This window comes from Dietzia sp. IBK-p2-16D (genome assembly GCF_057773085.1).
Genome location: NZ_JBYMTL010000001.1, coordinates 631,964 through 745,644, shown reverse-complemented (window position 1 = coordinate 745,644; position 113,681 = coordinate 631,964). Strand labels below are relative to the sequence as shown.

Here is a 113,681-nt window from a genome sequence, read left to right as displayed (position 1 = left end):
TGTGGTGCCAGCCGCCGGCGAGGGTCTCCGCGGTGGCAGCCGGGCGGTTCCAGTAGCCCTGCATCACCGTGCTGCCCCGCAGCAAGAGCTCGCCGGGCTCGCCGGGCGCCACGTCACGGCCGGCGTCGTCGACGAGTCGGTAGGCCAGAGCCGGCATCACGGTTCCGTACGTCGACGGGTTGCGGTCCACCTGATCCTGGGTGGCCCACGTGGTCTTGGTCCCGGACTCCGTCTGACCGTAGATGCCCATGTACTCCACGCCGAGGCGGGTACGGGTGGCCTCGATGACCTCGCGTGACTCCAGCCCGACGGCCGAGACGAGCAGGCGCAGTGTCGTGTCCCCGGCCGGGGCCGCGTCGGGGTGGGTGACGAACGGGCCGGAGATGCCCGGGACCACCATGACGATGGTGACGCCGTGCTTCTTCACGGCGGCGTGCATCTGCGCCGGGTCGGCGGCGGCCTGCGTGACCACGGTGCCGCCGAGGATGAGCTGCGAGTGGAGCAGTCCGAGGCCCGCCACGTGGAAGAGCGGCAGGAACGCGAGGTAGGTGTCGTCGCGGTTCATCCGCAGGGAGCTCGTCATGTTCTGCGCGTACCCCACCCACGTGCGTTGGGCGAGCATGCAGCCCTTGGCGCGGCCAGTGGTCCCACTGGTGTAGAGGATGGTGGAGGTGGCCTCGCCGTGGGACTCGTCCGGCACCGGGGTGGCGGCGAGGGTCGCCGTATCTACGGTGGCGGCGGCGCGATCGAGCGGGGTCCATCCTTCCGCGGTGCCGTCCAGGAGGAACCGGGCGACGACGACGAGGTCGTCCGCGATCGACGTCGCCGCCTCCCGGTGTGCCGAGTCGGCGACGAGCGCGGTGACCCCGGCATCCTGCAGGTTGGTCGTCAGCTCCGCGGCGTGGAGCCGGGTGTTCTGGGGCACCGCGATCGCGCCCACCTCGGACAGGGCGAGAAGCGTGACGGCGTAGGGCAGGGAGTTCACCCCGAGGATGCCCACGCGGTCGCCCGGTGCGATGCCCGCCGCGCGGAACTGCTCGGCCTGGGCCAGGACCCGGCCGAGCAGGTCGGGGTAGGTGAGCGACTCGCCGGTGGCACCGTCGATCAGCGCGGTGCGCCCCGGCTGCTCGAGGGTGTGGCGACGAAGGAACGAGGTGACTGCGGGCGAAGAGAGGGCGGGGGAGCCGGGGCCCGGGTGTGTGGTGGCGATGCCAACCTCCTGAAGGTGAGTGTCACGTCAGGTTAATCCCAATTCCCGGCGTGCCCCGGCCCTCGTGCCCCGTTCAGGGCTGGGGCGCGCCCACGAGGTTGCCGCCCCGGAACCGCACCTCGCTGCGCTCGAGGACCCCGTTGCAGCAGTTGCACGTGAACTGCGGGAGGAGCTCCGCCCCGCATGCGCGGTGGATCATGGACAGCCCCGAGTGGCCGTCGTCGGCCAGCCAACTCCTCGACCAGTCGTTGAGCATCGCCGAGACGGGGAAGAAGTCCTGCCCGGCAGGGGTGAGGCGGTAGACCTGCCGCCGCCCGCCCTCCCGGTGCGACTCCCGGGTGAGGATCCCGGCGTCGACGAAGTCCTTCAGCCGGCTGGTCAGGGTGGCGGGGGAGATGTCCAGGCTGTCCTGGAAATCCTGGAAGTGGACGTCGCCCATGAGGGCGCACGCCAGGACGAGCGAGGCCCAGTGGTCGCCCAGGACGCGGGAGGAGTCGATCGGCCCATCCGAGCGGGTCGCGCGGCGGGAGCGGGTGGCACGGACGTCGCGCAGCAGGTTCGCGTCCGGCCGGGCAGTGATGTCGCGGGCGCGGAGCCCGATGGCACCACACGCGCCGCAGCCCAGGACCGGATGGGTGGCCTGCCCGCACGGGCGGTGTAGCAGTTCGATCTCCGAGTCGCCGTGTGCGGGGCCGGCCCAAGACTGATCCCACGAGCGGATGGCGACCATCACGCGCCACAGGTCCTTGCCGGCGTCGGTCAGCCGGTACTCCCGCGATCCGGGGTCGGGATCGTCGTCCGGATGGGTGAGCACGCCGTCGGCCACGAGGTCGGCCAGGCGCCGCGCCAGGACGGCGTCGGAGATGCCGAGCGCCTGGCGGAGCGCGCCGAAGCTGCGGTGGCCCACGAAGATCGCGCGCACGATCCGCAGGCCCCACGAATCGCCCACGATCACCAGGGCCCGCCCCAGGGCGGGGACGGACGCGGCCTGGTCCTGCGCGGTCGGGACCGCCATGTCGCCACCACCTCCCGATTCGCGACTCGGGCCAGCGTATCAGCCGCGGTGCGGTGCTCACCCATATGAAGTGATCGGATCGCGTTGGGGGTATGAACTGGACTTACGGTGGCCATAGCGCTCTCACTGTTGTAGTAATGGCCGTGTGGCGCTACATTAACGACAGGCGTGACCTGCGCCACTCTCGTCCGTGTCGGGCCGGGCGTCGGGTCACGGAGCGAAGAGACGAACAGATGCGGGCGGGACAGCGTTCCCGTCGGGTGGAGGTAGGACCAGATGAGTGAGCCCGTGTACGTCCTCGGCGGCGGCCGGACCGACTTCGCGCGCAAGTGGTCGTCGGAGGGCCTGGGCCTGTTCGACATGTTCACCGAGGTCATCCCGGCCACACTCGCCGGCGCCCGGATCGACGCGAGCGACGTGGACGTGATCCACGTGGGCAACCTCGCCGGCGAACTGTTCTCCGGACAGGCGCAGCTCGGAGGCATGGTCGTGGCCGCCGAGCCCGCCCTGGACGGCGTGCCCAGCACCCGGCACGAGGCGGCCTGCGCCTCCGGGTCCACCGCCGTGCTCGCCGCGAGCGCGGACATCGCCTCGGGCCGATACGACGTCGCCCTCGTGCTGGGCATCGAACTCATGCGCAACGTCTCCGCCAAGCAGGCCGCCGACAACCTCGGCACCGCCGCGTGGGCCGGCCGCGAGGCACTCGATGCCGAGTTCGCCTGGCCGGCCCTGTTCGCCGAGATCGCCGCCGAGTACGACACCCGCTACGGCCTGGACCCCGCACACCTGGGCCGGTTCGCGGAGATCGCCTTCGCCAACGGCCGCCGCAACGCCCAGGCCCAGACCCGGGCCTGGGACCTCGAGCCGGCCGCGTTCACCCCCGACGATGACGCCAACCCGCTCGTCGAGGGCATGCTCCGCAAGACCGACTGCGGCCGCATCACCGACGGCGCGGCCGGCGTCGTCCTGGTCAGCCGCCGGTTCGCCGAGGCCTGGGCCGAACGCACGGGCGCGGATCTGGGGAACGAGGCCGTGCTCGCGGGCTTCGGCCACCGCACCTCCACCCTGCTGCTCGCCGACAAACTCGCCCAGAGCGCCGGCGCCGAGCACATGTTCCCGCACCTCGCGGGCGCGGTCGAGGACGCCTACCGCCGGGCCGGTCTGGACGGGGTCGACGACCTCGACGTGGCCGAGATCCACGACTGCTTCTCCATCAACGGCATCGTCACCATCGAACACATGGGCCTGGCCGCACCCGGCGCCGGCGGTGCCGCCGTCGCCGAGGGTGCGATCGACCGCGACGGCCGGCTGCCCGTCAACCCGGGCGGCGGACTGCTCGCCGACGGCCACCCGGTCGGTGCCACCGGCGTGCGCATGGTGCTCGACGCCGCGAACCAGGTCACCGGCCGCGCGGGCGAGCAGCAGATCGACGGCGCAAGCACCGCCATGACCGTCAACGTGGGCGGCTCGTTCACCACCGCCGTCGCCACCGTCCTCACCCGGGGTGTCCGATGAGCGCCGGTCGCGAGGTCTACATCCTGGGCTCGCTGCGCACCCCGCGCGGCAAGGGCCACGCCGGCGGAGCGCTCGCCGGGATCACCCCGCTGAGCCTGGTCGAGCAGCTCCTGAACGGACTGGTCGACAGCGTGGGCCTCGACCCGGCGGCGGTCGACGACATCATCCTCGGCTCGGCCACCCAGACCGGGGCCCAGGGCGCCAACCTGGCCCGCACCGCCGCGCTCACCGCCGGCTGGGACCACTCGGTCGCCGGTCAGACGGTCAACCGCTTCTGCGCCTCCGGCATCGACGCCATCAAGAACGCGGCCGGGCTCATCGGCTCCGGGCAGGCCGACCTCATCGTGGCCGGGGGAGTGGAGTCGGTCTCCCAGGCGCCGATGTTCGCCGATCGCGGCCCTCTCTGGGCGGATGCGGAGGTCATCTCGTCCATCGGCAGCGTCCACATGGGCATCGCCGCTGACATCGGGGCCACCGAACTCGGGCTGACCCGCGAAGAACTCGACGCCTACGGTGTCCGCACCCAGGAGCTGGCGGCCCGCGCGTGGGACCGTGGGTTCTTCGACTCCACCCTGATGCCGGTCCGCGACGCCGACGGCCGGGTGGTGCTCAGCCGCGACGAGCTGATGCGCCCGGTCACCGCCGAGCAGCTCGCCACCCTGGAGCCCGCGTTCGCCGCCCTCGGCGCCGACGGACAGGACGCCCTCGCCCTGGAACACCTCCCGGAACTGGACAGGATCGACCACCTGCACACTCGGGGAACGTCGCCCTCGCTTGCCGACGGAGCGGCCCTCGTCGTCGTCGGCACCCTCGCCGCCGCCGTGCGCGCCGGCCTGACACCCCTGGCGCGCATCGTCGCCGGCGCCTCGGTCGGCGCCGACCCGGTGCGCATGCTCGGCGCCGGACAGGCCGCCATCGGGTGCGCCCTCACCCGCGCCGACCTCACCCCGGACCACATGGACGTGGTGGAGTTCGCCGAGGCGTTCTCCGCGTTCTGCCTGAAGATCCAACGCGAGTGCGGCTTCGGTGACGACCGCTTCAACGTCAACGGCGGCACCATCGCCATGGGCCACGCCTTCGGAGCCACCGGCGCGATCCTCACGATCCAGGCCGTCGAGCAGCTGCGCGTGGGTGGTGGCCGCTACGCCACCGCCGCCGTCAGTGGCGCCGCCGGGCTGGGCACCGCGCTGATCCTCGAGGCCGCCCGCTGAGCGCCGAACCGCTCGCACCACCTCGCGCCGACCGCCGCGCGCCGAGCCCGCCGCGCACCCCCCACTTCTCTGACCGAAAGGACCACCCATGGAGACCGAGGTTTTGGGCCGCATCCTCAGCACGCTGCCCGCCGACGACGACCACCCCTACCGCACCGGCCCCTGGCGCCCTCAGCACACCGAGCGCGCGGCCGACGACCTCGAGGTGATCGGCGACCTTCCCGCCGACCTCGACGGCGTCTACCTGCGCAACACCGAGAACCCCGTGCACAACGCCCTGTCGGGCATCTACCACCCCTTCGACGGCGACGCGATGATGCACGTCGTGGGCTTCCGCGACGGCGAGGCGTTCTACCGCAACCGCTTCGTCCGCACCGACGGGCTGATCGCCGAGCAGGAGGCCGGCGGGCCGCTGTGGCCGGGCATCGCCGAGAAGCCGTCCGCCGCCCGCGTCGACCACGGGTGGGGCGCGCGCGGCCTGCTCAAGGACTCCTCCAGCACCGACGTCACCGTCCACAACGGCCGGGCGCTGTCGAGCTTCTACCAGTGCGGCGACCTGTACCAGCTCGACCCGCTCACCCTGGAGACCCGCGGCAAGGCCACCTGGGACGGGGCGTTCCCCACCGACCTGGGCGTGTCCGCGCACCCGAAGGTCGACCTCGCCACCGGCGAGATGCTGTTCTTCAACTACGGCACCGACGCGCCCTACATGCATTACGGAGTGGTCGACTCGAACGAGAAGCTGGTCCACTACACCGAGGTTCCGCTGCCCGGGCCGCGTCTGCCGCACGACATGGCGTACACCGAGAACTACGCGATTCTCAACGACTGCCCACTGTTCTGGGACCCCGAGGCGCTGGCCCACGGCAAGTACGCCAACCGGTTCTACCCGGACATCCCCACCCGCCTGGCCGTCATCCCGCGGCGGGGCACCGCCGCGGACATCGTGTGGTTCGAGGCCGACCCGACCTTCGTCTTGCACTGGACCAACGCCTACGAGAGCGGCGACGAGGTCATCCTCGACGGCTTCTTCCAGCAGTTCCCCCTGCCGGCGGACGACGGCCGCGGCTCCGGGTACGAGCGCGCCTTCCGGTACCTCGCCGCCGACCGCATGGGCGCCCGCCTGCACCGCTGGCACCTCAACATGCGTACCGGGCAGGTCCGCGAGTATGACCTTTCGGATCGCGTCACCGAGTTCGGGATGATCAACGACCGCCTCCGAGGGCAGGAGTACCGCTACACCTACGCCGCGCAGAACAAGCCCGGCTGGTTCCTGTTCAACGGCGTGGTCAAGCACGACCTGCTCACCGGCGCCGAGACCTCCTACGAGTTCGACGAGGGCGTGTTCTGCAGCGAGACCGCCATGGCCCCGCGCGTCGGATCCACCGCGGAGGACGACGGCTACCTCATCACCATCACCGTCGACATGAACCGCGACCTGTCCGAGTGCCTGGTGCTCGACGCGCAGCGGGTCGAGGACGGACCGATCGCCCGCGTCCGCCTGCCCGAGCGCGTGTCCTCCGGCACCCATTCCACGTGGGCGTCGGGCGCGGAGATCCCCGGCTGGCGCACCCACGACTCGATGGCCGACGCGCTCAAGCTCTGACCAGCCCCACCAACGCACGTCCGATTCAAGGAGACAGACAGATGGTCCAGTTCACCGAGGGGATGCACTCACCCGAGCGCGTGGCCGACTACCGCGCCCGCGGCTGGTGGGACGACCGCACCCTGTACGGCGAGTTCCTCGCCCGGGTCGCCGAACGCGGCGACGCCGTGGCCGTGGTCGACCCCCTCAACCGCGAGTCCCTGGTGGGATCGCCGCCGCGGCGGCTCACCTGGAACGAGGTCGACGACGAGGTGGTGCACCTGGCGGCCCGTCTGCTGGAGCACGGGGTGCGCGCGGGTGACGTCGTGGGGATCCAGATGCCCAACTCGGTGGAGCTGGCCGAAGCCCTGCTGGCCACCTGGGCGATCGGGGCGGTCGCCTCCCCGCTGGCGATGCAGTACCGCGAGTACGAACTGAGCACCATGGGCCGCAAGGCGGGCTTCCGGGCGATCCTCACGGCCAGCCGGTTCCAGGACCGCAGCCCCGCCGCGGAGTCGATCGCCGCCCGCTCGGCCATGTCCCCGCAGCCGGTCGTGCTCACCGTCGGCGCCGCCTCCGAGGCAGGTGAGGTCGCCGACGCCCACATCGTCTCCGGCCCCGCGAGCGACGCGGACCGCGCCCGCGTCGAGGCATGGCGCGCCGAGCACTCCCACGACCCCAACCACTGCGTCACCCTGTGCTGGACCTCCGGCACCGAGGGCGAGCCCAAGGGCGTCCCGCGCGCGGACTACGAGTGGGTGTCCATCGGCGACGGCACCACCTCCGGGCCCAAGGTCACCGTGGACAGCGTCCTGCTCAACCCGTTCCCCATGATCAACATGGCCGGGATCAGCGGCATGTTCCTGCCCTGGCTGTTCACCGGCAGTCTGCTGGTCCAGCACCACCCGTTCGACGCGCCCACCTTCTTCGCGCAGATCGCAGGCGAGCGCGTCACCTACACGTTGGCCCCGCCGGCGCTGCTGTGGATGCTGCTCAACAACGACGCACTGTTGGCCAAGGTCGACCTGTCCAGCCTCGAGCAGATCGGCTCCGGCTCGGCGCCGCTGCAGCCTGCCATGGTCCGCGGTTGGCAGGAGCGGTTCGGCCTCAGCGTGATCAACAACTTCGGCTCGAACGAGGGCCTGGCCCTGCAGTCGCTGCCCGAGGACTTCCCGAACCCCGACGAGCGGGCCCGCTTCTTCCCGCGCCACGGCGCGCCGGGCGTGGAGTGGGAGGTGTTCCTGGGAGACCGCGTGGGCGTGCACCTGGTGGACCTCGAGACGGGGGAGGACATCACCACCCCGGGCGTCCCGGGTGAGCTGCGCATCGACGGGCCCACCGTGTTCGCCGGGTACCTCGACGGAGAGAACCTCTCGAGCCCCTTCGACGAGCAGGGTCGCCTGTGCACCGGGGACGTGTTCGAGATCGCCGGCGAGGACGGGAGGTTCCTCGTGTACGTCGACCGCAACAAGGACCTCATCATCCGCGGCGGCATGAACATCGCCCCCGTGGCGCTGGAGGCCATGATCGCCGAGCACCCGGCCGTCGCGGAGGTCGCCGTGATCGGCGACCCCGACGAGGTCCTGGGGGAGCGGGTCGCCGCCGTCGTCGCCCTGCGCGAGGGGCAGAGCCTCACGCTCGAGGAGCTGGTGGAGTACCTGCGGGACCGCAGGATCGGCTCGTATCAACTGCCCGAGCGGCTCGAGGTGCGCCCCGAGCTGCCCCGCAACGCCGTGGGCAAGCTGCTCAAGCGTGACCTGCGCCGCCAGCCCGTCGCCGTGAGCGGTGAGGCGAAGTGAGCTGGGCAGTGCACGTGGAGAGCGAGCAGACGGAGAGCACGCACACGGCGCTGCTGTCCCGGCTGCGGATCCCCGTGGTCGCCGCGCCGATGTTCCTCGTCTCCGGACCGGAACTCGTGGTGGCGGCCTGCCGGGCCGGCGTGATCGGCTCGTTCCCCACCCAGAACTGCCGCACGGTCGACGAGCTCGACCGGTGGTTCCGCGAGATCACCGACCAGCTTCAGGACGCCGGCCCCGCCGCGGCGCCGTGGGCCGTCAACCTCGTCACCCACCGCAGCAACCGCCGCCTCGCCGACGACCTGCGACTGGTGGCCGAGTACCAGCCGCCCATCGTCATCACCGCCCTCGGATCACCGCGCCCGGTCATGGAGGTGGTCCACGGCTACGGCGGCATCGTGGTCGCCGACGTCGTGAACATGTCCCTGGCGCACAAGGCGGCCGAGGCCGGCGTCGACGGCATGGCCTGCATCTCCGCCGGCGCCGGCGGGCACACCGGCCACATGTCCCCGTTCGCGTTCATCTCCGCCGTACGCGAGTTTTTCGACGGACTGGTGATCATCGGCGGCGGGATCGCCGACGGCGCCGGGGTGGCCGGAGCCGTCGCGGCGGGCGCCGACCTGGTCTACATGGGCACCCGCTTCCTCGCGGCGCAGGAGAGTCAGGCGCAGCAGCCGTACAAGCAGATGGTCGTGGACCACGGCCCGGATGATCTCATCGTCAGCAACGCCATCACCGGGACCCCGGCGTCGTGGCTGCGACCCAGCCTGGTGGCCAACGGGATGGACCCCGACGACCTGCGACCACTGCTCGCCGACCGCGACTACACCTCCGGCGACGAGGGCATCAAGAGGTGGAAGGACCTGTGGGCGGCCGGCCAGGGGCTGCAGTCCATCCGCGCGATCGACCCGGTCGCCGGAATCGTCGACCAGCTGGCCGGGGAGTACGAGGACCGCCTCGCCGCCGTCGCGGAGAGGCGGGCGCTGACCGTGCGGTGAGCGGGACTCCGGCCGGCCGGGGAACACGTCGTCGTTGTTGTCGTCGTCGCCCCCCGATCCGCGCAGTGACCCTAGTTGGACGGCGCCGGTGAGGTGGCGGCGTCGCGGGGCGCGGGCTCCGGGGCCCTCGACTTCTGCCACGGCCACCGGCCCGAGATCTCCAGCTCCAACGACCAACTGAGGAAGGTCCTGATCACGACGATCGCGGCCAGCACCGCCACGCTCTCCAGCGTCGGGGTCACCGCGACCGTCTTGATGATGTCCGCCGCCACGAGGATCTCCAGCCCGAGCAGGATCGACCTGCCGAGGAACCGGCGGAAGTGCCGGTAGGTGTCCGGCTGCCGGCTGAGCAGACGCCACCCGGCGATGAGCGTGGCCGCCAGGATGCCGATGACGATCGCGGCCACCCCGAGCGCATCGATCACCTCGCCGACGGCCTCGATGGTCTCCTGAAGGTTCATGTCGCTCTCCTCGCAGTCGGGTCCCGCCAGGGCGGTCGACCTCTCGCCGCAAGCCTAGGGAGCACGCCGCCGCGTCCCCCGGGGTTCGGTGATTCGCGACCAGTTGCGCGTGCGCTCCACTTGGGTACGTTTGTGGCCCACGACCCCCGCGCGTCATCCGCCGCGCGTCACCCGCCGCCCACTACCAACCGAGGAGACCACCGGTTTTGCAGACTCCCACCGCACTCGCCACCGACGCAGCCGTGGACACGGCCGCCCATCCCGTGCAGGACCCCCACGAGCATCTGCGCGACCCGGACAAGGGCTACGTGGCGTTGCTCGGCTGGGTGCCCAACGCCGTCGACGCGCTCAGCCGCTTCGACCGGCGCTACGTGGTGGTGGCCCCGATCTGGGCGGCCGACTACTGCCGCGAGCACCAGATCCCGTTCGTCCCGTGGGACTTCGAGCGCCTCAACGACCGCTCGATGGAGATCGCCGAGACGCTCCGCGACATGGGCGTGGACGTGGCGATCCCGCTGTTCGAGGAGACCGTCGAGTGGGCGGGCGCCATCAACTCCATGCTCATGGACAACCCGACGCTCTACGGCCAGTCGCTGCTGCTGCGCGACAAGGCCCTGATGAAGCGTCGCGCGCAGCTCGGCGGGATCCGCGTGGGGATCTTCGAGGAGGCGCACGAGCGGGACGACGTCATCCGGTTCCTCAAGCGCGTCAACCAGACGCTGCTCAAGCTCGACGGCGACCCCAACGACCCCATCCACCTCAAGGCGTTCGACAAGGCCGGCTGCCTCGGCCACCGCGTCATCCGCACGCCCGACGAGGTCGACACGATCCCCGACGAAGAGTTCCCGGTGCTCATGGAGTCCCACCTCGACGGCTGGGAGTTCGCCGTGGAGGCCTGGATCCACAACGGGAAGATCGTCTTCCTCAACATCTCCGAGTACGTGACGCTCGGGTACTCGGTGTTCGTCCCCGCCTCGCCCGAGCTGGAGAAGTACAGGCCCGAGATCACCCGGCAGATCGAGAAGCTCATCAAGACCTTCGACATCAAGTTCGGGTTCGTGCACCCCGAGTACTTCGTCACCAGCGACGGCGAGATGTACTTCGGCGAGGTGGCCTACCGGCCGCCGGGGTTCAAGGTCTTCGAGCTGCTCGAGCGCGTCTACGGGTTCAACGCCTACCAGGGCCTCGTGTTGGCGTTCGACCCCAGGACCACCGAGGAGGAGATCGAGGCGTTCTTCCCCCGCGAGGTGGTCGACGCGAAGGGTCACGCGGGCTGCTGCGGCGTCTACCCGCGGCGTCGGGTGGTCTCCACACTCGCGATCCCCGAGGAGACGGAGGACCACGAGTACTTCGAATCCCACGAGCTCACCGCACCCGTAGAGGAGACCGTCACCAAACGCACCGCCTTCGGCACCCACTGGGGCCTGGTCTACTTCCACGGCGACGACGCCTACGAGATGCGCTCGGTGCTGCGGCGCCAGGAGGACCTCGACTTCTACGTGTGACGCCTCGGCCGGGTGCCCGCGCGGGTACGGTACCGGCGAGCGGACGTGGTCAGAAGTCGGGCGACGTGGCAGACGCCGCCGCGAAGGACGGAGAGTGGACCAGTGGGAGACGACGAGCCCGACACGGCGCGAGTGCTCGACAAGCGGGTGGCCTCGCTCGTCGACGCCGCCCGATCGCTCGCCGAGGCCGGCGACGTGGCCAAGGCGTCGCGACTGCGACGGGTGTTGGACGGCGTGCGTCTGGTGCTTCTCCGGGACGGGGGAGCGCGGGCCGTGCAGTCGATGGCGCACGACCTCGAGGCCGCCGGCTTCTTCGACGGCACCGACTGGGCGTCGCCGGCGTCGCTGATCCCCGCACTGAGTGCGGGCACGCTCCGTAGTCCCGACTCCGACAAGGTCGTCATCGAGATCGTCAGCGACCTGCGGCTCGTCGCCGTGGCGCTGGGCGAGTACGAGCACCCCGAGGTGACACCCGAGCAGGCGCGGCAGCACCTCACCGAGGTCCTCGCCGTCAACGCCTCATTGCTGTTCACCGTCGCCACCGAGGCCGAGCGCAGCCAGCAGGGCCGCATGGCGACGGTCACCCGCACCGCGCTGGCGCACATCGCCGCGGAGATCGGCCTCGACGGCGTGCTCGACCAACTGGTCGAGGAGATCTGGCGCATCCTGCGGCAACGCCCCATCCAGGTGGACCAGATCAAACACACCATCACCCAGATCGCGATCGCGCGCCGGGACCCGCAGGTCGACACCAGCGGCGGCGGCGTGGGCATCGACCGGCTCATCAGCAGCATCTACGGCACCACCGAGGCCAGCCGCGAGGATCCCGGGGTGGAGGTCTACCTCTCCCGGCTGGAGTCCATGGACGAGGGTTCCCTGCAGTACGAGGCGACCGGGTTCGCCCGGTCCATGCACGACACCGGGCTCGTCTCCCCGTACCACCCGGTGTTGGTCCGGTTCCTCCGGGAGAAGGGCAGCTTCCTGCTCAGCGAGGCGCTGGGACTGTCCAGCACCGGGCGCGAGAGCTTGCTCTGCTTCCACGCTCTCGTCGACGCCCTCATCGACGCGGCCGTCCACCCCGAGACCGCGCAATCCGTCTACGGGCTGGCGCTGCTTCTCGAGCGGGGGATCCTCTTCCAGCCGCCCGTCGCACCGGCGCTGTGGCGGCTGTCGGCACTGCCGTTGTCCGACTACGCGGCCGAGCGGCTCGCACTCTCCTGCGGCTCCGCCCACGAGGGGCGCGTCTGGCTGCTCGCCGGGACCCTGTCGATGCTCGGCCAGCCGCTGGGCGTGGGCCAGGGCGACAACCCCACCTGCCAGTCCGCCCGGGCGCTGTCGATCTGGGCGTACAACGACCCCGACTACCTGCTGCAGATCATCGCGTGGGCCGCGCGGGACAACGAGGTGGTCATGCACTTCGAGGGCCGGCCGATCTCCTCCCGCGAACTCGACGCGGGCCTGGCCACCACGCTGCCCGTGGACCTGGACCCCGTGTCGCTGCTCGTGGTGCCGCACCTGGACCGGATCTACGCCGAGATGGGTCGGCAGTGTGCGGACCGCCCGGGCGACCCCCACCGATGGGTCAACCCCGAGTTCCACGGCTGGTGGGCGGCCCGGGGCTTCCGCATCAACGTGGACGTGGAGACCGGCAGGCTGACCGGGCTCGAGGACTTCCTGCGCCACTTCTACGGCAGCTACCACCCTTTCCACAACGGCAATCAGCCGCTGATCCACCCGCAGCCCGCGGGCGTGGCCGTCACCGATTCCTCCGCGAGGTTCGTGGGGTGGCACGCCATCACGATCCTGCGGGTCGCGCTGGACCCGGACGAGACCATGCGCGTCTACTTCTTCAACCCCAACAACGACAGCGGGCAGGACTGGGGCAACGGAGTAGTGGTGAGCACCGCCGGGAGCGGCGAGCGGTTCGGTGAGTCGTCGCTGCCGTTCGAGGAGTTCGTCTCGCGGCTGTACATCTTCCACTTCGACACCCTCGAGCCCGGCGAGACGGCATCGGTCACGGCGGACGAGATCTCGCGGGTGACCGAGCTGATCCACGGCAGTTGGGGCGCCGACCGGCTACCGGAGATCTGACGAGCCGATTGTGGTGTGGCTGGCGCGATTCAGCGGGGGCTTCCTCCCCGTGGTGCCACCGAGCATCCGGGCGTGGCCGTGTGCGGGCATTGCGGCATCACACCACCGCCGGGGTGCGCTGCCGCCCTGACCTGCGCTGCGGGAATGGTCCATTCTGCCAGCATGAGCCCGGTCGACACGTGCATAGAGGCAGCACACGGCAGAGGGGCAGCGTATCCGGCGGCACTCGCGCGGCTTCTCTGTCGAGCCCGCCCGCCTCCCTGACGAGATCCCCGCTCGTGGCTCAGGTGTCCCGCGCCCCAACCGCGTGCGTCCCCGCCGCGGCTGCGCCCGCATCGGGCATCACCCCGTGCCGGCCCAGAGGCAGCATGAGCGGCCGGCCCGAGGTGGGGTCGTCGATCACCACGGCGTCGAGCCCGAACACCGCGCGCACCATCTCCGGGGTGAGCACCTCGTCGGGCGCACCATTGCAGTGCACGCGGCCGTCGGCGAGCGCGACCAGGTGGTCGGCGTAGCGGGCCGCGAGGTTGAGGTCGTGCAGCACCATGACGATGGTCGTGCCGCGGTCGCGATTGAGGTCCACCAGCAGGTCCAGCACCTCCACCTGGTGCGCCACGTCGAGGAACGTGGTCGGTTCGTCGAGCAGGAGCAGGTCGGTGTTCTGGGCCAAGGCCATGGCGATCCACACGCGCTGGCGCTGGCCCCCGGACAGCTCGTCCACTGCCCGGTCGGCCAGTTCGAGCGTGCTGGTGGCCTCGAGGGCGGCGGCGACGGCCTCGTCGTCGGAGCGAGTCCATCGCGAGAGCATCCCCTGGTGCGGATTGCGGCCGCGCCCCACCAGGTCGGACACGGTGATGCCCTCGGGCGCGATCGGCGACTGGGGGAGCAGCCCCAGGGTGCGGGCGAGCTTCTTAGCGGGGATGTGGTGGACCTGCTCGCCGTCGAGGAGCACCTGCCCGCCTCGGGGCCGCAGCAGCCGGGACATCGAGCGCAGCAGCGTGGACTTGCCGCACGCGTTGGCGCCGACGATCGCGGTGATGGCCCCGGGCGGCACCTGCAGGTCCAGGTCGCGGATGACGGCGCGGTCGCGGTAGCCCAGGTCCAACCCGGTGGCCTCGAGCGAGTGGTCGGCGGTCACAGTGAGCCTCCGGTGCGGTTGGTGCGGGCGATGAGGTAGACGAGGTACGGCGCGCCCAGGGCCCCGGTGATCACGCCGACGGGATAGCGGGAGCCGAACGCGTACTGGCCCACCAGGTCCGCCGTCAGCACCAGCACGACGCCGACCAGCGCGGCCGGGATGAGCGGCGAGCCGTGCGGACCGACCAGCCGCGCGGCGATGGGCCCGGCGAGAAACGCGACGAAGGCGATGGGTCCGGCGGCGGAGGTGGCGAACGCGATGAGGCCCACGGCGGCGATGATGAGCACGATCCGGGTGCGTTCGGTGCGCACGCCCAGGGCGGAGGCGGTGTCGTCGCCCAGGCGCAGCAGCCCCAGGTCGCGGCCGAGCAGCAGCAGCACGGGCGCCAACACCACGGTCGCGGCCAGCACGGGTCGGACCTGCTCCCACGACGCGCCGTTGAGGCTGCCGGTCAGCCAGCGCATGGCCTCCTGCAGCTCCCACTGCGGGGCGGTCTTGAGGATGTAGTCGGTGACCGCGTTGAGGGTGGCGGCGATGCCGATGCCGATGAGCACGAGCCGCGTGCCCGCCACGCCGCCGCGGTAGGCCAGGGCGTAGATTCCCAACGCCACCGCGATACCTGCGACGATCGCGAACGCCGACACCTGCGCGCCGCCCAGGCCCAACACGACGATCGCGAAGGCGGCCGCCGCGCTGGCGCCGGAGCTGATGCCGATGATGTCCGGGGAGGCCAGGGGGTTGCGCAGCATGGTCTGGAACGTCACGCCGCCCAGCCCGAAGCACGCGCCGGTGAGCACGGCCAGCACCGCGCGGGGCAGCCGGAGGCGTCCGACGGTGAACGTCGCGCCGTCGACGTCGTGGCCGAGGATCACCCCCAGTACCTCGGCGGGGGAGTAGAAGGTCTTGCCCACCATGAGGGAGGCGGCGAACAGGCCGACGGCCGCCACGACGAGCAGGCCCATCACCAGCCGGCGCCGGCGGCCGCGGGCGCGGCGACCGGCAACCACGACGTCGACAGCGGACGAGTGCACGGGGGCGAGAGCCCGCGCGCCGCGACCCACGACGGCGGTCACAGCTCCCTGACCTTCTGCCGGCGCACGATCGCGATGAGGAACGGCGCTCCCACCAGCGCGGTGATGATGCCGACGTCGATCTCGGCGGGCCGGGCGACGATCCGGCCGAGGACGTCGGAGGCGGTGACGAGCACGGCGCCGGTGAGCGCGGAGAACGGCAGCAGCCAGCGGTGGTCCACGCCGACGAGCAGCCGGCAGGCGTGGGGGACGATGAGCCCGACGAAGGCGATGGGCCCGGCCACCGCGGTCGCGGCGCCGCAGAGCAGGACCGCACCGAGGGAGGCCACGGCGCGGGTGGCCAGCACGTGCTCGCCGAGTCCGGCGGCCAGGTCGTCACCGAGCGCGAGCGAGTTGAGGGGCCGTGCGGTGAGGACGCAGATCAGCGCGCCCACCGCGAGGAACGGCAGCACCTGCTCGATGGGTTCGAGGCTCGCCCCACCGACGCCGCCGATCTGCCACGAGCGCACGCCGCCGGCGATGTCCCCGCGCGGCAGCACCACCGCGCTGATGAACGACGACGCCGCCGCCGAGGTGGCCGCCCCCGCCAGCGCGAGCTTCAGTGGCGTCGCACCGCCGCGGCCGAGGGATCCCACGACGTAGACGAACACGGCGGTGATCGCGGCGCCGGCGATCGCGGTCCAGATGTAGCCGGTGAAGCTCCACAGCCCGAACCACGCGATACCCACGACCACCGCGAGCGAGGCGCCCATGGTCACGCCGAGGATGCCGGGGTCGGCGAGCGGGTTGCGGGTCACGCCCTGCATCACCGCGCCGGCCACGCCCAGGGCCGCGCCCACGAGCACGGCGAGGACCGTGCGCCAGACGCGCTTGGTCACCGCGGCCTCGCCCAGGCCGTCGGTGGATCCGCCCAGCGCCGCGACGATCTCGTCGGGGGAGACGGTGCGGGAGCCGATGGTCACCGAGGCGATGACGACGACGACGAGGACCGCGATCGTCACCATGAGCCACAGCAGACGCACGCGCGCCGGGCGTCGCACAGCCTGGACGGCTGACCTCGCGACGCCCGACGCGGGGGCTGCGGCCGGGGCCGTGGCCGGGTCGGCGGTCACCTGCTGGCGGCCTCCGCGAGCTGCGCGACGTAGTCGTCGAGCACCCACGAGATGGCCAGCGGCGTCGGGTTGGCGGCGGTGCCCATGGGGCCGTTGCCGTCGAGGAACACGATCGCGTCGTTCTTCACGGCCGGCATCTGCGACAGCAGCGGGTCCGCGCGCAGCGTGTCGACCAGCGACTGGTCGCCGTAGGTGACGATGAGCTCGACGTCGTCGAACATGTCGAGCTGCTCGGCGCTCACGCTGCCCGAGAACTTCCCGCCGGCCGACGCCTTGGCCACCGCCTTCGGGGTGGTCAGGCCCAGATCCTCGAAGAACGCGGCCCGGGTGTCGGCGGCGGTGTAGAAGTTCACCGTGGACAGGTCGGTGGGGTCGACGTGCGTCATGAACATGGTCGCCGTGCCGTCCAGCTGCGGGTACTCGGCGGTCGCCTCGGCGATCTCGCCCTCGATCCGTCCGATGAGCTCGTCGCCCTCGGCCTCGAGGCCCAGGCCCTGGGAGTTGAAGCGGATGACGTCGCGCCACGAGGTGGCCCACGCCTCCTCGGGGTAGGCCACGACCGGCGCGATCTCGCTGAGCGTGTCGTAGTCCTCCTGCGTCAGGCCCGAGTAGGCGGCGAGGATGACGTCCGGGTCCGTGTCGGCGACGGCTTCGAAGTCGATGCCGTCGGTCTCGTCGAACAGCACCGGGGTCTCGGCGCCCAGCTCGTCGAGCTTCTCCTCGACCCACGGGAGCAGGCCGTCGCCGTCGTCGTCGCCGAAGTTCGCGGCGGCCATGCCCACGGGCACGACGCCGAGGGCGAGCGGCACCTCGTGGTTGGCCCACGCGACGGTGGCCACCCGTTCGGGCGCCTGCTCGATGGTGGTGGTGCCGAGCGCGTGCTCGACGACGACGGGGAAGGCCCCCGAGTCGCCTGACGCGGCGGCACCGCCGGGGGAGTCGGCCTCGGACGATGACCCGCAGGCGGACAACACCAGCGCGGTCGTGGAGGCGATCAGGACAGAGGCAATACCGCGAGAACGCATCAGGGCGGCTCTCTCACTCTCGAAAGGTCGACAGGGCTGCCCACCCGACGCCACCATCGGCGTTAGGTGAGGCTGGCCTAAGACGTTACGACCCGGCTGGTCGGGGGCGCAATCGCTTGATCAGGACGCCGGATATAGCGCTTCGGACAAGGGTGAGCCGGTCGCGGGCCCGTCCGCGTCGCCCGACCCGTCGACGCCGCCCGCCTCGTCCGAGTGTCCCGCCCCGCGGAACCGGCCCGGGGTGAGGCCGGTGGTCCGGCGGAACGCCGCGCCGAACGCGCTCGCTGAGCTGTAGCCGACCCGCACCGCGACCTCGTCGACCGGCATCCCGCCGCCGAGCATCACCGCGGCGTGCTGCGCGCGCAGCGCCGCCTGCCACGCACCGAAGCTCAGCCCCGTCTCGGCGCGGAACGTCCGGGTCACGGTCCGTTCGCTCACCCCGAGCCGGGCAGCCCACTCACCGAGCGAGCGGGTGTCGCCGGGGTTCACCTCGAGTGCGTCGACGATCGGGCGGAGCAGCGCGGAGTCCGGGCGCTGCACGAGCAGGGCGTGCGGTGAGGGCTCGAGCAGGTCGAACACCATCTGCTCGGTGAGCTCCCGCGACTTCGGTTGCAGTGCGTGGTCGACCAGGCGCTCGAGCAGCAGGGTCAGCAGCGGGGTCACCTCCACCGCCACGGGTTCTTCCGGCAGGGGCGAGCGGGTCCGCGTGTCGACGTGGGCCGTGCGGTACCACGTGCCCGCCGGCGCCGTGGCCGAGTGCAGGACCCCCGCGGGGATCCACAGACCGATCGACGGGGTGATGGTCCAGGTGCGCGCGCCGATGGTCGCGGTCGATGCCCCGGCGCGATTCCACAGCAGCTCGTGCGTGGGATGCGAGTGCGGCTCCCACACGGTGTCGCGGGCCACGCGCTCGGCCATGCCCGTGATGACGAACGGCATCACCACCGCGCCCGCCTGGTACACGGGCAGTGTGCGTGTCTCCACGCCGCCAGGGTAGACCTGATCTGATCGGCGGGGACCCGGCGGCTGGCGTGAGGAGGAGCATGCGCGCGAGCGTGGAGTGGATGGAGCGGCACCAGGTGTTGCTCTACCTGGCGGGACTCGTCGTGGGCGGGGTCGTCGGGGTGCTCGCGCCCGCGGTGGCCCGCCCGGCGGGGCTCGCGATCCAGCCCGTGCTCGCGCTGCTGTTGTACGCGACGTTCCTCGGCATCCCGTTCGCGCGCATCGGCGGGGCGTTCCGTGACTGGCGTTTCCTCGGCACGATCCTCGCGGTCAACTTTCTGCTGGTGCCGCCGATCGTCTGGCTGCTGACGCGGATCGTCGCCCACGACCGGGTGCTCCTGGTGGGCGTGTTGTTCGTCCTGCTGACCCCGTGTATCGACTACGTCCTCGTGTTTGCCGGCCTCGCCGGAGCCGACGTGCACCGGCTCCTGGCCGCGACCCCGCTGCTCATGCTCGCCCAGATGGCGCTAATGCCGCTGTACCTGTGGCTGTTCGTCGGCACGGAGTTCGTGGACACGGTGGAGTTCGGCCCGTTCGTCCGGGCGTTCGTGCTGCTCATCGCGCTGCCTCTCGCGGCTGCGGCGCTGACGCAGTTCGTCGCCGGCCGCGGGGAGTCGGCCCGGGCCGGCCGCGTCAGCCGAGTCGGTCGGGCGGTGGCGCAGGGCGCGGTCGCGGCGATGGTCCCGCTCATGGTCGCCACGCTCGCGCTCGTGGTCGCCTCCCAGATCAGCGCGGTCAGCGAGCGGCTCGGCGGACTGGTGCAGGTGGTCCCGGTGTACGTGGCGTTCGTCATGGTCATGGTGCCGGTGGGCATGGCGGCCGGGCGGCTGGCGGGCCTCGATGTGCCGGGCAGGCGGGCGATCGCGTTCAGTGGCGCGACCCGAAATTCCCTGGTCGTCCTCCCGCTGGTCCTGGCACTGCCCGCGGCGTTCGATCTGGCGGCCCTCGTCGTCGTCACCCAGACCCTCGTCGAGCTCGTCGCCATGGTCGTCCTCGTCCGGCTCGTCCCGCGACTCATCCCCGAGGTAACGCCGGTCACTTGACCCGCCATCCGAACCGTGGTTCCGGTAGCTTCAGAGGGTTCCCGTGCGCGGCTCCGCCGGCGCCGGATTCTGCTCTCTGCTCACACCGCAATCCCAGAGGACGACCGTGACGTCTGAAGTCTCCGCCACCCCACATTCCGCACAGGCGGCCCGGGCCCCGCAGGCCTCCCCGCCGATGCCCGCCGCCACCGTGCGGCTCATCGCCCTGCTCGTCGGCGCCGCGTTCGTGGTGATCCTCAACGAGACCATCATGTCCGTGGCACTGCCCGAGCTCATGGGCGAGTTCGCGGTCACCGCCGCCACCGCGCAGTGGCTGACCACCGCGTTCATGCTCACGATGGCCGTGGTCATCCCGTTCACCGGCTGGCTGCTCGTGCGCCTGCCGCTGCGGTCCGTGTTCGTCATCGCGATGAGCACGTTCACCGCCGGCACCCTGCTGGCGTCGCTGGCCATGGTGTTCCCCATGCTCGTCGCCGGCCGGGTCGTCCAGGCCGTCGGCACCGCCATCATGATCCCGCTGCTCATGACCACCGTGCTCAACGTGGTGCCCGCCGACCGTCGCGGCCGCACCATGGGCGTGATCTCCATCGTGATCGCCGTCGCCCCGGCCATCGGCCCCACCGTGGGTGGCCTGGTGCTCGACGTGCTCAGCTGGCGCTGGATGTTCTGGTCGGTGCTGCCCATCGGTGTGCTGGCACTCGTGGCCGGAGCGGTGCTGATCCGCAACGTCACCGAGCCCCGGCGCATCCCGCTCGACATCCTCTCCGGCGTCCTCTCGGCGATCGGGTTCGCCGGCCTCATCTTCGGTCTCAGCTCGATCGGCGAGGCCGCCAGCGACAACGCCCTCATCTCGCCGTGGATCCCCGTGGCGATCGGTGTGGTCGCCCTGGCCGTGTTCGTCTGGCGCCAGCTCTCGCTCAAGGACTACGCGCTGCTCGACGTGCGGGCGTTCGCGTTCCCGACCTTCACCGTGAGCCTGGCCCTCATGCTCATCTCGATGATGTCGCTGTTCGGCACCCTCATCCTGCTGCCGCTCTACATGCAGCAGGTCGTGGGCACCAGCACCCTGAACTCCGGGCTGGCACTGCTGCCCGGCGGCCTGATCATGGGCGTGCTCGGCTGGTTCGTCGGCCGCGCGTTCGACCGGATCGGCCCCCGGCCGCTCATCATCCCCGGCTCCATCCTCGCGTCCGCCGGCCTGTGGGGGATGTACACGTTCTTCTCCGCCGACAGTTCGCTGGTCACGGTCGTCGTCTGGCACATCGTGCTCAGCGTGGGCCTGGCGTTCCTCTTCTCGCCGCTCATGACCTCCGCGCTCGGCTCCCTGCCGCCGCACCTGTACTCGCACGGGTCGGCGTTGCTCAACACCCTGCAGCAGGTCGCCGCCGCCGCGGGCACGGCGCTGTTCATCACCGTCATGACGCTGGGAATCGTCTCCGGCGCCGAGTCCGGCCTGGGCGACGTCGCCGCGCAGATGACCGGCGTCCACAACGCACTTCTGCTGGGCGCGTGCATCTCGCTCATCACCGTGGTCGGCGTGTGGTTCGTCCGCAACAGCGCGCAGACCGAGGGGCCGGCCTCGGTGCCGAAGGCCGAGGGGTCCGAGAACGACACGGCGCAGGAGACCGCCTCGGCGTAACCGGCAGTTCGGGTGTAGCCGGCAGCCCGGGCGTAGACGGTCGATCGCCCGCCGGAGTGACCCACGCCATACCCTGGATGGCGTGAAGGTTGATCTGACGGTCCTGGGCATCCCGGCGTTCGTCGGGGCGATGGCGGCCGAATACGCGTGGCAGAAGCGCAACCCGGCCGTCGGGGAGCGGGCGGGTGACTACGAGTTCGCCGACACCATGGCGAGCCTCTCGATGGGCGTGGGACGTCTGCTCGCCCCCTACATCTCCGCCGCGGTGCTCTCGCCGCTCACCCCGCGGACAGGCCGATTCGCGAAAGGCGTGATGGGCCTGTCCCTCGGGGCGGCGGCCGTGGCCACCGCCGGAGACGTCATTCGCCGCCATCGCGGGTCGGGTCTGGGTGAGGCGGGGTCGTTGTCGTCGTCGTCATCCGGCCCCGGACCCGACGCCGACGGTGCCACCGGCGCGGCGGTCCCGCCCGCCCTGCGTCGGATCACCGGCGGGTCGGCGGTGACCGCCGTGGCCTCGACCGTGGTGATGGTCTCCACGCTGTGGAGCGCCCAGACCGCGAGCTCGCGGCTCTTCCGGACGTCCCCGCTCGACCTGGGGTCCGGGCCACTGGCGTACGCGGTGGGGATCCTCGGCTGGGACCTCATCTACTACTGCAATCACCGCCTCGCCCACGAGTCGCGGTGGCTGTGGGCCATGCACGTTGTGCACCACTCAAGCGAGCGCTACAACCTGTCGACGGCGCTGCGCCAGCCCGTCGCCGAGGCGCTGACGATCTACGTGCCGTACGGGTTGCTCTCGCTGCTCGGGGTGCGGCCGGCGATCGTCATGGACGCCCGCGCGATCAACCTCATCTACCAGTTCTGGGTCCACACCGAGGCGGTGCGGTCGATCGGGCCGCTGGAGAAGGTGCTCAACTCACCCTCACACCACCGGGTGCACCACGGCAGCAACCGGCGGTACCTCGACCGCAACCACGGCAGCATCCTCATCATCTGGGACCGTCTGTTCGGTACCTACGAACCCGAGAGCGACGACGTGGTCTACGGGCTGACCGCCAACATCGACACGTTCAACCCGCTACGGATCGCCACGCATGAATGGGTCGCGATCGGGCGCGACATCTTCCGCGCGCAGACCTGGCGCGACCGCGCGGGGTACCTGGTGCGCGGGCCGGGGTGGGCCGGGGCGCGGAGGGCGTAGGGCCGCCGGTGATGTCGGGGACGGCTCGGCGGGGTCCGCATGCAACGTCTCCCCTGCGGGCAAGTAGTGATATCTCGTCGTACCGCTCCCGTAGCATCTCGCGGGTAACGACGGACGGGGAGCAACACGGTGACTGATGACGCTGGCCGACGAAGTGTCGACGGTGATGTAGGACTCGATCTCTACATCGAAGACGGTGAGGTCGTCATAGCGGGCCCCACGGAAGCGGCCCTGGCCTACGTGGAGCAGCTGAGGGGCGCCGGCGCCCAGGTGTCGACCTCGATGCTCAGCGGACGACGGGCTGCAGACGCGGCGGCCGCACTTGCCGTCGCCGACGGAGTCCGGCGGGCCGCGCAGGGCGGCGTCTACATGCAGGTCGCCAAAGAGAGCCTGCCGCACCTCGCCCGTGAAGGGCTCATCCCGGCCAAGAACGGTGCTCATACGTACCTCGGTATGACGAGGTCGGGATCGAAGATCGCGCACCACGTCCGATTCACCGGCAAGCCGGTGAATCCCGCCCAGTTGGTGAACGTGCAGATGCTCGCCGTGCAGTTCGCCCTCCGCATGGCCATCGCGGAGGTCGTGAGCGCCGTCAAGCGCGTGGAGGGCAAAGTTGATGCTCTTCTCAAGCTCGCGCGAGCCGACCAGGTCGGCAACGTGTTGGGGCTGCACGAGATGCTCACGCACTACTGCCACCTACTCGACGAGTCGGGAGTCGTGACGACCTCCGATTGGAATGCTGTCGCTGCGGTCGGTTCCCAGTTGTCGGTGACGATGAACCAGCTACGTAAGCACGTGTCCAACGCGTTAGCCGAAGTCGTTGTCTCCGCGCCGATCAATCAGCGCGCCAACGCGGTCAGCGCCCTGGTGAACTCGCATCGTATCGACGAGACGTTGAACCTCCTCGTAGTGGTTGAAGACGCGATGTTCAAGTTCCAGCAGTTGCGCGTGGCGCACGTCCAGCGGACGGAGCCGGAGTTCCTGGAGTCCACGGTCCTCTCCGCGCGGCAGATCTTGGCAGACTCCGCCCGGCTCGACGAAGAGCTCTACAGCTCCGTGAACGCCACCCTGAGCGCGGCGTCAGTCGTCCGGCCGCTCGAGATCCACCGGGTGATCTCCACGAACAAGCTCGAGGAGTCAGCAGAGGTCCTGAAGAACGCCCTCGACGAATTCTCGCGGGCTCGTCAGCTGCAGGCCGTGGGATGGCACGACGCCGAGCGGCCGACGCTGGGGGACGCCGCCGGGGAGCTGGGCAAGCGGATTCAGGCGACCGCGCAGAGAATCGATGCGGCCGGAGACCGGGCGGTCGATAGCAGTTTCTCTCGTCTCGGTGCACTGGGTCGCGCGCTTCAGAGCGCCGCGGATCGCAGGCTCGACACAGGGGGGTCGGCCGAGTCCGAGGGCGGTCCTGATTCTATTGAGACCCAGGTGAAGGTGGACACCCCGAAAGAGGTGTCCGAACCGGCCTCAAGCGCTCACTACCCCGGAGGCAATCCGCTCCGGGGAAACTGACGACGGAGCATGCGTTCCGTGACGAGCTCAAGCCGGCTGGAGACGGTGCGCTGAGCTGAGCGGACCAGGCGACTCAGACGAGTCGGCGACCGACCATCCCGGCGGCATCGTCGAGCACCGCCCGGAACAGGGCGTCGTCGCGCAGTTCGAACCAACCCAGCGCCGCCCCGAACATCAGCGTCATCGCCTGCTCGGCCACCAGCAATACGTCGGCGTCCCACCGCAGGCCCGCACGCTCGGCCAGGCTGCTGAGCAGGGTCACGATGATCCGTCGGTACTCCTGGTGGGACTGCGCGGCGAGAGCCCGCAGCTGCTCGTCGCGGGCCGCCATCAGAGACAACTCGAAGTAGGCGATCTCCGTCTTCGGATCGGCGAGGACGGAATCCGCGTAGGCCGCGAAGAGCTCGGCCACGGCGGCGGTCACGTCGTCGGGTCCGTATACCGGCCGGTCCTGCTGCGTCTGCACCAGGTCCGACAGGTGCGTCAGGTCCAGACGCAGCACCGAACGCATCAGCTCGTCCTTGGAGGAGAACGCGTAGTGGACGGACCCGTGGGGCACCCCGGCCTCCTTCGCCAGGGCCCGAGTCGTGAGCGCCCACGCCCCGTCCCGCGCCATCACCGTCACCGCGGTCTCGGTGAGTTCCCGGCGGCGCTGTTCGATCGGGACCTGTGCTCGGCGAGAGTCAGCCACGGTTCACCTCCGACGTGGCGGTGTCCGCCCGCGCGGCTGGTGGCACGTATGGAAGGTTCGCCTCCGGCCCTCCCGTCGCGTGGGCGGCCTCGGTGTCGTAATCCTCTACCGGCGCCGCCCCGGCTGCTCCGGGCGCCCCGACCGCTCCGGCCGCTCGCGACTCCGAGCGCAGGCCGCGCCAGGCCAGCACCAGGGTGATCGCCGCCGTCCCGATGCCGATCGCGGCCACGAGGTCCATGCCCGCCAGGAAGGCGGAATCGGCGACCTCCAGCAGACGAGCGCCGCCGCCGGGCAACGTCTCCGCGACCTCGTGGGCGCCCGCCAGGGTCTGGGAGGCGGCGTTCGCGGAGTCGGCATCCATGCCGGGCAGGGTAGCGGTCTCGACCACGCGGCTCGAGTACACGGCCATCCCCGCGGTGCCGAGTACGGCGGTGCCCATCGCGCCGCCGAACTCGTAGCCGGTCTCGGAGATCGCCGCGGCGGCGCCGGCGCGGTCACTCGGGGCGGCAGTGAGGATGACGTCGTTCGTGAGGGTCTCGGCCAGACCCACTCCGATGCCGAACAGGGCCGACAGGAGCGTGAAGAGGACCATCGTCTCGGCGGTGTCCAACCGGGTGCCGATGACGAACCCGACGATCACGAGGGACAGGCCCGTCATGATCACGGTGCGCACCGAGACCGTCCGCGCCAGGACCGGGGCCAGCAGGGTGCCGACGACGGCGGCCACCGCGAGCGGCAGCATCCACAGACCGGCCTCGGCCGAGCCCATGCCGCGCACGAGCATGAGGTACTGCGGGAGGAAGAACATCAGTCCCATGAACGCGAACACCGAGATCACGTTGATCGACACCGCCGAGGAGAACGCGAAGTTCCCGAACAGGGTCACGTCGATCATGGGGTTCTCGCGGCGGCGCTGACGGGACACGAACCAGACCAGCGCGGCAGCACCCAGAACGAAGGCGACGAGGACCGCCCCGTCGATTCCCTTCACGCCGGTCTTGAGGGCGTAGACCAGCGAGATCATGCCCGCGATCGACAGGATGACGGAGGTCGGGTCGAACGGACCCGGGTTGGGGTCCTTCGCCTCGGGGAGCAGGAACGGGGCGGTCAGGAGAAACAGCGCGATGACCGGGACGTTCAGGAGGAAGACCGAGCCCCACCAGAAATTCTCCAGCAGCAGCCCGCCGACCACGGGGCCCAGTGCGGCGCCGCCGGAGAACGCGGTGGCCCACACGGCGATGGCGGTGCGTCGCTCGGTGCGGTCCGGGAAGATCGCGCGGATCAGGCCGAGCGTGGAGGGCATGAGGGTCGCGCCGCCGATGCCGAGCAGCGCACGGCCGACGATCAGCATCTCCGGACTGGTGGAGAACGCGGCCACGAGGGAGGCGACGCCGAACAGGGGTGCGCCGATCATGAGGATCCGTTTGCGGCCGATCCGGTCTCCGAGGGAGCCCGTGAAGATCAGCAGGCCCGCGAGCAGGAACGAGTAGAGGTCGATGATCCAGAGCAGCTGGTTCGACGTCGGCCGCAGGTCTGCAGACAGCGCGGGCACGGCGATGCCGAGCACGGACATGTCGATCGAGATCAGCAGAACGGGAAGGACGAGGACGAGCAGGGCCGTCCAGCGGCGTGCGGGGGACACGAGTGCCTCTCCAGGGCGGTCGGACTGCGGGCGGTGTGCACGCAGCGATGCCGGGGCGATCCGCACCCGGCGAAGACCATCCTGACACGAGGTTGGCCAACTGGCCAACCCTTCTTGGCCAGGTGGCCAGAAGTGTGGGGAGTGCCACCGTCGGGAGCGCTCGCGGTTCGCGCACTTGGGTCATTCCGCTGCCGTCCGCGAGGGTGCTTCCTAGGGTTCACCCATGAGCGGACGCGCGCGAGGGGCAGGACATCCGACGATCATCCGGAGGGCGCTTCTACTGCTGCTGGCGCTCGTCCTCGCCGTGGCGGTGGCCCCGCAGTTGCAGCCGAGCGCAGCGGCCCAGCCTGGTGGGCGCCCGGCCGCACCGGGCTCCGGCTTCCACTGGGGCGTCGCCACGTCGGGCTTCCAGGTGGAGGGCTCGAACCCGGACTCCAACTGGAAGCGGTATGTCGACGCGACCGCGCCGACGGGTCAGACCGACCCGGTGGGTGACGCGGTGGACTTCTGGAACCGCTACGAGGAGGACATCGCCAACGCCGCGGCGATGGGCGTGAACACCTTCCGGCTGAGCGTGGAGTGGGCGCGTATCGAGCCCGCGCCGGGGGAGTACGACGACGAGGCCCTCAGACACTACGACCGGATCATCGACACGGTCCGCCGACATGGCATGACCCCCATGATCACGATGGTGCACTTCGTCTACCCGGGGTGGCTGGCCGACCGGGGCGGGATGCTCGCGGACAACGCAGTGGAGTCATTCGGCCGCTTCGCCGAGCTCATCACCGACCGGTGGGCCCGCGACGGCACCCTCTGGGTGACGTTCAACGAACCCCTGGTGTTCTTCAAGCACGAGATGACCATCGGCCGGGTCGCCTTCACTGACTTCTCCCGCTTCCTCGACACCATCGAGGCCGCCCACCGGCTCGGCTACGCGGCCGCCCACCGGGCGGACCCGGACGCGAGGGTCACCATGAACGAGGCCTACCTGCCGCTGGCCACCGAGTTCACCGACACGCTGATCGGGGACCGGGTGGCCGATGTCGTCGACTACGTGGGCATCGACTACTACTACGGCGTCGCGCTGAATAACCTCACCGCCATCGACGCCGCGTGGGACGACTTCGCGGCCGTGCGGCCACAGCCGGAGGGCATCTACGAGGCGGTCACGCACTACGCGCAGGCCTACCCGGGCAAGCCGATCTACATCGTCGAGAACGGGATTCCGACTCTCAACGGTGGGCGCGCCGACGGGATCGAGCGGGGCGACTTCCTGCGCGACACGGTGTTCTGGCTCCAGCGGGCCGTGGCCGACGGGTACCCGGTGATCGGCTACAACCACTGGTCGCTGGTCGACAACTACGAATGGGGCGACTACTCCGCCCGCTTCGGGCTGTACCGGGTGGACGTGCTCGGAGACCCGACTCTGACACGCCAACCCACGTCGGGGGTCGACGCCTACCGCGAGATCATCGCGGGCGGGGGAGTGCCCGACGGATACCGTCCGGTGCTGCCGGCGGCGTGGTGCTCGCTGGCCACGATCCCGGACAGCTGCATCGGGCCGGTGTCGGCAGAAGGGCCCTTGACGACGCTGGCAGGGCGATAACAGGATCGACCTCACACGCGATTGCCCTAGTGGACCCGCCCGTTGACGACGAGAGGACCGATGAGATGTTTCCCGCCGGCTCGATCGAGAATCCGCTGCGTTTTCTGTTCGGCCCCGGGCCGGATGACTCCGCGTGCCTCGCTCTCACCCCGGAGTGCATGGGCCTGATCCCGTACCTGGCCTCTCGGTTCGGTATTGCCAGCTGACGAGCCCCGACTGACGGCCCCCGGCCGACCAGACGCGGAGCCCTTGGCAGCACGCATTAATCCGCCCCTCGGATGTTCGTCCGCTCGCGGGGGCCGCAGCGTGGATCGAAATCCGAGGGGCGGATCGAATGCGGGTCGAAATCCAAGGGGCGGATCGAAGACGGATCGAACTCCGCCAGGCTCGACGGCGGCGGCGGCGGCCGAGACTACCTGCTGAACATCTTCGCGAAGAAGCCGTCTTTGACGGCGGGGACGTCCGACTCGTGGCCCGGGCAGCGGTCGGCCTTGGGCACACCGGCCATCACCTGGTCGACGTGCATTCCGCATCCGGCCCAGGTGGTCTTGCCGCACTTCTTGCAGGTGGCGGGACGGCACATGATGAGACTCCTCAGGGGGGGTGGGGTTGTCGTCGGCGTGAATCGCGCCGACCGCCGGCCGATGATCCGACTGGCTGATGCCCCGAGATTACATACCCCTAGGGGTATCGGTCAACCCTGCCGGTTCGCCGGGTCCGGTCCGGCTCACCAGTCGCCGCGGGTCAGGCCGTCGCCCCATGCTCGCGCCCGTTCCAGCTCGCCGGGCAGGAGTGGGCCCTCGTAGCCGTCCACGTAGAAGGTCTCGGCATCCGCCACCGGGTGACATCCGAGCTTGCGCAGCTTCTTGGCGGCCTTCCTGCCGGCGTGACCGGGCAGATCGGGGTGGCGAACGTGGGTGTCGAAAGTGGCCACGGCCAGGGAGGCGGAGCCGGCGGCGTCGAGCCACTCGCGCACTCCGGACGGGATCAACTCGCCGCCGCGGGCGTGCGCGTCCTCGCGGGTGCCGTCCCGGGGCAGTCCGAACGCGTGGGTCGGCGCGCCCACCACGAGCAGGTCCACGTGTAGGTCGGCCAGTGGCGGGGCCTCGTGTGCGGCCACCACCTCCGCCGGCAAGTGGGGGGACAGGCCGTCGCTGATCGCCTCGGCGACGAGCCTGGTGTTCCCCCACGCGGATTCGTACACGACGAGCGCGCTCATGGCTGGCCCTTTCCGCAGGTCCTGCCCTCAGTCTGCGCCTCGGCCGAGCCTCGCACAACGGCTCGTCAGAAACCATTTATTGACAAGCGCCACCGGTGGATGTCACTGTATTAATCACCTAATACAGCAACACGGAAGAGGGGCGATGATGCAGTTCGACAACTCGTCCCCGATCTGGGTGCAGCTCGTCGAGGAGTTCTCGCGGCGCATCGTGACCGGGGAATGGGAGGCCGGGGACAAGATGCCCGGCGTCCGGGAGTTGGCGGCCGATCTCGGCGTCAACCCCAACACCGCCCAGCGGGCCCTCGCGGAACTGGAACGGCTCGAACTGTGCCGGTCCGAGCGGGCGACCGGGCGGTTCGTGACGCTGGACTCCGAGCGGATAGACGAGGTCCGCGCCGACCTCGCCACCGACGCCGCCGACGCCTATATCCGACGCGTCCGCGGCCTGGGAATGGCGCACGACAAAGCCCGAGCGCTGCTCGACAACAGATGGGACACCCATGAACACGCCACTGCCGATGAGCACGACGGAGGTGCCTGACATGAGCGCCACCGACCACGCCTCCACCGCGAGCCCCGCCACTACACTCGTTGAGGCCACCGGGCTCCGCATGACGTACGGCGCCACCACCGCTCTCGACGGCCTGGACATGGCCCTGGCCCCGGGGCAGATCGTGGGCCTGCTGGGCGAGAACGGCTGCGGCAAGACCACGCTGCTCAAGATCCTCGCCGGCGTCCTGGCCGGGTACTCCGGCGACGTGCGGATCGCCGGTCACGTCCCCGGTCCGGAGTCCAAGGCACTGGTGTCCTACCTGCCCGACACCAGCTTCCTGCCCGACGCCGCGCGGGTGAGCTACTGCCTCGAGCTGTACACGGATTTCTTCGCCGACTTCCAGCCCGAGAAGGCGCGCGACCTCATCGGCTTCTTCGGCCTGAGCGAGTCCGCGCGGCTCAAGCAGATGTCCAAGGGCATGCGCGAGAAGGTCCAGATCGCACTGGCCATGTCCCGCGACGCGCGCGTGTTCCTCCTCGACGAGCCCATCTCGGGCGTCGACCCGGCCGCGCGTCAGGTGATCCTCGACGGGATCGTACGCAACCTCTCCGAGGACTCGCTCCTGCTCATCACCACCCACCTCGTCCACGACCTCGAGCCGATCCTCGACGCCGCCGTCATGATGCGCCACGGCCGCGTCCTGCTCTCCGGCGACGCCGACGACCTCCGGGGCAACCGGGGCGCCAGCCTCGACCAGATCTTCAGGGAGACCTACCGATGACGACGACGACGACAACACTCCTCAAGCACGAGTGGCTGCGCACGCGCGGGCAGCTCGCGGCCCTCTTCGGCCTGGTCGCCCTGGTCGGGGTGCTGGGCAGCCTGCTCGGCGCCTCGGGATGGCCGCTGTTGTCCGAGCTCGGGCTGGCCGCGGGCATCCTCGCGGCGGTCGTCGCGGTCCCGGCTATCCAGCTGGCGCTGGCCGCCGATTACTGGCGGTCCGGCTATGGCCGCACCGGGTACTTCACGCACTCCATCCCGGTCCGTGGGTCCCGCATCTTCTGGGCCAAGCTGGCGTGGACGATGCTCGTCTCGCTGGTCGCGATCGTTCTGACGGTCATTCTCGTGGTGCTCGCGTGGTGGGCGAACGCGCAGCGGTCAGGGGGCGCCCCGCCGTCGTGGTCGATGCTGGCCGACGCGTGGGCGACCCTCACCGCCGTGACCCCGGCGTGGATGATCGTGGCGGGCGTCGTCCTGTTGGTCGCCTCGGTCCTGGTGTGGCCGGTGTACTACTACTTCTCGATCTCGGTGGGGCACGAGCGGCGACTGGCCGGGCTCGGCGCCGGCGGACCCGTGGTGGTGTTCGTGGTGGTCTACCTGGCGACCCAGGCGCTCGCCCTGCTCGGCATGCTCGTGCTGCCGTTCGGGGTGGGGGAGGCCGACGGCGAGACGCTGGGCCTGGTGAGGTTCGACCTGGTCGGCGAGCTCTCGGCGGGGAACGCGACCAGCGAGGTCATGCCGATCGGCTTCGTGGTCTCCCTGGTGGCGCTCGCGGCGTACTGCCTGTGGCGCACCGCGCGGTCGTGGAACCGCAAGGTGGCCCTCGGTTGACGGGGATGGGCTGTTGACGGGGATGGGCTGACGCGTCCGGGTTGATAAGGAATCTTTGGCGGACGGCGCGCGGTGGAGTAGTGTTCACATTCTCACCGCGCGTCGTCCTCTCGCTACCGCGGGCCCCTCACCTCCCTCGAAAGTCCGCGAACATGCCGATCGTCCTGCCCTCCATGGCGCGTCCCACCCTCACCGAACCGGCCTACGTCGCGCCCCCGGCCTGGAAGCCGGTCCTGGCCTGGGCCGGCCTGGTCGTGGGTGGGCTCGTCGTGGTGGCGGCGCTCGGCACGCTCGGCAGCGGCGTCATCGAGTCGGTCGCGATGGCGCTGATCGGCCTGGCCATGGCAGTGCCCGGCGGTTGGTGGGTCCACTGCGAGCGCGAGGACCGCACGCGCGCCGAAGACGACTTCCTGCTCGACCGGCAGTCGGCGGAGGCCGCCCGGTCGATGTCCGGCTACGTCTCCCCGGATGCGCTGAGCCCGTTGACCTGGAGTACCCCGTTGGCCCCGTTCGTCCGCCGCTGGCCGGTGGTCGGCGCGGTCTCGGTCGCCTTGCTCGTCCTCGGCGCGGCACTGATGCCCACTCCCGAGCCGGCAGCGACCCCGGCCTCGAGTCCGGTGGCCGCGACCAGCACCGTCACCACCACGGCCCGGGCCACCGCGCCGACCACAACCGCGCCGACCACCCTCGCCCAGCCCCCGGCGAGCTCACCGGAATCGGCGACGCCGATCGCAACCGTCGTCTCTCAGTCCACCTACGCGCCGGTTCCGGAGCCCGCCCCCGAGCCGACCTATGCGCCGCCGCAGACCTACGCGCCCGCCCCGCTGGCGGAGCCGGTCCAGCAGGCGACCTACTACCCCAACTGCTCCGCGGCCCGCGCGGCCGGGGCAGCCCCGCTCTACCGCGGCCAGCCCGGGTACGCCTCGAAGCTCGACCGCGACAACGACGGTGTCGCCTGCGAGTGACGGCGGTGCGCGAGAACGCCGGGGCCTACTCGCCGGCGTCCGCCAGCAGGCCGTAGAGGCGCTTGCGCAGTGCGACCAGTTCGTCGGTCGCGGCGGAGCCGGCGGCAGCGTCCCCGGTCTGCACCACGGCCCGCACGGCCACGGCGGCATCGCCGAGCGCCTTCCACAACTCCACGCTCCCGCCGAGTCCGGCGGTGGCTTCCTGGGTGGCGTCCTCCCAGGGCGCCGGGCGGTCCTTGAGTGCGTCGACCTCGTCCCGACCGGCGTCGGTGAGTCGGTAGTGCTTGGGGCCGGCGTCCTCTGCGGGTTCGATCAGCCCCTCGTCCTCCAGTAGTGACAGGGCGGGATACACGGCGCCGGAGCTGGGTCGCCAGGTCCCGCCACTGCGCTCGGCCAGCTCGCGGATGATGCTGTAACCGTTGCGGGGGCTCTCGGCGATCAGCAGGAGAGCGCCGTGTCGGACATCTCCTCGTCGTCGTCGTTGATGGGGGCCGCGCCGCGACCCTCGTGGCTGGTCGAACGAACCGAACGGACCTCCGGGTCCGAAGGGGCCGCCCGGGCCGAACGGACCCCCGGGGCCGAAGGGGCCGCCCGGACCGAACGGGCCTCCACCGTGCCCGTGGTCGTGTCGACGGTCGCGCTGGTGGCCGCGGTGGTGGCCGGGCCTTGCGCCGCGGCGGGGGTGGCCTCCGTGTCCGCGGGGTCCCGGACGGTCGTACTCGCCCGGGTCATGACTGATGTCGTAGTCACGCATCGTCGTCTCCTCTGGGGTGCGGACTCGGGAGTCGAGTCCTCCTGGCGACGAGTATCCACGCCATGACAAAGACTGTCAACGACATATCGTTAGCGCAGGTCTCGATAGAGGACCATCCGCCCGTCGTGCTCGTGCGGCAGGATGGGTTCCGGCGCCGGGAACACACAGGTGGGCCCGCGCGTTGCACTGGTACGAGTGATTCGTCGGTGACCCGGCGGGGACTCTCGATCAACGACCTTCCCCGACAATTCCGAAGGGACCTCGATGCGCACAAGCAGCAACCCGGTCTTCAGTTCACTGTCCACGGACAGCGCCCGTGGCGCCACTCACCTCGGTGGTGCCGGCCGCGGCGCGTTCCAGCAGGGCCAGTACGGCCAGCAGGGCTTCGGCGGCCAGGCCGGTTACGGTGCACCGCAGGCGCACCCGCAGTTCGCCGCCGACACGCGGCCCATGACGATCGACGACGTCGTCGCGAAGACCGGAATGACCCTCGGTCTGCTCAGCATCGTCGGCGCGATCGCCTTCTACCTGATCACCATGAACCCGGGACTCCTGTTCCCGTTCATCCTGGTCGGCGGTATTGGTGGCCTGGTCACCGTGCTGATCGCCACCTTCGCGCGCAAGATGGACTCGGCCCCCGTCACCCTGACCTACGGTGCCCTCGAGGGCCTGTTCGTCGGAGCGGCGACGTACCTGTTCACCATCGACCTGCAGGGCACCGGCGGCGTCCTCGGCGCGGTGGGTGCCGCGATCCTCGGCACCATCGGCGTGTTCGTGGGCATGCTCTTCGTCTACAAGACCGGCGCCGTGCGCGTCACGCCCAAGTTCACCCGCTTCATGTCGGCGGCGTTGATCGGCGTGCTGTTCGCGGCCCTGGGCAGCATCGTGCTGAGCCTGTTCACCGGCACCAACCCGCTGTACAACGGTGGCCCGATCGCGATCGGCTTCTGCCTCCTGTGCATCGGCCTGGCCGCCTTCAGCTTCCTGATGGACTTCGACAACGCCGACCGCCTCGTGCGCGCCGGCGCCCCGTCCAAGATGGCGTGGGGCGTTGCGCTCGGCCTGACGGTCACCCTGGTGTGGCTCTACGTCGAGATCCTGCGTCTCATGAGCTACTTCCGCGACTGAGTTCGCGTCTGGCGCGGGTCTGACCCGCGAACACCACGGCCCCGGCCCCGCGAGGGGAGCCGGGGCCGTCGGCATTTCGGGAGCAGTGTTCCGGCGCGGCCCGAGAAAACCCGTGCGCCGCCGCCCCGGGTCAGTCCCGGAGTGCGGGCTCGATGTACTCCCATCCGGCGTCGAAGTGCCGCATGAAGGTCGCCCAGTTGTGCAGGCCGTTGTCTCCGTAGTCCGCACGGTGGTCGACCCCGGCGTCCGTCAACGCCCGCGAGAACGCCTGTGTCGCCTCGTGCACGCCACGCTCCAGGACGATGCCGAACCACATCGCGAACTTCTCGCTTCCGTACTCGCCCGGATCCGCCGGACCGATGTCACCGGTGCCGGCCGACATGTAGACGGCCGTGTCCTGCAGCTTCTCCGGGTGCGAGATGGTGTCGTGATACCGCCACCGCTCACTTCCGTACGGCCCCCACATGTTGTCGAGATCGCCGCCACGGGTCACGACGCTCAGCCGCACCGTTTGATATCCGAGCGGGTCCATTGTCGAGTAGTTGCCGCTTAATGCCATCACCGCGTCGTACAGATCCGGATGTTGGGCGGCCAGATGCATCGCCGCCTGGGCGCCCATCGAGTTGCCCGCGATGGCCGACTTGCCGTTGGTGTCCAGCTCTTCCGCGACGATGGGCGGCAGCTCCTCGGTGAGGAAAGTCTCCCACTTGTGGTTGCCGAGCACCGGGTCCACTTTCTCCCAGTCCGAGTAGAAGGAGGCGAACGCGCCCGCCGGGTTGACGATATGGACGTTCTCGTCCGCCATCACCTCGTGGATGTCCGCGACGTGGTTCCAGCCCGTGCTGTACTCGGGTGCCCCGACGCCGTCGAGCATGTACAGGACAGGTGCCGGCCCCGTGCCGCGGGACCTGACGACCTCCACGGTGACCACCCGCTGCATGGCTGCGGACTGGACGGACCAGTACTCGTACACGTTGTCCGGGCCGTCGTAGCGATCGACGCCGAGGAACTCGGTCGTCCTGATGGAAGGGTCGACCCTCGTCGGGACGCCGACCTCCTCGACGGACGCGGGGACGATCGGGACGTTCGCCGATCCGACCGAGCCCAACAGTTCGGCGGTGGAGCCGACGGGAGTCTGCTCGAGGCTCCCGGCGACCGCGTCGAACGCCACCTCGCCCACGGAGGACGAGGATCCGGCCTGCCCGTCCTCGGCTACGGCCGGCATGACCGAGCCCGCGACGAGGGCGAGGGCGAGTGCGCTGGAGCCGAGGGCGCGGTGGGGGAGGGAAGAACGCGGGGACATGGGACTCCGATGTGAATGGCGGTGACTGATAAAAGAGTAATACGCACCTGCGACATTCCGCCCGCCCGGTCTGTGCGAACCTCCATCGGAAAGCTCCGACGCGACGGCCATCGGGCGACACCGCCGCCACAACGAGAAGAGCGTCCCGACCACGTTCCTCTGGGGAATCGTGGTCGGAACGCTCTTCGCGTGGCCCCGCGAGAGGGGGCGTGGGATCAGCTGAGGCGCTCGAGCACCATCGCCATGCCCTGGCCGCCGCCGACGCACATGGTCTCGACGCCGAACTGCTTGTCCTCGGCCTGCAGGTTGTTGAGCAGCGACGCGGTGATGCGGGCGCCCGTCATGCCGAAGGGGTGGCCCAGCGCGATGGCGCCGCCGTTGATGTTGAGCTTGTCCTCGTCGATGCCGAGCTCGCGGGCCGAACCGAGCACCTGCACGGCGAACGCCTCGTTGATCTCGAACAGGTCGATGTCGGAGATCGACTTGCCGGCGATGCGCAGGGCGTTCTTGACGGCCTCGATCGGGCCCAGGCCCATGATCTCGGGCGACAGGCCGGACACGCCGGTGGAGACGACGCGCGCGAGCGGGGTGAGGCCCAGCTCCTTGGCCTTGGTGTCGGACATGATCACCAGGGCGGCGGCACCGTCGTTGAGCGGGCAGCAGTTGCCGGCCGCGATGGTGCCGTCGGGGCGGAACACCGGGTTGAGCTGCGAGACCTTCTCGTAGGTCGTGCCGGCGCGGGGGCCGTCGTCGGTGGTGACGACGGTGCCGTCGGGCATCGTGACCGCGGAGATCTCGTTGGCGAAGTGTCCACGCTCGATGGCCTCGATGGCCCGGCTGTGCGAGCGCACGCCCCAGCGGTCCTGCTCCTCGCGGGTGATGCCCGTCATCTGGGCGACGTTCTCGGCGGTCTGGCCCATGGGGATGTAGACGTCCGGGAGCTGGCCGTTCACCCGCGGGTCGGTCCAGGTCTCGGCGCCACCCTCGGCGCGCTTGGCGGTGCGGGCCTCGGCGTCGGCGAAGATCGGGTTGTGGGTGTCCGGCCAGTGGTCGGCGGTGCCCTTGGCGAAGTTCGAGACGGTCTCCACACCGGCGGAGATGAAGACGTCACCCTCGCCGGCCTTGATCGCGTGCAGCGCCATACGGGTGGTCTGCAGCGAGGAGGAGCAGTAGCGGTTCACGGTGGTGCCCGGAACGGTGTCCAGGCCGGCGAGCACGGAGACGACACGGCCCATGTTGAAGCCCTGCTCGCCACCCGGCAGGCCACAACCCAGCATGAGGTCGTCGATCTGGGTGGGGTCGAGCGCGGGGACCTTGTCCAGTGCGGCCTTGACCATCTGGGCGGTGAGGTCGTCGGAGCGGATGCCCACGAGGGAACCCTTGTTGGCGCGCCCGATGGGGGAACGGGCGTACGAGACGATCACGGCTTCCGGCATGGAAAGCTCCTTCGTTGCGGGTGAGTGCTGCTGTGGTCGGATCAGTCCTGCCGGTCCGGGTCGTCCCGCGTCGAGCGGGTCAGCCTCAGGATCCGGCTACGGCGGCGGAGAGTGTCCGCGGCCACGCGGGCGTACCCCGTGTTCTCTGGGTCACCGTCCACGCCCTCATTATGCAGGAACGTGTTCCGTTCCCCGTCGTCCGCATCCTCGTGGGTGCGGACGAAGTCGGTGAGGCGTGTGGTCAGACGGGCGACCACGGACTCGCGGTGCTCGACGGGGGCGCCGGTGTCGGCAGTGTCGGCGGGGGCGCCGGCGTCGTCCGGCTGCTGCTCCTCGGGCACGTCCTCCCACACACCCAGCGCTACGCACACGGCGGGCAGCAGCAGCCCGGCGGCGAGCTCGTACCCGGCGGAGTTGGGGTGGAAGCGGTCGGGCGAGAACAGGCTCTCGCCGCGTCGGTGGAACTCGGGCGCGAGCGTCTCGGCCAGCGAGACGGGGACGCCGCCGGCCTTGCGCGCCTGCACGGCCTGCGCGGCGGCGAGACGCCGGCTCAGCCCGGACATGACCGAGCGCAGCGGCTGGGGGACCGGTTTGATGATGCTCAGATCGGGGCAGGTTCCCACCACGACGTGGGAGCCGTTCCCGCGCAGCGCCTGAACCGCCTCGCCCACCCGGCGAGCCGACGGGCCGATCGCGTTGCGGGAGGTGATGTCGTTCCCGCCGATGAGGATCACCGAGATGTCAGGGTCGCCGTGGGCGATCTGCATGGCCTCGACCTGCCCGGGCAGTCCCTTGGAGGTGGCACCCACGATCGCCTTGATGCTCAGCCGTACGTTCCAGCCCGATTCCTCGGCCAGGCCGCGCGCCAGCAGCACGCCGGGCAGCTCGTCCGGGGAGTCGGCACCGAGGCCGGCGGCGAGCGAGTCGCCGAAGATCATCATGTGCACGTCGCACGTCATGCCGGGCCGCCACGGTTCCGGGGAGCGGGCCCCGGGTCGGTAGAGCCCGTCGCCCTCATAGGGCCGGGAGGTGGGTTTGGGGATCACCCGGCGCGCGATCCTGGCCTGCTGAGCCAGCACCTCGTACGCGCCGCGGTACGCCCCCACCGTGCCCACGGCTGCCAGCCCGAGGCTCATCCACATGCGTCGCGAGGCGTCGTCGGCGTCGGTCATCGGGCGTGTCGTCTCCCTTCGGCGTCGTGTGACCCTGTGCTGTGATCTGACCCTGTGCCGTGACCTGGCTCCGTGCGGTGACGTGACCCGGTGCGGTGCCGCGATTCGGTTCGGTGGCGTGCGGGAGACGGTGCGGCCAGCTCGCGGGCGTGCTCGGCCAACTCGACGATAGCCCGTCGACTCTCGGCGGGGCCGCGGGAGAGGTCCACCGGGTACTCCACGATCGAGATGTCGGTGTGCACGATCCGCCGCGGCTGGGGGGCGTCGTCGCGCCGCTGGGCCGGGTAGACCAGGTACGCCCGATCCACCCCGAGCGCGGTGCAGGCGGCCAACAGTCGATAGTGCTCGGCGGCGCGGGCCCGGCGGTCCGTGGGATAGGTCGGTACGAACGTGGTGACCGGCTCGCCGTGGACCTCGTAGACCAACCCCGTGCGCACGGAGATGTGGTCACCGTCGTCGGGCGGCGCGCTGTGGCGCCCCGACGGCGCGTCACCGGCCTCGGTACCGGAGTCCAGATTGACGACGGGGTTCTGCAGCAGTCGACCTCCGTGGCCGTCGAGGGCGGCGGTCAGTTCGGCCTCCACGAAGCGTTCGAAGAGCGACGGCATCTCGGTGACGAAGGCCGCCGAGGCGGCGTGGCCGTCCTCGACCTCCACCGAGATCCGCCGCACGATGCGGTCCGCCAACGCGAGCGCGTCCTGGTAGCGGGCGTTGAGCCGGCTGGGCGTCCACGCGGGCACGGGTGCGCCCTGGCCGATGAGCGTGGCATCCGACAGTCGAGCGTCGACCATGGCCAGTCGGCGGCGGGTGGCGTCGGGCAGTTCGGGCAGGAACTGCAGGCGGTGGGCGGCCGTGCGCAGGATGCGGTTCTCGGCGATATCCGGGGTGAACTCGGAGTAGGTGACCTCGAGTGGGATGGTCATGCCCGGATGGCGGCGGATCTGGTCACCCAGGCGGATCCTGCCGCGCACCGTGGTCAGCGCCTCGTCGACCCTGCGGTACCCGCGCAGAAGTCCGGGGGCCAGCGCCTGGTGCGCCAACCGGGCCATGGACTCGGCGACGGAGGTCCACAGCTCGTCGTCGTCCCTGGCCTGCACCGACGAGGCGAGGAAGGGGTCGTCGGCCGCGTGGTCGAGCAGGAAGAACAGCTGCGTCAGCCCCAGGCTCGCGGCGGGCATGACCCGCACTGACAGGCCCTCGACCCGGACCGAGCCCACGGCGCCGCAGGGGATGAGCCGCCACGTGTCGCGGCCGGCGGGCATCACCTCCACCAGCCCGGTCTGCGAGAGGTGCTGGGCGCCCTCCCAGCTGAGCGTGACGAGCCGGCCCCGGCGGTCGAACTCGTCGAACTCGAGGGCCACCGTGGACGCCGTCGACTGTGCCGGCGCCGTCGACGCCCCCGGGTCGGTCGAGGATGCGGTCACGCCCGTCCGATCTTGCGGCGCAGTGCCGCGAGACCGAATCGCTCGTGCACCTCGGCGCGGGTGAGCCGTCCGTAGTAGTGCTCCTCGAGCAGCGGGAGCAGGTCGAAGCGCCAGATCGCCTCGAGTCCGCCCGGCTCGGTGGCCTGGTCCTTCATGAAGTACGACGGCCCGATGCGCAGGTCGCGGTCGGAGTCGTCGATCTCGGAGTTGAGCGCCTCGAGCAGCTCGGCGGGTTCGGTGGTCGCGCCGCGGGCCTCCAGGTGGCGGCGCAGCACGCCGGCCACCGGCGGGGTGTCGGGGTGCAGTTCCATGAACGCGAAGCGTCGCCGGATGGCGGCGTCGACCATGGCGATCGACCGGTCGGCGGTGTTCATGGTGCCGATGATGAACAGGTTGCGCGGCAGCCGGAACGAGGTGTCGGGGGAGTACTGGGGCAGCACGGTCCGATCTCGGTACTCGAGCAGGAAGTACATCTCGCCGAACACGCGTGCCAGGTCGGCGCGGTTCATCTCGTCGATGATGAGGAAACTCGGGTGCTCGCGACCCGACTCCGAGGTCGCCCGCGCGGCCTGGCGCCGCAGCGGCCCGGCCTGGAGGGCGAAGCCCGGCTGGCCCGACTCGGTGAGCGTGGGCCGGTAGCCCTCGAAGAAGTCCTCGTAGGCGTAGCTGGGGTGGAACTGCACCAGCTGGACGCGGCTGGGGTCGTCGGGGCCGGCGAGGAAGCGGGCCAGCTCCTGGGCGAGGAAGGTCTTGCCGGTGCCGGGCGGGCCGTAGAACACGATCTGCTGTCGCTGCTGCAGGGTGTCGACGATCTCCTGCAGCTCCGCGCGGGGCATGTGAAGGCTGTCGGCCAGCTCCTCGGTGACCTCGGGCAGGGTCGGCACCGCGCCGGCGGCGGGTGCCTCGGCGACCTGCGACTCCGCGGAGTGGCGGCCGGGGTGCATGGCCGACAGCATCGCGTCGAGTCCGTCGGTGAGGTCGACGACCGTGCCGGGCTCGCCGATCAGCTCGGACAGCGGGCTGGGCAGTGTCTCCAGGTCGAGGGTGACGGCGCTCCACAGCACCGAGCGCTCGAGTTGCTGGCCGCCGTCGTCGACGTAGCCGAGGTCGTCGGTGAGGGTACCCAGGTGCAGCTTGGCGTCGGCGACCGTCGCCACCACGTCCTGCGGGTTCATCCGGGACAGGAACGTGTGCAGCTCGGCGGTGAGCTGGAACCGGGCCTGGTAGTCCAGGTGGGGGTAGCCCTGCTCGACGGCCTGGGACACCTCGAGGCGACTGGCGTGCGCGGGGATCCGCGGCAGGTGCGAGGCGGGCAACGCGATGCGGTTCTGGGCGACCCACTGGCCCGCCTGACCGACGCCGCCCCGGCCGGGCCGTACGAGCCAGGCGCGCCGAGAGTGGTCGTCGCGGTGGCGCTGCCACTGGTTGGCCACGGACCCGCGGTACCAGTCGACAGGTTGGCCGAGCTGCGCGGACAGGACCTCGGAGATCCGGTGCAGGTCCTGGTCGATGTCCAGCTCGTCGATGCCCGACGGGCCGCCGATGAGGTCGGCGAACGCGTCGCGGATGCGGGTCTTGTGCTCGTGCTTGACGATCGGCTGGAAGTACCCGGGCCACACGAGGTACTGGAGGCTGTAGCGGATGGCCCGCCAGTCACCGGGAGTGGAACGGGCGGCGCGCTGGAACTCCCACGGGTCCGAGAGCGCGGCGTCGCGGACGGACGCGTCGAGCTCGGCCCAGTGGATGACGAACGAGCACAGCCAGCGCAGGTGCTCGCGCATCTGCACGTTGAAACCCAGCCCGCCGGTGAGCGGGCCCTTCTCGCTGAGGACCTCGTCCAGATCGGCCGGGATCTCGGGGGCGTCCTCGATCCAGGACAGCACGTCCCGGACACGGCCGCGCTTGAGGCGGGCCGTGACCGTGGACAGGGGCAACTGCTGGATGAAGAGCAGTTCCGCGGCGAGCAGGACCACGGGGCGCGGGGCGCCCTCGAGCTGATCGTGCAGGGCCTGCATCACGGGGGAGCGGGTCGACCCCGATGCCGCGGCACCCGCCGCGCCCGCCGTGCCTTCTTCGGGGTCCGCGTCGAGACGGCGGGCCAGCTCCTCGGCCACCTCGGGCGTCCAGGTGTAGAGGTCGTCCTCGAAGGGGGACTGACCGGTCCGCAGTGCCGGTCCCAGGACCCGCCCGGCCGCCGCTTCGATAGTCGGGGCCGGGCCGTGGGGTCTGTCCTGGGAACCGTCTGACACGTGGAACTCCTGCTGACGCCGGGGCGGATTCGGGCCCGCCAGAAGGCGACCCGACATTCGTGAAGAACCTACCACCGGGTCCGGTCGGGGCCGGTCAGCTCTGGTACGGCTCCGCGGTCACGATGGTGACGGAGACCGTCTTGCCGTTGGGGGCGGTGTACTCGCGGGACTCACCGTTCTTGGCGCCGAGCACGGCCTTGCCCAGCGGGGACTCGGGGGAGTAGATCTCCAGATCGTCCTTGCCGGAGCCCTCGCCGCGGGTACCGATGAGGAAGGTCTCCTTGGTGTCCTCGTTGCCGTTGTAGTAGGCGCGGACGACGGAACCGATGAGCGCGACGCCGGACTCGGTGGGCGTCTCGCCGACCTGGGCGTTGGCCAGCAGGTCGTCGATCGTCCGGATGCGGGCCTCTTCCTGGCCCTGCTGCTCACGCGCGGCGTGGTAGCCGGCGTTCTCCTTGAGATCGCCCTCTTCGCGCCGCTCGTTGATCTCGGCGGCGATGGCCGGACGGTTGGCGATCAGCGCCTCCTTCTCGGCCATGAGGCGGTCGTACGATTCCTGGGTCAACCAGTGGACCTGGGTGTCGTTCGCCATGAGCGCACTCCAATCTGTTCGCGTGCGTAGATGTAAGAAAAACACGGCCCCGCGTAGATAGGGGCCGTGCTGATGCGCCGATTCTAACACAGGGCCCGCCGCCGGTCGGCCGGCGGAGCTGGACCCGACGACGGTCCCGTCCCTGGCCCTACCGGCGCAGGTAGTCGGGGACGTCGTCGCCACACCCGTAGACGTCGGCGACGAACGCGCGCCCGGTGGTGAAGACGGAGGCGTCGATCTGGATCGTGTTGTTCTCGGACGGCGGGACGTACACCTCGCGCCGGCCGAGCTCGCCCTTCGACTCCTCCTGGGCCCGGATGATGCAGTAGGCGGGCGTGCCGGGTTCCTCCCGGGTGACGGTGAACGACAGATCGACCCGGGTGTCGTCGACGACCTCCACCCCGATCGCCTCGCCGGTGATGTCGGGTGTCTGGTTGACCCTCCACATGGTGTAGACGCCCGCGACCAGGAGGCCGCCCACGAGCAGCGCGAGCACCACGGCGATGACCTTGCCCATCACGCGCGACCCGCGGTCGGCGTCTCCGTAGCGGTCGGCAGGCGGGCCCACGGGGTGCTGCGACGGGGCGTCCGACCTCGGCTCACTCATGGGAGCCAGGGTATCCGGGCGGCGCGCGGTCAGCGGTCGGGGGTCGTCGCCGGGGCCCGCCGCGGGCACCGCCGACCTCGCCGCCCATAGAATGGTGCGGTCATCCACTACGTGAAGAGAACGGCAGGTGCTCCGATGGCCGGTCTGCGGCTGATGGCGGTCCACGCCCACCCCGACGACGAGTCGTCCAAGGGCTCGGCGACCATGGCCAGGTACGCCGCCGAGGGCGTCCACGTACTGGTGGAGACGTGCACCGGGGGTGAGCGCGGTGACATCCTCAACCCCGCGATGGATCGCCCCGACATCACCGCGGACCTGCCCGCCGTGCGGGTGCGCGAGATGGCGCGCGCCGCCGACATCCTGGGGGTCGACCACCACTGGCTGGGGTACGTGGACTCGGGGTTGCCGGAGGGTGACCCCACGCCACCCTTGCCGGAGGGGTGCTTCGCACTGGCCGACGACGACGAGGTCACCGAGGCCCTGGTCCGCAGGATCCGTGAGTTCCGCCCGCACGTGATGATCACCTACGACGAGAACGGCGGGTATCCCCACCCGGATCACCTGAAGGTGCACTCGGCGTCGATGGCCGCGTACGAGGCCGCCGCCGACCCCGCCCGGTATGCGGATGCCGGCGAGCCGTGGGCGATCGCGAAGGTCTACTACACCCACGGCTTCCCCAAGAGCCGCCTCCAGCTGCTGGACGAGGAGCTGTTCGCCCGCGACGGCGTCCGCCACTTCGAGGAGTTCCTGTCCCGATGGGGCGACCGCCCGGACATCATGGAGCGGGTCACCACACGGGTGGAGTGCGCGGGCTACTTCGAGCAGCGCAACTCTGCTCTGCTGGCGCACGCCACTCAGATCGACCCGAATGGCTGGTTCTTCGCCGCACCCGTGGAGATGCAGCAGCGGGTGTGGCCCACCGAGGAGTTCGAGCTCGCCGCCAGCCGGGTGGGCTTCCCTGAGCTCGGTGAGGGAGAATACGAGACAGACCTGTTCGCGGGAGTCGACCCGTACGTCGCGCTCCCCGTCGGCCCGAGCACGAGTGAGGACGCACGATGATCACCCTGGGACCGGACGTCCAGATTCTGGCGTATCAGTCGGTGATGGTGCTCGCGCAAAACCAGTCGCCCGGTACGCCGGGGTACAACGACAACCCGGTGGGGCCCGAGTTCGGCAAGGCCTCGCCGATCGGCATTCCCGTGATCCTGCTGCTGCTCATCGCCACCGTGCTGCTCATTCGCAACATGAACAAGCACATCAAGAACCTGCCGGAGAGCTTCGACGCCGAGCACCCCGAGCCGGATCAGCTCGCCGACGAGGGCACCGACCGTGGAGCCGTCCCGCCCCTGTCTCAGTCCGACGGGCAGCCCGACCCCCGCTGAGCCCGACATTCCGAATCCAGCACACGATCCGCCCCTCAGATGTCGATCCGCCCTGCGGGTCCCGCGAGCGAATCGACGTCTGAAGGGCGGATCGTGATGGGGCGGGACCTGCCCGCCGGTTCAGCGGCCCAGGAGGTCGCCCATCGGGACGAAGTCGCTGAACTCGTCGTCGTCGGTCTTGCGTCCCCGACCGGAGTCCGCGCGCGTCGGTGCCACCGCGCCGGCGGTGACCCCCGCGAACCTCAGCATGTAATCGGAGAGCTCGGTGCCCACCCGGGCCGTACGGGTGCGCAGTGAGTCCTCCTCCCCGTCGGTGGCGACGGCGCCGAAGTCCTCCGCCGCCGCGAACACGGTGGTGGGGACGATGTCGGCCTTGAGGTAGGCGAACATCGGCCGCAGTGCGTAGTCGACCGCGAGCGAGTGCCGTGCGGTCCCGCCGGTCGCTCCGAGCGCGACCGGTACCCCGGCGAGCGTGCCCGGGTCAATGACGTCGAACAGTGACTTGAACAGGCCCGAGTACGACTGGTTGTAGATCGGCGTCACCGCGATCAGTCCGTCCGCCCGGCCGATCTCGTCGATCGCCGCGGAGAGTTTCTCCCCGGGAAAGCGGGTGAAGGTGGCGTCGACGACCTCGTGCGCCAGTTCGCGCGCCTCGAGGACCGTCACGTCGACCGCCCGGCCGTGGCGTGCGAGGGCGTCCCGGGTCGCGACGGTGAGTTGGTCGGCGAGCATCCGGGTGCTGGAGGGCACGGAGGTTCCGGCGGCGACGACGACGAGGTTAAGCGGTCGCTCGGTAGTGCTACCGGGATGGTCGTGGTGCGTGGTGGTCACTTGGACTCCTTCCCGGCCGGCGCCTCGGCGAGGCGGGCCTGGTTCCGGCGTGCGCGGGCCAGCGACTGCTCCTGGGCGAGCTGCCCGCCCTCGGCGGTGAGGCCCGTCCAGTTGTCACCGGTTCCGAAGCGGTAGGCGTCGGAGTAGGCGGGATCGCCTGCGGCGGCCAGATCGGCGTCGCGGGCGGCGACCCGCGCCGAATGGGTGGGGCCGTCCGGCACGTGGGCCGGGCGCAGGGCGTCGAGCTCGCGGCGGAGGGTCGGCACGATCTCGGTACCCAGGATCTCGATCTGCTCCAGCACGGTCGTGCGGGGCAGGCCGGCGTGGTCGATGAGGAACAGCTGGCGCTGGTAGTCGCCCACGTGCTCGCGCATGGTCATGTACCGGTCGATGATCTGCTGCGGCGAGCCGACGGTCAGCGGGGTCTGGGCCGTGAAGTCCTCGAGCGACGGGCCGTGGCCGTAGACCGGGGCGTTGTCGAAGTACGGGCGGAACTCGTTGACCGCGTCCTGGCTGTTGGCGCGCGCGAAGAACTGGCCGCCGAGGCCGACGATCGCCTGGTCTGCGGAGCCGTGCCCGTAGTGCTCGTAGCGGCGGCGGTACAGCTCGACCATCTGCTTGGTGTGGTGGATCGGCCAGAAGATGTTGTTGTGGAAGAAGCCGTCACCGTAGAACGCGGCCTGCTCGGCGATCTGCGGCGAGCGGATCGATCCGTGCCACACGAAGGGAGCGACGCCGTCCAGCGGGCGCGGGGTCGAGGTGAACTGCTGGAGCGCCGTGCGGAACTTGCCCTCCCAGTCCACGACGTCCTCGTGCCACAGGCGGTGGAGCAGCTCGTAGTTCTCGATCGCGATCGGCAGCCCCTGCCGGATGTCCTGGCCGAACCACGGGTACACCGGCCCGGTGTTCCCGCGGCCCATCGTCAGGTCGACCCGGCCACCGGACAGGTGCTGCAGCATGGCGTAGTCCTCGGCGATCTTCACCGGGTCGTTGGTGGTGATGAGCGTGGTGGCAGTCGACAGGATGATCTCGGAGGTCCTGCCGGCGACGTAGCCCAGGGTCGTGGTGGGGGAGGACGTCACGAACGGCGGGTTGTGGTGTTCACCCAGCGCGAAGACGTCCAGGCCCACCTGCTCGGCCAGAGTGGCGTACTCGACGATCGACTCCAGCCGCTCGTGCTCGGTGGGTATCCGCCCGCTGGTGGGGTCCGGGGTGATGTCGGCGATGCTGAAGATTCCGAACTGCATGATGATGGCCTCTCGTCTGTTGGTGATCCCATCGTAACTTGCTGACATGTCAAACAAAAGGCCGGGACGTGGTATTCCCCTCACATGGCGGGTGCCGCCCGGCCTCGACTCTGCGCGAGTCCGGTGACCCTTTGTCGCGCGGAACGACTTCGGGCCGCGAAGACACCGTCATGGTGAACGGTCGACGAGTCCCCTATGTCCGTAACAGCAGGTTCGAGGCGAAGCGGGCGTCCCGAATGCTCGCAGAGCACGTCGGGTTCCCGGTGCCGGTTATCGGGTTGATAGCGGTCGTGGGCGCGCGACGCGGCTTCACGGTGAAGGCCCAGCCTGCAGACGGTGCGGTTGCAGTTGTCCCGCGACGGGGGATCGGCCGATTCCTCACGACTCAACCGCGTCGCCTGGGCTTGCGCGAGATCGACGCGATCCATGAGGTGGCCCGGCGGTCGACCACCTGGGAACGCTGACGCCCGGTCGGCATCAAGCCGCGCGGGCCGCGGCGTGCCTGGCGGCCCCGGCGTGGACGGATTCGCAGCCGCCCGTGGGGATGGCGTCTCGCCTGCGCATCGGTACACGCCAGACGCCATGGCGGCGGGCGGCTGTGCCCTGGACGATCAGGCGCGCGAGCAAGACGCCAGGCGCGGGAGCGGCTGCGGGGTGACTCCGGCCGGCCCGGGTCCGTCTGCTACGGTGTCAGCCATGTCGAACGCTCGCGCATATTGGCGCTTTATGTGGGCTCCGGGTGGAGCCCGCGCCGCGAGCGCACGCGTCCGCTAGTCGGACGTCTCGACACCCGGAGCCCAGAGGCGGTGACCACCATGGTCGCCGCCTCCCGCCTTTCCAGACGGCGGGTCCGGGTGCGCGAGTCACAGGGCACCGAAGAGATCACGGCATCCGGCCCGCCACGACCACACCGCCAGGAGTGCACAGCCGTGACCATCACCGCCGAGAATCCCACCCAGACCGCCGACCGGCGCGTCCTGTCCTACTCTCCGCTGCCGACGCCGACCGAGATCCTCGGCGAGCTCCCGCTGGGCGAAGCCCGTGAGGCGTTGGTCGAGCGCAGCCGCGCCGAGGTCGCCGATGTGCTGGCCGGCCGCGACGACCGTCTGATCGTGGTCGTCGGACCCTGCTCCGTCCACGACACCGAGGCCGCGCTCGACTACGCCGCGCGACTCGCGGCGCTGGCCGAGGAGACGGCCGAGGACCTGTTGATCGTCATGCGCGTGTACTTCGAGAAGCCGCGCACGACGGTGGGATGGAAGGGTCTCATCAACGACCCCGCGCTCGACGGCAGCTACGACATCCCGCGCGGCCTGCGCACCGCCCGCAAGCTGCTGCTCGACGTGCTCGACCTGGGCCTGCCCGTGGGCACCGAGTTTCTCGAGCCGACCAGCCCGCAGTACATCGCCGACGCCGTGTCCTGGGGCGCGATCGGCGCCCGCACCACGGAGAGCCAGGTGCACCGCCAGCTCGTCTCGGGCCTGTCGATGCCTGTGGGCTTCAAGAACGGGACCGACGGCGAGGTCCAGGTCGCGGTGGACGGCTGCCGGTCGTCGGCGGCGCGGCACGTCTTCTTCGGCACCGACGCCGAGGGGCGCGCGGCGGTCGTGGAGACCGCGGGCAACACCGACTGCCACGTGATCCTGCGTGGTGGCACCGCGGGGCCCAACCACGATCCCGAGTCCGTCGCCTCGGCGGTGGCGGCGGTCGGGAAGGTCGGGCTGCCCGGTCTTGTGATGGTGGACGCGAGCCACGCCAACTCGGGCAAGTCGCACGAGCGGCAGGCCGAGGTCGTGGCCGAGCTCGCCGAGCGGATCGGCGCGGGGGAGCCGGGGATCTCCGGGTTGATGATCGAGAGCTTCCTCGAGCCGGGTGCCCAGTCGGTGGAGGCCGACGAACTGGTCTACGGCCAGTCCGTCACGGACGCGTGCATCGGGTGGGACACCACCGCCGACAGCCTGCGCGCGCTCGCCACCGCCGTCCGGCGGGGCCGACGCGGCTGAGCCCCCGCGGGCCGCTCGCCGGCCGCTCCCCGGCCGCGCCCGGACCGGCGAGGGGCACGACGGGGCAGGCGGCGGCGCGCGGTACCCTTTTCGCGTGGCCGTCTCCTTCCCCCTGTATTCGATCTACGAGGCGCGACTGCGCTCGTCGCTCGAGGGTGCGAAGCTGCCGCGTCACGTCGCGGTGATGTGCGACGGCAATCGCCGGTGGGCCAAGGAGGCGGGGTTCACCGACGTCGCGCACGGTCACCGGGCGGGCGCGGTCAAGATCGCCGAGATGCTGGGGTGGTGTGACGACCTCGGCGTGGACGTGGCCACCATCTACCTGCTCAGCACGGAGAATCTCGGTCGCGATGCCGAGGAACTCGATGAACTGCTGCAGATCATCGCGGACGTGGTGGACGAGATCACCGCCCCGGGCAAGAACTGGGAGGTCCGGATCGTCGGGCGCCTGGAGGTGCTCCCGGACTGGCTGGCCGATCGGCTGCGCCACGCGGAGCAGGTGAGCAGGGGCCGGCCGGGCGTCAAGGTCAACGTCGCGGTGGGGTACGGCGGGCGGCAGGAGATCGCCGACGCCGCCCGCGAGCTGGTCCAGGAACTGATCGACAAGGGCTGCAACGGGCAGGAGCTGGTCGACGCGATCACCGTCGACGGCATCGGCGAGCACCTCTACACCTCGGGCCAGCCCGACCCGGACCTCGTCATCCGCACCTCTGGCGAGCAGCGGCTCTCGGGCTTCCTGCTGTGGCAGAGCGCGTACTCGGAGATCTGGTTCACCGAGGCGTACTGGCCGGCGTTCCGGCGGGTGGATTTCCTCCGGGCGATGCGCGAGTACGGAGCCCGCAACCGCCGGTTCGGACAGTGATGGCCGACGCGGAGGCGACGCGGGCACCGGTTGGGGTGGGCGACGTGTTCACCGTCCGCGCCGTGTGCGTGGTCGACCACCTGATCGAGGTGCCCGGCCGGGTCGGCGTCACGGCGATCGACAAGCGGCCCGTCGACGGACCCGTCCAAGTGCGCGAGTACGGACTCCACGGTGACGTGCAGGCCGACCGCCAGCACCACGGAGGGGTGTGGAAGGCCGTCTACCTGCTGTCGGAGTCCGACGTCGAGCAGTGGGAGCCGGAGTTCGGCGGCCCGATCCCACCCGGGTTCTTCGGTGAGAACCTGCGCGTGACCGGCGTCGACACCTCGCAGTTGCAGATCGGCACCGTGCTGGAGGTGGGCCGCCTGCGCATGGAGGTCACCACCCCGCGGATCCCGTGTCAGACCTTCGGCCACCACGTGGGCAAGCCGCGCTGGGTGCGTCGTTTCACCGAGGGCGGGCGGCCTGGCGCGTACGCGCGGGTCCTCACCGCGGGCCCAGTCGGGGCCGGGGATGAGATCCGGGTGGTCGCCGTGCCCACGCACGGGGTCACGATCGGGCGGGTCTTCGCCGGGGTCGACGACGACGAGTCCCGGCGGCTCCTCGACGAGTACGCGCTGTCCGACCTGGCGCCCAGTCTGGTCCGGAAGCTGGATCCGGCCACCGACGACAGGCCCGTGGACGCGGACTGACCGGGCCTGCGCCCGCGCGGAGTGGCTCGGCCGCGGAATCGCTCAGCTGCGGGGCTCGGCCAGGTGGTCCCACACCGGACCCGCGGTACGCCACAACTCGGGCGCCTGCTCGAGGCCCACGTCGGGTAACCGGAAGGCGCCGCCGCCACCGGCAGCTGTGACGACAAGGGTGGCCAGTCCGGCGCGCCGCTGGAGAGGTGAGCGCCGGATGTTGCAGCCGAGTATCCCCTCGCGCTCGAGGATGTCCGTGCGCCGCAGCAGCGACCCCTTGCGCAGGGCTACCACCCCTCCGGTGACCGCGTGCCCGAGCCCTCGCGCGTTGTCGACGGCGGCCCAGAGCGCCACTGCCGCGCTCGTCGCGAACGCGAGCACGGGGACCGACCAGAGCCATACCCAGATCACCGCCGGCACCAGCCCCACGGCCGTGAGGACGGCGATGACCGCGGTCGCGCGTACGAGTCGGCGGCGGCGAGCGGCGGACGGATGGGCGACGAGACCGGTGGGCACGGGCTCCCGGAGAACCTCCCGGGCGACGCCGGCCGGTACGTCGCGCGGCGCGGCAGGTACGAGCCCGGGGCTCTGCTTCTGCTTGCCGTCCTCGTCCTTGCCGATACCGACGCCCGAGGCGATCACATCGAGCCGTGCGGCGCCCAGAGCGCGGAACCCCGGGGGTTCGTGGAGCGTCACTCCTCGGATACGCCGGCCGTCGAAGGTGGTGTGACGACCCACCACCAGACCGCGCCGCAATTCCAGTGATCCGTCCTCGTGATGGTCGAGTCGTAGGTTCCACCAGTTCTCGATGAACAGGGCCACCGACGCGATCGTCCCCGCCAGGAGGGCGAGCACCAGGACCCCGACAGCGATGACGGGGATCGGCAGGCCGCCGATGCGGTTCCAGATCCATGCCAGCACCTCGGGGACGGCGCCGAACCAGTCGGCGACCTGCAGCACGAGCCCGATCCCCAGGAGGCCGAACAGCGGCGTCATGACGCTGGCGGGGGCGTAGCGGACCCACCGCGGGTCGAGGCGGAGAATCTCGCTGGTGTCGGTGGTGGCCCGTTCGGCGAGCAGGCGTCGACGCAGGTCCTCGGCGGCCACGCGGTCGAGCGCGCCGAGGGTCATACGCGATCCGTCGGTCTCGCCGCTGGCCAGGCGGACCGTGGCGATGCCCAGCCGGCGTTGGACGATGTCCGCGGAGATCTCGACGTTGCGCACCCTGCTCGTGGACAGTGTCGTGGTGGTGCTCGACAGGAAGCTGACGCGGCGCTCGATGCGGTGGGGATCGACCCGGTACCGGGTGACAGCCAGACGGACGGTCTCGCCGACGGCGGCCGCGGCGGTACCGACGAGGGTGCCTCCTACCGTCCAGAGCAGTACCCAGCCGAGGCCGAGGCCGCTGAGCAGCATGCCCAGGGCGACTGGCACCGCCGTGGCGGCTAACGCGGCGGCCGCCACCGTCGTCGTGGCGGGGATCGTTCGGGGGTCCAGGCGTACCCAACCGTCGTCATGGGTGGTCATGTCGCGTCCCGCTGATCGTCCTCGGCGAGGAGGGTGAGTCGGTCGGCCATCTCATCGGCCTGCATTGCGTCGAGGGCGCTGATGCGCACCGCGCCCTTGGACGAGGCGGTGGTGACCACCACGGTGGCGAGGCCGAACTGTCGTTGGAGCGGGCCGCGGGTCTTGTCGACGGTCTGGACCCGCGACAGGGGAGCCGCCCGCCACTCCTCCCAGAACAGCCCACTACGGCTGTAGACAGCGGTGTCGGTGGCCTCCCAGCGGTGGATGGCCCACCGGACCCGCGGGACCACGACAAGCGCGGCGACGGTGAGGACCGCCCACACGGCCGCCGCCGCGAGCAGCCACGGGGTGAGCAGCAGGCCCAGTACGAACAGCACAGGCAGGGGCCAGAGCGTCCACAGCGCGACCTGCGCCGTCCACCATCGTCGGCACCGGGGGTCGACGTGATTCCGGGGCGGACGGAGGCCGAGTCGAGTCCCGAGTTGAGTCGCATTCACGGCTCCACCCTAAGCCGATTATGGGACGCTGATCCGCATGGGACTCCTCCGGCGATACCGGGCGACCGGCGCAGACCTGCCCTTCGGCGATCCGCTCCGCGCACACGACGTGGCCATGGAGGGGTACTTCCTCCGCGTCACCGACCGCGAGCGCGGGCGCGTCGTGATCGCCCTCATCGGGGTCAACCGGGGACCCGACGGGCACTGGGCGACGCTCGGGCTCGCCTCCGACGAGGCGCCGATCCCGATCGAGGCCGGTGGGTCGCGCAGGGACGGAGACGGGGGTTCGTCGTCGTCGTCGTCGTTCTCGTCGTCCTCCACGCTGCGCCTCATGGCCGCGCCCGACGGCTGGGCCGACCCGGGCCGGATCGGCGCCCGTTCCGGCGAACTGTTCGAGTACCGACCCGACTGGGTCCGCGTCGACATGGGGGAGGGCGCTCGCCTGCACGTGGACATCACCGACCCGGTGCAGTGGCCGCACCACGCCGTCGGCGGCTCGAGCATCTTCCAGTCCGTCCCCGCGCTCAACCAGTACTGGCATCCCTGGTTGCTCGGCGGTCGCGCTTCCGGGTGGGCCGAGCTCGACGGCGAGCGCTGGGAGTTCGCCGGCGCCGAGGTGTACGGGGAAAAGAACTGGGGTGCCGAGGGTTTCCCCGACTCGTGGTGGTGGGGGCAGGCGCAGGCGTTCTCCGAGCCGAACACGTGCGTGGCGTTCGCCGGCGGGCAGATCCACTCCGGGCCCCTGCGCACCGAGGTGACGGCCGTTGTCGTGCGACTACCCGGCGGGAAGGTGATCCGGCTGGGCAACCCGGTGGTCTCGCCGGTCCGCGCCGGGGTCACCGATGAGCGGTGGGAGTTCGAGGGTCGCGGCTACGGCTGGCAGGTGCGCATCAGCGGGCGTTCGCCCCTGGATCGTGCGCACGTGTTGCCGGTCCCGCTGCCGTCGGAGAAACGGAATTCCGCCGGGTCGATCGAGCACCTCGCTGGAGAGCTCGAGGTGGAGGTGCGACGGCACGGTCGGCTGGTGTGGTCGGACCGGAGCTCTCTGGCCGCCCTCGAGCACGGTGGACTCGACCGGGCCGAGGCCGAGCTGCGGCGGCGGGGTGTTCCGGAGGGCGAGACGGGGGCGCCGCCGGTGTAGGCGGCCACCTCGCCCGCGGCGTCAGATCTTGCGCAGGCGCAGCCGCTGGATGGAGTGGTCCGAGTTCTTGCGCAGCACCAGCGTCGCGCGCGGCCGGGTCGGCAGGATGTTCTCCACCAGGTTCGGGCGGTTGATCGACATCCAGATCTCGCGGGCGGCGAGCCGGGCCGCCTGGTCGGACAGGTCCGCGTAGTGCGCGAAGTGCGAGTTGGGGTTGGAGAACGACGTGCTGCGCAGTTCGAGGAAGCGCTCGACGTACCACTGCTCGATGTCCTCGATGCGCGCGTCGACGTAGAGCGAGAAGTCGAACAGGTCCGAGACCATGAGGCGCGGCCCGGTCTGCAGGACGTTGAGGCCCTCCACGATGAGGATGTCCGGGCGGCGGACCTCGATGAACTCGTCGGGCACGATGTCGTACTTGGTGTGTGAGTACACGGGGGCACGCACGACCGGTGCACCGGACTTGACCTCGGTGACGAACCGTAGGAGGGCGCGTCGGTCGTAGGACTCCGGGTAGCCCTTGCGGTGCATCAGCCCACGCCGCTGGAGCTCGCGGTTGGGGTGGAGGAAACCGTCGGTGGTGATGAGGTCCACCCGGGGGTGGGAGTCCCAGCGGGTGAGCAGCGCGCGCAGCACACGGGCGGAGGTGGACTTACCGACCGCCACCGATCCGGCCACCCCGATCACGAACGGCATGGGGGCGTCCACGGTCTCGCCGAGGAACAGGTTGGTCGACTGGAACAGCCGCTGCCGGGCGGAAACCTGCAGGTGGATGAGTCGACTAAGTGGCAGGTAGATCTCCGCGATCTCGTCCAGATCGAGGTGCTCGCCGAGGCCGCGCAGGCCCTCGAGGTCCTGTTCGGTGAGCACCATGGGCATCGCACGACGCAGCCGCCGCCAGCTCCGGCGGTCGAACTCGACGTACGGCGTGTAGTCGCCGGCATGTCTGCTCACGGTTCCCGATTGTGGCAGGTGGCCACGGGGGAGGGGGTGTCAGGGTGGCGTGGCACTAGACTGACGACGACGACGACGAGACGAGCCGTGGCCCCACACGATTCGTACGCAGTGAGAAGCCCACGCGCGAGGAGCAACGATGACCGACCCGAACACCGACGTGTTCACTGCCTCCCTGTCCGAGCTCGATCCGGAGGTCGCCGAGGCGATGGCCGGCGAGCTCGCACGACAGCGAGACACGCTCGAGATGATCGCGTCGGAGAACTTCGTGCCGCGCTCGGTCCTGCAGGCGCAGGGTTCCGTGCTCACGAACAAATACGCCGAGGGCTACCCGGGCCGGCGCTACTACGGCGGGTGCGAGCACGTCGACGTGGTGGAGAACCTCGCGCGGGACCGCGCCAAGGAGGTCTTCGGCGCCAAGTACGCGAACGTCCAGCCCCACGCGGGCGCCCAGGCCAACGCCGCGGTGCTCATGGCGCTCGCGAAGCCGGGCTCCAAGATCATGGGCCTGTCGCTGGCTCACGGTGGGCACCTCACGCACGGGATGAAGCTCAACTTCTCCGGCCAGCTCTACGAGGTCGCCGCCTACGAGGTGGACCCGGAGACCATGCAGGTCAACATGGACACCGTCCGTGAGATGGCGCTGGCGGAGAAGCCGGATGTCATCATCGCCGGCTGGTCGGCCTACCCGCGGACCCTGGATTTCGCCAAGTTCCGCGAGATCGCCGACGAGGTCGGCGCCAAGCTGTGGGTGGACATGGCCCACTTCGCCGGCCTCGTGGCCGCCGGCCTGCACCCGAGCCCCGTCCCGCACGCCGACGTCGTGTCCACCACCGTGCACAAGACGCTCGGCGGGCCGCGCTCGGGCATGATCCTCACCAACGACCTCGACCTGTTCAAGAAGCTCAACTCGTCGGTGTTCCCGGGCCAGCAGGGAGGCCCGCTCATGCACGCGATCGCCGCCAAGGCGACCGCGATGAAGATCGCCGGGACCGAGCAGTTCCGCGAGCGTCAGCAGCGCACCCTCGAGGGCGCCGCGATCCTCGCCGAGCGGCTGACCGCCCAGGACTGCCGTGACGCCGGCGTCTCCGTGCTCACCGGCGGCACCGACGTTCACCTGGTGCTGGTCGACCTCCGCGACTCCCAGCTCGACGGCCAGCAGGCAGAGGACCTCCTCCACGAGGTGGGCATCACGGTGAACCGCAACGCGGTGCCGTTCGACCCGCGTCCGCCGATGGTGACCTCGGGCCTGCGGATCGGCACGCCCGCGCTGGCCACCCGCGGGTTCGAGACCGCCGACTTCCGTGAGGTCGCGGACATCATCGGCACCGCGCTGGCCGCGGGCTCGGGTGCGGACGTCACCGCCCTGCGCGAGCGCGTGTCCGCGCTGGCCGCGTCGAAGCCGCTGTACGAGGGGCTCGAGGACTGGAAGATCCTGGGCTGACGCGCCCACCACTCCGACGAGAAACCCCCGCAGCCCGGCTGCGGGGGTTTCTGCCGTCCCGGAGATGACCCGGTGGCGGTGGTTCAGTCGGTGAAGCGGACCTTGGGGCTGCGGCAGATGAGCAGGCGCCGGACCTTGTCGTCCTCGGTGAGCTGGGCGCTGGCGTTGAAGCTCGCCTCGAACTCGCCGTCCCTGCGGGTCTCCCCGAGGCACAGCTCGGTGTCCCCGACGCGGGTGCCGCTGAGGATGTGGTGCGTCAGGACGCTCTTCTCACGCTGCTCGAGGTAGACCACCAGTCCGGCGCGGTCACCGTCGAACTCGGCCGCGGACTCGCCCTTGGAGAAGAGGATGGACAGCTGGAAGTCGTCGGTGATGTGGTCGAGCACCCGGTCGGGGTCGTCCGAGTCCATGATCTCGAACCAGGCGTGCAGCAGGGGGGTGTCGGTGGACATGGGTGGTGCTCCGTTCATCGGTCGAGGGTGGGGGAGACGAGCCCGAGCTCCGGGTCGAAGGCGACCTGGTACCCGGCGATCAGTCCGTCGTCGCCGATCCTCGCGGAGGCCAGGAAGTGCCCGGTGATGGTCACCCCGTCCTCGACGACCGCCCCGTAGACGAACTCGAGTTCACCCTCACGGGTCGCGTGGGTGGGGACGTGGCGACGATCCACCGGGCCCCGGCCCTCGAGGTACTCGCGTACCCCCTGTCGGTTCTCGCCACGGACAGCGGCGCCGGGGAGGATGATGGCGAACGAGACCCCGGGCGCCAGGAGTTCCAGCCCCCCGTCGAGGTCGCCCGCGTCGATCTTCGCGTAATAGGAGACGAGCGTGGATTCGGTCAGCGACATGAATCGAACTTAGTTCAGTTGGCACCCGGTTTTCAAGGGGCTTGCGTGACGCGGCTCACCGTGTTGTCATGGGATGAACTGAACTCGGCTCAATTGCAGCGTTAGTGGAGGAACCCCGTGACCCAGCACCGTCGGACGGCCCAGCCAGAAGCTGATCCCTCGATCATCCTCCCCTCCGAGGAACGGGAGGAGCTGAGGTCTGTCATCGCCCAGTTCGTCGCTCGCCACGCCACCCACGAGCAGGTGCGTACCTCGACCGAGACGGACCCCGGTTTCTCCCGGGCCAGGTGGGCCACCCTCAACGACGAGCTGGAGATCTCCGCCCTGGCGGTCCCCGAGGAGCTCGGCGGGCACGGGTTCGGCTTCGGCGACCTCGGGGTGGTGCTCGAGGAGACCGGTGCCGCACTGCTGCCCGAGCCGATCCTCGCCAGCGCGGTGGTCGGGTGCCGGGCCCTGGTCCGGGCGGACGACACCGACGCGATCTCCGGGCTGCTCGGGGACGTCATCGCTGGGCGGGCCACCCTCGCGGTGGCGCTCGACGCGACCGTGGCCCTCGACGGCGACGGCGGGGTGGGAGCCGAGCAGAAGATCGAGGGGGTGCTCTGGGGTGCCGCGGCCGACCACCTCGTCGTCGTCGCCACCGACAACGGTTCCGACGTCCTCGCGGTGATCGACCTCGCTGACGCCTCCCGTCACCCCAGGGAGGTCATGGACCTCACCCGACGGCGGGCCGACGTGGACCTCGCGGGCGCACCAGCACGAGTCATCGTGGGTCCGCAGCGGCTCGGGGAGGTGCTCGCCGAACTCCGACGCGTCCAGTCCGCGGCCCTCGCGGCCGAGCACGCCGGGATCGCCTCACATCTGGTGGACGCCACGGTCGCCTACGTGCAGCAGCGTCAGCAGTTCGGCCGGACCATCGGGTCGTTTCAAGCCATCAAACACCGGCTCGCCGACATGCTGGTCGACCGCGAGCGGGCCCGCGCCGCCGCGATGTACGCGATGGCGATCCTCGACGAGCCCGACGCCCCCGATGCCGAGATCGCGGTGGCCGTCGCCTCCTCCGTGTGCGCCGACGCCGCCACCCGCAGCGCCTACGAGGCCATCCAGCTGCACGGCGGGATCGGGTTCACCTGGGAACACTCCGCCCACTTCTACCTGCGTCGCGTCCTCGGGGACGAGGGGGCGTTCGGAGGGGGCCGGGAGGCCCGCCGCGCCGTCGCCGACCTGGTCGGGGTCTGAGTCGTGGCGGCCGGGCCCGCGGACACGAGCGGGAGCGCGCTGGAGCACATCGGCGCGCACGAACTCATCACCACGACCCGGGCCGTCCGTCTGCGGCTCGACCTGGACCGTGACGTCGACCCCGACCTGCTCAGAGACTGTGTCGCCGACGCGCTCCAGGCGCCCCAGGGGTCCAACCTCATGCGCACCGAGTTCGTGATCGTGCGCGACCCGGACCGGATCGCGGCCATCGGCGCGATCTACCGGGAGGAGTTCGACCGGTTCTACCGCACCAGCGAGGCCGGACTGTTCAACCGCGTCGATCCCGACCCCCGACACGCGGCCCAGAGCCGTCGTACCCGGGACTCGGCCGAGCATCTCGCGACCGTGATGTCGCGAGTGCCGGCCATCGTGATCCCGTGTCTGACGCCGCGGCTCGCGGACGGGGACGTGCTGGCAGCCAAGCATCGCCTGGGGACCGTCTACCCGACCGTGTGGAACTTCATGCTCGCCGCCCGCCTCCGCGGACTGGGGACCTGTTGGACCGGGATGACGCTGGGCCGGGAGGCCGAGGTCGCACGGATCGCAGGAATCGACCCGGCGGTGGTCGAGCAGGTGTGCATGATCCCCGTCGCCCATCACACGGGTACCGCGTTCAAGCAGGCGTGGCGGCCCCCGGCGGAGGAGTTCATCCACTGGGACACATGGTGAGTTCCGGGCCCGGCGCTCCGCCGCCGCACCCGGCCACATCCCCTGCCTCGGCGCTCTGGCGCGAGCGTGCCTTCCGGGCGCTCATGCCCGTGCAGCTGGCCAACGCCGTCGCGGTGTGGATCCACGTCGTGTCGGTGCAGTGGGTGCTCACCGAGCGCGGGGAGCCGGCGTCGGTGATCTCGCTCGCCCCCGCCGCCATGGCGGTGCCGTTCCTCGTCCTGGCGCTCCCCCTGGGAGTGGTCGCGGGCCACGCCTCCAGGACCCGGCTCATGGCCGGGGCCACCGCGTTGTCCACCCTCGCGGCGCTCACCGCCCTCGTCCTCACCGTGACGGGCGCCGACGGCTCCGCGCCCATGATCGTCACGGTGGTCCTCGTGGGGGTGGCGCTGGTCGCGGTGGGCGTGTCCTGGCAGTCGCTGCTGCCCGAGACCGTGGACCGGCGTCTCATCCCCACCGCCGCGCTGGTCGACGGAGCCGTGTTCAACACAGCCCGGTCCGTCGGGCCGCTCCTCGCCGGGATCGGGCTGGGGATGGTCGGCGCCGCGTGGACCTTCGCCGTGGTCGCCGTCCTGTCCGCGGGCTGCTGCATGGCCCTGTGGCTGCGGGAGCGGGGTTCCCCCGACCGGACGGCGCCCCGCCGGCCGATCCTGCCGGAGCTGGCCGGGGCCCTGCGCTTCGTCACCTACTCCGCGTGGACCACACGCCTGCTGTTCCAACTGTTCCTCTTCGGCATCCCGTCAAGCGCCTTGTGGGCCCTGATCTCGCTGGCGGTGCACGAGCGGTTCGGCATGTCATCAGCGGGCTTCGGCGCGATCATGGCCCTGATCGGGGCCGGCGCCGTCGTCGCGGTGGTGGGGTTCGGCGGGCTCCGGCGCCGCCTGCGCGTCACGGTGTTCGCCGCGATCGGGGCGCTGGTCTACGGCCTCGCCCTGGCGGTCCTCGCGCTGTCGACCTCGACCGCGTTGGTCGCCGTGGCGATGCTCTTCGCCGGCGCGGCGTGGGTGAGTGTGCAGAGCACCTGGATGTCGATGGGGCATCAGTTCTTCCCCGACTGGGTCCGGCCCCGGCTGATCGCGTTCATCCTGCTCATCTTCCAGGGCACCCAGGCGGTGGGGTCGCTGTTGTGGGGGGTGGTGACGGACGCGATCGGGCTGCAGGGTGCACTGCTCGCCGCCGCCGCGATCATGACTCTGAGTTGCGTCTCCCTGGCGGTGATCGGCCTGGGCGCGGAGTCCGGGATCGAACCCGTGCTCGCCGCCGGAGACGGCGTCACCACGCCGCCGGGGCTCGGCTCCCCGGAGTCCGGGACGCCCGCGACCGGCGCCGCGGCGTCGCACCGGGTCCTCGTGACGTACGAGTACCGCGTCCCGCCGGCGGTGGAGGCCGAGTTCCGGGCGGCGATGAGGGACCTGCGTCGGTCGCGGTTGCGACTGGGGGGCCGCCGCTGGCGTCTCGAGTGCGACCGGACCGATCCGTCGCTCCTGGTGGAGACCTACGTCGTCAGCGGCGTCGCCGAGTTCACCGAGCAGGAGAGCGATCGACTGACGGTTCCGGAGACCCGGCTGCGTCTGCGGGTCGCGTCCCTGGCCGACTCGGTCTCCGGCCCCCGGCTCACCGCGGTGGATGCGAGAAACCGTTGACCCCCACGCGGGAAACAAAGTGAACTGACTTCAGGTTGGTGCTAGGGTGGGGGCCGTCACAGTCACGATGCAACCGGGAGTGCCCATGGATAACGCCGTCGATCTTCTCGTCATCGGGGCCGGCATGGCCGGCCTCACCGCCGCCGCGCGGGCGACGTCCCGCGGCGCCCGTGTGGTCGTGATCGAGAAGGCCGGGGAGATCGGCGGATCCGCGCGATTCGCAGGATATGCCTGGACCGCGCCCACCCGGCAGATCATGGCCGAGATCAACCCCCACGGGGAGGAGGACCTGCGCAACGCGGTGGTCGACGACTTCCCGGCCGGGCTCGACTGGATCCGCGGCCGCGGGGTCGAGTGCGCCGACGGCGTCCCGGTCCTGCGCTACGGGATCGGCCACGCCTTCGACACCAACCAGTACCTCGACGCCTGCGCCCGGGAGGTGAAGGCGGCCGGGGGAGAGATCCACCCGCGGACGACGGTGGAGGGCCTGCTCACCTCCGACGGGGCGGTGGTGGGGGCGACTGTCCGGTCCGCCGACGGCGGATCCCGCGAGATCCGGGCCGACCACGTCCTGCTCGCCACCGGCGGGTTCCAGGCGAACACCGAGCTGGTCGAGAAGCACCTGCATCCCCTGGCCTCGTCGTTCCCGCTGCGGTCCAACCCCCACAGTGACGGCGGCGGACTGGCGCTCGCCGAGTCGGTCGACGCCGCGATCGGCCTGCCCGACGCCGGCTTCTACGGCCACCTCATCCCGTCGGGCCTGCCGTTCCGCGACTCCGGCGACTACGTCGGCCTGTCCCTGTACTACTCCGAGCACGCCCTCCTGTTCAACCTCCACGGCGAGCGGTTCGTCGACGAGACCCAGGGGGACCACCTCACCGCGATGGCGCTGATGGAGCAGCCCGAGGCACGCGGCCTGCTGATCGCGGACGAGCGCGTCTACCGCGACTGGATCTGTGGCTCCTATGTCGAGGGCGCGGTCGCCGTGGACAAGTACACCGAGGCCTCCAAGCGCGGTGGGCGCTGCGGTCTGGCGGAGTCGCTGGAGGAGTTCGAGTACCTGCCCGAGGAGTGGGGATACGACGGCGCGAAGATCGCCGAGGGGATCCGCCGCGTCAACGAGACCGGCCAGAAGGTCGTGCCCCCGCGCGAGTACGACTTCGCCCCGCTGGACCGGGGTCCGTACTACATCATCGAGACCACCCCGGCCGTGACGTTCCCGTTCGTGGGGATCCGGATCGGTGCCGACGCCTCCGTCCTGCGCGAGGACGGCACGGCGATCCCGGGGCTGCTCGCCGCCGGTTCGGACACCGGTGGCGTCTACCGACGCGCCTACGCCGGAGGCCTGGCCCCCGCGTTGGTGTTCGGGTTGCGGGCCGGCGACGCCGCCGCCGGGGCCTGAGGGGCCGCCGCGTGGACACCCCGTTCCCCTCCGCGTTCTCCCCGTTCTCGATCGGCCCGCTCACCCTGCGCAACCGCCTGGTGGCGCTGCCGGCCGGCACGAGCATGGCCACCGACGGCGTCCCCACCCACGGGGACCAGGACCACTTCGAGCGCCTGGCGCAGGGTGGGGTCGGCCTCATCGTGGGCGGGGCGACGGTCGTGCACCCCACCACCACGCTGCGCTCGCGCAAGCTCGTCGAGGCCTACATCGACGAGGTAGTCCCCGCGCTGGCCGACAAGGCGGCGGCGGTGCACCGTCACGGCGCCAAGATCATCGGCCAGCTCGTCCACCTGGGCCGCGAGTTCATCGGTGGGGAGTCCGACTCGCCGCCCAGCGCCCCGTCCGCGCTGAAGACCGTCCGTGACGCCTACCCCCCGCACGAGTTGTCCGTCGAGGAGATCGCCGACATCGTCGACGGCTGGCGGGTGTCCGCCGCGAACCTGGCCCGTGCCGGGTACGACGGCGCCGAGATCCACGCCGCCCACGGGTACCTGCCCGCCCAGTTCATGTCGGCCGCCACCAACCTGCGCACCGATTCCTACGGCGGCTCGTTCGCCGGCCGGATGCGGTTCCTCGACGAGGTCGTGGCCGTGATGCGCGACGCGATGCCCGCACACATGGTCCTGGGCGTCCGCCTCAGCGGGGAGGAGGAGATCCCCGGCGGCATGGACATCGAGGACTGCGTGCGGATCGCCCGCCACCTCGCGGACTCGGGGTCGGTCGACTACTTCAGCATCACCCACGGCACGCGCGGCAAGTACGTCAAGGACGCGTCCCACCCGGACGCCGTCGCCGTCGACTCGGCGGCCCGCGTGCGGGCGGAGACCGGTCTGCCGGTGCTGGTTGGTCAGCGCATCCGCGACGTCGCCACGGCCGACCACGTCGTCCGCAGCGGCAAGGCGGATCTGGTGGGCATGGCCCGCGCGCTACTGGCCGATCCCGAGTTGCCCAACAAGTCGGCCGAGGGCCGGCTCACCGAGATCCGCGGCTGCCTGGGCATCAACCAGGACTGCCGGGCGTTCGACCCGCACCTGCACTGCGCGGTCAACGCGGAGATCGGCCGCGGTCGCCACCCCGGCGTCGGCGTCCGTGCGGCCTCGCCCAAGGACGTCTTCGTGATCGGTGGCGGTCCCGCCGGGCTGGAGGCGGCGCGGGTGGCCGCGGGACGTGGGCACCGGGTGACCCTGTTCGAGGCCGCGGCGGAGCTCGGCGGCGCCGTGCGGGTGGCCGCCGCCTCGCCGCACCGGGCCACGATCATCGACGTGATCGATTACCTCGCCGGGGAGATGCGCCGCCTGCGGGTGGACGTCAACCTGGGAGCCGAGATCGCGCCCGACGATCTGGCCGAACTCGTGGACGCCGCCGACCACGTCGTCGTCGCCACCGGATCCCGCCCCGGCCCCGCGCCGACGGGCGGGCGCGGACCGGCCGTCGTCACCGTGGACGACGTCCTCACCGGCGCGATCCCCGGCGCCCCGGGGCGCGCGGTGGTCTACGACGAGAGCGACGGGTTCTGGCCCGCCTACAGCGCCGCCGAGGCCCTGGTCGCACGGGGCTGGGACACGCGCGTGGTCACCCCGCTCACCGCACTCGCCTCCCGGGTGCCGGCGGAGAGCGTCGGGCCCATGCTCGGGCGCCTGGGCTCGGCCGGGGCGCGGTTCCACGTGGCGACGGGGCTGGAACTGCCCGGCGCCGGCGGCGGTGGCGCCGACGATAACGACGACGACGAGGTGGGTCGACTCGTCCCGGTCTTCGGTGGCGAGGTCTCGCCGCTCGAGGCGGACCTCGTGGTGTGGCACCGGCCGCGCGTCGCGGTGGACGGCCTCGCCCGGACGCTGGGACGCCGGGACGACGTCAGCGTGATCGGCGACGCGCTCACGCCCCGTCGGATCAGCCACGCCATCGCCGAGGGCTACCGGCTCGGCGCGGAGATCTGACCGGGCCCGGCCCGGCACGCCCGGACGGACACAGACGACCGGACGGACACAGACGAGAAGGATGGTGGGAGTGGACACGAACGCGACGGGGATCCCCGCTCGGATGCAGGCCTGGCAGTGGACCGGAACGGGGCGGCCCCTGACCCTGGCGACGGTGCCGGTGACCGGGCCGAGGGAGGGCGAGGTGCTGCTGCGCGTGCGCGCGGCGGGGATGTGCCACTCCGACGTGGGGGAGCTGGACGAGCCGTCGTGGGCGGAGAACATCCACCGGAACCCCATCACGCTGGGCCACGAGATCGCCGGCGACGTCGTCGCCGTGGGGTCCGGGGTCACGGGCATCGCGGTGGGGGACCGGTGCGGCGTCCACCCGCTGGGCGCGACGGTGCCCGGATACGGCCGCGACGGCGGATACGCGGCCTACCACCTGGCGCCGGCCGCCGACCTCGTCCCGCTCCCGGACGGCCTGTCCTACGAGCTCGGGGCCCTGGGAACCGACGCCGGGATGACCTCGCACCACGGCGTGGCCGTGGTGGCGGGCGTGAAGGCCGGCGACCGGGTGGGGATCATCGGGCTCGGCGGTCTCGGACAGGTGGGCGCGCGCATCGCCGTGCTGCTGGGCGCCGAGGTGCACGCCGCGGACCCCAGCCCGGCCGCGCGCGAACTCGGGGAGTCCCTCGGCGTGACCCGGGTTGTGGGCGATGCCGCCGAACTCGCCGGCGCGGGCCTGGACTCCGTCATCGACTTCGCCGGGTTCGGCTCCACGGCGCAGGCAGCGGTCCGGGCCATCCGGGTGGGCGGAACCGTGGTGATGATCGGCATGGGCGCGCACACCTCCGAGCTCGTCACCGCGGACGTCATCCACCAGAAGGCCGTCATCCGCGGGTCCTCCGGCGGGACCAAAGACGACATCACCGCCGTGTACCGGTACCTGGCGGACGGACGGATCACGCCGGCCGTCGAACACCTGACCTTCGACAGGGTCCCCGAGGGGATCGACCGGCTTCGCGACGGACGAGTCACCGGACGTCTCGTCGTGTCGATGTGACCCGCTGACCCCTCACCCACCCCGACCCGGCGAGACCGGGCGAACAGAACAGGACGGACATCATGACCACAGCACAGCAGCAGCGATTCGAGGGCAAGGTCGCGCTAGTCACCGGAGGTGCCTCGGGGATCGGCGCGGCCGTCGCGCGGCAGCTCGCCGCCGACGGTGCCCGCCGCGTCCACGTGGTGGACCTCGCCGAGGACGCGGCCCGGTCGGTCGCCGAGGAGATCGGAGGCGCCGCCCACGGGGTGGACGTCGCGGATCCCGACGCGGTCCGAAGGCTGGTCGAGTCGGTGGTGGCGGCGGACGGGCGCCTGGACGTGGTGGTCCACGCGGCGGGGATCGACGATCCGATCGCCAAGGGCCACATCTACGAGGCGGCCGAGAAGGGCGAGCCCGTCGACGTGCTGACCCGCGTCGAGGATTCGACGTGGCGCCGTATCCACGCGGTCAACCTCGACGGTACGTTCCACGTCCTGCGCGAGTCGGTGCGGGCGATGCGCGAGACCGGCGGGGGAGCGATCGTGACCGTGGGGTCGTCCGCCGCCTTCGACACCCTCGTCGGCTACCCGCACTACGCCTCGTCCAAGGCGGCCGTGCACGCCCTCTGTCAGTCCGTGGCGAAGGAGGTCATCCACTTCGGCATCCGCGTCAACACCGTGGCGCCGGGCCCGGTCGACACGGCGATGGCGGCCCGGACCCCCGAGTCGGTCCGCAAGCGCATGAACGAGGGCAGCGCGTTCGGTTACGCGACCGCCGACCAGCTCGCCGACAACATCACCTATCTCGCCTCGGACCAGGCCTCGAACGTCGTGGGCGCGGTGCTGCTCAGCAACGGCGGGCGATTCACCGTCTGACGGGGGTGACGGCACCCGCGTGCCGCGCCAGCGTTCCGCTCCAGCGAGACCGCCCCGCGTGCCGCCCCGCGATCTCGCGGGGATCACGGCGATTCGCCCACCACGGTGTGACGGTTGTCATACTCTTACTGAAGTGAGTTCAAGTCAGTGGACTCGTGAGAGCAGGAAGGCCTCGGATGAAAGCCGACACGGGCGTGAAGAGTACGGGCGTGAAGAGTACGGGCGTGAAGAGCATGGGCGTGAAGAGTACGGGCGGGAGGGGCAGGGGCGTGAAGGCGGCGGCCGCCGCTCTCGCCACGATGGTGGCGCTGACCGCGTGTGGGTCCGCGGAAGGATCCGGTCCGGAGCTCGCGGGATCGTGGGACGAGATCGTCGAGGCGGCGACGGCCGAGGGGGCGGTCACGCTCTACTCGAACCACGCCCCGGCCAACCTGGAGGCGCTCAAGGCGGCGTTCGAGGCGCGGTACCCCGGCATCACCCTTACGTACGTCCGCGGCACCGACTCCGACCTCATCCCCAAGGTGGAGGTGGAGAGCCGGACCGGTAACGGGATCGCGGACGTGCACATGACCACCGATGCCGGGTGGATCCACCGGAGTCTGGACTCGGGGGACTACTCCGTCGAGGTGGTGGCGCCCGCGATCGACCAGCCGGACTACCGGGCGGCCGACGGGGTCCTCGACGACACCTTCTTCGTCACCAGCGCCACGTCGATCGGCCTGGCGTGGAACACCACCCACGTGCCCGACGGGTTGCGGGCCCCCGAGGATCTCCTCGACCCGCGACTCACGGGGAAGGTCGGGGTGGTCACGCCGGCCGGGTATCCGGCCGTCGTCCACATCTACCGCCGGATGGACATCGACTACGGGGCGGGCTTCGTCGACCGGCTCTCCACCCTCGACCCGAGGGTCTACACCAGTGGACCGGGCGTCACGCAGGCGCTCGCCTCCGGAGAGGTCTGGGCCGCCCCCGGGGCCTCCATGGACGTTCTCGTGGAGCGGGACAAGGGCGCGCCGGTCGACTTCGCGCTCCCCGACAACCCCATCGGGATCCCCTTCTACTCACACGTGCTCTCCGCCGCGCCCAGCCCCAACGCGGCCCAGCTCCTCGCCGACTTCATGATCACGCCCGAGGGGCAGCAGGCCCTGTCCCGTAGCTACATCGCGGCCCTCCCGGGCATCCCCGGAACAGGCGTCCAGGGGTCGGACGTCGTCGCCCAGGACCTCGATCTCGCCGACCCGGACACGCTCGAGGCCGAGGCGGTCGAGCAGTACGTCGCGCAGTGGGAGCAGAAGTTCCTCAGGTGACTCCGCACCCGTAAGTGGGTCCCCGCAAGTTAACGTCCGCTCGCTCTTGCATACGGGTGACACACGTCATATTCTCCATCTGAATCTAGTTCAATTCGACTCGCTCGGGTGAGTCGTGAAAGGAGGAAAGCGATGAGCTTTCCCAAGATCAAGGCCGCCGTCGCCAGCGGGGCTGCGCTCGCCCTCATCCTCACGGGCTGCAGCTCCGGCTCCGGTTCCGGCTCCGAACTCGCCGGCTCATGGGACGAGATCGTCACGGCAGCCCGGGACGAGGGGAGCGTGACGATCTACTCCACGCACTCCCCGGACAACCTCGAGGCGCTGAAGAAGGCGTTCGAGGCCGAGTACCCGGGCATCTCGCTCACCTACGTCCGCGGAACCGATGCCGACATCCTGCCCAAGATCGAGGTGGAGAACTCGACCGGGTCCGGTGTCGCCGACGTGCACATGACCACCGACGCCGGATGGATCTCCCGCAGTCTCGAGACCGACTACTCGGCCGAGGTGGTCGCACCCGCGATCGAGAACCCCGAGTACGACGCCGCCGAGAGCGTGATCGAGGACAAGTTCTTCCTCACCAGCGCGACCGTCTTCGGTCTGGGCTGGAACACGACCAACGTCCCCGAGGGGCTCAGCACCCCCGATGACGTCCTCAACCCGCGACTGCAGGGCAAGGTCGGCATCCAGAACCCCAACGGGATCGCCACCTACGTCGACATGTACCGCAAGATCGACGTCGACTACGGCGCCGACTTCCTCGACCGCCTCGTCACGGTGAAGCCCCGCGTCTACCCGAGCGCGGTGGCCATCACGCAGGCGCTCGCCTCCGGTGAGGTCTGGGCGGCCCCCATGGCGGCCAGCAACATCGTCACCGAGCAGGACAAGGGCGCCCCTGTCGGGTTCGCGCTGCCGGAGAAGCCGTGGGGAGTCCCGTGGTACTCGCACGTCCTGGCGTCGGCGCCCAACCCCAACGCCGCGCAGCTGCTCGCCGACTTCCTGCTCACGCCCGCCGGTCAGGCCGCCATCTCCGCCGATTACCTCTCCGTGCTCCCGGATGTCCCCGGAACCGGTGTGCCGGGGTCGACGGTGACCGCGCAGGACGTCGAACTCGGTGACCCGGACACGCTCGACCCCGAGTCGGTCGAGCAGTTCCAGGCCGAGTGGGAGCAGAAGTTCCTACGGTGACGCTCCTCAGTTCCTCGCAGCGGCCGGCAACTCCCGCGGGCCCGCCGCCCATGGCCGACACCCGCCCGCGCGCACGACGAAGCAGAGGTCGATCCCACATGACAGGTCTTGGTTCCAAGGCGATATGGCGCCAGCGCCTGATCTACCTGCCGCTGATCCTGGTGCTCGGGTACCTGGTGGTGTGGCCGCTGATCAAGCTGCAGACCCTGGCGTTCGAGAACGGTGCCCGGGGCTACCGGTCGCAGTACGGCCGCGCCGACATCCTGGACACCCTGCAGACGACCGCGGCCCTCGCGTTCTTCTCTCTGGTGATCGCGATGGTCTGCGGGACCGTCCTCGCCTTTGCCACCTCCCGGCTCCCGCGCCGGATGGGGTTCCTGCGGCTCGTGCCGATCCTGCCGATCGTCATCCCGTCGGTGGCGAACGTCGTGGGCTTCGCCTTCCTGCTCTCGCCCGGGCCGGGCTACATCAACATCCTGCTCCGGATGCTGCCCTGGTGGAGTGACCTCCAGTCCGGGCCGGTGAACGTCTACAGCCCGACGTGGATCATCATCATCACCGGTTTCAGCCTCACATCGTTCGTGTACCTGTTCGTCAGCGCAGGCATGCAGAACATCAGCGGCGAGCACCTGGAGGCCGCGCAGATCAGCGGGTCGACGACAATCGGGACGTTCTTCAAGATCGTCCTGCCGTTGCTGCGGCCGTCGCTCATCTACGGGGCGGGCGTCGCGCTGCTGCTCGGCCTCGGGCAGTTCACCGCCCCGCTGCTGCTGGGACAGAACGAGGGCGTCAAGGTCCTGGCGACGGAGATGTACCTCCGTGCGTCGGAGTCGCCCATCAACTTCGCCGCCGCCGCGGCCGCGGGGTCGCCGCTCGTGGTGGTGGGCATCCTCGTGGTGTTCGGCCAGAAGGTGCTGCTCGGCAACCAGTCCCGCTTCGTCACCCACGGGGGCAAGTCGTTCGCCCCGGTCGGTGGGTCCTCGCCGTGGGCGGCCGTCATCGTGGCGGTCTACGGGCTCGTGGCACTGGTGCTCCCGCTGGCCGGGGTCATCATCGTCTCGCTGACGCCGTACTGGTCCGGCGAGCTGTCCTGGGACCTGTTCACCCTCGCCAACTACGAGGCCCTGATCTCGACCCCCGGCATCGTCGACTCGGTCGTCACCAGTGTCGTGACCTCGATCATCGCGGTCCTCATCTGTGTGCCCATCGGGTTCGGCGTGGCCAACCTCATGGTCCGCCGCCAGGACCTCAAGATCCTGCGGACCCTGGCCGACCTCGTCACCGCCCTGCCCATGGGCATCCCCGCGGTCATCTTCGGCGTCGGGTTCCTGCTCACCTACACCGAGCCGCCCCTGATCCTCTACGGCACCAAGGCCGTGATCGTCCTGGTCTACGTGGTGCTGATGATCCCCTTCGCGACCCGGATGCAGCTCACCGCGCTCATCTCCATGGGGGACAAGTACGAGGAGGCCTCCGCGGTCTCGGGTGCCGGCCCGGTGGCCACGATGCTCCGGGTGACCCTGCCCATGCTCAGGCCGACCATCCTGAGCTCCATCGCGCTCATGTTCATCCTGCTCACCCACGAGTTCGCCGCGTCCCTCATGGTGCGCTCCGCCACGACCCAGGTCATGGGCACCCTGCTCTACGACCACTGGAGCAACGGCTCCTACACGCTGGTCGCCGCCATGGCCATCCTCATGTCGGCCGTGACCGGCGCAGGCGTGGCCGTCGCGATGCTCGTGGGCGGCCGCAACGTCCTGGAGAAGCTGTGAGCCCCGCCCGCGGGTCGACGCCCGCCCGGTACCCACGTCCCACCGCCGCGCCTCACCGCCGGCACGACTACGAGGAAGTCTGATGACCGCCAGAATCGAGATCTCCGGTCTCACCAAGAAGTACGGAACGAACGTCGTCGTGGACCAGTTGGACCTGGAGATCGACGCGGGGGAGTTCCTCGTGTTGCTCGGGCCCAGTGGGTGTGGGAAGACCACGACGCTGCGGTGCCTCGCCGGGCTCGAGACCCCGGAGGAGGGATCGATCACCTTCGACGGTGACCCGATGTTCGACGCGGCCAACCGGGTGAACGTCCCTCCCAACAAGCGCAGCATCGGAATGGTCTTCCAGTCCTACGCGCTGTGGCCGAACATGACCGTGCGCAAGAACATCGCGTACCCGCTCAAGGCGCGCAAGATGAAGGACGCGCTCAACGCCGGACGGGTGGAGGAAGCCGCCGGGATGGTCGACTGTGGCCACCTACTGGACCGGTATCCGGCCCAGCTCAGCGGTGGGCAGCAGCAGCGCATCGCGGTGGCGCGGGGGATGGCGGCGAGGCCCGACCTGGTGCTCTTCGACGAGCCGTTGAGCAATCTCGACGCACTACTCCGCGACCAGGTCCGCACCGAGATCCACCGGTTGCACTCGGAACTCGGGTTCGGCGCGGTGTTCGTCACCCATGACCATTCGGAAGCCTTCGCCCTTGGCGACAGGTTGGCGATCATGAAGCACGGCAAGATCGAGCAGCTCGCCACACCCCAGGACGTGTTCGACCACCCGGTGAGCGAGTACGTCGCGGACTTCATCGGGATGTCCAACAGGCTCGAGTTGCACCGCACGGGGCTCGAGTGGACCACGGCCGCGGGCACCGAGCTGCCGCTCCGCTGCGAGACCGGCGGCCACCAGGCCATCGCGGCCCGGCTGTGGCCGGACGACATCGTCCTGCACCGGACGGACGAGGACGTGTCCGACCGGGAGATCGTCCTGGACGCCACCCTGCTGTCCGCCGAGTTCGGTGGTCGACACTACGACGTGGTGGTGGGCGCCGGCCCGGAGAAGTACCGGCTCCGGGCCTCCTCCGCGACCCACGGAGCGTGGCTCCGGCGTGCCGAGCCGGGCGAGCCCGTGGTCATCAGCTTCCGCTCCGAGAGCCTCAAGATCTACCCGCTCCAGGAGCTCGCCGCGGTCGCCTGACCTGTGCGAACCGGCCCTTCGGGGCCAAATTGAACCAAGTTCGAGATATGGGTTGACGGACTCGCCGCGACCCTGTAGACATGAACTGAATCCAGTTCAGGAACAACGAAAGGAACGATCATGGTTGACACCGACCACGTGCTGTTGGAGAAGGACGGCGACGTCGCCCGCGTCTGGCTGAACCGCCCGCATGTCAAGAACGCCGTCACGGTGGAGCTCCTGCACCGCCTGGACGAGATCATCAAGGAGGTCGACGCCGATCCCGACCTCAAGGTCCTGGTCCTCCGTGGCGTGAACAACCAGTTCTGCTCGGGCTTCGACCTCAACGAGCTGCTGGGCGACTTCGTCGGCACCACCAACGCCATGGACGTCGGCGTCCTCTCGGCCCAGGTCTGTGACCGCCTCTACTCGATGAACACGCCGTCCGTGGCGGTCCTCGAGGGCTACGTCACCGCCGGCGGCTTCGAGCTCATGATCTCCTGCGACTTCGCGATCGCCGCGGATGACGCCAAGATCGGCGACTTCCACATCCGTCGCGCCCTGTTCGGCGGCGCCGGCCCGATCTACCGCCTCCCGCGGATGATCGGCCTGCGCAAGACCAAGGAGCTCATGCTCACGGGCAAGCTGCTCTCGGGCAAGGAGGCCAAGGACTTCGACCTCATCAACGACTCGGCCCCGGCCGACCAGCTCGACGAGTGCGTCGAGAACTTCATCGGACAGCTCACCGACAAGAGCCCGTTCATGATGAAGCTCACCAAGATGGCCGTGAACCAGGGCCTCGACGCCGACATCAAGTCGCTCATGATCATGGAGCACTTCGCGGTCGGCAACTCGCTGCAGTCGGCCGACGGCAAGGAGGGCGTCCAGGCGTTCCTCGAGAAGCGCGAGCCCAAGTGGGTCGGCCGCTGATCTGACGGTCTCATCACGGAGCGGGAAACGTCACAGGACAACAGGAGGACTGCACACCATGACCCAGAACGAGAACGAGTCGCCCCGGTTGCGGGGGAGTCGGTGTGACCACTGTTCGACCGTGGCGTTTCCCGCGTCCGTGAGCTGTCAGCGCTGCGGCGGAGCCGAGACGACCGGGATCGACCTGTCCACCACCGGGACGGTGTGGACCGCGACGATCCAGCGCTTCCCGCCCAAGTCACCCCCCTACGTCCCGCCGGCAGGCGGGTTCACCCCCTTCGCCGTGGGATACGTCGAAATGCCCGAGGGCGTCAAGGTCGAGGCGCGCCTCGACGGCACCTCTCCCGCCGAGCTGATCGGCAGCGAGGTCCACCTCGTCGAGGCCCATCCCGTGCCGCGCTTCTCCCTGGCGGCCACCACCACCGAGGAGAACTGATGTCGGACGTCTTCATCGTCGGCGCGGGACTGTCGAAGTTCGGACGCCAGGACGGGGTCACCGGCCGACAGATGGCCGTGACCGCCATCCGCACCTCGTTGGCGGACGCCGGCCTGGAGTGGAAGGACGTGCAGATCGCCTTCGGCGGCAGCGACGGCTCCGGCCTCGCCGACACCCTCGTCGCCGACCTGGGGCTGACCGGGATCCCCTTCACCAACGTCAAGAACGGGTGCGCCACAGGCGGTAGCGCACTGGTCTCGGCCATCAACGCGATCCGGTCCGGAGCCGCGGAGGTGGCCCTGGCCGTGGGGTTCGACAAGCACCCGCGCGGCGCGTTCGACCCGCGGGCCGAGGACTGGGGCCTCACCGAGGGGTACGGCACCCACGGGCTCATGGTCACCACCCAGTTCTTCGCCATGAAGATCACCCGGTACATGGCCCGCCACGGAATCTCCGAGACCACGCTCGCACGGGTGGCGGAGAAGGCCTACCGCAACGGCAGCATCAACCCCAACGCCTGGCGCCGCGATCCCAAGACCCTGGAGGAGATCGCCGCCTCGCCGATGGTCAACGACCCGCTCACCCAGTTCATGTTCTGCAACCCGGGTGAGGGCGGCGCCGCGATCCTGCTCGCCTCGGAGAAGGTGGCGGCCCGGATGGGCGGCCGCGCCGTGGCCGTCCGGGCCGTGTCCACCGGGACCCGCCCGTTCGGGTCGTTCGAGGTCTTCAGCCCCGCCGTGCAGGGCGACGGCGAGCCGAGCAGCGTGAGTACCGAGGTGGCCCGCCGGGCGTTCGAGACCGCCGGCGTCGCCCCGGCCGACATCGACGTGGCGCAGCTCCAGGACACCGAGTCCGGGGCGGAGATCATGCACATGGCCGAATGCGGGTTCTGTGAGGACGGCGAGCAGGAGTCCATGCTCGAACGCGGCGAGACCGAGATCGGTGGACGTCTCCCCGTCAACACCGACGGCGGCTGCCTGGCCAACGGCGAGCCCATCGGGGCATCCGGCCTCCGTCAGGTCCACGAGATCGTCACCCAGCTGCGCGGCGAGGCCGGCGACCGACAGGTCCCCGGGGCACCGCGGCTCGGGTTCACCCACGTCTACGGCGCGCCCGGGATCAGCGCCTGCACCGTTCTGGAAGGGGGCCGGCGATGACCGCCGCTACCGACACCCAGCCCGCGGGGCTGTCCGAGTTCATCGACTCCGCCCGCGACTGGCTGTCCACCGTCGCCTCGCCGCGCCAGGCCCGACCCTGGGGTGAGGGCTCCGACGCGGTAGTGGTGTTCGAGAACTGGACCCCCGAGCAGGAGCGCGAGGAGACCGACCGGCGCCGCGACTACGAGCAGGCCAAGTTCGACGCCGGCTTCGGCGCGCTGACCTGGGGTGCCGAGTACGGCGGCCGGGGCCTGCCGATCGCCTTCGACCTGGCCTTCCGGCGGCTGGAGGCGGAGTACGACCTGCCGCAGCGGACCGAGATGTTCCCGGTCACGCAGCAACTCATCGCCCCGACCATCGCGCAGTGGGGCACCGAGGAGCAGCGCGCCGAGTACGTCCGGGCACTCCTGCGCACCGATCTGATCGCGTGCCAGCTCTTCTCCGAGACCGAGGCCGGGTCGGACCTGGCCGCGGTCCGTACCCGGGCCGTCGAGCGCGACGGACGCTGGGTGATCAACGGCGCGAAGGTGTGGACCTCCGGTGCGCCGGTGTCCGACTACGGCGTCGCCGTGTGCCGGACCGATCCCGACGTCCCCAAGCACCAGGGGTTGACCGTGTTCATCGTGCCGATGGACGCGCCCGGTGTGACGGTGCGGCCGATCCGCCAGATGACCGGGGGCAGCTCGTTCAACGAGGTCCTCCTGGAGAACGTCGAGCTGGATGACCGCTACCGTCTGGGCCCCGTCGGCGCCGGCTGGAAGGTCGCGCTGACGGTCCTGGCCGCAGAGCGCCTGGACTCGGGCGGACTCGGTCTCGAGAACGCCGACCGGGCGGTCGAGCTCGCGCGGAACCTCGGACGCGATCTCGATGCCCTCGAGCGCGACCAGGTGGCCGACCTGATCTGCCGGAGCTTCGTGCAGCGTCTGGTGGGGATGAGGGTCGCCGCCGCGGTCGTGGCCGGACGCGAGCCCGGGCCGGAGGCCTCCGTGGGCAAGCTCCTGGCCACGGACACGATGGCCCGCACCTCCGAGACGGTACGCACCCTGCTCGGTCCCGAGCTCGCGGTGCGCGGCGATCGCTGGGGCACCTGGGCCTGGACGGAACACGTCCTGGGCGCCCCGGGTTACCGGATCGCCGGGGGGACCGACGAGATCCAGCGAAACATCCTCGCCGAGCGTGTGCTCGGCCTACCCAGAGAGCCGAGGCCATGACCGCCGCCGACACCACCGAGACCACCCACGAGACACAGCTGCGTGACCGCGTGGTCGCCGGGCTCGAGGCGGCCGGCGTGTCCGGGCCCTTCGGAGCGCTCGAGCCCATGCTCGGCGGGCATTCGGGCCTGACCTACCGGATCTCCGGCGCCGACGAGTCGTTCGTCATCAAGTCCGTCCCCCCGGGGCAGAAGGCCATCGGGCGCCACGACATGCTCCGTCAGGCCCGGATCATGACCGCGCTCGCGGGGACCGACGTGCCCGTGCCCGGAATCCGTGCCACCGACGAGACCGAGCCGGCGTGGTTCGCCATGGACCTGGTGCGGGGGGAGTCCCTCGAGCCGGTCCTGGACGACCCGGCCGTCGAGCCCACCCTGGCCGCGGCGCGGATGCGCCGCGCCGCGGAGGTCCTGCCGGTGTTGCACGCGGTACCGCTGGACTCTCTCCCGGTCGACGGCGAGGTCCTCTCGCCCGCCGACGAGCTCAGGCGTTGGGCCCGCACCATGGCCGCCGTGCCGCCGGAGCTGGTCCCCGACGCCGCGCGGTTCGAGGAGTTGCTGACCGCGCGGATCCCCGATGCGGTGGACCCCGTGCTGGTGCACGGCGACTACCGACTGGGCAACATCCTGTCCGACGGCACCGAGCCGGCCGCGCTCATCGACTGGGAGATCTGGAGCCCGGGGGACCCGCGGGTCGAGCTCGGCTGGTTCCTCGTCTTTGCCGACGGCACCAACTTCCCCGGCGTGGGTCGCGAGGTCGCCGGACTGCCGACGCCGGAGGAGCTCATCGACACCTACAGCGCCGCCGCCGGTCCACTCACCGACTTCACCTGGTTCGACGCGCTCGGCCGCTTCAAGATGGCCGCGATCATGGGCCACAACCTCCGGCGCCACCGCGAGGGCCGGCACCATGACCCGGCCCAGGAACTCCTCCCCGACACGATCAACCGCCTCATCGTCACCGGCATCGAACGCCTGGCCTGACGCGACACCCGAGAAACGAGACAGACCATGGATTTCGCGTATTCCCCGCGGACGGCGGAGCTCGCCGAGAAGCTGCAGGTGTTCATGGACGAACACGTGTACCCGGCCGAGGCAGTGTACGACCGCCAGATCGCCGAGAACGAGAATCCGCACGAGCAGCCCCAGATCATGCGCGACCTGCAGCGCATCGCCCGCGAGCAGGGCCTGTGGAATCTCTTCATGGCCCACGGTGACCTCGGCGCCGGCCTGACGAACCTCGAATACGCCCCCCTGGCGGAGATCGTCGGCCGGTCGCTCATCGGCAACGAGGCGATCAACTGCTCGGCCCCGGACACCGGGAACATGGAGATCCTCGCCCTGTACGGCACGGCCGAGCAGAAGAAGCAGTGGCTGGAGCCCCTGCTCAACTGCGAGATCCGGTCGGCCTTCGCCATGACCGAGCCCGCGGTCGCCAGCTCGGACGCCACGAACATCTCCACGAGCATCGTCCGCGACGGTGACGAGTACGTGATCAACGGACGCAAGTGGTACGCCTCCGGGGTGATCGACCCGGACTGCAAGTTCATGATCGTCATGGGCAAATCGGACCCGGAGGCGAGCACCTACCGCCAGCAGTCGATGATCATCGTCCCGACGGACACCGAGGGCGTGACCATCGTTCGCGACCTGCCGATGCTCGGCTACCACGACCGGCTCGGCCACGGCGAGGTCCTGTTCGAGAACGTCCGGGTCCCCGTCACGAACATGCTCGGGGAGGAGGGCGGCGGATTCGCCATCGCGCAGGGGCGTCTCGGGCCCGGCCGGATGCACTACGCCATGCGCGCCATCGGCATCGCCGAGCGGGCGCTCGAGATGATGTGCCAACGCGCCACGGACCGCGTCGCCTTCGGTGAACCGCTCGCCAAGCGCGGCGTGATCCGGGAGTGGATCGCCCGCAGCCGCATCGAGATCGACCAGATCCGGCTCGTCACGTTCAAGGCCGCCTGGCTCATGGACACCCAGGGCAACGCCGCCGCCCGGTCCGAGGTCGCGGCGATCAAGATCAGTGCGATGGAGACCGCCCACCGGGTCGTCGACCGCGCGATCCAGACGTTCGGCGCCGCGGGTGTCAGCGACGACAACGTCCTCGGCCGGTTCTTCGCGTTGACCCGTGCGCTGCAGATCGCGGACGGGCCGTCGGAGGTCCACCTGCGCACCATGGCCCGCCTGGAGCTGAAGAAGTACACCCCGTCCACCACGTCGGAGGCATCGGCATGAGCTACCCGTCCACTCTTCTCGCCGGTAAGGTCGCCCTGGTCACCGGCGCCACCCGCGGACTGGGCAAGGCCATGGCCCTGGCTCTGTCCGAGGCCGGCGCCACCGTGATCGTCTCCAGCCGCAAGGCCGACCAGTGCGAGGCCGTGGCCCGCGAGATCTCCGAGGCGACCGGGACCGCCGCGCACGCGTTGGCGCTGCACGTGGGGGACTGGGACGCGATCGAGCCCGCGGTCGACAAGATCGTCGCCGACCATGGTTCGATCGACATCGTGGTCAACAACGCCGGGATAGCGCCCCTCGCGCCGACCTCGCTCGACGTCACCCAGGGACTGTTCACCAAGACGATCGAGGTCAACCTCCAGGGCCCGTTCCGTCTCATGGCGGTGGCCGGTGACCGGATGGTCAAGGCCGGGGGAGGCTCGATCATCAACATCTCCAGCATCGGTGCCGAGCGACCCAGCCCGCAGGAGGCCACCTACGCGGCGGCGAAGAACGGGCTCAACGCCCTCACCCGCGCCTTCGCCCAGGAATACGCCCCCACGGTGCGGGTCAACTGCATCATGCCGGGGGCCTTCGCCTCGGACATGGCGGCGGACTGGGACTCCGAGTTCCTCGGGCTGGTCGTGGGCCGTCTGCCCGCCGGCCGCCTCGGTGACCCCCGCGAGCTCGCCGGGATGGTCGTGCACCTCGCCTCCGACCAGGCCGGGTACACCACCGGCGCACTCATCCCGGTCGACGGTGGACGGACGGCGGTGTACTGAGATGGCCTCACCTGCAGAGCTGTTCGACCTGACCGGCCGCGTCGCCGTGGTCACCGGCGCGTCCTCGGGTCTGGGTGACGGGTTCGCCCGGACCCTCGCCGCGGCCGGGGCGACCGTCGTCGCCGCGGCCCGCCGAGCGGACCGTCTCGCCGCGCTGGCCGCGGACCTGCCATCCGTCGTGCCGGTCGAATGCGACATCACGGTCCCCGCCGACCGCGAGCGCCTCATCTCCACCGCATCCGGCATCAACGGTGCGGTGGACATCCTGGTCAACAACGCCGGTCGTCCGGGACCGCCCGACGCGCTCACGGAGTCCGCCGAGGAGTTCGACGACATCCTGCGCGTCAACCTCACCTCCGGGTTCCACCTGTCGGTGTCCGCCGTCAAGGCGCTGCCCGAGGACCGGGAGATGTCGATCATCAACGTCTCGTCGGTGGTCGGTCTGGTCTCCACCGCGCCCATCGGGGGCGCCGGATACGCGGCCAGCAAGTCCGCCGTCATCGGCACCACCCGCGAGCTCGCCGGGCAGTGGGGACGCCGCGGCGTGCGCGTCAACGCCGTGGTCCCGGGATGGTTCGACACGGAGATGACCGACGGACTGTTCACCAACGACAAGTCCGCCGGGTGGGTCCGCCGGAACTCGATGCTCGGTCGTGGCGGTCGCGCCGGGGAGGTCGACGGGGCGGTGCTCTTCCTCGCCTCGGGCGCCTCGAGCTACGTCACCGGTCACGTCCTCACGGTGGACGGCGGGTGGACCGCACGATGACCGGGGCGACGGGGACCGCCGGCCTGCCCGAGGTCATGCGGGCGGTCCGCCTGCACGAGTGGGGATCGGCCCCCACCCTCGACCGGATCCCCGTCCCGACGCCCGGTCCCGGTCAGGTGCTGCTGCGTGTGGACGCCGCCGGACTGTGCCACTCCGACCTGCACATCATGGACTCGGCGGCCGGCGTCCTGCCGTACGAACTGCCGTTCACCCTGGGCCACGAGGTCGTCGGCACCGTCGTCGCCGTCGGGGACGACCGCGACGGGGACTGGGTGGGCCGCACCTGCGGCGTGCACGGCGTCTGGTCGTGCGGAAAGTGCCGTAAGTGCCGCAGCGGCCGCGACAACTACTGCGTCGAGCTGACCGGACCCATCGGAGGCGGGACGGGGTACGACGGCGGCCTCGCCGACTACATGCTCGTCCCGTCGCCCCGCCACCTCGTCGAGGTCGACCCGGCCGCGGGGCCGGCACTCGCGCCGCTGACGGACGCAGGACTCACCGCCTACCACGCCGTCGCCGACCAGCCGCTCGACCCCGAGGGGGCGATCGTGGTGGTCGTCGGCATCGGAGGCCTCGGCCACCTCGCGCTCCAGGTGCTCGCGGCCCGGTCCCCGGAGGTGGTGATCGCGGTGGATCCGCGCGCCGCCGCCCGCGACCTCGGGCTCCGGCTGGGGGCCCACCACGCGGTCGGCTCGGTCGCCGAGGCACGTTCGCTCGTCGACGAGTTGTCCGGCGGGACCGGGGCGGACCTGGTCATGGACTTCGTCGGGTCCCCCGACACCCTCGACGCGGCCCCCGGGCTCATGGCGACCGGCGGGGCGCTGGCCGTCGTGGGATCCGCCGGCGGGCGGTTGACCGTCGACAAGACAGGTTCGATGCCCCGCGGGTGGCGCGTGTCCGCGCCCTTCTGGGGCCCCCATCACCACCTGCGGGAGGTCTTCGACCTGGCTGCCGCCGGGAGCCTGAGCGCGGTGGTGGAGGTGCGGGGGCTGGACGACGTCCTCGAGGCGTATGAGGATCTGCGTCACGGCCGGGCATCCGGTCGCCTCGTCGTCGTCCCCTGATCGCGCGCCCGGCGCACCGCACCACACCAGACCGCAACCACACCGCACCCCAGCAGCACCGCCCCCGCCCGCATCCCCGCCGTCGCCCGCGGACTCCACCCACAACCCCCGAGGAGAACGTCACCATGAAGCAGTTGGCCCGCGACGTCGTCGAACGCGCCGCCCACACCCCCGACGCCGTGGCGGTCGTGGACGGCGACGGGACCCACTCGACCGACGCGGTCGTGCGCGCCGCCCGCGACCTCGCGCAGCTGCTGGACACCGCGGCGGACGCCCCGTCGACGGTCCTCATCCGCGCCGACAACTCGTGGCGGACCGTCGCGGCCGCGGTCGCGGTGGGCCTGTCCGGCGGGATGCTCGCCGTGATGAGCGGTCACGCGACGCGCTCCGAGTTCGACATCGCCATGGAGGACCTCCAGCCGGACATCGTGGTGGCCGACTCCCACGCCGCCGCGGTGTGGGGTCTGGCGGAGCAGGGTTTCGTCGCCGCCGGCGAGGCCCTGGACGGGTGGGGTGTCCACGGTCCGGCCGACGGGGTCTCCCGTGGGGTCGGGCGGTGGAACGGAGGGGCCGTCGCGGCCATGACCTCCGGATCGACCGGACGGCCCAAGTGCGTCATCCAGACCGAGGACGCCCTGCGCTACGCCGGGCGGTCCACCATCGAGGCCGTCGGGCTGGAAGCCGGTGACGCCGTGGGCGCCCTGGTGCCGCTGTCCTCGGCCGCCGCGATCTGCTTCGGGATGTACCTGCCGGCGATGCTCGGCGGACCCATGATCGCGTCCGAGAAGTGGAACCCCGAGGCGGCGGTCGCACTCCTGCGCGAGCACCGTGTGGCCTGGACGATGCTGGTGCCGACCATGGCGCTGCAGCTCACGCTCGTCGACGGCGCGGACGGGGCGCTGTCGGCCATGAAGGCCATGACGGTGGGCGGGGGTCCGATGAACCAGAACTCCCTGCGGGGCGCGGAGGTCAAGCTGGGCACGACCCTGCTGCGGGTGTTCGGGATGTCCGAGTGTCTGGGCCACACCACGCCGTCCCCGACCGACGACGTCGAGACCCGCCTGGGTCGTGACGGTCGCCCGTTCCCGGGGACCGAGGTGCGCGTGGTGGGCGAGGACGGGGCCGCGCTGGGCGCCGGGGAGACCGGATCCCTCCAGGTGAAGGGCCCCTCGCTGTTCCTGGGATACGCCCGCGGGGGAGTGCCGGTGGCGCCCGACGTCAACGCCGAGGGGTTCCTGGCGACGGGCGATCGCGCCCTCATCCACGACGACGGAAGCGTGAGCATCCGCGGCCGGGAGAAGGACCTCATCATCCGCGGCGGGCGCAACATCGACATCAACGAGGTGGAGGACGCCCTCGCGGCGATCCCCGGCATCCACCAGGTGTGTGTGGTCCCGGTGCCCGACCCCGTGCTCGGGGAGCGGGCGGCGGCCCTCGTCGTCTCCGAACGCGAGGCGCTGAGCCTGGACGAGATCCGTCAGCACCTCGAGGCGGCGGACTTCCCCAAGTTCAAGTGGCCGGAATACGTCCGGACGGTCAGCGCGCTCCCGCAGTCCCGGGTGGGCAAGCTCGACCGCCGCGGTGCGGCCTCGCTGGCGGCCGAGCTCGTCACCGACGAGTAGGGGCGGCGATCCGCCGCCGGATCTGTTGGTCGAAGACCGTGTGAGCTGAACTCACTTTCGCTTAACCTGGAACGACTACACCGAGCACGGGGGGAATGCACGATGGCGACCACCACCAAGTCCAAGACCGACGGGCCACGTTCCAAGAGGAAGGTGATCCTCGACGCCGCCGTGGCCAATTTCGGCAGCGTCGGGTATGAACACACCAAGTGGGCCACGGTGGCCAGCGAGGTGGGTATCGGCCAGACCGCGCTCTACCACTACTTCGAGTCCAAGGCGCACTGCCTGCTCACCATCATGAGCACCGAGCTGACCCGGTATCACGAGCGGTTCGCCGTGGCGGTGCAGGATGCACCCGACGCGGAATCCGCTCTCCGGGCCGCTATCGCGAGCGCGTACGACATCACCGAGAGCGAGGCGCTCCAGGCTCGGATCCTGCTGCACCACATCGACATGCTCGCCTCGCCGCGCTCGTCGGAGCGGGAGGAGGAGGAGCGGGTGCGCGCGCGCGAGATGGTGCGCGTCGTCGAGCGGGACTGGAGCGGGCTGCTCGCGCAGGGGATGGCGTCCGGTGACTTCCCGGAGCGGGATGAGGTCGAGCTGGGACGGTACGTCCTGGGTCTGATCAATTCGGTGTGGAACTGGTACCGGCCGGGCAGGGACCGGACCCTCTCGGAGATCGCGGAGTCCGTGACCGGCGCGTGCATCCGGCTGGTGCACTGACCCGGTAGCCCGGCAGGGGAAACGGCGCGGTGCTACCGTGGCCGCTGAACATGAAGTGAATTCAAGTATGGAGGACCACATGTACAACCTCATCGTCATGGCATCCAAGCCCTCGGAGTGGACGCACGAGCAGTTCATCGACTGGTGGCGTGGCGAGCACGCTGATGTGACCTACCCGCTCCCGGGCCTGCGCCGGTGGTCGCACACGGCCGTCAAGGAGACCGGAGGGAACAAGCACTCGCTCGGCTGGGACGGTGTGTCGGTGCTCAGCTTCGACTCGAAGGAGGCCTACGACGCGATGCTCGAGAGCCCGGAGTGGGCCAAGGCCGCCGAGCACGTGGGTTCCATGGGGGGTCGCGCCATCATGGTGATGGGCGAAGAGCAGGTCATGGTCGACGGGTCGTGACCCGCGTGGGTGCGGACTGGACCGAGCTCGGCTGCCACCCGGTGACCGACTCGGTCCACCGGATCCCCCTGCCCATGCCGCAGGACGGGCTGCGCGCCATCAACGTCTACGTGGTCGAAGGTGTCGACGGGGTCTCGTTGATCGACGCCGGCTGGAACGTCCCCGGCAACCTGGAGATCCTGCGCGACGGTCTCGCCTCCATCGACGTGGGTCTGGACGAGATCACCGACGTCCACGTGACGCACATCCACCGCGACCACTACACGATGGGTCCCGAGCTCCGCCGCCGGGTGGGTAGCCGGATCCATCTGGGTGGCGGCGAGCGCCCGGGCCTCAGCGCGCTCCATGAGCTGCGCAGCGCCGTACCGGAAGACTCGCTCGCCGTGCTGGAGCGGGCCGGCGCCGCGGAGATCGCCGAGGCATCGAGGATCGACTCACTCGCCGAGCCGTGGATCGCCTCGGACTGGGAGATGCCCGACGAGTGGACCGAGCAGGGGCCGGTCTCCGTGGCCGGCCGACAGATGCAGGCTCGTCAGACCGCCGGCCACACCAAGGGGCACCTCGTCTTCGAGGACCCCGGACTGGGTGTGACGTTCACCGGCGACCACGTCCTGCCGAGGATCTCCCCGTCGATCGGCTTCGAGCTCGGCGGGTGGGACAACCCGTTGGGCGACTACCTCGATTCCCTCGAGGCGATGTTGCACCGCCCGGATACCGAGATGCTGCCCGCCCACGGGGCGGTGGGGGGGAGCGTGCACGTCCGGGTGCGGGAGCTGCTGGACCATCACGACGCCCGGCTGCGCGCGACGCGCGACCGGGTGCGTGCTCGCGAGGGGGCCACCGGCGCGGACGTGGCGGCGGGGCTGCCGTGGACGCGCCGCGAGCGGGCGTTCACCTCGCTCGACGGCTTCAACCAGATGATCGCGGTGTGCGAGACCGTCGCCCACCTGGATGTCCTGGTGGCGCGAGGCGAGATCGTCGTCGACGAGGTCACGGTGGACGGCGTCCAGCGGTACGTCACCGCCTGACGGGCCGGGTCGACACGGTGAACCGGCAACGGGCCCGCGGGGAATCTCCCCGCGGGCCCGCTCGCGTGCTATCGGACCGGGGTCAGCGCGCAGTCCAGCCGCCGTCGGCGTAGACCTCGGTGCCGGTCATGAACCCGGCGTCGTCGCTGGCCAGGAACGCCACACAGCCGGCGATCTCGGCCGGGGTCCCGAGCCGACCCATCGGTGTACCCGCGAGCATCCCGCGGTGTCGTTCGCTGCCCTCGTAGCGCTCGAGCAGCTGCGGCGTCTCGATGAAGCCCGGGTGCAGCGAGTTCACGCGGACGCCCCTGGTGGCCCAGTGGATGGCCGCGTTCTTGGTCATGGTCCGGACCGCGCCCTTGGCGGCGTGGTAGGCGAAGCTGTTGCCGAACCCGCCGACGCTGCCCAGGATCGAACACACGTTGACGATCGAGCCTCCGCCGGTCCGTTCGATCATCGTGCCCGCGTGCTTCATGCCCAGCCACACGCCGGTCTGATCCACGTCGATGACGCGTTGCCAGTGCTCCGGCGTCTCGTCCTCCACGGACTTGATGCTCCCGATCGCGGCATTGTTGACCAGGGCGTCCAGGCGTCCGTGGGCCTCGGTGACGCGCTCGACCGCGGCGGTCCAGTGCGCCTCGACGGAGACGTCCAGTTCGACGGCCAGGTGGGGACCGGCCGGCAGGGCGGAGACCGCCGCGTCGAGGTCGGTGCCGGGGAGGTCGGCGACGACGACGACGGCGCCCTCCGCGGCGAGTCGGCGGCAGATCTCGGATCCGATTCCGCCGGTCGCGCCCGTGACCAGCACGACCCTGTCTGAGAAACGCTCCATGTCTTAGGCCCTTTCCGGCTGTCTCGGGGGATGTCCCGCCAGCGTAGCGTAGTTGAACTGAGTTCAGTACAGAAGAGGATGGGGCTCAGTCGCCGGGGGGAAAGACCACCATCAGGGCCTCTGCCACGCACGCCGGGGTGTCGCGCCCCTCGACCTCGATTGCGTAGTGGACGCATCCCAGGACCCCGTCGGCCGCCGCCTCTCGCGTCCACGCCACCCGCCCGCGCGCGCGGATGCGGTCACCGGGGCGGACGTAGGACGGGAACCGCACCTTGTCCAAGCCGTAGTTGACCGCCCTGCCCACGCCTTCGAAGGTGAACAGCTCGGAGCTCAGGCGGGGGATGAGGGACAGGGTGAGGTATCCGTGGGCGACCGTCGTGCCCAGGTCGGTGTCGGCCGCCTTCTCGGCGTCGACATGGATCCACTGCCAGTCCTCCGTGACGTCGGCGAACGTGTCGATCCGTTCCTGGGTGATGGTGAACCAGTCACCCGCCCCCAGGTCGAGGTCCGCGGCTCGGCGGAACTCGTCGACGGTTCTGAAGATGTGGGTCATGGTGCCTCCGGTCGAGGGGTGGGACTGTACTGAATTGGGTTCAGCTGACGAGAGGTTACCGTTGGGGGGTGAACGACGACAGCGATTCCGTGGCGGGCCGCCTGGCCGTCGGTTATGTCCCCGGCGTGCAGCCCGACAAGTGGTTGACCCGGTGGCGGGAGCGCAACCCCGGCGTCCCCGTCTCGGCGCGGCGTGCGGGCGACCCGCGAGCGGAGCTCGCCGACTCCGCCGGGGCTGACGGTTTCGACGTGATCTTCGTCCGCGAGCCCGATGACGCACCGCGGTCGGCCCCGCCCGGCCTGCTCCGGGTTCCGCTGTACACCGAGACGATGGCCGTGTTGGCCGAGAAGGATCACGAACTCGGCGCTTTCGATTCGGTCGCCGCCGCGGATCTGGACGGCGAGCATTGGCTCGAGCCGGTGGACCCGATCGGCGCGACACCCGACGAGGTCTCCGCCGCGGTGGATCTGGTCGCCGCCGGCGTCGGGCTGCTCGTGCTGCCGCTGCCGTACGCGCGATCACTGAGTCGGCGGGACGTGGTGGTGAGGCCGGTCGAGGGGGTCCCCGCGACGCGGATGGGCATCGCGTGGTCGCCGGCGCGGGAGGGTGACGAGCTGATCGACGAGTTCGTCGGCATCGTGCGGGGTCGCAGGGCGGGTACGTCACGAGGTGCGGGGGAGCCCCCGCGAGAGAAGCGGACCGCGCGCGAGAAGACCGCCGCCAAGGCGAAGTCCCGGGCAGAGCGTGCGCCCAAGCCCACGGGCCGGGGTGCGCGGCGGCGCTGACGGCGCGGGGGCCGGATAGGGCGCGGGGCCGGCTACGGGGTGCGGATTCAGGCCCGCGCCGCACCGACCATGCCCCGGGCGAACTCGAGGTGTCGGGCGACGACGTCGTCGGCGGACAGTGGTCCGTCGGGGCGGTACCAGGACGCGATCGACACGCACAGTGAGGCGATGGCGCGCGCCGCGTCCTCGGGGTGTGCGCACGTGAACTCGCCGGATTCGATCCCGGCACGGATGGCGTCCTCGAGCATCTCCTGCTGGGCGTCGCGTTGCGCGATGTGGTGGGCCCGCACGTCCGGATCCATGCTGCGCATCTCCGTGGACGCCACGAACGCGTGGTCGCGACGCGCCATGTGGAAGCGGGCCAGGCACTCGACGACATTCTCGAACCTGGTCACGGTGCGTTCCTCCGCGTCATCGGCGGCGGCCCGGGTGTGTGTGAGCATCTCCGCCATGGCCGAATCCACGACCGCGGCCAGGATCGCCTGCTTCGAGCGGTAGTGGTGGTACAGGCCCGGAACCGAGAGCCCGGCGGCTTCGGCGATCATCCTGATCGAGGCCCCGTGGTAGCCGTGCCGGGCGAAGACCTCCAGGGCCGCGCGTAGGGGAGTGGAGAGTTCGTCCGGGCCGAACTCCCGCCAGTCCGCCGAGGTCTTCTCACTCATCGTCACAACCCTATCCACCCTCTCGCTTGACACCTGATGTGGTGTGGGTAACACTATCGCACACCGAGCGATCGATCGGTCGGTAAACGGCAGAACGACCTGAACGAGAGGAGCGACGATGAGCCAGGAAGACCCGAGGCCATGGCGCACGCTGTATCGACCGGGGCTCGACGAGAGCCTGGTGACGCGGCGGGCGACGCTCGTGGACGCCTGGCGTGAGCGTGTCGCGTCCTCGCCGGAGCGGATCGCCATCGCGTACTTCGACAGCGGATTCTCCGCCCGCGAGGTCGACGCGATGGCGGATGCGCTCGCGACGGCCCTGCAGGTCCGCGGGGTCGCGCCCGGGGACCGTGTCGGCATCCACCTCCAGAACATCCCCCAGTACGCGCTGGCCATGCTGGCACTGTGGAAGATCGGCGCCGCCGCCGTCGTGCTCAACCCCATGTACTTCGGCCGCGAGCTCCGGCTCCCCGTCGAGGACTCCGGCGCGGTGGGGATCATCGCGACCGACCGTGACGTGCCCGCCATCCGCGACGCGGTCTCCGGCACCGCTGTGGCGTGGGTCCTCGGCACCAGCGAGCGGGACCTGCAGACCCGGAACGATCCCCGCGCCTTCGGCGCCGACCAGCAGGTCGAGCCCTCGGCAGACGGCGATCTGGTCTCCCTGATCCGCGAGTTCGAGGGGCGCACGCCCCAGCCCGCGGAGGGCACCCCCGACGATCTCGCGCTCCTCACCTACACCTCGGGAACGACCGGGCCGCCCAAGGGTGCGATGAACTCCCACGCCAACGTGATCGCCGTCGCGCGGAGCTTCGCCGACTTCGTGGGGCTCGTGCCGGGCGACGTGGTGCTCGCGATGGCGCCGTTGTTCCACATCACGGGTGCCGTCATCAACGCCACCCTCGCGCTGGTCAGCGACTCCACCCTCGTCTTCGCCGGACGTTTCCGTCCCGAGGTCATGCTGGACGCGTTCCACGAGCACGGGGTGACGTTCACCATCGGTTCGATCACCGCCTACAACGCGCTCATGCGCCTCGACGAGGCAGGCCCGGAACACTTCTCGGCGGTCAAGACCCTGTACAGCGGCGGGGCGCCCATCCCGCCGTCGACGGTCGAGCGCTTCGAGGAGCGGTTCGGCCACTACATCCACAACGGGTACGGCATGACCGAGACGACCTCCGGGGTCATCGCGGTGCCGCCCGGGCTCCGGGCGCCGGTCGACGACGCGAGCGGCACCCTGTCCATCGGCGTCCCGCTGCCGGGGATCGGCGCCGAGGTCGTCGGCGTGGACGATCAGCCGGTGGCACCGGGCGAGCAGGGCGAACTCGTCCTGTCGGGCCCGCAGATCGTGTCCGGGTACTGGCGCAACGAGTCCGCGACCGCGTCGACCATGCCCGGCGGTCGCCTGCACACCGGCGATGTCGCCGTCATGGACGCCGACGGCTGGGTCTACCTCGTGGACCGCCTCAAGGACCAGATCAACGCCTCCGGGTACAAGGTCTGGCCCCGCGAGGTCGAGGACGCCCTGTACGAGCACGACGCCGTGTTCGAGGCCGCCGTCGTGGGACTTCCCGACGAGTACCGCGGGGAGAAGGTCGCCGCGTTCGTCTCCCTCAAGGCCGGGCGGACCGCGACCGAGGACGAGCTGATCGCCTTCGCCGCCGAGCGGCTCGCCGCCTACAAGCGGCCGGCCGAGGTGCACGTCGTCGGTGAGCTGCCCAAGACACAGACCGGGAAGATCCGGCGTCGCGAACTCCGCGACGACCACACGCCACCCCACCCCTCCACTACCACCGAAGGACACTGACATGGCCGAGGCCACCATCAACCCCGACGACCGCGGGAGGGTCGGCGACACCGCCGTCGTCCCGAAGCAGTCCGACACGGGCAACCGCGGTAACGTCCGCTCGCTGGCCGCCAGCACCACCGGCCAGCTGTTCGAGTGGTACGAGTGGACCGCCTACGCGGTCTTCGCCCCGTACATCGCCGCGGCGATGTTCAACAACGAGAACCCGGTCTCGGCGCTGCTGGCGACGTTCGCCGTCTTCGCCGTGGGCTTCCTCATGCGCCCGCTGGGCGGCATCGTCTTCGGCCGCATCGCCGACGTCCGGGGCCGTAAGTTCGTCCTCATCACCACGATGCTCATGATGGCCGGTGCCAGCCTGCTCATCGGTCTGCTCCCGACCTACGGGACGCTCGGGATCGTCGCCTCGGCACTGCTGCTGCTGTGTCGCATGATCCAGGGCTTCGCGCACGGTGGCGAGTCGGCCACCGCCTACAGCTACGTCGCCGAGATCGCGCCCCCGCACCGTCGCGGCATGTGGGGCAGCCTCGTCTTCGTCGCCATCATGGGCGGCACGGTCATCGCCTACGGAATCGGCGGCACCATCACCGCCGTCCTGTCCGAGTCCGCGGTGGGCGAGTGGGGCTGGCGTGTCCCGTTCCTGCTCGGTGCCGTGTTCGCACTGTTCGTGCTGTACCTGCGGTCCGGCATGGAGGAGTCCGACGTCTTCGACAAGGCCGCCGAGGCCGCTGCCGCCGATCCGAACTCCCCGGTCGCCACGTTCTCGCGCCGCAAGCTCGCCGGTGCCATCGCACTGGTCGTGGCCATGGTCTCCGGCATCACGGTCGCGCACTACACCTGGAGTTCGTACGCCTCGACCTTCGCCATCACGCAGCGTGACATGGATTCACAGGCCGCGTTCTGGGCGATCTTCGGCAGCCAGCTCATCGCCCTGTGCACGCTCCCGCTGTGGGGCCTGCTCTCCGACCACATCGGGCGCCGTCCGGTCATCTTCATCTTCGGCGTCGGCACGATCATCACCACCCCGGTGCTCATGGGGATGATCGACGAGCGTCCCTGGACGCTGTTCCTCGCCTCGCTCATCGCCATGACCCTGGTGGCGGCCGCCGGTTCGATCCTGTCCTCGTTCATGTCCGAGGCGTTCCCCACCAAGATGCGCACTGCCGGCATCGGGTTCGCGTACTCGCTGTCCGTCGCGGTGTTCGGCGGCAGTGCGCCCTACCTCAACGCCCAGTTCATCCAGTGGGATCTGTACTGGATGATCAGCGCCTACATCATCGCCCTCTGCGTGGCGACGATGGTCGCGACCGCCTTCATGAAGGAGACCCGGGGCCACGACCTGCACCGTGTCGGCCACAACTGAGCGTCGGCCACAACTGACCCGAACCACCCGCCCGGTCGCCCATCAACCGCGAGGATCCACGCCATGACCACTTCATCGTCCGAGTCCACGGGACTGTCCGTCGACCAGTTGCTCCGCCCCGACGTCGTGGGGCCGAAGATCGCCGAGGCCACAGGGGAGCAGGCCTGGGCGGACTTCGACGCCGACCTCATCGCCGGCGGCAAGTCCAATCTCACGTTCACGCTCCGCTCGGACGCCGGGGAGCTGATCCTGCGGCGCCCGCCGACGGGCGAGCTCCTGCCCAGCGCGCACGACATGGGCCGCGAGGCGCGGATCCAGCTCGGGCTGGCGGGCACGGGCGTACCGGTGGCGAAGGTGGTGCTCAACGAGACCACCGGCGAGGACCTGGGCGTGCCGTACTACGTGATGGAGAAGGTGGTCGGTCACGTCATCCGTGACGTGCTACCGGCCGGCTTCGCCGAGAGCGACGACGACAAGGCGGCGATGGCGGACGCGCAGATCGACGCGATGGTCGCACTTCACGCGGTGGATCAGAACGCGGTCGGGCTGGGGGATCTCGGTCGCCCGGACGGTTACCTGGAGCGGCAGCTGCGACGCTGGATGGGCCAGTCGGAGAAATCCAGCGCCTCCGTTCGAGCCGACCGGCTGCCCGACCTGGCCGCGCGTCTCGGCGAGAGCATGCCCACCTCGCCGTCGTCGCGGATCATCCACGGTGACTACCGGCTCGACAACTACGTCGTCGACCCCGACGACCCGGGGCGGATCAAGGCCATCCTCGACTGGGAGCTGTCCACGCTCGGCGATCCGGTCGCCGACCTGGCGCAGACGGTCCTGTACTGGGGCGACCCTGACGGGCCGACGGTGCCGCTCATCCCGAGCATCACCACCGAACCGGGGTGGCCCGGCCCCCAGCGCCTCCTCGACCGGTACTGCGCGGCGACCGACACCGATCCGTCGCACATGCCGTGGTACCTGGCGTTCGCCGTCTTCAAGTTCGCGGCGATCGCCCAGGGCGTGGCGACCCGCTCCGAGGCCGGCGACATGGCCGGTCAGGACTTCGGTGACATCGGCCCGCAGATCCGCGAGCTGGTCGACCACGGCCACTCGATCCTCGACTCCAGGAAGGTGACCAACTGATGGCCGAGTCTTCATCCGCAGCGCCCACCCCGGTCGATCCCCGGACCGGACCGCAGTCGGCGCTGCCCGTGCTCGACCGCTTCCGGCTGGACGGCCGCGTCGTGGTGATCACGGGCGCCTCCTCCGGGCTCGGGGCCGGTTTCGCGCGGGCCCTGTCCTCGGCCGGTGCCACGGTCGTCCTGGCCGCCCGGCGCCGTGAGCGCCTTGACGCCCTCGCCGAGGAGCTCCGTGCGACCGGGGCGGTGGCGACCACCGTGGCCTGCGACGTCGCGGACCCCGAATCGTGTGCGGCGATGGTCCGCGCGGCGACGGACGCCCACGGGCGCATCGACGTGCTGGTCAACAACGCGGGCATCGGCACCGCCGTGCCCGCTCTCAAGGAGACCCCCGAGCAGTTCCGCAGCGTGGTCGACGTCAACCTGAACGGCGCCTACTGGGCCGCCAAGGAGTGCGCGGCCGTCATGGAGCCGGGCGCGTGCATCGTCAACGTCGCGAGCGTCCTGGGTCTCACCGCCGGCTTCGCCCCCCAGGCCGCGTACTCGGCGACCAAGGCGGCCGTGCTCGGACTGACCCGCGACCTCGCAGCGCAGTGGGGCAGCCGCCGTGGCATCCGCGTCAACGCGCTGGCCCCGGGGTACTTCGCCTCCGAGATGACCGACGAGATCCCGGAGAAGATGCTCGCCGACATCACCGGCAGCACCATCTTCGGTCGGCTGGGGCTGCAGCCCGAGCTCGACTCGGCGCTGCTGTTCCTGGCCTCGGACGCCTCGTCCTTCATCACCGGGACCACGCTCGTGGTCGACGGTGGGATGACTATGCATTGAACTGACTTTGCACTGAACCAACCCTGCACTGACGCAGGCACCTCTTCCCTCATCCCGCCCGCGGCGGGCAGCCGCGGATCGCTTCTACAGGAGTAATGACATGGAATTCGCTCACAGTCAGCGCAGCATCGAGCTGCAGGAGAACATGTGGGAGTTCATGCGGGAGCACGTCTTCCCCGCCGAGCCCGTCTGGGCCGAGTACCTGCGCGAGCACGGCGACAACGCCTACCCGCCGGTCATGGAGGACCTCAAGGCCGAGGCCCGTCGCCGGGGCCTGTGGAACCTCTTCCTGCCCGAGTGGTCCGGGATCTCCAACCTCGAGTTCGCCGCGGTCTCGGAGATCACCGGGTGGTCGCCCGTCATCGCCCCGGAGGCGATCAACTCGCAGGCGCCCGACACCGGGAACATGGAGACCTTCCACCTGTTCGGCACCGACGAGCAGAAGGCCAAGTACCTCGAGCCGCTCAAGGAGGGCAAGATCCGCTCGGCGTACGCCATGACCGAGCCGGACGTGGCCTCCTCGGACGCCACCAACATCCAGACCGTGATCCGTCGCGAGGGCGACGAGTACGTGATCAACGGTCGCAAGTGGTGGATCACCGGCATCGCCGACACCCGCTGCGAGATCCTCATCGTCATGGGCAAGACCGATGAGTCCGCGGAGACCCACCGGCAGCAGTCGATGGTCCTCGTGCCCCGGGACACCCCGGGTCTGACGATCGAGCGTAACCTGCCGCTGTTCGGGTACCAGGACCAGCACGGTCACTGCGAGATCGTGTTCTCCGACGTGCGGGTCCCCGTGTCGAACCTCCTCGGCGAGGAGGGTGCCGGGTTCGCGATCGCCCAGGCCCGTCTCGGGCCGGGCCGCATCCACCACGCGATGCGCGCCATCGGCATGGCGGAGCGGGCGCTGGCGCTCATGGTCGACCGCGCCAAGTCCCGGCACGCGTTCGGCGGGTCGCTGGCCAGCCAGGGCGTGGTGCAGGAGCACATCGCCAACTCGCGGATCGAGATCGACCAGGCCCGCCTGCAGGTCCAGCACTGCGCGTGGATGATCGACACCGTCGGCGCCAAGGAGGCGCGGTTCGAGATCTCCGCCATCAAGGTGATCGCCCCGCAGGTCGCCTGCGCGGTGATCGACCGGGCCATCGAGATCTTCGGCGGGGCCGGCGTCTCCGGTGACACCCCGCTGGCGTACTTCTACGCCTGGGCGCGTGCGCTGCGGATCGTCGACGGCCCGGACGCCGTCCACCGCCGCACCATCGCGCGGGGCGAGCTCAAGCGGACGCCGCCGTACATCGGCTGAGCGTGATGCGCAACACTGACAACACCCGGTCTTCCCGGACCGGATACTCACCGTTCAAGAGAGGAACACGCACATGGGTGCAGTGATCGTGGAGGCCGTGCGCAGCGCGGTGGGCAAGCGCAAGGGTGGACTGGCCGGGGTGCATCCCGCCGATCTGTCGGGGACCGTTCTCAAGGCGCTGGCCGAGCGCGCCGGGATCGACGGTTCGATCGTCGAGGACGTCATCTGGGGCTGTGTCACCCAGGCAGGCGAGCAGGCCGGGGACATCGCCCGGACCGCCGCCCTGTCGGCGGGGTGGCCGGAGACGGTCACCGGCGTGACGATCGACCGGCAGTGTGGCTCGTCGCAGCAGGCGCTGAGCTTCGCGGTGGCCGTGGTCGAGTCCGGGTATCACGATGTCGTGGTGGCCGGCGGCGTCGAGTCGATGACGCGGGTGCCGATGGGCTCGCACGTCTCCTCCGAGTCGTTCCCGTACGGGCAGTCGTTCCTCGACCGCTACGACGGCACCGCCCCCAACCAGGGCGTCGGTGCAGAGATGATCGCCGAGCGGTGGGGCTTCACGCGCACCCAGCTTGACGAGTTCGCCGTGGCGTCGCACGAGAAGGCCGCCGCCGCGCAGGACGCCGGCTTCTTCGCCGGGCACATCGTGCCGGTGACCACCCCGGACGGCGTCTTCGACACCGACCAGGGCATCCGCCGCGGCAGCACCGTCGAGGGGCTGGCCGGACTGAAGACCCCGTTCAAGGAAGACGGCGTCATCCACGCCGGCAACGCCTCGCAGATCTCGGACGGCGCCGCGGCGATCCTCGTGATGAGCGAGGAGGCGGCCGCCAAGTACGGCTGCACCCCGATCGCACGGGTGCACACCGCCACGCTCGCCGGCGACGATCCGGTCATCATGCTCACCGCGCCGATCCCCGCCACGGCCAAGGCACTGGCCAAGGCCGGACTGTCGATCGACGACATCGGGGTGTACGAGGTCAACGAGGCGTTCGCGTCCGTGCCGATGGCGTGGCTCGCCGAGACCGGGGCGGACCCGGCGAAGCTCAACCCCAACGGTGGCGCCATCGCGCTCGGGCACCCGCTCGGCGGCTCCGGCGCCCGGATCTTCGCCGACCTCGTCCATCACATGAAGAACGAGGGCATCAAGTACGGCCTGCAGACGATGTGTGAGGGCGGCGGCCAGGCCAACGCCACCATCATCGAGTTGCTCTGATCCGAGCCGGATCACCCGCCGCGACCCCCGACCTCCCTCACGGAGGCCGGGGGTCGCGGTGTTCGGTGGCTACTCCCCGGTGAGGACGACCGCCCGGCCGAGCACCTCGCCGCGATCCAGCGCCTCATAGGTCTCCGGTGCCGCCGAGAGCGGGACGCGCCGGGAGATCATCCCGCCCAGGTCGAGCTTCCCCGCGGCCAGCAGGCGCACGAGCGCCGGCACGTCCTGCCGGGCGCGGGCCCCGTAGGACCCCTTGATCTGGATCTTGCGACGCACGATGCGGGCCAGGTCCACGTCCAGCGAGGTGCCCGCGGGTGGGATCCCCACGACGACGACCCGGCCGCCCTCGCGGGCGATGTCGGTCGCCTGCCGGGTGGTGGCCGCCGACCCCAGGGCCTCGAAGGCGACGTCCACCCCGCGACCGCCGGTGATCTCCATGATCGCCTCGGTCGCGTCGACCGCCCGCGAGTTGACGGTGTGGGTGGCACCCATGCGGCGGGCGAGGGCGAGCTTGTCGTCGTCCACATCGATGGCGATGACCGACTCGGCGCCACTGACCGCCGACAGCTGGACGATGTTCTGACCGACCCCACCTACCGCCACCACCGCGACGGATTCCCCGGTCCGGACGTCGCCCACGTTGCGGACCGCGCCGTAGGCGGTGAACATCGAACACCCGAGGATGGCGGAATCGGTGAGGTCGAGCTGCTCGGGGAGGGCGAACACCGCGGTGGCGGGCGTGACGCTGTACTCGGCCAGCCCGCCCATCGAGTACATGGACAGAGGTTCGCCGGAGGCCCGGTGCAGGCGCGTCTCGCCGTCGTACAGGGTGCCGCGCAGGCGGTTGTACTCGAAGAACGTCGAGCAGATGTCCTCCATGCCGCGGGCGCAGTTCTCGCACGATCCGCACGGCATGATGAACGAGCCGACCACCCGGTCGCCGGGCCGGACGTGGGTGACCCCGGCGCCGACCTCGGCGACGACGCCGGAGATCTCGTGGCCCAGGACTCCCGGCAGCGGGAACCCGACCTCGCCCTTCATCACGTGCAGGTCCGTGTGGCAGACCCCGCAGGCGTGGTTGTGGACAAGGACCTCGCCGGCGCGCGGTTCCGGGATCGGGATGTCCTCGATCACCAGCGGGGACCCGGTCTCCACACACACCGCAGCTCTCATGGTGCCGACTGTACGCAGCCGTCAGCGGCCGAGGAGCTCGTCCGAGATGATCCGCATCTGGATCTCGCTGGTGCCCTCGAAGATGCGGGTGAGGCGGGCGTCCCGCCAGTGCCGTTCCACCTGGAAGTCGGTGGTGTAGCCGGCCCCGCCGTGGATCTGGACGCCCTGCGAGGTCACCCGCTCGGCCATCTCGGTGGCCACGAGCTTGCACATGGCGGCCTCGAGCGAACAGCGGCGGCCCGAGTCGATCGCGGTGGCGACGGAGTACATGAGCTGGCGCGCCGCCTCGATGTCGGCCGCCATCTTGGCGATCTCGAAGCGCAGGTACTGGAACTCGCCGATCGGGCGGCCGAATTGCTCGCGGGTGGTGACGTAGGCGATCGAGTCCTCCAGCGCGGCGCGGGCCAGACCGATGGCGCGGGCCGCGGTGTGCGCCCGGCCGACCTCGAGCCCGGACACCGCCATGTAGAAGCCCCTGCCCTCCTCGCCGAGCAGCGCGTCGGCGGGGATCCGGAAGTCGTCGAAGGACAGCTCCCAGGTCTGCCACCCGAAGTAGCCGATCTTGCGGACCGGAGTGCCGGTGATACCGGCGGGAAAGGAGCCGCGCTCCTTCTCCACCAGGAAGGTCGAGATGCCCCGGTACGGCTTGTCCGGGTCGCGGTCCGGATCGGTGCGGGCGAACAGGACGAGGTAGTCGGCCCGGTCTGCGTACGTGCACCACATCTTGGTGCCCTTGATGACCCATTCGTCGCCGTCGCGGACGGCGCGGCACGAGATGTTGGCGACGTCGGACCCCGCCTCGGCCTCCGACAGCGCGTAGGCGCCCAGCCACTCGCCACGGGCGACGCGGGGGAGCAGGCGGGCCTGCTGCTCGGCGGTGAACCCGCCGCCCATGCCGTTGCCCCGGGCGAGCAGACCCGACACGGACAGCCACCCCCGGGCCAGCTCCTCGGCGACCAGGCAGTACTCGAAGACTCCCAGTCCCAGGCCGCCGTGCTCCTCGTCGATCATGATCCCGAAGAAGCCCATGTCGGCCATCTTCTGCCGTAGCTCGTCCGGGATGTCGCCCTTCTCCGGGTCCAGGCGGTTCGCGACCGGGAGGACCTCCCTGGCGGTGAAGTCCCGGGCGAGGTCCCGGATCGCGAGCCGGTCCTCCGTGAGGTAGACGGGAACGTCCTCGCGGGCGGTGGGTTCGTGGGTCATCCGGATCGTCCTCCCGGGGTGAGTCGGTCGTTGCCCGCGCCGAGGGAGGGCGCCGGGCCGGTGCCGAGGTGGTCCCCGTCGAACGTCGCCGGGTACGCGGCGGCCAGATAGGGGCCGATGCCGGGTTGGTCGAGGCGGGAGAAGAGGGGGTTGGTCTCGAGCTCGCCCTCCGAGACGACCTCGGCGAACGTGCGGTAGCGCTCGTGGAGCACCACCGAGTCGGCGAGGGCGCGCGCGACCTCGTCGGTGCTCCGGGCGGAAAACCAGCGGGCGAACAGTGCGGCGAGGACCTCGCGATAGGAGTAGCGGTCGCCCTCTTCGGTGAAGTCGGCGCCGGTCGCGGTCTCGAGCGCGTCGACGGCCTCCCGGGTGCCCGTGAGGCGAGCCAGGTCGTGGAAGTGCCGGGTGGTCAGGGCGACGATCATGAACCGACCGCCGTCGCGGGTGGTGAAATCCGTGCCGAACGTCCCGTAGACGTGATTGCCCACCGCGGGGCGCGACGACCCGTCGAGCTGGGGTTCGGTCAGGTACCCGAGCGTCCCCGCGGTGGCCAGGGCGACGTCGTCGAGGGGGAGCACGATCCGCCGCCCGCGGCCGGTGCGTTCGCGCTCGCGGACGGCCGCCACCACGGCCAGCGCCGCGTGCAGTCCGGCGGCCACGTCCCAGGCCGGCAGGACATGGTTGACGACGGTCCCGCCCTCGGCCGGGCCGGTGATCGAGGGGAAGCCCAGGGCGGCGTTGACCGTGTAATCCACCCCGGGCCGGCCGTCGCGGCGGCCGAGCAGTTCGAGGGTGATGACGTCCTCGCGCTCGGCGGCCAGGACGTCGTGACTCATCCAGCTCCGACCTCCCGAGTTCGTCACGAGGATCCCCCCGCCCTCGCCGGGCGCGGTGACGAGCTCGCGGAATGCCCGCCGGCCGTCGTCGGAGCGCAGGTCGAGGGTGACCGACGCCTTGCCCCGGTTGAGCCCGGTCCAGTAGATCGACGTCCCGCCGGGCGCCAGGGGCCACCGGTTCACGTCCGCGGCACCACCCACCGGGTCGACCCGGATGACCTCGGCGCCGAGTTGCGCGAGCGTGAGTCCGCAGAGGGGTGAGGCGACGAAGCTCGAGAGCTCGACGACGCGGATCCCGTCCAGCGGTCGGGACGCGGAGGGCTCTGTCATCAACGGCTCCCGGTGGGGCGGCGGGCCAGTTGCCCCGCGGTGCAAATCCTGATAATAGTTTGAAGCATACAGCGTGGAAATGTGTTCCGCGACACCCATCGCCGGCGGACAGGGGCGAGACCATGAGCGAGCAGCCGAGCAGCCCGACCTCCGAGGTCGACGCGGAGGTCGACGCGGACGACTTCGCTGACATCCTCGCCACCACGCGTGAGTACATCCGCACGATGGTCGTACCCCGCGAGCGGGAGATCGCCGATAGCGACGCGGTCCCGGACGACATCCGCGCAGACCTGGCCGGAATGGGTCTGTTCGGGTACGCGATCCCACAGCGGTGGGGCGGGTTGGGCCTCGACCTGACCCAGGATGTCGAGTTGGCGATGGAGTTCGGGTACACGACGTTGGCCATGAGGTCGCTGTTCGGGACCAACAACGGGATCGCCGGGCAGGTGCTCGTGAACTTCGGCACCGACGCCCAGAAGGCCGAATGGCTCGAGCGGATCGCCTCCGGCGAGGTCATCGCCTCGTTCGCCCTGACCGAGGACGGCGCCGGCTCGAACCCTGCCGGACTGGCCACGAAGGCCGTGCGGGACGGCGGTGCGGGCAGTGAGGGCGGCGACTGGGTCATCGACGGCACCAAGCGCTTCATCACCAACGCCCCGCTGGCGGATCTGTTCATCGTGTTCGCGCGTACCCGCCCTGCCGACCGCAGCGGGACGGGGATCGCCGTGTTCCTGGTCCCCTCGGACGCCCCGGGCGTGAGTGTCGGCCCCAGGGACAAGAAAATGGGGCAGGAGGGCGCGTGGACCGCCGAGGTGGACTTCCGGGGTGTGCGCGTACCCGCCACCGCCCTGGTGGGGGGCGACGAGGACGCCGGGTACCGGGCGGCGATGACCTCGCTGGCCCGCGGCCGCATCCACATCGCCGCCGTCGCCGTGGGATCGGCGCAGCGGGCGCTCGACGAGTCGCTCGCCTTCGCGGCGACCACCACCCAGGGTGGCGAGGCCATCGGCGGGTTCCAACTGGTCCAGGGGATGCTCGCCGACCAGCAGACCGGCGTCATGGCGGGCCGTGCCCTCGTCCGCGAGGCCGCCGCCAAGTACGTCTCCGGCGAGGACCGCAGGATCGCCCCCTCGGTGGCCAAGCTGTACTGCACCGAGATGGTCGCCGACGTCGCGGACAAGGCGGTCCAGATCCACGGCGGCACGGGCTACATGCGGGGCGTGGCGGTGGAGCGGATCTACCGTGACGTCCGACTGCTCCGCCTGTACGAGGGCACGAGCGAGATCCAGCGCCTCATCATCGGCGGTGGCCTCGTGCGCGGGGCGATGCGGGACGCGGGTCCCCGGTGACCGCCGAGCCCCTTCCGCTGGCGGGTATCACCGTGGTCGCGGTGGAGCAGGCCGTCGCCGCGCCCCTGGCCACCCGGCACCTGGCCGACCTCGGCGCGCGCGTCATCAAGATCGAACGCCCGGGGGAGGGTGACTTCGCCCGCGCCTACGACGACGCCGTGCACGGGCTGGCCTCCCACTTCGTGTGGCTGGGCCGGGGCAAGGAGTCGATCGAACTCGACCTCGCCTCGCCGGGCGGCAGGGAGACCGCGCTGGCCCTGGTCGACCGGGCAGACGTGGTGATCAGCAACCTGGCGCCCGGGGCGATGGACCGGTTGGGATTCGGGGCGACGGCGCTACGTGAGCGACGGAAGGACCTCGTCGTCGTCACCATCTCCGGCTACGGAGACGGCGGTCCGTACACGGACCGCAAGGCCTACGACATGCTCGTGCAGGCCGAGTCCGGGCTGTGCTCGATCACCGGCACCCCCGAGGCCGCCGCCAAGACCGGGGTCCCGGTGTCCGACATCGCCACCGGGATGTACGCCCTGTCGGCGATCCAGTCGGCGCTCTTCCGGCGGGAACGGACCGGGCGCGGGGCCACCGTCGAGGTGTCCATGTTCGAGGCCACCGCCGAGTGGATGGGCCACCCCATGTACACCCGGATGTATGCGGGGAGACAGGTCGAGCGGATGGGACTGTCCCACGCGTCGATCTGCCCGTACGACGCGTTCCCGACCCGCGACGGGCAGGTGTTGATCGGCGTCCAGAACGACCGGGGATGGGCCGCGCTGGTGCGCGATGTGTTGGGGCGGCCGGAGTTGGTCGACGACGAAAGGTACGCCACCAACATCGCTCGCGTCGCCCGGAGGGCCGAGGTGGACGCGCTGATCGGCTCCCTGACCATGGGGTACGGCTCGGTGGAGCTGGCCGACCGGCTCGACGAGTTCGGCGTCCCGGCGGGGCGGCTCAACGACGTCGCCGGGCTGGTCGACCACCCGCAACTCGCGGCGCGGGATCGGTGGCGGGACGTCGAGACGCCCGCGGGTCCGGTCCGCGGCCTGCTCCCGCCGATGACCTTCACCGATGTAGAGCTGCCCATGGGGCCCGTTCCCGCACTGGGGCAGCACACCGACGCGATCCTGGCGGAACTCCGGCGTGACGGAGCACTCGGGAACACCACCGACCACGACACACGAGAAGAGGACACACACCATGGGCCTGCTCGAGGGTAAGACCGCAGTCGTCACCGGGGCCGCTCGCGGCATCGGGTTGGAGATCGCCCGGACGTTCATCGACCAGGGCGCGCGGGTGGTGATCGGCGACATCGACGACGAGGCGGGCGTCGCGGCCGTCGCCGACCTGGGCGGTCAGGACTCCGCGCGCTACGTCCACTGCGACGTCCGGGACGGGGCGGCGGTCGAGGCGATGATCGACGTGGCCGAGGAGGCGTTCGGGCCGCTGGGGGTGTTCGTCAACAACGCCGGCGTCACCCGTGACGCGACCATGCGCAAGATGACAGAGCAGCAGTTCGACGACATCATCGCCATCCACCTCAAGGGGACGTGGAACGGCACCCGCGCCGCCGCCGGCCGGATGCGCGGGCACGGGGGAGGGGCGATCGTCAACATCTCGTCGATCTCCGGCAAGGTCGGTCTCGTCGGCCAGACCAACTACTCCGCAGCCAAGGCCGGGATCGTGGGGCTGACCAAGGCGGCGGCCAAGGAGGTGGCGTTCGCGGGGGTGCGCGTCAACGCGGTCCAGCCGGGGCTCATCCGCACCGCCATGACACTGGCCATGCCCGAGCACGTCTGGGAGGAGAAGTTGGCCGAGATCCCCATGGGGCGCGCAGCCGAGCCGAGCGAGGTCGCGCAGGTGGTGCTGTTCCTCGCCAGCGACATGTCCAGTTACATGACCGGCACCGTCCTGGAGATCACGGGAGGGCGGCACATCTGAGTGCCCGGACCGCGGGCCGTGCGATGCCGTGCGCTCAGGCGAGGTCCCAGCGGATCGGCTGGGCGAGTTCGGACCGGAACCGCTTCTCGAGGTACGTGGTGTGCTCGTCGATGTGCACGGACATCAACCGAGAGGCGGTGTCCGCGTCGCGATCGGCGATCGCGGCGTAGATGTCCTCATGGATGTCGCAGGTCAGCTCGCGTTGGCGCTTCGGGTAGCTGATCCCCATCGAGGCCCCGGCGATGAGGCCCGTCAGCGCGTCGAAGAGGTAGCCGAAGAGGGCGTTTCCGGAACTCCAGGCGATGAGCTCGTGGAAGCGTTCCGAGTGCGCGGAGAAGGCTGCCGGGTCGGCCGACCGTGCCCGGGTCTCCCGGAGGTTCTCCGCGAGTCGCTCCAGGCCGGCGTCGTCGATGCGGGTGGTGGCCAGCCGCGCGATACCCGGCTCGAGGGCGGCGCGGGCCTCCATGATCGTCGAGAACGGGGCGTTCTCGAACTGCAGGAGCAGGCTCAGGGTGGCGGCGAGGGTGCCGCCGTCGGGTTGCTGCACGATGGGGCCGCCGCCCGGGCCGGGCTTGAGCATGATGACGCCCTGGAGCTCCAGGTAGCGGAGCGATTCCCGGAGGGTGCCGCGGCCGACCCCGTACTCCTCCAGCATGAGGTGCTCGGGCGGCAGCCGGTCGCCGACGGTGTTCCCGCGGCGGGAGATGTCCTCGACGATCTGTTGGGCCACGAGCAAAGCCGTCTTCTTGGGTCGGCCTACCGCCGGGCGGACCCCGCCGCTGCCTGAACTCATGGCCACCATTATCTCCGTCTCCCGTCTCAGGGCATGAGCACGGTGTAGGTCCAGTCCAGGACGGGCGCGTCGCCGTCCTGCCGGTGCGCGGTGACGAGCGACCGCAGGTCGAGCGCAGTCCCACCTCCTGCCGCCTCCACCGCCGCGCCCACCACGACGTCGCTGCTCAGGGTGTCGCCCTCGCGGACCGGACCCACGTGGTCGCACGAGTGCCACCCGAGCACCGTGAGCATGGACGGCAGGGCCCGGGTGGCCTGCGAGAGCGCGAGTCCGATGGTGTGGCCGCCGTAGACCAGCCGGCCGGAGCCCGAGACGCGGCCGTCGTGATGGGTTCGGGCGACGTTCATGGTCAGCCGCGCCAACTCGGGTGCACCCGACACCACGTCGGCGCCCGGTCGCAGGACGGTGCCGGCCGCGGGGATCGACGGTGGTCCGCCGGGGAGCGCGGCGCGGTAGGCGTCGAGGTTCCAGCCCTGCGGCGTCGCCCACGGGCGCTCGTGCCCGCCGCCGATGCGCGAGAGGTCGTCGTCGTGGACGCAGGACGTGGGGTCCACGCCCCCGGACATCGGCAGCATCGCGCACCGGTGGAAGTCCAGGACGGTCCGGCCGTCCTGGTCGGTGGTGGTGATCCGGAGCGCGGCCAACCCGGTGGCCGCGCGGCCGGGTCTGGGGGAGTTGGTCCTGAGACCGACCACCTCGGTCCGCGTCGAGAGGGTGTCACCGATCCGGGGAGCCGCGAGTAGGCGCAGGCCCCGATAGAACAGGTTGGCCTTGACCCGGTGGGTCACCACGGTGGACTGACCGATCGCGATGTCGGTCACCAGCCCGGGGTGCGCCACCGCGGCGCCGGTGACCGCGTGGGACAGGTGGCGGTCCAGCGGCAGGCGCAGGCGGTCACCGAGGATGGCCTGGTGCGCGGCCGCCAACCCGTCGGTGAGGGTGACCGAGGGGGCCTCGTCGAAGACCTGTCCCACCTCGAGCTGGTCGAAGTAGGGGCCGCCGATCTCCACGACGGGCCCCTGCGGGGTGGGGTTCTCGGTCATCGCGGCCTCCTTCCGGCCCGGGTGGCGTGCGTCGCGAGCCCGCGCCGGCGTCCGCTGACACACTACACAAAACCATGCGCATGATTATTGACTATTGGGCACGCGGTTGCGACGATGAGGTCCGGAGCCCGCCTGACCGGCGGATGGAGACGACGACGAGGTGTTCTGCGATGCCGGACCTGAACGATGACGAGGCCTACCTGGTCGCGACCGTGCGTCAGTTCATCGATCGCGACGTCACGCCGTACGTGCGCGAGATGGAACACGCGAACGAGTACCCCGAACGCTGGATCGAGCAGATGAAGGCGATCGGCATCTACGGTCTGGCGGTGCCCGAGGAGTTCGGGGGGACGCCGGTCTCGATGCCGTGCTACGTCCGCGTCACCGAGGAGCTGGCCCGCGGGTGGATGTCGCTCGCCGGCGCCATGGGCGGGCACACCGTGGTCGCCTCACTGCTCAGCGGGTTCGGCACCGAGGAGCAGAAGGCCACCTACCTCCCCCGGCTGGCGACCGGCGAGATCCGGGCGACCATGGCGCTGACGGAACCCGGCGGGGGCTCCGACCTCCAGGCGATGACCACCACCGCGACGGCCGAGGGTAACGAGCTCGTGATCACCGGTGCCAAGACGTGGATCTCCAACGCGCGACGCTCCGGCCTCATCGCCCTGTTGTGCAAGACCGACCCGTCGGCGCTGCCGAAGCACAGGGGGATCTCGATCGTCCTGGTCGAGCACGGGCCCGGTCTCACGGTCTCCGAGGACCTGTCCAAGCTCGGGTACAAGGGCGTCGAGACGTGTGAGCTGTCCTTCGACGGCTACCGCACCCCCGCCTCCCGGATCCTGGGAGGAGAACCGGGTAAGGGGTTCGCGCAGATGATGAAGGGCCTGGAGACCGGGCGTATCCAGGTGGCGAGCCGCGCGCTGGGCGTCGCGGCCGCCGCGCTGGAGGACTCCCTCGCGTACGCGCAGCAGCGCGAATCCTTCGGGCAACCCATCTGGAAGCACCAGGCCATCGGACACCGCCTGGCCGACATGGCCACCAAGCTCACCGCCGCACGCCAGCTCACCCTGTTCGCCGCCGAGAAGTTCGACGCGGGGCAGCGGTGCGACATGGAGGCGGGGATGGCCAAGCTCTTCGCCTCCGAGGTGGGGATGGAGATCGCGCTCGACGCGGTCCGGATCCACGGTGGCTACGGGTACTCGACGGAGTACGACATCGAACGGTACTTCCGCGACGCCCCGCTCATGATCGTGGGCGAGGGGACCAACGAGATCCAGCGCAACGTCATCGCATCGCAACTGGTGGCACGTGGCGGGTTGGAATGAGGAGAGGACTGTCGTGAAGGTGTTCGAGGGACTGGAGCAGCTCGAGGCCGAGCTCGGTCGGCACGTCGGGTACAGCGACTGGATGGAGATCACCCAGGAGCGGATCGACGCGTTCGCCGAGGCCACCGGGGACCACCAGTGGATCCACGTCGACCCGGTCCGGGCCGCCGACGGGCCGTACGGTCGCACCATCGCGCACGGGTACCTCACCCTGTCGCTGCTGCCGGTGCTCGGCGCCGAGGTGATGGAGATCCGGGGATTCGCCATGATGATCAACTACGGGGTCGACAAGGTGCGGTTCCCCGCGCCGGTGCCGGTCGGGTCACGTATCCGTGCGGGGATCGAGTTGACGTCGCTTCAGCGGAAGTCGTCCGGAGTCCAACTCAACAGTCTGGTGACCGTCGAGGTCGAGGGTTCCGACCGGCCGGCGGTCGTGGCCGAGACCGTCCGGATGATGGTCGAGTGAGGCGACAGGCCCCGGTGCCCGGATCCAGGATGGCCGAGGCACTGGCCGACGTGGTGGTCTGTGAACCCGTCCGGACCGCGGTGGGCCGCCGGGGCGGCGTCCTGGCGCCACTGCAGGCCGCCGACCTCGCCGCGGCCGCGATCGCGGGACTCATCGAGCGCACCGGCCTCGGAACGGCGGACATCGGCGACGTGATCCTGGGCCAGTGTTACCCCAACGGCGAGGCGCCCGCGATCGGCCGGGTCGCGGCACTCGACGCCGGTCTGGACATCAGCACGCCGGGGATCCAGATCGACCGACGCTGCGGATCGGGCCTGCAGGCCGTGCTCAACGCCGCCATGCAGGTCGCCGTCGGCGTGAGCGACGTGGTGATCGCCGGTGGCGCCGAGTCGATGTCGAACAGCGAGTTCTACTCCCTCGGGCTGCGCGGCGGGGTCCGCGGCGACCGGGTCGAGTTCATCGACCGGATCGCCCGAGGCCGGGTGACCTCCGGTGGCCGCGACCACCCGGTCGAGGGCGGCATGCTGGAGACCGCCGAGAACCTCCGGGCGGAGTTTTCGATCTCCCGGGCCGAACAGGATGAACTGGCGGCCGAGAGTCAGCGGCGCGCGGTCGCCGCGCAGGACTCGGGCGTGTTCGACGAGGAGATCGTGCCGGTGCGGGTCCCACAGCCGAAGGGCGACCTCGTCGTCGTCGACACCGACGAGCACCCCCGGCGAGGCGTCACGGCTGCCTCCCTCGCCGACCTGCGACCCATCCGCTCCCGCGTCGATCCCGACGCCACGGTCACCGCGGGCAACGCGTCGGGGGAGAACGACGGGGCCTCGGTGTGCGTGGTGACCACCCGACGCCGCGCGGAGGAGCTGGGACTGCGCGCCTTCGTCCGACCGCTCGGCTGGACCGTGACCGGGGTCCACCCCGCGCGGATGGGCATCGGCCCGGTCTCCGCGACGGCCGGGTTGCTCGACCGGCTCGACCTGCGACTGTCGGACTTCGATCTGATCGAACTCAACGAGGCGTTCGCCGCGCAGGTACTCGCGTGCCTGAGGGAATGGGAATCGGGCCACGGGTTCACCGCCGCCGATCGCGAGCGGCTCAACGTGCACGGCTCCGGGATCTCGCTCGGGCATCCCGTCGGGGCGACGGGGACCCGGATCCTCACCACCCTGTCGCGCGAACTCGCGCGGCGGGAGGGCACGCTCGCGCTGGAGACGATGTGCCTCGGTGGTGGGCAGGGGCTGGCCGCGGCGTTCGAACGAGTGGCGTGACGGGCCTCCTGATAGTTCACCCAGACTTAACTACAGGGATGTGATTCGGGCGTAGCGTCATCGGCAACGGTCGGTGGGGAAGCCGACCGTCGGGAGGTCCCAGCCGATGATCGTATGTCTCGATCGGGAGGGGGCCGGCACCCGGCCCCGTCACCACCGGGTGACCTGGGCCGGCCGGTCCATCCCAACACGCTCGCGGGTGCCGCGGGCGAGGAGCGCGCCGTGACCGACACCGTACGTACCTACGTCCTCGACACCTCGGTTCTGCTGTCCGACCCGTGGGCCGTCACCCGCTTCGCCGAGCACCGCGTGGTGCTGCCCATCGCGGTGATCAGCGAGCTGGAGGGCAAGCGCAATCATCCCGAGCTGGGCTACTTCGCCCGCGAGGCGCTGCGGCTGCTCGAGGACCTGCGCCTGCGGCACGGGCGCCTCGACGGCGACATCGCCGTCACCGCCGCCGGAGGGACCCTCCGGGTCGAGCTCAACCACACCGATCAGGCCGTCCTGCCGTCCGGGTTCCGCGATACGGGCAACGACTCCAGGATCCTCGCGTGTGCGCTCAACCTCCGGGCCGAGGGTGCCGACACCGTGCTGGTCTCCAAGGACGTCCCGCTGCGGGTCAAGGCGGGATCGGTCGGGCTCCCCGCCGACGAGTACCGCGCCCAGGACGTGGTGCTGACCGGCTACAGCGGGGTCGCCGACCTACCCGCCACCCAGGAGCTGGTGGACACCCTGTTCTCGGAGGGTGGGACGTCGCCGTTGGCCACCCGGGCCGCGGGGCTGGAGAGCGGGACCCCGGTCCACTGCGGTGTCCGGGTGCAGACCGAGTCGTCGTCGGCGCTGGCCCGCGTCACCGTCGACGGTGGGCTCCGGCTGGTCCGCGGCGATGTCGAGGTGTTCGGCCTGCGGGGACGCTCCGCCGAGCAGCGCATCGCGATCGACTGCCTGCTGGACGAGTCGATCGGGATCGTGTCCCTCGGCGGCCGGGCGGGCACCGGCAAGTCGGCGCTCGCGCTGTGCGCGGGCCTGGAGTCGGTCCTGGAGAGGCGTCGGCACCGCAAGATCGTCGTGTTCCGCCCGCTCTACGCCGTGGGCGGCCAGGAACTGGGCTACCTGCCGGGCAGCGAGTCGGAGAAGATGTCGCCCTGGTCCCAGGCAGTGTTCGACACCCTCGAGGGACTGGTGAGCGAGAACGTCATCGACGAGGTCCTGGACCGCGACATCCTCGAGGTGCTGCCGCTGACCCACATCCGCGGGCGGAGCCTGCACGACTCGTTCGTCATCGTCGACGAGGCGCAGTCACTGGAGCGGAACGTCCTGCTCACGGTGCTCTCGCGGCTGGGGACCGGGTCGCGGGTCGTCCTCACCCACGACGTCGCACAGCGGGACAACCTCCGGGTCGGCCGGCACGACGGCATCCAGGCGGTGGTGGAGAAGCTCAAGGGGCACCCACTGTTCGCGCACGTCACCCTGAGTCGCTCGGAACGCTCGGCGATCGCCGAACTCGTCACCACCATGCTGGAGGAGTTCCACCCGGAGGGCTCCTCCGGGGAGCTGCGACGGATCCACGCCGCCTGACGGGATGCCCCGGGCACCGTGGGATGATTCGGGTCCGGGCTCGTCGAGTCCGGGCCCGAATCATGCCGTAACGGAGGTCTCCCATGTCCCGTCGCCCGACACTGGTGTCCGCGCTCCCGGTCGTCGTCGCGTGCGCCCTCGTGCTGGGCGCGTGCGGCGAGCAGGTCCCCGGTGGCATGCCGGCCGAGGCGCAGTCCCAGACCGGTGCCGGGGCGGACGGATCCGAGCCGGAGGCCGACGGGGCGTCGGATCAGCCGGGCGTCGGGCAGGCGGCGGGGTCCGATGCGGACGACCCGATCGTCGTCAAGATCGGCGAGGACGAGTTCCTCACGAACATGGCCATCTACCGCCGGTACAGCGACGCCAAGGAGACTCCGCTCGCGCTGCAGGCCCCGGTCGCCCCGGCCGAGGAACTCGACGGCGGTAGGAAGCAGGACTTCATCGACGGGACCGTCTACTGGTCACCGGCCACCGGAGCGCAGATCGTGCGCGGGCAGATCCTCGCCACCTACCTCGACAACGGCGGGCCGGCCGGCCGGTTGGGGTGGCCCGTGAGCGACGAGACCGCCGCCGACGGGATCATCTACTCAGATTTCCAGAACGGGCAGATCCGCCTGGAGGACCAGTCCATCCGGGTCATCGAGCACTCCGGCTGAACCGGTACGCGCCGCTAGCCGCAGGTGCGATGCGTGTCGGGACCATTCCCGACGCGCAACTCCCCGCGAGGCGGGCATTCCGGGCGCGCAGCCGATCGGCGGTGGGAGGCCGAGCGGTGGGAGGCCGAGCGGTGGGGAGGCCGTGCGGTGGTCCGGTGGTCCGGCGGTGCCGTGAGGCGGCGCAAGGGTGAGGCGGTGTCAGCGCTCGCGGTCGAGGCCCGTCATCCCCAGGACGTCGAGTCGGCGGTCGAGCTCGGACTCGGACAACGGGTCCGGGACGAACCCCAGGGCGATGACGGCCTCGCGGATGGTGATCCCCTCGGCGAGAGCGTGCTTGGCGACCCGGGCGGCCTCCTCGTAGCCGATCGCCGAGTTCAGGGGCGTGACGATCGAGGGGGAGGACTCGGCGAGGCGACGCATACGATCGGCATCGGGCTCGATCCCGTCGATGCAGCGCTCGGCGAACAGGGTGGAGGAGTTCGCGAGGATCCGGACCGACTCGAGCACATTGCGTGCCATCACCGGGATCGCGGTGTTGAGCTCGAACGCGCCACTCGCGCCCGCCCAGGCGACGGCCGCGTCGTTGCCCACGACCTGGGCGGCGACCTGCGCGACCGTCTCACACAGCACCGGGTTGACCTTGCCGGGCATGATCGACGACCCCGGCTGCAGGTCCGGCAGGTGGATCTCGGAGAGCCCGGTCATGGGCCCCGACCCCATCCACCGGATGTCGTTGGCGATCTTGGTCAGCGAGACGGCGACGGAGCGTAGCGCCCCGGACAGCTCGACCAGCCCGTCGCGGGCGGCCTGGGCCTCGAACGGATCCGCCGCCAGACGGAGCTCCTCGAGCCCGGTCAGGGAGCGCAGCTCCTCGACCACGGCGGAGCCGAAGCCGTCGGGGGCGTTGAGCCCGGTGCCCGCGGCGGTGCCGCCGATCGGCAGCTCGCCGACGCGGGGCAGCGTCCCGCAGACACGCTCGACGCCGGCACGGATCTGGCGGGCGTACCCGGCGAACTCCTGACCCAGGGTCACGGGCACGGCGTCCATCAGGTGGGTGCGTCCGGGCTTGACCACCTCGCGCCACTGCTCCGCCTTGGCCTCGAAGGACTCGGCCAGGGTGCCCAGGGCGGGGACGAGATCCGCGATCACGACCTCCGTGGCCGCGACGTGGGTCGCGGTCGGGAAGGTGTCATTGGACGACTGCGACATGTTGACGTCGTCGTTGGGATGCACGGTGACACCCTCGGCCGCACACAACGAGGCGATGACCTCGTTGGTGTTCATGTTGGAACTGGTGCCCGAGCCGGTCTGGAACACGTCCACCGGGAAATGCTCGTCCAGCTCGCCCTCGGCGATCCGTCCGGCCGCGGCGACGATAGCGTCGACCTTGTCGGGGTCGAGCAGCCCCAGCCGGCCGTTGACGGTCGCGCAGGCGGACTTCAACAGGCCGAGCGCACGGATCTGCGCGCGCTCGAGCCCGCTACCCGAGACGGGGAAGTTCTCGACCGCGCGCTGGGTCTGTGCCCGCCAGAGGGCGTCCACGGGGACCCGGACCTCGCCCATCGTGTCGTGTTCGATACGGAATTCAGTCTGATCGGCCATACCGGCCAGACTAGGCGCGCCCGCCGCACCGTGCAGGAGAGTCCGGTGCGGCGGGCGCGGGTTGCCGGGGGAGTGCTCAGTTGCCGCCGGTGGCCTGGCCGTAGTCCACGGCGGAGAACTCGCGGAGCTTCTCCATCTTGTGGCGGCCCTCGACGTGGCGCACGGTGCCCGACTTGGACCGCATCACCAGCGAGCGGGTGACGGCGCCGTTGGAGCGGTAGCTCACGCCGCGGACCATGTCGCCGTTGGTGATGCCGGTGGCGGCGAAGAAGCAGTTGTCGCCCTTGACCAGATCGTCCGTGCCGAGGATCGCGTCGACGTCGAGTCCGGCGTCGACCGCCTTCTGGCGCTCCGCCTCGTCCTGCGGCCACAGCTGCCCCTGGATCTCGCCGCCCATGCACTTCAGCGCACACGCGGTGATGATCCCCTCGGGCGTACCGCCGATGCCCATGAGCATGTCCACCGAGCTGTCGTCGGAGGCCGCGGCCACACCGCCGGCGACGTCGCCGTCCATGATGAGCCGCACCTTGGCGCCCGCGGCACGGATCTCGGCGATGAGCTCGGCGTGGCGCGGCCGGTCGAGGACGCACACCGTCATGTCCCCGACGTCGATGTTCTTGGCCTCGGCGACCGACCGGATGTTCCACTCGGTGGACTTGGCGAGGTCGATCCTGCCGACGGCGTCCGGGCCCACGGCGATCTTGCGCATGTAGAACACGGCGGACGGATCGAACATCGAACCGCGCTCGGCGACGGCGATCACCGCGATCGAGTTGGGCCGGCCCTCCGCCATGAGCCGCGTGCCGTCGATGGGGTCCACGGCCACGTCGACGGCCGGCCCCTCGCCGGTGCCGACCTTCTCGCCGTTGTAGAGCATGGGCGCCTCGTCCTTCTCACCCTCACCGATCACCACGACGCCGTCCATGTCGACGGTCGAGATGAGCTCGCGCATCGCGTCCACCGCAGCGCCGTCGCCGCCGTTCTTGTCACCACGCCCGACCCATCGTCCGGCGGCCAGGGCCGCGGCCTCGGTCACACGGACCAGCTCCATGGCGAGGTTTCGATCGGGGCGCTTGGTGTGGGACATAGGTGGTCTGGCTCCTCGTAATGGCGTTCTCGGTGGGGTGTCGGCGCCCATTGTTCCACCTCGGTCACCCCGCCGGGGGCCACGCGCCGGACTCGCCCCGGGTGGGTGGGATACTCGCAGGCGTGGCCGAGTCGAAACCGAGAATCCTGCAGGGCAACCGCGACATGTTCTGGTCGGTGGTGGTGCTCATGGTGATCTGCGGCGTCTTCGCCGGAGTGGCCGGGCTGTGCACCTTCAGCCCGTCCGGCCCGCAGCAGGGACAGATCCCCGACTTCGACGCACAGGCCTCGCTGGAACAGGACGCCCGGAGTCTGGGTTTCCCGATCCGCTCGCCCGAGGTCCCCGACAGCTGGACCCCCAACTCGGGTCGCGTCCAGGGCTTCGCCGGGACCACGTCCAGCCACGTGGGCTGGGTGACCGGCGAGCGCAGCTACGTCGAACTCGTCCAGTCAGACGCCCCCGAGGACGCGTTCCGGTCCCTGGGCGGCGGGCCGCGGCCCAGCCGGACGATGGTGCCGGTCTCCGGTCGCGAGTGGGCGGTGTTCACCGGGGACGACGTCCGGCCGGTGTGGGTGCTCGACCTCGACGACGTCCGCGTCGCCGTCACCGGATCCGCGCCGACGTCCGATTTCGAGTCACTCGCCGCTGCGGTGCAGGGCGAGCAGCCACTGCCGACCCGGTAGCTGCCCGCGTGCGGTGCACGCGGTGATCGCATCGGGGCCGCGGTCGGTGTTCGTGCCCGGCCGGGCGACGGGCTCAGCCCCGGTCGGAGCCGCCCTCGTCGTCGTCGCCGAGGACGGCATCGATCCGCGCACGGGCACCGTCGAGGTGCTCGGTGCACCGCGCGGCGAGTTCCTCACCGCGCTCCCACAACGCCAGCGAGGCGTCGAGGTCCTGGCCCCCGGCCTCGAGGATGCGGACCACCTCGATCAGCTCGTCGCGGGCCTGCTCGTACCCCAGTTCGGAGACGGGGGTCTGCTCGTCGGACATCAGGACTGCTCCTCGGGATTGGGGGGCGCGGGTGTCTGGGGCGCGGGTGTCGGGGGCTCGGGTGTCTGGGGCTCGGAGGTGTCAGGGGACGGGGTCGTGCGGCCGGCGGCGGGTGTCGACCCGAGTGCCGCCGCGGAGATGGAACCGTCGGAGACGCGGATCCGCAGCTGCGAACCGGGTGGGGCGTCGGCGATCGACGAGACCACCCGGCCGTCGTGGCTCCCGGCGACGGACTGCACCACGGCATAGCCGCGGGCCAGGGTGGCGGCGGGCCCGAGCGTGGTGAGGCGCGCCGACAGGTGGCCCAGCGACGTGGACTCCGAGTCGATGATCCGGGTGATGTCGCGTCGGGCCGCGCGGAGGGCCTCGGCGACGATCTCCGCCCGCGAGTCCACGATCCCGTACGGGTTCGCCATGCACGGCCGCGACCGCACGGCCGCCAGCTGGTTACGCTCCCTGTCCACCCAGCCGCGAAGGGCCCGGGCGGTACGGGACCGGGCCTCGGCGATGCGGCGCCGCTCCTCGACCACGTCGGGGACCACGCGCTTGGCCGCATCGGTGGGGGTGGCCGCACGGAGATCGGCGACGAGGTCCGACAACGGCGAGTCCGGCTCGTGTCCGATGGCGGAGACCACCGGGGTGCGGCACCGCGAGATCGCACGGATGAGGGCCTCGTCGGAGAAGGGGAGGAGGTCCTCGACCGACCCGCCGCCGCGGGCGAGGATGATGACGTCGACGACGGGGTCCGCGTCGAGCCCGGCCAGCGCATCGAGGATCTGGGGCACGGCCGACGCCCCCTGCACCGGGGTGTTGCGCACGGCGAAACGGACGTCCGGCCAGCGGCCGCGGGCGACCTCGACGACGTCGCGTTCCGCAGCACTCGCCCGTCCGGTGATCAGGCCCACGCACGTGGGCAGGAACGGCAGGGGCCGCTTGAGGCGGGGATCGAACAACCCCTCCGCCGAGAGCGCCTGCTTGAGACGCTCGATGCGGGCGAGGAGCTCGCCCACGCCCACCGGGCGGATCTCCGAGACCTGGAGGGAGAACGACCCGCGGCCCGTGTAGAAGCGCGGGGTGCCCCGCACCACCACCCGGCTGCCCTCGGTGACGGGTACCGGCGACTCCGAGATGAGCCTGGGCGGGCAGGTGAGGGTCAACGAGTTGTCCACGGAGGGGTCACGCAGGGTGAGGAACGCGGTCCGGGTGCCGGGGCGCAGGCTGAGCTGGGTGATCTGCCCCTCGACCCACACCGCCCCGAGCCGGTGGATCCACGCCGCGATCTGGTCCGAGACCACCCGGACCGGCCACGGCTGCTCGGCGCTGCTGGGGGTGCGGGGAGAGGAGGCCGTCACGCGTCGCGGGGGGTGACGCGGCCGGTCGGCACGTCGGGGTCGTCGTCGCTGCCGCGGCCCCGACCGGCGGCGGAGGACGAACCGTAGACCCGGTAGGACACGTCCAGGACCTCGTCGGGGTCGGCCTCGTCCTCGTCGAACGTCGCCCACTCCGGCTGATCGGACCGGGCGGGGAAGACGGAGGCCAGTACCTTGTCGCCCTTCACGGCCAGGTCGGTGAGGGCCTGACCGGCGTGGAGGTAGGACTGCACCAGACCGCCGGCGACCCGCACGGGGATGCCGGGCAGCGTGGTGACCGCCTCGACCGCACGGCCGGGCAGGGCCACGACACGCTCGGCCGCGGTGGCGGCGAGTCCGATCGAGGCACGGGTCAGGAACAGGGGTCTGATCATGCGGACCTCTCTGCCGGGGGGCGTGAAGGGAGGCGTAATGGTCGAAATCCAGTATGAACCGTACCCTGGGGACATGACCGAGCAGACCGACATGATCGCCGAACCGGCAACCAAGCGGGTACTACTCGCGGAACCGCGCGGCTACTGTGCCGGCGTCGACCGAGCCGTCGAGACGGTCGAGAAAGCCCTGGCCAAGCACGGGGCACCGCTGTATGTCCGCAAGGAGATCGTCCACAACAAGCACGTCGTGGAGTCCTTCACCGACCAGGGCGTGATCTTCGTCGACGAGACCGACGAGGTCCCGCGCGGGGCGAACCTCGTGTTCTCCGCGCACGGGGTCTCGCCCGCCGTCCGGGAGAGCGCCCTCCGGCTCGAACTCAAGACGTTCGACGCCACCTGCCCCCTGGTGACCAAGGTGCACACCGAGGTCAAGCGCTTCGCGCGCGAGGGTTACCTCATCCTGCTGGTGGGCCACGAGGGTCACGAGGAGGTCGAGGGGACCGCCGGTGAGGCGCCCGACGTGGTGACACTGGTCGACGGGCCCGACTCCGTCGACGAACTGGACATCCCCGTGGACACCGAAAAGCTGATCTGGCTCTCGCAGACCACGCTCAGCGTGGACGAGACCATGGAGACGGTGCGCCGCCTCAAGCAGAAGTACCCCACGCTCATCGACCCGCCCTCCGACGACATCTGCTACGCCACGCAGAACCGTCAGGTCGCGGTCAAGACCATGGCCCCGCAGTGCGACCTCGTGATCGTGGTGGGTTCACAGAACTCGTCCAACTCC

The 113,681-nt window shown here is 70.6% G+C and carries 106 protein-coding genes (2 of these 106 running past the window's edge); 65 read left to right on the top strand and 41 right to left on the bottom strand.

The window, feature by feature from the left end; genetic code table 11:
- Positions 1-1,210, bottom strand: partial view of a class I adenylate-forming enzyme family protein gene (locus AC3DE3_RS03555; RefSeq protein WP_488369106.1) — the 5' portion only. 395 nt of this gene lie to the left of the window's left edge; the window shows 1,210 of its 1,605 coding nt (coding positions 1-1,210); the start codon lies at positions 1,208-1,210; its stop codon lies off the left edge, out of view.
- A 73-nt stretch (positions 1,211-1,283) separates the two neighbouring features.
- Positions 1,284-2,225, bottom strand: coding sequence for a winged helix-turn-helix transcriptional regulator (locus AC3DE3_RS03550; protein WP_488368970.1), 942 nt, complete (start codon positions 2,223-2,225; stop codon positions 1,284-1,286).
- Positions 2,226-2,501: 276 nt separating this feature from the next.
- On the opposite strand from AC3DE3_RS03550, the gene AC3DE3_RS03545 reads away from it, so the two are divergent.
- The 5 genes from AC3DE3_RS03545 to AC3DE3_RS03525 all read left to right on the top strand — a co-directional run bounded on the left by AC3DE3_RS03545 (position 2,502) and on the right by AC3DE3_RS03525 (position 9,330).
- Entirely contained in the window at positions 2,502-3,740 is a 1,239-nt protein-coding gene (locus AC3DE3_RS03545) for an acetyl-CoA acetyltransferase (protein WP_488368969.1), read from the top strand.
- Positions 3,737-4,951, top strand: coding sequence for an acetyl-CoA C-acyltransferase (locus tag AC3DE3_RS03540; RefSeq protein WP_488368968.1), 1,215 nt, complete (start codon positions 3,737-3,739; stop codon positions 4,949-4,951). Before AC3DE3_RS03545 ends, AC3DE3_RS03540 begins: the two co-directional genes overlap by 4 nt.
- Positions 4,952-5,039: 88 nt before the next feature.
- A complete protein-coding gene (locus AC3DE3_RS03535) occupies positions 5,040-6,557 on the top strand; it encodes a carotenoid oxygenase family protein (protein ID WP_488368967.1) in 1,518 nt (505 codons plus the stop codon).
- Between the two features lie 41 nt (positions 6,558-6,598).
- Positions 6,599-8,335 (top strand): class I adenylate-forming enzyme family protein, encoded by a 1,737-nt coding sequence (locus tag AC3DE3_RS03530; protein ID WP_488368966.1) that lies wholly within the window; start codon positions 6,599-6,601, stop codon positions 8,333-8,335.
- On the top strand, positions 8,332-9,330 hold the full coding sequence (locus AC3DE3_RS03525) for an NAD(P)H-dependent flavin oxidoreductase (protein WP_488368965.1): 999 nt from the start codon (positions 8,332-8,334) through the stop codon (positions 9,328-9,330). Before AC3DE3_RS03530 ends, AC3DE3_RS03525 begins: the two co-directional genes overlap by 4 nt.
- Before the next feature lie 71 nt (positions 9,331-9,401).
- Here the strand turns inward: AC3DE3_RS03525 and AC3DE3_RS03520 are convergent, their stop codons facing one another.
- Entirely contained in the window at positions 9,402-9,791 is a 390-nt protein-coding gene (locus AC3DE3_RS03520; RefSeq protein WP_488368964.1) for a DUF1622 domain-containing protein, read from the bottom strand.
- Between the two features lie 206 nt (positions 9,792-9,997).
- On the opposite strand from AC3DE3_RS03520, the gene AC3DE3_RS03515 reads away from it, so the two are divergent.
- Positions 9,998-11,296 (top strand): ATP-grasp domain-containing protein, encoded by a 1,299-nt coding sequence (locus AC3DE3_RS03515; protein WP_488368963.1) that lies wholly within the window; start codon positions 9,998-10,000, stop codon positions 11,294-11,296.
- A gap of 102 nt (positions 11,297-11,398) precedes the next feature.
- Positions 11,399-13,387, top strand: coding sequence for a hypothetical protein (locus AC3DE3_RS03510; protein WP_488368962.1), 1,989 nt, complete (start codon positions 11,399-11,401; stop codon positions 13,385-13,387).
- Between the two features lie 283 nt (positions 13,388-13,670).
- Here AC3DE3_RS03510 and AC3DE3_RS03505 read toward each other — a convergent pair whose 3' ends face one another.
- The 5 genes from AC3DE3_RS03505 to AC3DE3_RS03485 form a co-directional block, all read right to left on the bottom strand.
- The gene (locus AC3DE3_RS03505) at positions 13,671-14,525 is read right to left on the bottom strand and encodes an ABC transporter ATP-binding protein (RefSeq protein ID WP_488368961.1); all 855 of its coding nucleotides are present in this window, start codon (positions 14,523-14,525) and stop codon (positions 13,671-13,673) included.
- Positions 14,522-15,556: a FecCD family ABC transporter permease gene (locus tag AC3DE3_RS03500; RefSeq protein ID WP_488369104.1), complete on the bottom strand. Its 1,035-nt coding sequence runs from the start codon at positions 15,554-15,556 to the stop codon at positions 14,522-14,524. Before AC3DE3_RS03500 ends, AC3DE3_RS03505 begins: the two co-directional genes overlap by 4 nt.
- 38 nt (positions 15,557-15,594) lie before the next feature.
- The gene (locus tag AC3DE3_RS03495; RefSeq protein ID WP_488369103.1) at positions 15,595-16,560 is read right to left on the bottom strand and encodes a FecCD family ABC transporter permease; all 966 of its coding nucleotides are present in this window, start codon (positions 16,558-16,560) and stop codon (positions 15,595-15,597) included.
- Between the two features lie 104 nt (positions 16,561-16,664).
- Positions 16,665-17,693 (bottom strand): iron-siderophore ABC transporter substrate-binding protein, encoded by a 1,029-nt coding sequence (locus AC3DE3_RS03490; protein ID WP_488368960.1) that lies wholly within the window; start codon positions 17,691-17,693, stop codon positions 16,665-16,667.
- A gap of 120 nt (positions 17,694-17,813) precedes the next feature.
- On the bottom strand, positions 17,814-18,677 hold the full coding sequence (locus AC3DE3_RS03485) for a helix-turn-helix domain-containing protein (RefSeq protein ID WP_488368959.1): 864 nt from the start codon (positions 18,675-18,677) through the stop codon (positions 17,814-17,816).
- 59 nt (positions 18,678-18,736) lie between these two features.
- Between AC3DE3_RS03485 and AC3DE3_RS03480 the strand changes: the two genes are divergently transcribed.
- The 4 genes from AC3DE3_RS03480 to AC3DE3_RS03465 all read left to right on the top strand — a co-directional run bounded on the left by AC3DE3_RS03480 (position 18,737) and on the right by AC3DE3_RS03465 (position 24,090).
- The gene (locus AC3DE3_RS03480) at positions 18,737-19,738 is read left to right on the top strand and encodes an arsenic resistance protein (protein WP_488368958.1); all 1,002 of its coding nucleotides are present in this window, start codon (positions 18,737-18,739) and stop codon (positions 19,736-19,738) included.
- Between the two features lie 175 nt (positions 19,739-19,913).
- Positions 19,914-21,377, top strand: coding sequence for an MDR family MFS transporter (locus AC3DE3_RS03475; protein WP_488369102.1), 1,464 nt, complete (start codon positions 19,914-19,916; stop codon positions 21,375-21,377).
- 82 nt (positions 21,378-21,459) lie between these two features.
- Complete coding sequence (locus AC3DE3_RS03470; protein ID WP_488368957.1) at positions 21,460-22,578, top strand: sterol desaturase family protein; 1,119 nt, start codon at positions 21,460-21,462, stop codon at positions 22,576-22,578.
- 129 nt (positions 22,579-22,707) lie between these two features.
- Positions 22,708-24,090, top strand: coding sequence for a hypothetical protein (locus AC3DE3_RS03465; RefSeq protein ID WP_488368956.1), 1,383 nt, complete (start codon positions 22,708-22,710; stop codon positions 24,088-24,090).
- A 73-nt stretch (positions 24,091-24,163) separates the two neighbouring features.
- On the opposite strand, the gene AC3DE3_RS03460 is transcribed toward AC3DE3_RS03465, so the two are convergent.
- On the bottom strand, positions 24,164-24,781 hold the full coding sequence (locus AC3DE3_RS03460) for a TetR/AcrR family transcriptional regulator (protein WP_488368955.1): 618 nt from the start codon (positions 24,779-24,781) through the stop codon (positions 24,164-24,166).
- Entirely contained in the window at positions 24,774-26,423 is a 1,650-nt protein-coding gene (locus AC3DE3_RS03455; RefSeq protein ID WP_488368954.1) for an MFS transporter, read from the bottom strand. The genes AC3DE3_RS03460 and AC3DE3_RS03455 overlap by 8 nt, the downstream gene beginning before the upstream one ends.
- 223 nt (positions 26,424-26,646) lie before the next feature.
- Here AC3DE3_RS03455 and AC3DE3_RS03450 point away from each other — a divergent pair, with 223 nt between their 5' ends.
- The gene (locus AC3DE3_RS03450; RefSeq protein ID WP_488368953.1) at positions 26,647-28,029 is read left to right on the top strand and encodes a family 1 glycosylhydrolase; all 1,383 of its coding nucleotides are present in this window, start codon (positions 26,647-26,649) and stop codon (positions 28,027-28,029) included.
- A gap of 412 nt (positions 28,030-28,441) precedes the next feature.
- Here the strand turns inward: AC3DE3_RS03450 and AC3DE3_RS03445 are convergent, their stop codons facing one another.
- The gene (locus tag AC3DE3_RS03445) at positions 28,442-28,612 is read right to left on the bottom strand and encodes a hypothetical protein (RefSeq protein ID WP_096905156.1); all 171 of its coding nucleotides are present in this window, start codon (positions 28,610-28,612) and stop codon (positions 28,442-28,444) included.
- A gap of 144 nt (positions 28,613-28,756) precedes the next feature.
- The gene (locus tag AC3DE3_RS03440; protein WP_488368952.1) at positions 28,757-29,248 is read right to left on the bottom strand and encodes a flavodoxin family protein; all 492 of its coding nucleotides are present in this window, start codon (positions 29,246-29,248) and stop codon (positions 28,757-28,759) included.
- 145 nt (positions 29,249-29,393) lie between these two features.
- Here AC3DE3_RS03440 and AC3DE3_RS03435 point away from each other — a divergent pair, with 145 nt between their 5' ends.
- The 4 genes from AC3DE3_RS03435 to AC3DE3_RS03420 all read left to right on the top strand — a co-directional run bounded on the left by AC3DE3_RS03435 (position 29,394) and on the right by AC3DE3_RS03420 (position 32,320).
- On the top strand, positions 29,394-29,792 hold the full coding sequence (locus tag AC3DE3_RS03435) for a GntR family transcriptional regulator (protein ID WP_488368951.1): 399 nt from the start codon (positions 29,394-29,396) through the stop codon (positions 29,790-29,792).
- Between the two features lies 1 nt (position 29,793).
- Positions 29,794-30,525, top strand: a complete 732-nt coding sequence (locus AC3DE3_RS03430) for an ABC transporter ATP-binding protein (protein WP_488368950.1) — start codon at positions 29,794-29,796, stop codon at positions 30,523-30,525.
- A complete protein-coding gene (locus tag AC3DE3_RS03425; protein WP_488368949.1) occupies positions 30,522-31,355 on the top strand; it encodes a hypothetical protein in 834 nt (277 codons plus the stop codon). The genes AC3DE3_RS03430 and AC3DE3_RS03425 overlap by 4 nt, the downstream gene beginning before the upstream one ends.
- A 152-nt stretch (positions 31,356-31,507) precedes the next feature.
- Positions 31,508-32,320 carry an excalibur calcium-binding domain-containing protein gene (locus tag AC3DE3_RS03420; protein ID WP_488368948.1) on the top strand — a complete coding sequence of 271 codons (813 nt, stop codon included), beginning with the start codon at positions 31,508-31,510 and terminating at the stop codon, positions 32,318-32,320.
- 25 nt (positions 32,321-32,345) lie between these two features.
- Here AC3DE3_RS03420 and AC3DE3_RS03415 read toward each other — a convergent pair whose 3' ends face one another.
- A complete protein-coding gene (locus AC3DE3_RS03415) occupies positions 32,346-32,717 on the bottom strand; it encodes a PadR family transcriptional regulator (RefSeq protein ID WP_260489148.1) in 372 nt (123 codons plus the stop codon).
- Between the two features lie 41 nt (positions 32,718-32,758).
- Positions 32,759-33,070, bottom strand: coding sequence for a hypothetical protein (locus tag AC3DE3_RS03410; protein WP_260489308.1), 312 nt, complete (start codon positions 33,068-33,070; stop codon positions 32,759-32,761).
- A gap of 268 nt (positions 33,071-33,338) precedes the next feature.
- On the opposite strand from AC3DE3_RS03410, the gene AC3DE3_RS03405 reads away from it, so the two are divergent.
- Positions 33,339-34,202, top strand: a complete 864-nt coding sequence (locus AC3DE3_RS03405) for a Bax inhibitor-1/YccA family protein (protein ID WP_260488098.1) — start codon at positions 33,339-33,341, stop codon at positions 34,200-34,202.
- A gap of 130 nt (positions 34,203-34,332) precedes the next feature.
- Here AC3DE3_RS03405 and AC3DE3_RS03400 read toward each other — a convergent pair whose 3' ends face one another.
- The 7 genes from AC3DE3_RS03400 to AC3DE3_RS03370 all read right to left on the bottom strand — a co-directional run bounded on the left by AC3DE3_RS03400 (position 34,333) and on the right by AC3DE3_RS03370 (position 42,985).
- Positions 34,333-35,505: an alpha/beta hydrolase gene (locus AC3DE3_RS03400; RefSeq protein WP_260488096.1), complete on the bottom strand. Its 1,173-nt coding sequence runs from the start codon at positions 35,503-35,505 to the stop codon at positions 34,333-34,335.
- A 215-nt stretch (positions 35,506-35,720) separates the two neighbouring features.
- Positions 35,721-36,941 carry an acetyl-CoA C-acetyltransferase gene (locus AC3DE3_RS03395; RefSeq protein WP_488368947.1) on the bottom strand — a complete coding sequence of 407 codons (1,221 nt, stop codon included), beginning with the start codon at positions 36,939-36,941 and terminating at the stop codon, positions 35,721-35,723.
- Between the two features lie 41 nt (positions 36,942-36,982).
- Positions 36,983-38,113 carry an SGNH/GDSL hydrolase family protein gene (locus AC3DE3_RS03390; protein ID WP_488368946.1) on the bottom strand — a complete coding sequence of 377 codons (1,131 nt, stop codon included), beginning with the start codon at positions 38,111-38,113 and terminating at the stop codon, positions 36,983-36,985.
- Entirely contained in the window at positions 38,110-39,537 is a 1,428-nt protein-coding gene (locus tag AC3DE3_RS03385) for an McrC family protein (RefSeq protein ID WP_488368945.1), read from the bottom strand. Before AC3DE3_RS03385 ends, AC3DE3_RS03390 begins: the two co-directional genes overlap by 4 nt.
- A complete protein-coding gene (locus tag AC3DE3_RS03380) occupies positions 39,534-41,786 on the bottom strand; it encodes an AAA family ATPase (protein WP_488368944.1) in 2,253 nt (750 codons plus the stop codon). The genes AC3DE3_RS03385 and AC3DE3_RS03380 overlap by 4 nt, the downstream gene beginning before the upstream one ends.
- Positions 41,787-41,880: 94 nt before the next feature.
- Complete coding sequence (gene greA / locus AC3DE3_RS03375; protein WP_488368943.1) at positions 41,881-42,378, bottom strand: transcription elongation factor GreA; 498 nt, start codon at positions 42,376-42,378, stop codon at positions 41,881-41,883.
- Between the two features lie 148 nt (positions 42,379-42,526).
- On the bottom strand, positions 42,527-42,985 hold the full coding sequence (locus AC3DE3_RS03370) for a DUF4307 domain-containing protein (protein WP_488368942.1): 459 nt from the start codon (positions 42,983-42,985) through the stop codon (positions 42,527-42,529).
- A gap of 135 nt (positions 42,986-43,120) precedes the next feature.
- Between AC3DE3_RS03370 and mca the strand changes: the two genes are divergently transcribed.
- Together mca and AC3DE3_RS03360 are read left to right on the top strand one after the other, a co-directional pair.
- Entirely contained in the window at positions 43,121-44,044 is a 924-nt protein-coding gene (gene mca / locus AC3DE3_RS03365) for a mycothiol conjugate amidase Mca (protein ID WP_488368941.1), read from the top strand.
- Complete coding sequence (locus tag AC3DE3_RS03360) at positions 44,041-44,367, top strand: hypothetical protein (RefSeq protein ID WP_260488082.1); 327 nt, start codon at positions 44,041-44,043, stop codon at positions 44,365-44,367. The genes mca and AC3DE3_RS03360 overlap by 4 nt, the downstream gene beginning before the upstream one ends.
- A gap of 120 nt (positions 44,368-44,487) precedes the next feature.
- Here the strand turns inward: AC3DE3_RS03360 and AC3DE3_RS03355 are convergent, their stop codons facing one another.
- A complete protein-coding gene (locus tag AC3DE3_RS03355) occupies positions 44,488-45,198 on the bottom strand; it encodes a CE1759 family FMN reductase (protein WP_488368940.1) in 711 nt (236 codons plus the stop codon).
- Entirely contained in the window at positions 45,195-46,445 is a 1,251-nt protein-coding gene (locus AC3DE3_RS03350) for an LLM class flavin-dependent oxidoreductase (RefSeq protein ID WP_260488080.1), read from the bottom strand. Before AC3DE3_RS03350 ends, AC3DE3_RS03355 begins: the two co-directional genes overlap by 4 nt.
- A gap of 929 nt (positions 46,446-47,374) precedes the next feature.
- On the opposite strand from AC3DE3_RS03350, the gene AC3DE3_RS03345 reads away from it, so the two are divergent.
- From AC3DE3_RS03345 to AC3DE3_RS03335, 3 genes are all read left to right on the top strand, one after another.
- Positions 47,375-48,448, top strand: coding sequence for a 3-deoxy-7-phosphoheptulonate synthase (locus tag AC3DE3_RS03345; protein WP_260488079.1), 1,074 nt, complete (start codon positions 47,375-47,377; stop codon positions 48,446-48,448).
- 94 nt (positions 48,449-48,542) lie between these two features.
- Positions 48,543-49,310 (top strand): isoprenyl transferase, encoded by a 768-nt coding sequence (locus AC3DE3_RS03340; protein WP_488368939.1) that lies wholly within the window; start codon positions 48,543-48,545, stop codon positions 49,308-49,310.
- Positions 49,310-50,002 (top strand): MOSC domain-containing protein, encoded by a 693-nt coding sequence (locus tag AC3DE3_RS03335; RefSeq protein WP_488368938.1) that lies wholly within the window; start codon positions 49,310-49,312, stop codon positions 50,000-50,002. Before AC3DE3_RS03340 ends, AC3DE3_RS03335 begins: the two co-directional genes overlap by 1 nt.
- 42 nt (positions 50,003-50,044) lie before the next feature.
- On the opposite strand, the gene AC3DE3_RS03330 is transcribed toward AC3DE3_RS03335, so the two are convergent.
- Together AC3DE3_RS03330 and AC3DE3_RS03325 are read right to left on the bottom strand one after the other, a co-directional pair.
- Positions 50,045-51,520, bottom strand: a complete 1,476-nt coding sequence (locus AC3DE3_RS03330) for a PH domain-containing protein (protein ID WP_488368937.1) — start codon at positions 51,518-51,520, stop codon at positions 50,045-50,047.
- The gene (locus tag AC3DE3_RS03325; RefSeq protein WP_488368936.1) at positions 51,517-52,017 is read right to left on the bottom strand and encodes a PH domain-containing protein; all 501 of its coding nucleotides are present in this window, start codon (positions 52,015-52,017) and stop codon (positions 51,517-51,519) included. Before AC3DE3_RS03325 ends, AC3DE3_RS03330 begins: the two co-directional genes overlap by 4 nt.
- A gap of 37 nt (positions 52,018-52,054) precedes the next feature.
- Between AC3DE3_RS03325 and AC3DE3_RS03320 the strand changes: the two genes are divergently transcribed.
- Positions 52,055-53,158, top strand: a complete 1,104-nt coding sequence (locus AC3DE3_RS03320; protein ID WP_488368935.1) for a tocopherol cyclase family protein — start codon at positions 52,055-52,057, stop codon at positions 53,156-53,158.
- A gap of 21 nt (positions 53,159-53,179) precedes the next feature.
- On the opposite strand, the gene coaA is transcribed toward AC3DE3_RS03320, so the two are convergent.
- Entirely contained in the window at positions 53,180-54,112 is a 933-nt protein-coding gene (coaA, locus tag AC3DE3_RS03315) for a type I pantothenate kinase (protein ID WP_260488052.1), read from the bottom strand.
- 139 nt (positions 54,113-54,251) lie between these two features.
- Here coaA and glyA point away from each other — a divergent pair, with 139 nt between their 5' ends.
- A complete protein-coding gene (glyA, locus tag AC3DE3_RS03310; RefSeq protein WP_260488050.1) occupies positions 54,252-55,556 on the top strand; it encodes a serine hydroxymethyltransferase in 1,305 nt (434 codons plus the stop codon).
- 83 nt (positions 55,557-55,639) lie between these two features.
- On the opposite strand, the gene AC3DE3_RS03305 is transcribed toward glyA, so the two are convergent.
- Positions 55,640-56,008 (bottom strand): hypothetical protein, encoded by a 369-nt coding sequence (locus tag AC3DE3_RS03305; protein ID WP_488368934.1) that lies wholly within the window; start codon positions 56,006-56,008, stop codon positions 55,640-55,642.
- A 14-nt stretch (positions 56,009-56,022) separates the two neighbouring features.
- The gene (locus tag AC3DE3_RS03300) at positions 56,023-56,400 is read right to left on the bottom strand and encodes a nuclear transport factor 2 family protein (RefSeq protein WP_260488046.1); all 378 of its coding nucleotides are present in this window, start codon (positions 56,398-56,400) and stop codon (positions 56,023-56,025) included.
- A gap of 117 nt (positions 56,401-56,517) precedes the next feature.
- Between AC3DE3_RS03300 and AC3DE3_RS03295 the strand changes: the two genes are divergently transcribed.
- The 24 genes from AC3DE3_RS03295 to AC3DE3_RS03180 all read left to right on the top strand — a co-directional run bounded on the left by AC3DE3_RS03295 (position 56,518) and on the right by AC3DE3_RS03180 (position 83,031).
- A complete protein-coding gene (locus AC3DE3_RS03295; protein ID WP_260488044.1) occupies positions 56,518-57,639 on the top strand; it encodes an acyl-CoA dehydrogenase family protein in 1,122 nt (373 codons plus the stop codon).
- A 3-nt stretch (positions 57,640-57,642) separates the two neighbouring features.
- A complete protein-coding gene (locus tag AC3DE3_RS03290) occupies positions 57,643-58,329 on the top strand; it encodes a nitroreductase family protein (protein WP_488368933.1) in 687 nt (228 codons plus the stop codon).
- A complete protein-coding gene (locus AC3DE3_RS03285) occupies positions 58,326-59,969 on the top strand; it encodes an MFS transporter (RefSeq protein ID WP_488368932.1) in 1,644 nt (547 codons plus the stop codon). The genes AC3DE3_RS03290 and AC3DE3_RS03285 overlap by 4 nt, the downstream gene beginning before the upstream one ends.
- Positions 59,970-60,054: 85 nt before the next feature.
- The gene (locus AC3DE3_RS03280; RefSeq protein WP_488368931.1) at positions 60,055-61,371 is read left to right on the top strand and encodes an FAD-dependent oxidoreductase; all 1,317 of its coding nucleotides are present in this window, start codon (positions 60,055-60,057) and stop codon (positions 61,369-61,371) included.
- Positions 61,372-61,382: 11 nt separating this feature from the next.
- Positions 61,383-63,350 carry an oxidoreductase gene (locus AC3DE3_RS03275; protein WP_260488036.1) on the top strand — a complete coding sequence of 656 codons (1,968 nt, stop codon included), beginning with the start codon at positions 61,383-61,385 and terminating at the stop codon, positions 63,348-63,350.
- A gap of 70 nt (positions 63,351-63,420) precedes the next feature.
- Positions 63,421-64,395, top strand: coding sequence for a zinc-binding dehydrogenase (locus AC3DE3_RS03270; RefSeq protein ID WP_488368930.1), 975 nt, complete (start codon positions 63,421-63,423; stop codon positions 64,393-64,395).
- Positions 64,396-64,457: 62 nt separating this feature from the next.
- Positions 64,458-65,252, top strand: a complete 795-nt coding sequence (locus tag AC3DE3_RS03265; protein WP_488368929.1) for an SDR family NAD(P)-dependent oxidoreductase — start codon at positions 64,458-64,460, stop codon at positions 65,250-65,252.
- Between the two features lie 176 nt (positions 65,253-65,428).
- The gene (locus tag AC3DE3_RS03260) at positions 65,429-66,559 is read left to right on the top strand and encodes an ABC transporter substrate-binding protein (RefSeq protein ID WP_488368928.1); all 1,131 of its coding nucleotides are present in this window, start codon (positions 65,429-65,431) and stop codon (positions 66,557-66,559) included.
- A 132-nt stretch (positions 66,560-66,691) separates the two neighbouring features.
- The gene (locus AC3DE3_RS03255; protein WP_260488031.1) at positions 66,692-67,744 is read left to right on the top strand and encodes an ABC transporter substrate-binding protein; all 1,053 of its coding nucleotides are present in this window, start codon (positions 66,692-66,694) and stop codon (positions 67,742-67,744) included.
- 98 nt (positions 67,745-67,842) lie between these two features.
- Positions 67,843-69,516 (top strand): ABC transporter permease, encoded by a 1,674-nt coding sequence (locus AC3DE3_RS03250; protein ID WP_260488029.1) that lies wholly within the window; start codon positions 67,843-67,845, stop codon positions 69,514-69,516.
- Positions 69,517-69,598: 82 nt separating this feature from the next.
- A complete protein-coding gene (locus tag AC3DE3_RS03245; protein ID WP_260488027.1) occupies positions 69,599-70,708 on the top strand; it encodes an ABC transporter ATP-binding protein in 1,110 nt (369 codons plus the stop codon).
- A gap of 120 nt (positions 70,709-70,828) precedes the next feature.
- Entirely contained in the window at positions 70,829-71,617 is a 789-nt protein-coding gene (locus tag AC3DE3_RS03240; protein WP_260488025.1) for an enoyl-CoA hydratase/isomerase family protein, read from the top strand.
- Between the two features lie 58 nt (positions 71,618-71,675).
- Complete coding sequence (locus tag AC3DE3_RS03235; RefSeq protein ID WP_488368927.1) at positions 71,676-72,053, top strand: Zn-ribbon domain-containing OB-fold protein; 378 nt, start codon at positions 71,676-71,678, stop codon at positions 72,051-72,053.
- The gene (locus tag AC3DE3_RS03230) at positions 72,053-73,210 is read left to right on the top strand and encodes a thiolase family protein (RefSeq protein WP_260488022.1); all 1,158 of its coding nucleotides are present in this window, start codon (positions 72,053-72,055) and stop codon (positions 73,208-73,210) included. Before AC3DE3_RS03235 ends, AC3DE3_RS03230 begins: the two co-directional genes overlap by 1 nt.
- Positions 73,207-74,421, top strand: a complete 1,215-nt coding sequence (locus AC3DE3_RS03225) for an acyl-CoA dehydrogenase family protein (protein WP_260488020.1) — start codon at positions 73,207-73,209, stop codon at positions 74,419-74,421. The genes AC3DE3_RS03230 and AC3DE3_RS03225 overlap by 4 nt, the downstream gene beginning before the upstream one ends.
- Positions 74,418-75,404: a phosphotransferase family protein gene (locus tag AC3DE3_RS03220; RefSeq protein WP_488368926.1), complete on the top strand. Its 987-nt coding sequence runs from the start codon at positions 74,418-74,420 to the stop codon at positions 75,402-75,404. The genes AC3DE3_RS03225 and AC3DE3_RS03220 overlap by 4 nt, the downstream gene beginning before the upstream one ends.
- Positions 75,405-75,431: 27 nt before the next feature.
- Entirely contained in the window at positions 75,432-76,661 is a 1,230-nt protein-coding gene (locus AC3DE3_RS03215) for an acyl-CoA dehydrogenase family protein (protein WP_488368925.1), read from the top strand.
- Positions 76,658-77,422 carry an SDR family NAD(P)-dependent oxidoreductase gene (locus AC3DE3_RS03210; RefSeq protein WP_260488014.1) on the top strand — a complete coding sequence of 255 codons (765 nt, stop codon included), beginning with the start codon at positions 76,658-76,660 and terminating at the stop codon, positions 77,420-77,422. Before AC3DE3_RS03215 ends, AC3DE3_RS03210 begins: the two co-directional genes overlap by 4 nt.
- A 1-nt stretch (position 77,423) precedes the next feature.
- Positions 77,424-78,188: an SDR family NAD(P)-dependent oxidoreductase gene (locus tag AC3DE3_RS03205; protein ID WP_260488012.1), complete on the top strand. Its 765-nt coding sequence runs from the start codon at positions 77,424-77,426 to the stop codon at positions 78,186-78,188.
- The gene (locus AC3DE3_RS03200) at positions 78,185-79,252 is read left to right on the top strand and encodes an alcohol dehydrogenase catalytic domain-containing protein (RefSeq protein WP_488368924.1); all 1,068 of its coding nucleotides are present in this window, start codon (positions 78,185-78,187) and stop codon (positions 79,250-79,252) included. Before AC3DE3_RS03205 ends, AC3DE3_RS03200 begins: the two co-directional genes overlap by 4 nt.
- A gap of 125 nt (positions 79,253-79,377) precedes the next feature.
- Positions 79,378-80,874 (top strand): class I adenylate-forming enzyme family protein, encoded by a 1,497-nt coding sequence (locus tag AC3DE3_RS03195; RefSeq protein WP_488368923.1) that lies wholly within the window; start codon positions 79,378-79,380, stop codon positions 80,872-80,874.
- 102 nt (positions 80,875-80,976) lie between these two features.
- Positions 80,977-81,597 carry a TetR/AcrR family transcriptional regulator gene (locus AC3DE3_RS03190; protein ID WP_260488006.1) on the top strand — a complete coding sequence of 207 codons (621 nt, stop codon included), beginning with the start codon at positions 80,977-80,979 and terminating at the stop codon, positions 81,595-81,597.
- Between the two features lie 79 nt (positions 81,598-81,676).
- A complete protein-coding gene (locus AC3DE3_RS03185; protein ID WP_260488004.1) occupies positions 81,677-82,003 on the top strand; it encodes an EthD domain-containing protein in 327 nt (108 codons plus the stop codon).
- Positions 82,000-83,031 (top strand): MBL fold metallo-hydrolase, encoded by a 1,032-nt coding sequence (locus AC3DE3_RS03180; protein ID WP_312027442.1) that lies wholly within the window; start codon positions 82,000-82,002, stop codon positions 83,029-83,031. The genes AC3DE3_RS03185 and AC3DE3_RS03180 overlap by 4 nt, the downstream gene beginning before the upstream one ends.
- Positions 83,032-83,113: 82 nt before the next feature.
- On the opposite strand, the gene AC3DE3_RS03175 is transcribed toward AC3DE3_RS03180, so the two are convergent.
- Both AC3DE3_RS03175 and AC3DE3_RS03170 read right to left on the bottom strand, forming a co-directional pair.
- On the bottom strand, positions 83,114-83,863 hold the full coding sequence (locus AC3DE3_RS03175; protein WP_488368922.1) for an SDR family NAD(P)-dependent oxidoreductase: 750 nt from the start codon (positions 83,861-83,863) through the stop codon (positions 83,114-83,116).
- 85 nt (positions 83,864-83,948) lie between these two features.
- The gene (locus tag AC3DE3_RS03170) at positions 83,949-84,416 is read right to left on the bottom strand and encodes a MaoC family dehydratase (protein ID WP_260488000.1); all 468 of its coding nucleotides are present in this window, start codon (positions 84,414-84,416) and stop codon (positions 83,949-83,951) included.
- Between the two features lie 68 nt (positions 84,417-84,484).
- On the opposite strand from AC3DE3_RS03170, the gene AC3DE3_RS03165 reads away from it, so the two are divergent.
- Positions 84,485-85,201, top strand: coding sequence for a LysR family transcriptional regulator substrate-binding protein (locus AC3DE3_RS03165; RefSeq protein ID WP_260487998.1), 717 nt, complete (start codon positions 84,485-84,487; stop codon positions 85,199-85,201).
- Positions 85,202-85,248: 47 nt separating this feature from the next.
- On the opposite strand, the gene AC3DE3_RS03160 is transcribed toward AC3DE3_RS03165, so the two are convergent.
- On the bottom strand, positions 85,249-85,863 hold the full coding sequence (locus AC3DE3_RS03160; protein WP_488368921.1) for a TetR/AcrR family transcriptional regulator: 615 nt from the start codon (positions 85,861-85,863) through the stop codon (positions 85,249-85,251).
- A 118-nt stretch (positions 85,864-85,981) separates the two neighbouring features.
- On the opposite strand from AC3DE3_RS03160, the gene AC3DE3_RS03155 reads away from it, so the two are divergent.
- The 6 genes from AC3DE3_RS03155 to AC3DE3_RS03130 all read left to right on the top strand — a co-directional run bounded on the left by AC3DE3_RS03155 (position 85,982) and on the right by AC3DE3_RS03130 (position 93,513).
- Positions 85,982-87,670, top strand: a complete 1,689-nt coding sequence (locus AC3DE3_RS03155; RefSeq protein ID WP_488368920.1) for a class I adenylate-forming enzyme family protein — start codon at positions 85,982-85,984, stop codon at positions 87,668-87,670.
- A 1-nt stretch (position 87,671) separates the two neighbouring features.
- Positions 87,672-89,030, top strand: a complete 1,359-nt coding sequence (locus tag AC3DE3_RS03150) for an MFS transporter (RefSeq protein WP_488368919.1) — start codon at positions 87,672-87,674, stop codon at positions 89,028-89,030.
- A 63-nt stretch (positions 89,031-89,093) separates the two neighbouring features.
- Positions 89,094-90,167, top strand: coding sequence for a phosphotransferase family protein (locus AC3DE3_RS03145; protein ID WP_488368918.1), 1,074 nt, complete (start codon positions 89,094-89,096; stop codon positions 90,165-90,167).
- Positions 90,168-90,229: 62 nt separating this feature from the next.
- Entirely contained in the window at positions 90,230-90,991 is a 762-nt protein-coding gene (locus AC3DE3_RS03140) for an SDR family NAD(P)-dependent oxidoreductase (protein ID WP_488369101.1), read from the top strand.
- 100 nt (positions 90,992-91,091) lie between these two features.
- A complete protein-coding gene (locus tag AC3DE3_RS03135) occupies positions 91,092-92,297 on the top strand; it encodes an acyl-CoA dehydrogenase family protein (protein WP_260487988.1) in 1,206 nt (401 codons plus the stop codon).
- 73 nt (positions 92,298-92,370) lie between these two features.
- Positions 92,371-93,513: a thiolase family protein gene (locus tag AC3DE3_RS03130; protein WP_488368917.1), complete on the top strand. Its 1,143-nt coding sequence runs from the start codon at positions 92,371-92,373 to the stop codon at positions 93,511-93,513.
- A 69-nt stretch (positions 93,514-93,582) separates the two neighbouring features.
- Here AC3DE3_RS03130 and AC3DE3_RS03125 read toward each other — a convergent pair whose 3' ends face one another.
- The 3 genes from AC3DE3_RS03125 to AC3DE3_RS03115 are packed head-to-tail and all read right to left on the bottom strand — an operon-like array spanning position 93,583 to position 97,055.
- The gene (locus tag AC3DE3_RS03125; protein WP_488368916.1) at positions 93,583-94,686 is read right to left on the bottom strand and encodes a zinc-binding dehydrogenase; all 1,104 of its coding nucleotides are present in this window, start codon (positions 94,684-94,686) and stop codon (positions 93,583-93,585) included.
- 21 nt (positions 94,687-94,707) lie between these two features.
- Positions 94,708-95,889 carry an acyl-CoA dehydrogenase family protein gene (locus AC3DE3_RS03120; RefSeq protein WP_488368915.1) on the bottom strand — a complete coding sequence of 394 codons (1,182 nt, stop codon included), beginning with the start codon at positions 95,887-95,889 and terminating at the stop codon, positions 94,708-94,710.
- On the bottom strand, positions 95,886-97,055 hold the full coding sequence (locus AC3DE3_RS03115) for a CoA transferase (protein WP_260487980.1): 1,170 nt from the start codon (positions 97,053-97,055) through the stop codon (positions 95,886-95,888). The genes AC3DE3_RS03120 and AC3DE3_RS03115 overlap by 4 nt, the downstream gene beginning before the upstream one ends.
- Positions 97,056-97,177: 122 nt before the next feature.
- Here AC3DE3_RS03115 and AC3DE3_RS03110 point away from each other — a divergent pair, with 122 nt between their 5' ends.
- The 3 genes from AC3DE3_RS03110 to fabG are packed head-to-tail and all read left to right on the top strand — an operon-like array spanning position 97,178 to position 100,339.
- Positions 97,178-98,404: an acyl-CoA dehydrogenase family protein gene (locus AC3DE3_RS03110; RefSeq protein ID WP_488368914.1), complete on the top strand. Its 1,227-nt coding sequence runs from the start codon at positions 97,178-97,180 to the stop codon at positions 98,402-98,404.
- Entirely contained in the window at positions 98,401-99,618 is a 1,218-nt protein-coding gene (locus tag AC3DE3_RS03105; protein WP_488368913.1) for a CaiB/BaiF CoA transferase family protein, read from the top strand. The genes AC3DE3_RS03110 and AC3DE3_RS03105 overlap by 4 nt, the downstream gene beginning before the upstream one ends.
- On the top strand, positions 99,599-100,339 hold the full coding sequence (gene fabG, locus AC3DE3_RS03100; protein ID WP_488368912.1) for a 3-oxoacyl-ACP reductase FabG: 741 nt from the start codon (positions 99,599-99,601) through the stop codon (positions 100,337-100,339). Before AC3DE3_RS03105 ends, fabG begins: the two co-directional genes overlap by 20 nt.
- A 34-nt stretch (positions 100,340-100,373) precedes the next feature.
- Here the strand turns inward: fabG and AC3DE3_RS03095 are convergent, their stop codons facing one another.
- Positions 100,374-101,132, bottom strand: coding sequence for a FadR/GntR family transcriptional regulator (locus tag AC3DE3_RS03095; RefSeq protein WP_206472509.1), 759 nt, complete (start codon positions 101,130-101,132; stop codon positions 100,374-100,376).
- Between the two features lie 26 nt (positions 101,133-101,158).
- Entirely contained in the window at positions 101,159-102,175 is a 1,017-nt protein-coding gene (locus AC3DE3_RS03090; RefSeq protein ID WP_488368911.1) for a MaoC family dehydratase, read from the bottom strand.
- A 170-nt stretch (positions 102,176-102,345) separates the two neighbouring features.
- Here AC3DE3_RS03090 and AC3DE3_RS03085 point away from each other — a divergent pair, with 170 nt between their 5' ends.
- The 5 genes from AC3DE3_RS03085 to AC3DE3_RS03065 all read left to right on the top strand — a co-directional run bounded on the left by AC3DE3_RS03085 (position 102,346) and on the right by AC3DE3_RS03065 (position 107,468).
- Positions 102,346-103,500 carry an acyl-CoA dehydrogenase family protein gene (locus AC3DE3_RS03085; RefSeq protein ID WP_488368909.1) on the top strand — a complete coding sequence of 385 codons (1,155 nt, stop codon included), beginning with the start codon at positions 102,346-102,348 and terminating at the stop codon, positions 103,498-103,500.
- 13 nt (positions 103,501-103,513) lie between these two features.
- Positions 103,514-103,966: a MaoC family dehydratase gene (locus AC3DE3_RS03080; RefSeq protein ID WP_260487968.1), complete on the top strand. Its 453-nt coding sequence runs from the start codon at positions 103,514-103,516 to the stop codon at positions 103,964-103,966.
- A 41-nt stretch (positions 103,967-104,007) separates the two neighbouring features.
- On the top strand, positions 104,008-105,234 hold the full coding sequence (locus AC3DE3_RS03075) for an acetyl-CoA C-acetyltransferase (RefSeq protein WP_260489144.1): 1,227 nt from the start codon (positions 104,008-104,010) through the stop codon (positions 105,232-105,234).
- A gap of 222 nt (positions 105,235-105,456) precedes the next feature.
- Positions 105,457-106,812: an RNA 5'-3' helicase PhoH2 gene (phoH2, locus tag AC3DE3_RS03070; protein ID WP_488368908.1), complete on the top strand. Its 1,356-nt coding sequence runs from the start codon at positions 105,457-105,459 to the stop codon at positions 106,810-106,812.
- 83 nt (positions 106,813-106,895) lie between these two features.
- Positions 106,896-107,468 (top strand): LGFP repeat-containing protein, encoded by a 573-nt coding sequence (locus AC3DE3_RS03065; RefSeq protein ID WP_488368907.1) that lies wholly within the window; start codon positions 106,896-106,898, stop codon positions 107,466-107,468.
- 198 nt (positions 107,469-107,666) lie between these two features.
- Here the strand turns inward: AC3DE3_RS03065 and AC3DE3_RS03060 are convergent, their stop codons facing one another.
- Together AC3DE3_RS03060 and glpX are read right to left on the bottom strand one after the other, a co-directional pair.
- Positions 107,667-109,070 (bottom strand): class II fumarate hydratase, encoded by a 1,404-nt coding sequence (locus AC3DE3_RS03060; protein ID WP_260487965.1) that lies wholly within the window; start codon positions 109,068-109,070, stop codon positions 107,667-107,669.
- Positions 109,071-109,146: 76 nt separating this feature from the next.
- The gene (gene glpX / locus AC3DE3_RS03055; protein WP_488368906.1) at positions 109,147-110,157 is read right to left on the bottom strand and encodes a class II fructose-bisphosphatase; all 1,011 of its coding nucleotides are present in this window, start codon (positions 110,155-110,157) and stop codon (positions 109,147-109,149) included.
- A 122-nt stretch (positions 110,158-110,279) separates the two neighbouring features.
- On the opposite strand from glpX, the gene AC3DE3_RS03050 reads away from it, so the two are divergent.
- Positions 110,280-110,840 carry a DUF4245 domain-containing protein gene (locus AC3DE3_RS03050; RefSeq protein WP_260487963.1) on the top strand — a complete coding sequence of 187 codons (561 nt, stop codon included), beginning with the start codon at positions 110,280-110,282 and terminating at the stop codon, positions 110,838-110,840.
- A gap of 73 nt (positions 110,841-110,913) precedes the next feature.
- Here the strand turns inward: AC3DE3_RS03050 and AC3DE3_RS03045 are convergent, their stop codons facing one another.
- The 3 genes from AC3DE3_RS03045 to AC3DE3_RS03035 are packed head-to-tail and all read right to left on the bottom strand — an operon-like array spanning position 110,914 to position 112,891.
- Positions 110,914-111,147: an exodeoxyribonuclease VII small subunit gene (locus tag AC3DE3_RS03045; RefSeq protein WP_260487962.1), complete on the bottom strand. Its 234-nt coding sequence runs from the start codon at positions 111,145-111,147 to the stop codon at positions 110,914-110,916.
- Positions 111,147-112,499: an exodeoxyribonuclease VII large subunit gene (gene xseA, locus AC3DE3_RS03040; RefSeq protein WP_488368905.1), complete on the bottom strand. Its 1,353-nt coding sequence runs from the start codon at positions 112,497-112,499 to the stop codon at positions 111,147-111,149. The genes AC3DE3_RS03045 and xseA overlap by 1 nt, the downstream gene beginning before the upstream one ends.
- Positions 112,496-112,891, bottom strand: a complete 396-nt coding sequence (locus AC3DE3_RS03035) for a hypothetical protein (protein WP_488368904.1) — start codon at positions 112,889-112,891, stop codon at positions 112,496-112,498. Before AC3DE3_RS03035 ends, xseA begins: the two co-directional genes overlap by 4 nt.
- A gap of 73 nt (positions 112,892-112,964) precedes the next feature.
- On the opposite strand from AC3DE3_RS03035, the gene AC3DE3_RS03030 reads away from it, so the two are divergent.
- On the top strand, positions 112,965-113,681 hold the 5' portion of the coding sequence (locus tag AC3DE3_RS03030) for a 4-hydroxy-3-methylbut-2-enyl diphosphate reductase (RefSeq protein ID WP_260487959.1). The gene runs 264 nt beyond the window's last position; the window shows 717 of its 981 coding nt (coding positions 1-717); its start codon is at positions 112,965-112,967; its stop codon lies off the right edge, out of view.

Excerpts from the sequence above, each read along its gene's own strand:
- AC3DE3_RS03150 (WP_488368919.1), top strand. The coding sequence starts at position 87,672 with ATGGCCGAGGCCACCATCAACCCCGACGACCGCGGGAGGGTCGGCGAC.
- AC3DE3_RS03065 (WP_488368907.1), top strand. The coding sequence starts at position 106,896 with ATGTCCCGTCGCCCGACACTGGTGTCCGCGCTCCCGGTCGTCGTCGCG.
- mca (WP_488368941.1), top strand. The coding sequence starts at position 43,121 with ATGGCCGGTCTGCGGCTGATGGCGGTCCACGCCCACCCCGACGACGAG.
- AC3DE3_RS03090 (WP_488368911.1), bottom strand. The coding sequence starts at position 102,175 with ATGACCGAGAACCCCACCCCGCAGGGGCCCGTCGTGGAGATCGGCGGC.
- AC3DE3_RS03490 (WP_488368960.1), bottom strand. The coding sequence starts at position 17,693 with ATGCGTTCTCGCGGTATTGCCTCTGTCCTGATCGCCTCCACGACCGCG.
- AC3DE3_RS03215 (WP_488368925.1), top strand. The coding sequence starts at position 75,432 with ATGGATTTCGCGTATTCCCCGCGGACGGCGGAGCTCGCCGAGAAGCTG.
- AC3DE3_RS03400 (WP_260488096.1), bottom strand. The coding sequence starts at position 35,505 with ATGTCCCCGCGTTCTTCCCTCCCCCACCGCGCCCTCGGCTCCAGCGCA.
- AC3DE3_RS03495 (WP_488369103.1), bottom strand. The coding sequence starts at position 16,560 with ATGGTGACGATCGCGGTCCTCGTCGTCGTCGTCATCGCCTCGGTGACC.
- AC3DE3_RS03405 (WP_260488098.1), top strand. The coding sequence starts at position 33,339 with ATGCGCACAAGCAGCAACCCGGTCTTCAGTTCACTGTCCACGGACAGC.
- AC3DE3_RS03430 (WP_488368950.1), top strand. The coding sequence starts at position 29,794 with ATGAGCGCCACCGACCACGCCTCCACCGCGAGCCCCGCCACTACACTC.
- AC3DE3_RS03060 (WP_260487965.1), bottom strand. The coding sequence starts at position 109,070 with ATGGCCGATCAGACTGAATTCCGTATCGAACACGACACGATGGGCGAG.
- AC3DE3_RS03360 (WP_260488082.1), top strand. The coding sequence starts at position 44,041 with ATGATCACCCTGGGACCGGACGTCCAGATTCTGGCGTATCAGTCGGTG.
- AC3DE3_RS03235 (WP_488368927.1), top strand. The coding sequence starts at position 71,676 with ATGACCCAGAACGAGAACGAGTCGCCCCGGTTGCGGGGGAGTCGGTGT.
- AC3DE3_RS03220 (WP_488368926.1), top strand. The coding sequence starts at position 74,418 with ATGACCGCCGCCGACACCACCGAGACCACCCACGAGACACAGCTGCGT.
- AC3DE3_RS03175 (WP_488368922.1), bottom strand. The coding sequence starts at position 83,863 with ATGGAGCGTTTCTCAGACAGGGTCGTGCTGGTCACGGGCGCGACCGGC.
- AC3DE3_RS03535 (WP_488368967.1), top strand. The coding sequence starts at position 5,040 with ATGGAGACCGAGGTTTTGGGCCGCATCCTCAGCACGCTGCCCGCCGAC.
- AC3DE3_RS03160 (WP_488368921.1), bottom strand. The coding sequence starts at position 85,863 with ATGAGTGAGAAGACCTCGGCGGACTGGCGGGAGTTCGGCCCGGACGAA.
- AC3DE3_RS03155 (WP_488368920.1), top strand. The coding sequence starts at position 85,982 with ATGAGCCAGGAAGACCCGAGGCCATGGCGCACGCTGTATCGACCGGGG.
- greA (WP_488368943.1), bottom strand. The coding sequence starts at position 42,378 with ATGGCGAACGACACCCAGGTCCACTGGTTGACCCAGGAATCGTACGAC.
- AC3DE3_RS03420 (WP_488368948.1), top strand. The coding sequence starts at position 31,508 with ATGCCGATCGTCCTGCCCTCCATGGCGCGTCCCACCCTCACCGAACCG.
- AC3DE3_RS03185 (WP_260488004.1), top strand. The coding sequence starts at position 81,677 with ATGTACAACCTCATCGTCATGGCATCCAAGCCCTCGGAGTGGACGCAC.
- AC3DE3_RS03245 (WP_260488027.1), top strand. The coding sequence starts at position 69,599 with ATGACCGCCAGAATCGAGATCTCCGGTCTCACCAAGAAGTACGGAACG.
- AC3DE3_RS03550 (WP_488368970.1), bottom strand. The coding sequence starts at position 2,225 with ATGGCGGTCCCGACCGCGCAGGACCAGGCCGCGTCCGTCCCCGCCCTG.
- AC3DE3_RS03425 (WP_488368949.1), top strand. The coding sequence starts at position 30,522 with ATGACGACGACGACGACAACACTCCTCAAGCACGAGTGGCTGCGCACG.
- AC3DE3_RS03450 (WP_488368953.1), top strand. The coding sequence starts at position 26,647 with ATGAGCGGACGCGCGCGAGGGGCAGGACATCCGACGATCATCCGGAGG.
- AC3DE3_RS03335 (WP_488368938.1), top strand. The coding sequence starts at position 49,310 with ATGGCCGACGCGGAGGCGACGCGGGCACCGGTTGGGGTGGGCGACGTG.
- AC3DE3_RS03225 (WP_260488020.1), top strand. The coding sequence starts at position 73,207 with ATGACCGCCGCTACCGACACCCAGCCCGCGGGGCTGTCCGAGTTCATC.
- AC3DE3_RS03170 (WP_260488000.1), bottom strand. The coding sequence starts at position 84,416 with ATGACCCACATCTTCAGAACCGTCGACGAGTTCCGCCGAGCCGCGGAC.
- AC3DE3_RS03545 (WP_488368969.1), top strand. The coding sequence starts at position 2,502 with ATGAGTGAGCCCGTGTACGTCCTCGGCGGCGGCCGGACCGACTTCGCG.
- AC3DE3_RS03445 (WP_096905156.1), bottom strand. The coding sequence starts at position 28,612 with ATGTGCCGTCCCGCCACCTGCAAGAAGTGCGGCAAGACCACCTGGGCC.
- AC3DE3_RS03230 (WP_260488022.1), top strand. The coding sequence starts at position 72,053 with ATGTCGGACGTCTTCATCGTCGGCGCGGGACTGTCGAAGTTCGGACGC.
- AC3DE3_RS03395 (WP_488368947.1), bottom strand. The coding sequence starts at position 36,941 with ATGCCGGAAGCCGTGATCGTCTCGTACGCCCGTTCCCCCATCGGGCGC.
- AC3DE3_RS03530 (WP_488368966.1), top strand. The coding sequence starts at position 6,599 with ATGGTCCAGTTCACCGAGGGGATGCACTCACCCGAGCGCGTGGCCGAC.
- AC3DE3_RS03330 (WP_488368937.1), bottom strand. The coding sequence starts at position 51,520 with ATGACCACCCATGACGACGGTTGGGTACGCCTGGACCCCCGAACGATC.
- AC3DE3_RS03320 (WP_488368935.1), top strand. The coding sequence starts at position 52,055 with ATGGGACTCCTCCGGCGATACCGGGCGACCGGCGCAGACCTGCCCTTC.
- AC3DE3_RS03125 (WP_488368916.1), bottom strand. The coding sequence starts at position 94,686 with ATGAGAGCTGCGGTGTGTGTGGAGACCGGGTCCCCGCTGGTGATCGAG.
- AC3DE3_RS03190 (WP_260488006.1), top strand. The coding sequence starts at position 80,977 with ATGGCGACCACCACCAAGTCCAAGACCGACGGGCCACGTTCCAAGAGG.
- AC3DE3_RS03120 (WP_488368915.1), bottom strand. The coding sequence starts at position 95,889 with ATGACCCACGAACCCACCGCCCGCGAGGACGTTCCCGTCTACCTCACG.
- AC3DE3_RS03265 (WP_488368929.1), top strand. The coding sequence starts at position 64,458 with ATGACCACAGCACAGCAGCAGCGATTCGAGGGCAAGGTCGCGCTAGTC.
- AC3DE3_RS03135 (WP_260487988.1), top strand. The coding sequence starts at position 91,092 with ATGGAATTCGCTCACAGTCAGCGCAGCATCGAGCTGCAGGAGAACATG.
- AC3DE3_RS03390 (WP_488368946.1), bottom strand. The coding sequence starts at position 38,113 with ATGACCGACGCCGACGACGCCTCGCGACGCATGTGGATGAGCCTCGGG.
- AC3DE3_RS03440 (WP_488368952.1), bottom strand. The coding sequence starts at position 29,248 with ATGAGCGCGCTCGTCGTGTACGAATCCGCGTGGGGGAACACCAGGCTC.
- AC3DE3_RS03240 (WP_260488025.1), top strand. The coding sequence starts at position 70,829 with ATGGTTGACACCGACCACGTGCTGTTGGAGAAGGACGGCGACGTCGCC.
- AC3DE3_RS03110 (WP_488368914.1), top strand. The coding sequence starts at position 97,178 with ATGAGCGAGCAGCCGAGCAGCCCGACCTCCGAGGTCGACGCGGAGGTC.
- AC3DE3_RS03035 (WP_488368904.1), bottom strand. The coding sequence starts at position 112,891 with ATGATCAGACCCCTGTTCCTGACCCGTGCCTCGATCGGACTCGCCGCC.
- AC3DE3_RS03520 (WP_488368964.1), bottom strand. The coding sequence starts at position 9,791 with ATGAACCTTCAGGAGACCATCGAGGCCGTCGGCGAGGTGATCGATGCG.
- AC3DE3_RS03205 (WP_260488012.1), top strand. The coding sequence starts at position 77,424 with ATGGCCTCACCTGCAGAGCTGTTCGACCTGACCGGCCGCGTCGCCGTG.
- AC3DE3_RS03130 (WP_488368917.1), top strand. The coding sequence starts at position 92,371 with ATGGGTGCAGTGATCGTGGAGGCCGTGCGCAGCGCGGTGGGCAAGCGC.
- AC3DE3_RS03045 (WP_260487962.1), bottom strand. The coding sequence starts at position 111,147 with ATGTCCGACGAGCAGACCCCCGTCTCCGAACTGGGGTACGAGCAGGCC.
- AC3DE3_RS03475 (WP_488369102.1), top strand. The coding sequence starts at position 19,914 with ATGCCCGCCGCCACCGTGCGGCTCATCGCCCTGCTCGTCGGCGCCGCG.
- AC3DE3_RS03210 (WP_260488014.1), top strand. The coding sequence starts at position 76,658 with ATGAGCTACCCGTCCACTCTTCTCGCCGGTAAGGTCGCCCTGGTCACC.
- AC3DE3_RS03260 (WP_488368928.1), top strand. The coding sequence starts at position 65,429 with ATGAAAGCCGACACGGGCGTGAAGAGTACGGGCGTGAAGAGTACGGGC.
- AC3DE3_RS03250 (WP_260488029.1), top strand. The coding sequence starts at position 67,843 with ATGACAGGTCTTGGTTCCAAGGCGATATGGCGCCAGCGCCTGATCTAC.
- AC3DE3_RS03200 (WP_488368924.1), top strand. The coding sequence starts at position 78,185 with ATGACCGGGGCGACGGGGACCGCCGGCCTGCCCGAGGTCATGCGGGCG.
- AC3DE3_RS03480 (WP_488368958.1), top strand. The coding sequence starts at position 18,737 with ATGCGCGCGAGCGTGGAGTGGATGGAGCGGCACCAGGTGTTGCTCTAC.
- AC3DE3_RS03350 (WP_260488080.1), bottom strand. The coding sequence starts at position 46,445 with ATGCAGTTCGGAATCTTCAGCATCGCCGACATCACCCCGGACCCCACC.
- AC3DE3_RS03115 (WP_260487980.1), bottom strand. The coding sequence starts at position 97,055 with ATGACAGAGCCCTCCGCGTCCCGACCGCTGGACGGGATCCGCGTCGTC.
- AC3DE3_RS03195 (WP_488368923.1), top strand. The coding sequence starts at position 79,378 with ATGAAGCAGTTGGCCCGCGACGTCGTCGAACGCGCCGCCCACACCCCC.
- AC3DE3_RS03370 (WP_488368942.1), bottom strand. The coding sequence starts at position 42,985 with ATGAGTGAGCCGAGGTCGGACGCCCCGTCGCAGCACCCCGTGGGCCCG.
- fabG (WP_488368912.1), top strand. The coding sequence starts at position 99,599 with ATGGGCCTGCTCGAGGGTAAGACCGCAGTCGTCACCGGGGCCGCTCGC.
- AC3DE3_RS03280 (WP_488368931.1), top strand. The coding sequence starts at position 60,055 with ATGGATAACGCCGTCGATCTTCTCGTCATCGGGGCCGGCATGGCCGGC.
- AC3DE3_RS03255 (WP_260488031.1), top strand. The coding sequence starts at position 66,692 with ATGAGCTTTCCCAAGATCAAGGCCGCCGTCGCCAGCGGGGCTGCGCTC.
- AC3DE3_RS03145 (WP_488368918.1), top strand. The coding sequence starts at position 89,094 with ATGACCACTTCATCGTCCGAGTCCACGGGACTGTCCGTCGACCAGTTG.
- glyA (WP_260488050.1), top strand. The coding sequence starts at position 54,252 with ATGACCGACCCGAACACCGACGTGTTCACTGCCTCCCTGTCCGAGCTC.
- glpX (WP_488368906.1), bottom strand. The coding sequence starts at position 110,157 with ATGTCCCACACCAAGCGCCCCGATCGAAACCTCGCCATGGAGCTGGTC.
- AC3DE3_RS03540 (WP_488368968.1), top strand. The coding sequence starts at position 3,737 with ATGAGCGCCGGTCGCGAGGTCTACATCCTGGGCTCGCTGCGCACCCCG.
- AC3DE3_RS03435 (WP_488368951.1), top strand. The coding sequence starts at position 29,394 with ATGATGCAGTTCGACAACTCGTCCCCGATCTGGGTGCAGCTCGTCGAG.
- AC3DE3_RS03305 (WP_488368934.1), bottom strand. The coding sequence starts at position 56,008 with ATGTCCACCGACACCCCCCTGCTGCACGCCTGGTTCGAGATCATGGAC.
- AC3DE3_RS03095 (WP_206472509.1), bottom strand. The coding sequence starts at position 101,132 with ATGAGTTCAGGCAGCGGCGGGGTCCGCCCGGCGGTAGGCCGACCCAAG.
- AC3DE3_RS03300 (WP_260488046.1), bottom strand. The coding sequence starts at position 56,400 with ATGTCGCTGACCGAATCCACGCTCGTCTCCTATTACGCGAAGATCGAC.
- AC3DE3_RS03085 (WP_488368909.1), top strand. The coding sequence starts at position 102,346 with ATGCCGGACCTGAACGATGACGAGGCCTACCTGGTCGCGACCGTGCGT.